This window comes from Streptomyces sp. NPDC046866, assembly GCF_040704625.1.
Taxonomy (GTDB): Bacteria; Actinomycetota; Actinomycetes; order Streptomycetales; family Streptomycetaceae; genus Streptomyces.
In genome coordinates this window covers 57,361-172,703 of sequence record NZ_JBEYXN010000017.1, presented here as the reverse complement: position 1 = coordinate 172,703, position 115,343 = coordinate 57,361, and the positions used below count along the sequence as shown (strand labels likewise).

The following is a 115,343-nucleotide window of genomic DNA, read 5'->3' as shown; positions in this document are numbered from 1 at the left end:
CGCTTCGACCCCGCCGCCGGACGCACCGTCAACGGCCAGTTCGGACTCGGCCTGTTCCTGTCCCTGGGCGGGGCGAGCGTTCCCGTCGACTGGCGGCTCATGCTCCCCGAGGCCTGGACGGACGACCCCGACCAGCGCCGCCGGGCACGGATCACGCCCGGGACCGCACACCGGGCGCCGGAGGCCCTCGTCCTCGAACTCGTCGACGCGGTCGCCGCGCACACCTCGGCGGCGCGCACGCCCGTGGTCGCCGACCTGAGCCGGCTGGCCGGCGCCGCCGAGCTGCTGGGCGCGCTCGGCCGGCGCGGCCACGACTTCCTGGTCTCCGTCCCGCACACCCTGCCCGTCAGGGCGGCGGGGCTCGCCCCCGGGCGCGCCGACGCGGCCCGGGCGGCAGGGTGCGAGACCACCGCGGGCGACCTCGCCCGCCTGGGCAACACCCGCCACCCGTACGCGGCGGTCCTCACCGGCCCCGCCTCACGGGCGCAGCCGATGCGGATCCACTCGGGCCTGGTCCGGGTACCGGGCGCCGAGACGGGCACCCCGGCAACGGGGCGCGTGACGTACCGCCTCTTCGGCGAGCGCCGCCCGGGGCCCGGCCGGCGGGGCGGCCCGATCTGGATCACCAACATGGTGGAGCACCGGATGGACGACCTGCTGTACCTGGCCCGGCAGTCCGCCGAGGCCGGGCGGGCGCTGGGGACCCTGGCGGAGGACTTCGGCCTCCTCGACTTCGAGGGCCGCTCCTTCCCCGGCTGGCACCACCACATGACCCTGATGTCCGCCGCGTACGCCTACAAGAGCCTCCCCGCCCTGCGGGACCGCCAGAGCCGTCCGGGCGTGCCGGCCTACCCGACGGCGCTCGGATCCCGCCGGTCCGCCTGAGAACCGCCGCCCCGCTGCCCGCTGCCCGCTGCCCGCTGCCCGCTGCCCGAGGGTGCTCGGCTCGACGCCCTTCCGGGCCGGGCCGGGCCGGGCCGCGGCCCCGCCGCGGCCCGGGCGGGGTCAGGCGCGGAGGAGGGAGAGGACCTCGTCGCGGACCCGGGCCAGCACCGCTCCGTCGCGGGCCTCCACGTTCAGGCGCAGCAGCGGCTCGGTGTTCGAGGCGCGGACGTTGAACCACCAGTCCTTGCCGGTCGCGGTCAGGCCGTCCAGCTCGTCCAGGGTGACGTCCTCGCGGGCCGCGAACGCCTCCTTCACCGCCGCCAGACGGGCCTTCTGGTCGGCCACCGTCGAGTTGATCTCGCCGGAGCCCGCGTAGCGGTCGTACGAGGCGACCAGGGCGGACAGCGGGCCGTCCTGGCCGCCGAGGGCCGCGAGGACGTGGAGGGCGGCGAGCATGCCGGTGTCCGCGTTCCAGAAGTCCTTGAAGTAGTAGTGCGCCGAGTGCTCGCCGCCGAAGATCGCACCCGTCCTCGCCATCTCCTCCTTGATGAAGGAGTGGCCCACGCGGGTGCGGACCGGGGTGCCGCCGTTCTCCCGGACGACCTCCGGCACCGACCACGAGGTGATCAGGTTGTGGATCACCGTTCCCGACCCGCCGTTGCGGGCCAGCTCGCGGGCCGCGACCAGCGCCGTGACCGCCGACGGCGGGACGCCCTCGCCGCGCTCGTCCACGACGAAGCAGCGGTCCGCGTCGCCGTCGAACGCGATCCCCAGGTCCGCGCCCTCCGCCCGCACCCGTTCCTGCAGGTCCACGATGTTCTTCGGGTCCAGCGGGTTCGCCTCGTGGTGGGGGAACGTGCCGTCCAGCTCGAAGTACAGGGGCACCAGGTCCAGCGGCAGGCCCTCGAAGACCGTGGGCACGGTGTGGCCGCCCATGCCGTTGCCCGCGTCAACGACCACCTTCAGCGGGCGGATCGGCGCCAGGTCCACCAGGCCCCGCAGGTGGGCCGCGTAGCCGGCCAGCGTGTCCCGCTCCGAGACCGTCCCCGCCGCCGTGCCCGCAGGAGCCGCCGGGGCGCCCTCGTCCAGCCACCTCTCCACCAGCCGGCGGATCTGCGCCAGGCCCGTGTCCTGGCCCACCGGGGCCGCACCCGCCCGGCACAGCTTGATCCCGTTGTACCGGGCGGGGTTGTGCGACGCCGTGAACATCGCCCCCGGCAGGTCCAGGGAGCCGGAGGCGTAGTACAGCTGGTCCGTCGAGCACAGCCCGATCAGCGTCACGTCGGCACCGCGGGCCGCCGCGCCCCGCGCGAAGGCCGCCGACAGGCCCGGCGACGACGGCCGCATGTCGTGGCCCACGACGATCGCCGGGCCGCCCACGACCTCGACGAAGGCCGCACCGAACAGCTCGGCCAGGGACTCGTCCCATGCGTCCGGCACGACACCGCGTATGTCGTACGCCTTGACGATGTGCGAAAGGTCGGGCATTTCAGCTCCTTCAGGGATGACGGGACGGATCGGGACGCTACCCGGCCCGTCTCCCCGCGGGGCCCGCCCGCCGCGATCACGCCGAGGCTTTGGCATTTCGCCGCGGGGGGCCGGCCGGCGCCCCGCCGGCCCGCCCCCCGTCAGCCGGGAGGCTGTGCGCCCCTCCTCCGGTACCACCGTGCGGCCGCGCCGAGCCGGGCCAGCGGCCCGGGCCCCGGGTCGGTGCCGGTGAGCCGCCACACCGCGCCGGCGCCGTACCAGTGGTCCCGGGCCAGCAGGGCGAACTGCCGCTCGCTGACCCAGCCTTCGCGCGCCGCGAGGGCCTCCAGGCACCGCTCCCACGGCCAGTCCTCGGCGGGTCGCGCCGGCAGGACCCGGTGCTCGGCCAGCGCTGCCATCAGCTCCGCGTTGCGCACCGGTACGGGGTGGTGCGCGTGCAGGATGCCCGCCGCTCCGGCCGAGTCTCCCGCACCGAGGGCGCACGCCGTGATGAGCCGGGCCAAGTCGTCCACGTCGACGAAGGAGGCCGTCCCGGCACCGCCGTCCCAGTGCGCCGGTACGCGCCGGAAGGCGTCGGCGAGCGCGGGCACGACCCACCGGTCGCCCGGCCCGAGCACCAGGCCCGCGCGCAGGACCAGCCCGCCCGCGGCGAGTACCGGCTCCTCGCCCGCCAGCCGGCTGCGGCTGGCCGGGGACACCGGCGCGGGGGCCAACTCCCCGACGTCCTCGCCGCGGTGGGGGCCGGTTCCGTAGACCGCGCAGGTGGACAGGTGCACGATCCGCGCCGCTCCCGCCCGCTGCGCCTCGGCCACCACGGCTGCGGTACCGGCGGTGTTGACCGCCGTGCACAGCTCGGGCTCCGGGCCGACGTGGGAGGCCAGGGAGAGCACGACGTCCGCGCCGTCGCACACGCCGCGCAGGGATTCCGGTGCGGTCAGGTCGGCGCCCGCCCAGTGCACGCCGGGCGCGCCGGCTCCAGGGGCCCCGGCGGCCGGCGGAGGCGTACGGGACAGCGCCCGCACCTCGATGTGCGGGCCGGCTGCCGCCAGGCGGCGCACCACGGCCGAGCCCACGAAGCCCGTGGCCCCGCTGACGACGACGCGGAGGACGCTCACGCCGACTTCTCCTGCACGGCGTCCGCGTCGGTCCCTTCGGCCGGCTGCTCCGGGGGCAGGGTCAGGCGGATGGAGCCGCGGACGTCGTCCGTGGCGACGGCGGGCAGCAGGTAGCGCCACAGGGTGGCGATCCGCTGCGGCAGGTCCGCGCGCCCGGTCGACGCCTGGGAGAACAGCTGGGCACCAGTGAAGGAGCTGACCAGCACCCACGCCAGCTCGTGGTCGTCCACGTCCGGCTGGAGCTCCCCCTTGGCGCGGGCGAAGCGCAGCTGCTGGCGGAACTCGAGCAGCCAGGCCTGGTAGGCGACGTCGTCGCGCATCCCGAACTCGCCCTGCTCCACGGCCAGTCGGACGCCCGCCCGCAGGACCGGATTGTGCCGGAGCTGCTCCGCCAGGTAGAGCGTGATGTCCACCAGGTGCTGCAGGCCGTCCTCGCCGGCCGGGAACACCAGCCCCTCGCCCTGGCCGACCATCACGGCGTACGCGAGCTCCTCCTTGGAGCCGAAGTGGAAGTACATGCCGCCCTGGGTGACTTCAGCCCGGTGCATGATCTTGCTGATGCTGGCGCCGCTGAAGCCGAACTCGTCGAACACCTCCGCGGCCGCGCGCAGGATCGCCGCCCTCGTCTGGACCGCCCGCTGCTGAGGTGCGCGTTGCCGCTTGCGCTCTGACACGGTGTCTCAACTCCCTCGACAAAAAAAACGAACATCCTCTATTTTAAGTCCGACGCCACTCAAGCACCAGTTCGCAACGACGTTTCAGGGGGCCTTGACCGTGACCGTGTTAGCCAGACATGGAGCTTCGTCGATCGCCGCGCTCACGAGCGCCTTGCCTCGGGAGTACGTGCACAAGAGCGCGCACTCGGAAGTGCTGCTCACGGGGTGTCGGGCCGCCGGACCCGACGAGTACGTGATCACCGCCCAGTGGCCGCGCACGCACAGCTTCTACACACCGATGGCGGGCCGTCACGACCCGCTGCTCCTGGCCGAGTCCGTGCGCCAGGCGATCCCTCTTTTGAGCCACATCGCTTACGAGGTCCCGTTCGGGCACCGGCAGATTTGGGACACGTTCAGGTACACGGTCGATCCCGAGGCACTGGCGGTGGGGCCGACCCCGGCCGACATCACCCTGCACGTCCGCTGCTCGGGCATCACCCGCCGGGGCAGCAGGCTGGCCGGCCTCAGCATGCACGTGACGGCGATGCGCGACGGCGCGTTCCTGGGCACGGCCGAGGCGGCCTTCACCAACCAGCCCCCCGCCATCTACCAGCGTCTGCGCGGGGGTTACGCGGACCTGGAGCAGGTTGCCGCGCACGTCCTGCCGCTCGCTCCCCCGCTCGCGCCGCGCCGCGTGGGCCGCGACCGCTTCCACGACGTGGTGCTCGCGCCGAGCGGTTCCACCCACCGCATGCTGCTGCGGACCGACTTGAACCACCCGATCCTCTTCGACCACCCCGTGGACCACGCCCCCGGGATGCTCCTGCTGGAGGCCGTCCGCCAGGGCGCGTACGGCTGCGCCTTCCCGCGGCAGGGCGTCCTGACCGACATGGAGATACGTTTCTTCCGCTACGCCGAGCTGAACTCCCCCTGCTGGATCGAGACCAGCCCGGTCACCGAGGAGGCGACGGACCGCCTCCCGGTCCGCGTCGCCGCCCACCAGGACGGCGCGGTCGTCTTCACTGCCACGGCCACCGTCACCACGACGACGGCCCACACCCCGGCCCACACCTGCGCCGCAGCCTGACCACCGGCACCCGGCCGACCCCGGCGGCACGGCGCCGCCGGCCACACGCGGAAACGGGTGTGGCCGGCGGCGCCGGCGGCGTATATGAAACGTAGATGGACGGCTGCGAGTCTCCTCGGCAGAACAGCCCGCAAGCCAGCCAGGCGCCGCGCACGGCACCTGGACCGACAGACAGGATCCACCGTGCCGCACACCCGCACGTCCGTCACGCGCCGTCTGGCCCTCCTCGTCCCCGCCGCGCTCCTCGCGCTGCTCGCCGTCGGCGCCACCGCCGGCGCCCCCCTCCTCACCGCGGACCGCGGCACGAGCGTCTCCGCCGACGACGCCACCCCGCCCCGCCGCCACGACCACAACGAGTTCAACACCCGGGCCTGACCGCCACGCCCGTCTCCAGCAGGGTGCGGGCCTCCTCGGCCTCCGGCAGGCCCGCCCGCTCGAACACCTCCAGCGCCTCGCCCGCGTGGCCGAGCCCCTCCTCGCGCCGCCCCGCCGCCAGGCAGACCCCGGCGTGGATCAGCAGGGCGTAGCCGCGGTCCCGGCCCCGACCCGGCACCGTGTGCAGATGGGCCACGGCCCGGGCGGAGGCCTCCAGCGCCTCCCGGGTCCGGCCGAGGTCGCTCAGCGTCCGGGCGTAGCGGTAGTCGGCCTGCGCGCGCTGGCCCGGGATCCGGACCGCGTCGCACAGGTCGAGGCACTCCTCGTACGCGGCCAGCGCCTCCTGAAGCCGGCCGAGCTCGTGCAGGGCCTGCCCCCGCACGCACAGCGCGTGGGCGACCCCGTGGTGGTCGGCCATCTCCCGCAGCGCCCGCAGGGCCTCCTCGCACGCGGGCAGCGCCTCGGCCGCCCGGCCGCCGCGGACGCGGGCCAGGGCGGCGTTGAGGGTGATCGTCAGGGCGCCCGAGCGGTGGCCCTGCTCCCGCGCCAGGCCGAGCGCCTCGTCGAAGCACTCGGCCGCCTCGCCGAAGCGGTGCTCGAACTGGGCGATCACCCCGAGGTCGTTGTACGCCTGCTGCAGGATCGCCCGGTCGCCCGCCCGGCGGCAGGCCCGCACGGCCAGCTCGGAGGCGGCGCGGGCCCGGCCCAGATCGGTGGCCTGGAGCGCCGCGTTCCCGATGAGGAAGTGGGCGCGCCCGGCCGCCCGGTCGTTGCCGCGCAGCGTCGCGGCCCGGGCCAGTTCGGCGGCGGTCGCGGTGATCCGCGCGTACGGGATGTCCTGCCCGAACGAGCTGAGCGCGACCAGCAGGTCGGCGGCCATCGTCAGCTGCTCGGTGTCCGCGGCGTCGGGCCGCCGCACCACGAGCTGGACGGCGTGCAGCGCGCAGTCGAACTCCGCGACGACCCAGGCGCGGGCCTCGGATAGGTCCGCGAGCCGTCCCTCCCCCGGCTCGGCGGCCGCCGCGACGATCGAGCGGTGCACCGGGTCCCCGGGGATCATCCGCTGGAAGGCCTCGGCCGCCATGCCCAGCAGGTGGTGCAGGAGGCGGTGCTGCACCGGCGGGCCGCACTCACCGGCCGGGGCGGGCAGGTTGAGCGCGAAGTCCCGGCCCAGTTCGTGGTGGCGGTAGCGGCCCGGCTCCGGTGATTCGAGCAGGGCGGCGTCCACCAGGGCTTCGAGCAGCTCCTCGGCCTCCGGCTCGGCCAGGTCCAGGGCGGCGGCCGCCGCGGCGAGCCCGATGCCGGGCCGGGAGACGGGAGCCAGCCGGCGGAACACGCTCGCCTGGGGCCCGGTCAGCTGGCGGTGGCCCAGCTCGAAGACGGCGGCGACGGCCAGGTCGTCGGCCCGCAGCTCGGTCAGCCGGCGCCGCTCGTCGGCGAGGCGGGCCACCAGGTGCGCGACGGTCCATCCGGGCCGGGCGGCCAGGCGGGCGGCGACGATGCGGACGGCCAGCGGCAGCCGGGCACAGGCCGCGACCAGCGCGGCCGCGGCCTCCTCCTCCCGGTCCACCCGGTCGGCGCCGACGATCTGGCGCAGCAGCCCGAGCGCCTCCTGCGGGGTGAACTCCGCGAGCTGGACGTGGCGTCCCGACAGCAGCCCGCCCAGGCGGGCCCGGCCGGTGACGACCACGGCGCAGCCGGCGGCGCCCGGGAGCAGCGGTTTGACCTGGGCGGTGTCCCGGGCGTCGTCGAGCAGCAGGAGCACCCGGCGGCCGTCCAGGACGGTGCGGAAGAGCCGGGCGCGGTCCTCCGTCGAGGGCGGCACCTCGCGGCGGGGCACGCCGAGGGCGCCGAGCAGGCTGGCGAGGACGGTGCCGGGGTCGGCGGGGTCGCTGCCGGTGCCGCGGAGGTCGGCGTAGAGCTGGCCGTCGGGGTAGGCGTCCTTGACGTGGTGCGCGACCCGCAGGGCCAGGGCGCTCTTGCCGATGCCGCCCATCCCGCTCACGGTGGCGACGGCCAGGGCGGTGCGGGCCGGGTCGCTCAGGGCGCCGGTGAGGGCGGCGAGTTCGGCGGCACGGCCGCTGAAGTCGGCTATGTCGGCGGGGAGCTGGGCAGGCCGGAGGTACCCGGCCGCGGCCGCGCCCTGCCCCTGTGCGGGGTCCGGGGCCGGAGCAGCCCCGGCCCGGTCCCCGCCCTGCATCCCGGCACGCCCGGCTGCCGGGGCCCCGGCCACGACACCGCCGGGCCCGCGCCCGTGCGCGGCCGGGACTCCGGCCGCTGCCCCGGCGGCGGAGACCGTCGCCGGACCGGCAACCGCGCCCGGGAACCCCGCGGGTGCCGCGGGGTTCCCGGAGCCCTGCGCGCCGCCCGGGGCGACACGGTGCGGCCCCGCCGCAGCATCCGCCGCCACCCCGGCCGCGCCCGCGGCGTGCCCATCCGCCGTCCCCGCGGCCGCCGCCGGGAACGCCTCGGGTCCCGCTGGCGCGCCGCCGGAAGCCTGTACACCGCCCGGGGCGGCGCCGTGCGCCCCCGCGGGTGCCGTCGGCGCGGCGCCGGGGGGCACGGCCGGGAGCCCTGCGGGCGGCCGGCCCCCCGCAGCGGGGAGGAGGGCCGGGTCGCCCGACAGGATGCGGGCGTGCAGGGAGCGGAGGTCCGGGCCCGGGTCCAGGCCGAGTTCGTCGGCCAGCACCTCGCGGGCCCGGCCGAATACGGCGAGGGCGTCGCCCTGCCGCCCCGCGGCGTACAGCGCGCGCATCAGGAGCCCGTACGGGCGCTCCCGCAGCGGCTCCTCGCGGATGAGGGCGGTGAGCTCGGGGACGGCCCGCTCGTGCCGCCCGAGGAGCAGGTCCGCACCCAGGCGCTCCTCCAGCAGGTGCAGCCGCAGCTCCGCCAGGCGCGAGCGCTGGCTCTCGGCGAACGGCCCCGGCACCCCGGCCAGCGGCTCGCCCCGCCACAGGGACCCGGCCTCGGCCAGGGCTTCGGCGCAGACCTCCAGCTCCCCGGCCGCGTGGGCGCGCGCGGCCTTCGCAGCCAGCTCCTCGGCCCGTACGGCGTCGACCGAGCCCGGCGGCACGGCGAGCCGGTAGCCGTCGTTCGCGGACTCGAGGACCTGGGCCCCGGTCTTCCCGGATGCCCCGCCCTCCAGCAGTTTCCGCAGCCGCCAGACGTAGGTCCGCAGGATCATCACCGCGGAGCCGGGGGCGGAGTCCCCCCAGACCGCGGCGGTCAGTTCGTGCAGCGGCACGACATGGCCCGCGCGGAGCACCAGGACGGCGAGGGTCGCCTGCTGCTGCGGCGGTCCACCGGTCAGCACCGGTCCCCCGTGGGCCACACCCACGGATCCGAGCACGAAGAATTCCACGAGTTTCCCCCTGTGCGCGCGCACAGCTCCCCTCGGCGGTCGGTCCCCAGGTGTCCTGGCCCGCCGATGTACGGAGCGTCATCCTAAGCGGTTCATATGACCATGCGATCGGAATCGCTCCCGGCGGCGCGGCGGCGGCCCGGCCGGGCCCGCGCGGCGGAGGGGAGGGACCGCGTCCGGGTCACACCCATCCGAGGCGGGCCGCGCGCAGCCCGGCCTCGAACCGGCTCCGGGCGCCCAGCCGTTCGATCAGCGAGGCCATGATCCGCCGGGCGGTGCGGGCCGAGATGTGCAGCTGTCCGGCGGCGGATTCGTCGGTGTGGCCCTCGGCCAGCAGGCCCAGCAGGGAACGCTCCTGCTCAGTGGGTACGTACACGGCCTCCGACGGATCCGCGCCCAGCGGCACGGCCGCACCCCACTCCCGCTCGAAGAGCGCGACCAGCGGGGCGATCATGCCGGGCGCGGAGAGGAACAGCGCGCCCTGGCGGCTGTCCGCCGGGTCGATGGGCACGAGGGCGTGGATCCGGTCGACCAGCACCATCCGGGTCGGCAGCGCGGCGACCGTACGGAAGGCCCCGCCGCCCGCGAGCAGCGCCCGGCTGTAACGCAGGGTGCCCGGATCCTCCCGGACGAGGTCCAGCCCGATGGTGCGGATGGCGACGCCGCGGCCGAGCACGAGGGCGTCGTTGCGCTCGGCGGCCTCCAACGCGGCCGCGGACTGTGGACCGCCCGGCATGAAGGTCAGCACCTCGGTCCTGGCCTCCAGCGCCAGGCGCTCCAACCGGCGCTGCACGGCGTCGAGTCCGGCCAGCCGCTCGACGCCCTCGGCCGGGCGGCCGCCGGAGCCGGCGCCCGCGAGGATCCGGACCAGGGCCTGCTGGTGGCCCGCGGCCTGGCGGTGCCGGCGCACCAGCTCCTCGTGCTGCTGGTCCAGGAGCCGCTGCATCCCGAGGACCGGGTCGACGACGGTGAAGTGGCCGGGCGTCTCGAAGGAGGCCTGCACCAGGCGCAGCGCGAACAGCCGGTCGAGGCAGTCGCGGACCCGGTCGGGCTCCACCCCGAGCCGGGCGGCGAGTTCGGCCAGGCCCAGTTCGGGCCGGGCCAGCATCTCCTCGTACACCGTCTGGTCGAGCTCCTCCAGGCCGGGCGTCACGGACATCGGTCCCCCTCTTCCTCTTCGCATGCGGTCGCCCCCGTCGATCTGCGAGCAGCCTGCATGCCGGATATCTACGTGCCATAAACGCGCCCTCTACGCGCGTCAACGCGGCTGCGGCCGGGGGTGCCTGTCACAAAGCGTCCTGGCCGTTTCCGCCACCCCTGAACCCGTTCCCCCAGGTCAAGACCTTGGCCAGGATGAGGACGTGCCGCTCGGCACCCCTTCCCCACTCCCGATGAGGGCACCTCCATGACTTCTCGCGTCCACACCGCCGCCCGTCCGGTCCGCACCGCTGCCGCGGCCGTCGCCGCGGCCGTCGCCTGCGCCGTGCTCGCGCTCACCGTCGGCGGGCCGTCCGCTGCGGACACGGCCGTGGCCGGCACCGTCCGGGCGGCCTCGGCGCCCCTCCCCGCCGCCCCGGGCGCGGTCACGTACGGCCTGATCTGGGACTGACCCGGGCGCGTGGAGCTGACCCTCATCTCCCTCGTCCCGCCCGGGCCCCGCCCCGGTCCCGCGGACGACGGCCTCCTGCTCCGCCTGCTCCGGGCCGCGGCCCGCCCGGGCGAGCGACTGGAGCACATCAGCGTGCGGAGCGGTCCGCACGGTGTGGACCTCGGACTCTTCACCGTGGCCACGCCCGCCGCGACCGCCGCGGAGGCCGCCCTGGCCATCTGCCGCCGTGCACTCGCGCCTCCCTCCCCCTTCCAGGGCTGGCACCTGGTGCTGTGACCGGAAAGGTTCACCGGCTCGCGACGCCCGGCACGGCACCTCGCCGCGTTGTCGGACCTCGCACGTACGTCCGGTACGAGCCGAGGCCCTCCGCCTTGCGATGCACGGCACCGGACGCCGCGACACGGCAAACCTTCCCGGCCGCAGCACTCGCCGCCGGACCCACCAGCCTCGCGCGACCCGGCGCGACACCCACCACCACGACGTGACAGGAGCACCCGTGACCAACCCCTTCGAGGACGACGAAGCCACCTACCTCGTCCTCGTCAACCAGGAGAACCAGCACTCCCTGTGGCCCGCCTCGATCGAGGTGCCCGCCGGCTGGACGGCCGCCCACGGCCCGGCCGGCCGCCAGGACTGCCTGGACCACATCGAGAAGACCTGGACCGATCTGCGTCCGGCCTCTCTGGTCGCCGCGCTCGGGGAGGTCTGAGCCGATGACCGTCCAGCGCACCGCCCGTCCCCGGCACTACCTGATGTGCCGCCCGTCCCACTTCACCGTCGACTACCGCATCAACCCCTGGATGGACCCGGCCAAGCCGACCGACACCGACCTGGCCGTCCTGCAGTGGGAGCGGCTGTACGCCCTCTACCGGGAGCTGGGGCACACGGTCGACCTGATCGACCCGGTTCCGGGGCTGCCCGACATGGTCTACTCGGCCAACGGTGCCACCGTGCTCGGCGACCGCGTTCTGATGGCCCGTTTCCGCCACCCCGAGCGCGCCGCCGAGGCCCCCGCCTACCAGGCCTGGTTCGAGGCCAACGGCTACACCGAGGTGGTCGCGCCGGAGCACGTCAACGAGGGCGAGGGCGACTACCTGGTCGCCGGGTCGCGGATCCTGGCGGGCACCGGCTTCCGCACCGACCCGGCCTCGCACGCCGAGGCCGAACGGGTGCTCGGCGCCCCGGTGGTGGGCCTGACCCTGGTCGACCCGCGCTTCTACCACCTGGACACCGCCCTCGCCGTGCTCGACGACGACGAGATCATGTACTTCCCCGGCGCCTTCTCGGCGGAGTCGCAGGCGGTGCTGCGCGAGCTGTACCCGGACGCGCTGCTGGCCACGGAGGAGGACGCCGAGGTCTTCGGGCTGAACGCGCTCTCCGACGGGCGCAACGTCCTGCTCGCCGAGGCCGCCCGCGGGCTCGCGGACCGGCTGGCCGAACGCGGTTTCACGCCGATCGGCGTCGACCTGTCCGAACTGTTCAAGGGTGGCGGCAGCGTCAAGTGCTGCACCCTGGAGCTCCGTCACGCCGCGCATGCGCCGGCCGCGGGCGGTGCCGCGTGAGCCTGCACCCGACCACCCCCGCAGCGGCCGCCGCCGCCGATTCCGCCGCCACCGAGGCCGTCCCCTTCGCGGGCGTCCTCGACTGGCTCACCGAGCCCGGTGCCCCGGCCACCGTCCGCGCCCCCGAGCTGGCCGACGCGGCCGCCGCGCGGGACTGGCTCGCCGAGCACCGCGCCGAACTGCGCGCCGGGCTCGACCGGTTCGGCGCCGTGTACGTGAGCGGGCTGCCGGTCCGCAGCGTCGACGACTTCGCCGTCGTCCGCGACGAGCTGGTCCGCCGGGCCACCCCGTACCGCGAGAAGGCCACCCCCCGCAGCGACTTCGGCTCCGGCGTCTTCTCCTCCACCGACCTGCCCGCCGCGCAGGCGATCCGCCCGCACAACGAGAACAGCTACACGCTGACCTTCCCCGGCCTGCTGCTCTTCGGCTGCCTGACCGCCCCCGAGGAGGGCGGCGCGACCCCCGTCACCGACTGCCGCGAGGTGCTGCGCACGCTTCCCGCCTCTCTGGTCGAGCGGATGCGCGCCTCCGGCTGGGTCCTGACCCGCACCTACTCGGAGACCCTCTCGGTCGCCTGGCAGTCCGCCTTCGGGGCCACCGGCCGCGAGGAGGTCGAAGCGTACTGCGCCGAGAACGCCATCGCCTGCGCCTGGGACGAGGAGGGCACCCTGCGCACCAGCCAGGTGCGGCCCGGCATCATCCGCCATCCGCAGACGGGCGACGAGGTCTGGTTCAACCACATGGCCTTCTGGAACCGCTTCTCGCTGGACGAGGAGCTGCGCGAGGTCCTGCTGGACGAACTCGGCCCCGACGGGCTGCCCTTCGACACGGGCCTCGGTGACGGCGTCCCGCTCACCGAAGGCGACCTGGCGGCCGTCAACGCCGCCTACGAGCGGGCCACCGTGCGCCGCGCCTGGCAGCCGGGCGACCTGCTGATCGTCGACAACGTCCTGACCGCACACGGCCGCGACCCCTTCCGCGGCGACCGGCGGATCGTCGTCGCCATGGGCGACCCGGTCGCGGTGGCCGACTGCTCCCCGACCGTCGCCCCGCGCGCCGGAACCGTCGCGGCGGTGTCCCGTGGCTGAGCCGACGAACCTGGTGGAGCGGTTCCTCCGGACCGCCCGCACCTTCCCCGGCCGGGCCGCCGTGCACGCCGCGGACGCTTCCCTGACCTTCGAGGAGCTGGCCGGGCGCACGGCCCGGCTGGCGGCGGCGCTGCGCGCGCTCGGCGTCCGCCCGGGCGACCGGGTCGGCGTGAGCCTGCCCCGCGGCACCGGCTGGGCCGTGGCCCCGCTGGCGGTGTGGCGGGCCGGTGCGGCCTACGTCCCCCTGGACCCGGCGTACCCCGGGGAGCGGCTCGCGCACATCGCGGCCGACGCCGGGCTGCGCGCGGTGGTCGCGCGGGCGGGGGCCGCGGCCGAGTGGGCCGCGGGCCTGCCGGTCCTGGACCCGGACACGGCCGCCCCGGACGCCGCGGCGCCTGCCGCGCAGGCCGGCGCGGAGCCGTCGGGCCGCGCCGGGCACCCGGCCACCGCGGCCTACGTCATCCACACCTCGGGCTCCAGCGGCCTGCCCAAGGGCGTGGAGGTCACGCACGGCAGCGTCGCCGCCCTCGTCGCCGGCCTGGAGGAGCGGGGCGTCTACCCCTCCGGCCACGGCGTGGTCGCGTGGAACGCCAGCCTGTCCTTCGACGCGTCCGTGCAGCAGTGGGTCCGCGTGTGCCGCGGCGACACCCTGGTCGTCCTGGACGACGAGGACCGCACGGACCCGGCCCGGCTGGACGCGCTGCTCGACGCACACGCCGTGACCGACCTCGACTGCACCCCCTCGCACTGGCAGCTGACCGGTCCGCGACTGCGGCCCGGGCGTCCGCTGCGGCTGCTGCTGGGCGGCGAGCCGGTGCCGGCGGCGATGTGGCGGGCGCTGGCCGAGGACCCGGCCGTGGAGGCCTGGAACCTGTACGGCCCGACCGAGTGCACCGTCGACGCCACCGCGACCCGGATCACCGGGGCCGCCCCGCGCCTGGGCGAGCCGCTGGCCGGGGTCCGCGCCCTGGTCCTCGACGAGGGGCTGCGGCCGGCCGCCACGGGCGAGCTGTACCTGGCCGGCCCGGGGGTGGCCGTCGGCTACCTCGGCCGGCCCGGGCTGACCGCCTCGCGGTTCGTCGCGGACCCCTTCGCCGCCGACGGCAGCCGGATGTACCGCACGGGCGACCTGGTGCGCTGGCGGGCCGACTCCGGTCTGGAGTTCCTGCGCCGCACCGACCGGCAGCTGAAGATCCGCGGCTTCCGGGTGGAGCCGGGCGAGCTGGAGGACCGGCTGCGCGGCCACCCGGAGGTGGAGGCGGCCGTCGCCGTGGCCCGGACCGGGCCGGACGGCGACACCCTCCTCGCGGCGTACTGCGTCCTGGCCCCCGGGGCCCGGGTGACCGACGCGGAGCTGCGCCGGCACTGCGGGGCCGCACTGCCCGCGTACTTCGTCCCGTCCGTCTTCGTCACGCTCGACGCGCTCCCGCTGACGCCGAACGGCAAGGTGGACACCGAGGCGCTGCCGCCGCTGCCGACGGCCCCCGCCGCCGGGCCGGAGTCCTCCGGACGCGCCCCCGAGGGCCCGCTGGAAGAGCTGATCGCGACCGTGTGGGCCGAGGTCCTCGGCCGGGACGGCGTCGACGCGGAGGCGAACTTCTTCGCGCTCGGCGGGCATTCGCTGCTGGCGCTGCGCGTGGTGTCCCGGCTGAAGAAGAACGCCGGGATCGCGCTGCGGACCAAGGACGTCTACCGCTTCCCCGTCCTCGCGGACCTGGCCCGGCACGCGCAGTCGGTGCACGCCCTGGCCGCCGGGGAGGCCTCGTGAGCCTCCTCGACACCACCGCGGTGCGCCTGAAGGAGACCGCGGACGGCGCACCCACCCTGGTCTGCCTGGGCTTCTGCGGCGGGGGCACCGCCACCTTCCACGACTGGATCCCGGCCCTGCCGGACGGCGCCGGCCTGGTGGCCGTCTGCTATCCGGGGCGCGAGGGGCGGTTCGCCGAGGAGTTCGCCCGGACCTGGGACGAGCTCGCGACGGACGCCGCCGCCGGGGTCGCGGCGGTGGCCGGGCAGGGCCCGTACGTCCTGTTCGGGCACAGCATGGGCGGCTGGATGGCCTTCGACGTCACCGTACGGCTCGCCGCGGCGGGCGCGCCCGCGCCGCGCGCCCTGGTCGTCTCCGCCTGCAACGCCCCGGACCGCGGGGTCACCGACCGGGACCGGTTCCTGGCGCAGGGGCAGCGCGACGAGGAGCTGCTCGGCTGGATGAGCACCCACGGCCTGCTGCCCGAGCACGTCCTCGAGGAGCCCGAGCTGACCGAGATGGCCGTGGAGCTGATGCGGGCCGACCTCGCCGCCCGGGACACCTTCATCCACACCCCCGGTGCCCGGACCGGCGTCCCGCTCCAGGTGTTCTCCGGGGACGCGGACCCGGTCATCGGCGAGGACGTGGGCCCGCGCTGGGCGGCGCTGACCGACGGCCCGTTCCGCCACGACGTCCTGCCCGGCGGCCACTTCTACACCCCTGAGGTGTGGCGGGGCCTGCCCGCCCGGATCACCTCCCTGACGACCGGGGCCGCCGCGGCCCCCGCCCCCGTCCTCTCCGTGTCCGCCGCCCCGCGAGGGACGGCGGCCCCATGACGAACGGCAGCTCCATGACCTTCTCCCCCGCCTTCGGCATCAGCCACGTCGAGTCCTACGTCGCCGACCTCGCGTCGGCGGCGGCCGAGATGACCGGCCGCTTCGGTTTCCGTGCGGTCGCCCGCGCCGAATCCGCCGACGCGGAGTCCCTGCTCCTGCGCCAGGGGCGGATCTCCCTCGTCCTCACCCAGGCCCGCTCGGCGCACCACCCGGGCGCCGCCTACGTCCTCGCCCACGGCGACGGCGTCGCCGACATCGCGCTGAGCGTGCCGGACGTGACGGCCGTCTTCGACGAGGCGGTCTCCCGCGGTGCGGTCCCCCTGTCCGTGCCGCGCCGGCACGCCGACGGCCGCACCCGGGCCGTGGTCGCCGGGTTCGGCGACGTCGTGCACACCCTCGTCGAGCCGGACCCGGCCGGTCTGCCCCCGGGCTTCACCCCGCTGCCGGACGCCGCCGCAGCGGACGCGGACGGCGAACTCCTGGAGGAGCTCGACCACTTCGCGGTCTGCCTGCCCGCCGGGGAACTCGCCCGGACCGTGGAGTTCTACACCCGCGTCCTCGGCTTCCGCATGATCTTCCAGGAGCTCATCCGGGTCGGCGCGCAGGCCATGGACTCCAAGGTGGTGCAGAGCGCCTCCGGCGAGGTCACCCTGACCCTGATCGAGCCCGACACCTCCCGCGAGCCGGGGCAGATCGACCGGTTCCTCGCCGAGCACGGCGGCGCGGGCGTCCAGCACATCGCCTTCGCCTCCCGGGACGTCGTCCGCGCGGTTACGGCGCTGCGCGAGCGCGGCGTGGAGTTCCTGAGCGTCCCCGACGCCTACTACACGATGCTCGCGGACCGGCTCGACCTGGCCCGGCACTCCACGCAGGAGCTCCAGCGCATCAGCGTCCTGGTCGACGAGGACCACGACGGGCAGCTCTTCCAGATCTTCACCCGCTCTACCCACCCCCGCCGCACCCTCTTCCACGAGGTGATCGAGCGGTTCGGCGCCCGCACCTTCGGCAACGGCAACATCAAGGCCCTGTACGAGGCCGTCGAGGCCGAGCGGCTGGGCGCCGGCGAGGTCCTGCGGTGAGCGGGGGCCACGACACGGCGCCGGTCGCGGTCCGGCTGGAGGACTTCGCCGAGCCCGCCCGCCGGGCCCTGCCCCCGGAGGTCTGGGACTTCATCGCGGGCGGCAGCGGCGAGGAGCTGACCCTGGCCGCCAACCGGGCCGCCCTGGACCGGATCCGCCTCGTCCCCCGTGTCCTGTCGGGCCCCGGGTCCTGCGACACCTCGGCCGAACTCCCCGGCGGCCGGGCAGACTTGCCCGTGGCGGTCGCACCGATGGCCTACCAGCGGCTGCTGCACCCCGAGGGCGAGCTGGCCACGGCCCGCGCGGCGGCGGCCGCCGGGGTGCCGTTCACCCTGTCCACGCTGAGCAGCGTGCCGGTGGAGGAGGTCACGGCGCTGGGCGGGGTCACCTGGTTCCAGCTGTACTGCCAGCGGGACCCGGGGCTCACCGCCGAGCTGGTGCGGCGCGCCGAGGACGCGGGCTGCGCCGCGGTGATGGTCACCGTCGACGTCCCCTCGATGGGCCGGCGCCTGCGCGACCTGCGCAACGGCTTCGCCCTGCCGGCGGGCGTGGCGGCCGCGCACCTCGACCCGGCCACGACCCGTCGGGCCGCCGAGCGCCGGCCCGGGACGTGCGCGGTGGCCGAGCACACCGCCGAGTCCTTCGCCCGCGCCCTGGGCTGGGACGACCTGGCCCGGCTGCGCGAGCAGACGGGGCTGCCCCTGATCGTCAAGGGGATCCTCGATCCGGGTGACGCCGCGACCGCGGCCGCGGCCGGTGCGGACGCCGTCGTCGTCTCCAACCACGGCGGCCGCCAGCTCGACGGCGCGGTCGCCAGTGCGGACATGCTGCCCGCGGTCCGGGAGGCGGTCCCGCCGTCCTGCCGGCTGCTGCTGGACAGCGGGATCCGCGGCGGGACCGACGTCCTGAAGGCCCTGGCGCTCGGCGCGGACGGGGTGCTGCTGGGCCGCCCCGTCCTGTGGGGCCTGGCCGCGGACGGCGCGGAGGGCGTGTCCCGGGTGCTGGAGCTGCTGGCGGCCGAACTGCGCTCCGCCCTGGAGCTGTCGGGCTGCGGCACCCCCGCCGGCGCACCCTGGCTGACGACGCTGGGGGCGGGCCGGTGACCCGCACGGCCGTGGCCCTGGACCGGGCCGACCTGCACGCGTCCCTCGCGGACCCCGCGCTGCTGTCCATGACCTTCCTCAACGAGATCGCGGGGCGGTTCCCCGAGGCGGTCTCCTTCGCCCCCGGGCGGCCGACGGAGGACTTCTTCGACCCGGCCGACCTGCACCGCCACCTCGACGCGTACATCCACCACCTCACCGCGGAGAAGGGCTACGACGGGGCCGGCGTGCGCCGGGAGCTGTTCCAGTACGGCCGCACCAAGGGCGTCGTGCACGAGCTGATCGCCCGTCACCTCGAACGGGACGAGGACATCGTCTGCGACCCCGAGGCCGTCCTGGTCACGGTGGGCGCGCAGGAGGCGCTGTGGCTCGTGCTGCGCGCCCTGAAGGCCGGCCCGCGGGACGTGGTGCTGGCCCTGGACCCGACGTACGTCGGGCTGACGGGCGCGGCGCGGCTGCTGGACCTCCCGGTGCGGTCGGTGCCCGAGGGCCCCCGCGGGGTGCGTCCGCAGCAGGTGCGCGAGCGGATCCGCGAGGTCCGCGCGGCCGGCGAGCGGCCCCGGGCGCTGTACCTGGTGCCGGACTTCTCCAACCCGAGCGGCCACTCCCTGGACGTGGAGACGCGCCGGGAGCTGCTGGAGGTCGCGGAGCAGGAGGACGTGCTGCTGCTGGAGGACAACCCGTACGGGTACTTCCGGACGGCGGACGGCTCCCGGCCGCCGACGCTGAAGGCCCTCGACACCGGGCAGCGGGTCGTCTACCTGGGCTCGCTGTCCAAGACCTGCTTCCCCGGCGCCCGCATCGGCTTCGCCGTCGCGGACCAGCGGGTCACGGGGGCGGGCGGTCCGGCGCTGCTGGCCGACGAGCTGGCCCGGGCCAAGAGCATGCTGACCGTCAACACCCCGCCGGTGACGCAGGCGCTGGTGGGCGGGATGCTGCTGGAGCACGGCGGCAGCCTGCTGGAGGCCAACCGCCGCCAGATCGAGGTGTACCGGCGCAACCTGCGCTGCCTGCTCCAGGGGCTGCACCGGCGGTTCGCCCAGGTGCCCGGGGTCCGGTGGACCGCCCCCTCGGGCGGCTTCTTCGTCGTCGTCGACGTGCCGTTCCCCGTGACCGACGCCCTGGTCGAGGAGGCCGCCGTCCGGCACGGGGTCCTCTTCACCCCGATGCGCCACTTCAGCGACCACGAGCGGGCCGGCCGCCAACTGCGGCTGTCGTGCAGCTCCCTGGACCCCGACCGGATCGAGGACGGGCTCGACCGGCTGGCGGCGCTGATCGACGAGCACGGCGCGGCACCGCATGACTGAGCCCGCCGCCCCGCCCGCACCGCTCCCCCCTCTCCCCCCACCCTCCCCAGAAGGGACGTCCATGCACACCGACGACGCGCGCGGACCGCGGCTTTCGCTCGTCCGGCCCCTGATCCGTGCCGTCCGGCGCGACCCCGCGGCGGTGGCCGTCGTCGACGGCGGCGTCGCCCGCACGTACGGCGAACTCGACCGGCTGTCCGCCGAGATCGCCGGCGGGCTCGCCGCCCGCGGCCTGGGACCGGACGACGTGGTCGCCGTCCACGGCGAGCGGTCCTGGGAGCGCTGCGCCGCGGTGCTCGGCGCCTGGCGGGCCGGCCTGGGCGTGGTCTGCACCGACCCGGGCATGCCCGCGCCGCGGGCCGCGCGGATCGCCCGGCTCTGCGCCCTGCTGGTCCGTCCCGACCACACCGCGCCGACCGGTCTCGGCCCCGTTGAGGTCGCCTTCGGCGAGCTGCGCGGCGCCCCGCTGGAGGAGCTGCGCGAGGGGACCGTCGGGTACGTCATCCCCACGTCCGGATCGACCGGTGAGCCCAAGTCGGTGGCCGTTCCCCCGTCGGTGCTGGCCGCGCTCGGCGACTGGCACGTGCGGCACTGGGCCCACAACCGCCCGCCGCACACCCTCCAGGCGGCCTCGATCGGCTTCGACGTGGGCTACGAGGAGATCGTCGCCACCTGGCTGGCCGGGGCCGCGCTGGTCGTCGTCTCCGACGAGGAGCGCCAGGACCCGTTCGCGCTGATGGACCTGATCCGCGAACAGCGCGTCGCCCGGCTGTTCCTGCCGGTGGTGGGGCTGCACGCGCTGGCCACGGCCGCCGTGTTCGAACCGGACGCGATGCCCGACCTGCGGGAGATCGCGGTCGCGGGCGAACGCCTCGTCGTCAACTCCGAGGTGCGGGAGTTCTGCGCGGCCGCCGGGGTCGCCCTGGTCAACGAGTACGGGCCCAGCGAGACCCACGTGGTCACGCAGTACCGGCTGGACCCGGGGGAGGCCGCGTCCTGGCCCGAGCACCCGCCGATCGGCGGCGCCGTCGCCGGGGCGGAACTGCTGCGCGAGGCGGACGGCGTACTGCGGCCGTTCGCGGCCGGCGAGGAGGCGGAGCTGGTCGTCGGCGGGGGCAGTGTCGGCCTCGGCTACCTGGGCGACCCGGAGCTGACCGCGACCCGCTTCCGGACCCTGCCCCACCGCGACGGGACCCCGCGCCGTACGTACGCCACGGGGGACGTCGTCCGGTTCGACGGGTCGGACTTCCACTTCGTGGCCCGGGCCGACGACCAGCTCAAGGTGAGCGGGTACCGGGTCGAGCCCGGCGAGGTCGAGGCGGTCCTGGGCGCGGTCCCGGGGGTCCGCCGGGCCGTGGTGGTGGCGGTGGAGGTCGCGGGCTCGCGCCGGCTCGCAGCCGTGTGGACCCGGACGGGGGCGGACGGCCCCGGGCCCGAGGAGCTGGCCGCGGCGTGCGCGGCGCACCTGCCCGCGTACATGGTGCCCCGGCACTTCCGGCCCCTGGAGGAGCTGCCGGTGACCGCCAACGGAAAGGTCGACCGGGCCGCGCTGCGGGCGCTGTTCGCCCCGGCCGGCGCCGCCGTCTGAACACCGCCGTCCGACCAGCACGCGAAAGGCCCGCGGAGGCCCACGCAGGCCCGCGGAGAACGAGAACGAGGAAGACCATGAGGGGAATCGACGTGACCGAGGCGGAGCGGATCCTGTGCGGTGTCCTGGCGGACCTGTTCGGGATCCCGGAGGTCGGACCGCAGGACGGCTTCGTCCCGCTCGGCGGTGACAGCATCATCGCCGTGCAGGTGGTCGGCGCGGCCCGCCGGGCCGGCCTGCGCATCACGGTCCGCGACGTGCTGACCCTGCCGGACGTGGCGGCCCTGGCGGCCGTCGCCCGGCCGCTGGCCCCGGCCGCCCGGCCGGCCGCCGACGACGGGGTCGGGCCGGTCCGGCCGACGCCGGTGATGCACTGGCTCGACGGGCGCGGCGGGCCCGCCGACCGCTACCACCAGTACCTGGTGGTGCGGACCCCGGCCGGGCTGGGCGAGCAGGGCGCGGCCGAGGTGCTCCAGGCGGTCCTGGACCGGCACGACATGCTGCGCGTGGTCCGGGACGGCTCCGGCTGGCGGACCCGCCCGGCCGGGTCGGTGCGCGCCGCGGAGTGCCTGCGCCGGGTGGCGACGGAGGGCCGCGAGGCCACCGTCGAGGAGGTCGGGCGGGAGGTGCACGCGGCACGCGACCGGCTCTCGGTGGGCGGCGGGGTGATCGTGCAGGCCGTCTGGTTCGACGCCGGGGCCGACCTGCCCGGGGCGCTGGCCCTGGTCGTCAACCACGTGGTCGTGGACGGGATCTCCTGGCGGGTGCTGACCGGCGACCTCGCCCGGGCCTGGGAGGCGGTCGCCGCCGGACGGGCCCCCGCCGGCGCCCTCGACCCGGTGGCCACCTCGTTCCGCCGCTGGTCCGAGCTGCTCGCCGCGGAGGCGGCCGCGGAGCGGACCGCGGCCGAAGCCCCGTACTGGAGCGGTGTGGTGCGGCCGGGTGCGGGCATCGCGGGCCGCCGCCCGCTGGACCCGGCCCGCGACCACGAGGACCGCGCCGGGCACCTCGCGCTGAGCCTGCCCGCGGCGACGGCCGGGCCGCTGCTGACCTCGGTGGCCGACCGGCTGGGCGCCGACGCCAACGAGGTGCTGCTGACCGGGCTCTCCCTGGCCCTGGCCCGGTGGCGGCCCTGCGGCCCGGAGGTCCTGGTGGAGCTGGAGGGCCACGGCCGCGAGGACATCGGCGCCGAGGCCGACCTCTCCCGTACGGTCGGCTGGTTCACCACCCTCTTCCCCACCCGCTTCGTCCTGAACGGCCTGGACGGGGCGGACGCCGAGGACGGCGGCCCCACCGCCGGTGAGGCACTGCGGCGGGTCCGGGAGCAGCTGCGGGCGATCCCGCGCAAGGGCATCGGGTACGGCCTGCTCCGCCATCTCGACCCGGTCGTCGGCGAGGAGCTCGCCGCGGCGGAGCCCGCGGGCCTCGGTTTCAACTACCTGGGCCGGCTGGGCGGTCCGGGCGGCGGCGACTGGCAGCTGCTGCCCGCCCACGGGGCCCGGCTCGACGCCCCCGGCCCGGGCATGCCGATGGCGCACGCCGTCGAGGTGAACGCGTTCGTCCTGGAGTCGGCGGACGGGCCCGTCCTGCACGCCGACTGGGCCTGGGCCGACGGCGTCCACGACGAGGCGGAGGTCCGGGCGCTGGCCGAGGGCTGGTTCCGGATGCTCGGCGCCCTCGTCGTCCACGCCGGCCGCACCACCCCAACGGTCCCGTCCGTCCAGCCCCCCGTCCCGTCCACCGTTCCGCCCGCCTCCGGCCTGACCCTCGACGCGATCGGCCAGGACGAGCTGGACGAGCTCGCGGCCTCCCTCGACCTCCTCTGACCCCGACCGGACCGCACCCCCGCCCCGCCGCCGCCCTCCCGCGGTCTCCCAGAAAGCGATCACCACATGAACACCAGCCGGCCGGCCATCGAGGACGTCCTGCCCCTCTCCCCGCTGCAGGAGGGCATGCTCTTCCACTCCGGGTACGACGAGGACTCCAAGCACCTCTACATCGCCCAGTTCACCGTCGACCTGGACGGGACGCTCGACGCGGGGCGGCTGCGCCGTGCCGCCGGAGAGCTGCTGCGCCGTCACGCCAACCTGCGGGTGGTCCTCACCCACCGCAAGAACGGCGACCCCGTCCAGGTGGTCCGCCGGGACATGGAGCCGGCCTGGCAGGAGCACGACCTCGGCGCCCTGCCCGCCGGTGCGGCCGAGGAGCGGGCCGCGGAGCTGACGGAGGAGGACTGGGCGCAGGGCGTCGACAGCCGCCGCCCGCCGCTGCTGCGGTTCACGCTGCTGCGGCTCGCGGACGACCGCCACCGGCTGCTGGTGACCGCCCACCACATCCTGCTGGACGGCTGGTCGTTCGGGCTGCTCTTCCGCGAGCTGTTCACCCTGTACGCGGGCGGCGAGCCGGAGCCGGTGCGGCCCTACCGGGAGTACCTGGCGCACCTCACGCGCTGCGACCGGCCCGCCGCCGAGGAGGCCTGGCGCACCGCCCTGGCCGGTCTCGGCGAGCCCTGCCGGATCGCGGACGGCGCCGGCCGGGTCCTGCCCGGCGCCACCCCCGAGGACGTGGTGGTGCGGCTGGACGAGGAGCGCACGGCGGCGCTCACCGCGCGGGCCCGGGAGTGCGGGCTGCTGCTGACCAGCGTGGTCCAGGGCGCCTGGGCGGTGCTCATGGCCCGCGCCACCGGGCAGGACGACGTCGTCTTCGGCCTCACGGTCAGCGGCCGCCCCGCCGAACTGCCGGGTGCGGAGCGGATGATCGGCATGCTGATCAACACCGTGCCCGTGCGGGCCCGGATCGACGCGGCCGCACCGCTGCGCCGGGTCTGCGCGGAGCTCCAGCGCGAGCGGGCGGAGCTGGTGGACCACGACCACCTGGGGCTGACGGAGATCCAGAAGCTGGCCGGCTCCCCGTCCGCCCTCTTCGACACGAACCTGGTCTTCGAGAACTTCCCGATGAGCGACTACGCGCTCGACCTGCCCGGCTTCGGCCTCCAGGCGCGGATCCGGTTCCGGGACACCACGCACTTCCCGCTGACCCTGGTCGTCGAGCCGGGCGCGGTGCTCGGGCTGCGGCTGAGCCACCACCCCGGGCTCGTCGCCACCGAGCGGGTGCGGGAGCTGGGCCAGCGGCTGGTGCGGCTGCTGGAGCGGTGGACGGCCGACCCGGACGCGCCGGTGGAGGTCCTGGACGCGCTGACCGCGGCCGAGCGCCGCCGGGTCCTGGCCGAGTGGAACGACACCGCCGCCGCCCTCCCGGAGACGACGCTGACCGCGCTGCTCGCGGAGCAGGCTGCCCGTACCCCGGACGCCACCGCCGTCGTCTTCGAGGGGGAGTCCCTGACCTACCGGGCGCTGGACGAGCGGGCGGGCCGCCTCGCGGACGTGCTCGCGGCCCGCGGCATCGGCCCGGAGAGCCTGGTCGCGGTCGCCGTGCCGCGCTCCCTCGAGCTGATGGTCGCCCTGTGCGGGGTGCTGAAGGCGGGCGCCGCCTACCTGCCCGTCGACCCCGGCCAGCCCGCGGAGCGCAACCTCGGGATCATGGCCGACGCCGCGCCGGCGCTGGTGCTGAGCACCGGCTGGGAGGCGCCGGGGACGCCGGTGCTGCGGCTGGACGCCCCGCTCCCCGCGGCGGGTCCCGCACCGCGGCCGGCGGTCCTGCCCGACCACCCGGCGTACGCGATCTTCACCTCCGGCTCCACCGGCCGCCCCAAGGGCGCGCTGGTCCCGCACCGGGCCATCGTCAACCGGCTGGAGTGGATGCAGCGCGAGTACGGCCTGGGCGCCGGGGACCGGGTGCTGCAGAAGACGCCGAGCGGCTTCGACGTCTCGGTGTGGGAGTTCTTCTGGCCGCTGCTGACCGGGGCGACGCTCGTGGTCGCGAGGCCCGGCGGCCACCAGGACCCCGCCTACCTGGCCGACCTGATCGCCCGGGAGTCCGTCACCACGGCGCACTTCGTGCCGTCCATGCTCGACGTGTTCCTGCGCGAGCCCGCCGCGGCGGGCGCCCGCTCGCTGCGCCGGGTGATCGCCAGCGGCGAGGCGCTGCCCCCGCACACCCAGGACGCCTTCTTCCGGGTCCTGCCCGGCGCGGAACTGCACAACCTGTACGGACCGACCGAGGCCGCGGTCGACGTCACGCTCTGGCCCTGCCGGGCCGGGGACGCCACCGTCCCGATCGGCCGGCCCGCCGCCAACACCCGTACGTACGTCCTGGACGGCCGGCTCGCCCCGGTGGCGCCCGGGACCGCGGGCGAGCTGTACCTGGCCGGCGTGCAGCTGGCCCGCGGCTACCTCGGCCGGCCCGCCCTGACCGCCGACCGGTTCGTGGCCTGCCCCTTCGAGCCGGGGGCCCGCATGTACCGCACGGGCGACCTGGTGCGCTGGCGGGCCGACGGCGTCCTGGAGTACCTGGGCCGCACCGACGACCAGGTCAAGATCCGCGGCTTCCGCATCGAACTCGGCGAGGTCCAGAACGCCGCCGCCGGCTGTGCGGGCGTCGCCCACGCGGCGGTCGTCGTCCGCGAGGACCGCCCGGGCGACCCCCGGCTCGTGGCGTACGTGGTGCCCCGCCCGGGCGCCGCGCCGACCCCCGCCGGGGTGCGCGCCGAGCTGGCCGCCCTACTGCCCGAGCACATGCTCCCGGCCGTGGTCGTCCTGGACGAGCTGCCGGTGACGCCGAACGGCAAGCTCGACCGGCGGGCCCTGCCCGCCCCCGCCCTGCGCACCGGCGGCCGCGGCGGCCGCACCGAGCGGGAGCGGATCCTGACGGGCCTGTTCGCGTCGGTGCTGGGCCTGCCCGAGGTGGGCGCCGACGACGACTTCTTCGAGCTGGGCGGGCATTCCCTGCTGGCGATGCGGCTGGTGGCGCAGGTGCGGGGGGCGTTCGGCGCGGAGCTGGGCATCCGCGAGGTGTTCACCGCCCGCACTCCGGCCGCGCTCGCCGCGCTGGTCGACGGCGCGGGCCGGGCCCGTCCCGCGCTGCGGCCGCAGGCGCGCCCGGAGCAGCTGCCGCTCTCCCCGGCGCAGCGCCGGCTGTGGTTCCTGGACCGGCTCGAGGGGCCGAACCCGGCCTACCACAGCGCGGTCGCGGTCCGTCTCGGCGGTCCGCTCGACGTGGAGGCGCTGCGCGGGGCGCTGGCCGACCTGGCCGAGCGGCACGAAATCCTGCGCACCGTCCACCCGGAGGCCGACGGCGAGCCCCGCCAGGTCGTCCTGCCCCCGGCCCCGCCGGCCCTGGAGCTCCTCGACGCGGCCGGCGCCGACACGGTGGCCGGGCTCGTCGCCGAGGTCGCGGGCCGCCCCTTCGACCTGGCGGCCCAGGTGCCGCTGCGGGCCGCGCTGCTGGCCCACGGACCGCAGGAGCACACGCTGGTGCTGGCCCTGCACCACATCGCCACCGACGGAGAGTCCTGGGGGCCGCTGCTGGACGACCTGGCGCACGCCTACGCCGTCCGTACGGGCGGGGCCCCGGGCCCGCGCGCCCCGCTCGCCGTGCAGTACGCGGACTACACCCTTTGGCAGCGCGCCCTGCTGGCCGACGCCGCCGAGGAGCAGCTGGCCCACTGGCGCACCGCGCTGGCGGGGCTGCCCGAGGAGCCCGCGCTGCCCACCGACCGGCCCCGGCCGGCCGTGGCCGACCCGGCGGGCGCCGCCCTCGCGTTCGGCCTGGACGCGGCGCTGACCGCGGAGCTTCAGGCGCTGGCCCGGGCGCACGGGTGCACCGTCTTCATGGTGCTCCAGGCGGCTCTGGCCGTGGTGCTGTCCCGGCTCGGCGCGGGCACCGACGTGCCGATCGGGACGGTCGTCGCGGGCCGGAGCGACGAGGCCCTGGACGAGCTGGTCGGCTTCTTCGTCAACACCCTGGTCCTGCGCACCGACCTCTCCGGCGATCCGACCTTCGCCGAACTCCTGGAGCGGGTCCGGGACACCGACCTGGCCGCCTTCGCCCACCAGGACGTCCCCTTCGAACAGGTCGTCGAGGCGGTCAACCCGCGCCGCTCCCTCTCCCACCACCCGTTGTTCCAGGTGGCGCTGACGATGCGCCGGGCCACCGCCGCGGCCGCGCTGGAACTGCCCGGGCTGACCGCGGTGACCGAGGAGGTCGACGTACCGCAGGCCGAGTTCGAGCTGGCGCTGCAGTTCACCGACGGGGCCTTCGCGGGCGAGGGACTGCGCGCGGTCGCCAAGTACCGCACGGGCCTGTTCGACGAGGCCACCGTGCGCGCCCTCGTGGAGCGGCTGCGGGCCGTCCTGCGGGCCGCGGTGCGCGCGCCGCGCGGCCGGGTCTCGGCGCTGGACGTGCTGCTGGGGCAGGAGCGCGAGCAGCTGCTCGGCGCCTGGCTGCCGCAGGGGCCGCGGCAGGCCGCGGCGGGCGCCGTGCACCTGGAGTTCGCCCGCCGGGCCGCCCTGCACCCGGACGCCGTGGCCCTCGTCTGGGGGCCGGACGAGATCACGTACGGGGAGCTGGACCGGCGCGCGGACCGGCTGGCCGGGCGCCTGGCCGGGTACGGGGTCGGCGCCGAGACCCCGGTCGGCGTGCTGATGGCCCGCTCCCCCGAGGTCGTCGTCGCGATGCTGGCCGTCCTGAAGGCGGGCGGGGCGTACGTGCCGCTGCACACCGGGCACCCGGCCGCGCGCATGCAGAAGATCCTGGCCGACGCGGGCTGCCCCGTCCTGCTGGTGGACGAGGCCTTCGCCCCGCTCGGCCTGGAGTGCGCCCGTACGGTCCTGGTCACCGCGGCGGACACCGCCGCAGCGGACGCGCGGGACGGGGAGTTCGCGGCGGCGCCGTGCCCGCCCGGGCAGCTCGCGTACCTGATGCACACCTCGGGCTCGACCGGCGAGCCCAAGGGCGTCGCCGTCACCCACCGGGACGTCCTGGACCTCGTCGCCGACCGGGGCTGGCACACCCGCGGCGCCGAGCGCGTCCTGTTCCACGCACCGCACGCCTTCGACATCGCCGACTACGAGCTGTGGGTGGCGCTGCTGTCGGGCTGGCAGGTCGTCGTCGCCCCCGAGGGCGAGCCGACGGTCGCCGGGCTGGGCGCACTGATCCGCGGGGCCGGCATCACCGCCGTGCACCTGACGGCCGGCCTGTTCCGCGTGGTCGCCGAGGAGGACCCCGGCCTGCTGGCCGGCGTCCGCGAGGTGCTGACCGGCGGCGACGTCGTCAGCCCCGCCGCCGTCCGCGCCGTGCTGGCCGCCTGCCCGGACACCGTGGTCCGCCACCTGTACGGGCCCACCGAGGCGACCCTGTGCGCGACCTCCCACCTGATCACCGGCGCCGCGGACGCCGACGGCCCGGTGCCGATCGGCCGCCCCCTGGACGGCACCCGTGCGTACGTGCTGGACGAGCGGATGCGGCTGGTGCCGCCGGGCACCCCGGGCGAGCTGTACCTCGCCGGCGCCGGAGTGGCGCGCGGCTACCACCGGCGGCCCACGGCCACCGCGGAGCGGTTCGTCGCCGACCCGTTCGGCGCTCCAGGGACGCGCATGTACCGCACCGGCGACCTCGCCCGGTGGCGGGCCGACGGGCTGCTGGAGTTCCTCGGCCGGGCCGACGAGCAGGTGAAGGTCCGCGGCTTCCGCGTGGAGCCCGGCGAGGTCGAGGCCGCGCTGGCCGCCTGCCCGGGCGTCCGCCAGGCCGTGGTCGCCGTACGGGCCGCCGCGGACGGCGAGAAGCGGCTGGCCGGGTACGTGGTCGGGGAGGTCTCCGGGCCCTCGGTGCGGCGCCGACTGGAGCGGCTGCTGCCGGAGTACATGCTGCCCTCGTACGTCCTGGTCCTGGACGCGCTGCCGCTGACCCCCAACGGCAAGGTGGACTACCGGGCCCTGCCCGAGCCCGCGCTGCCCGCCTCCGGCGGACGTGCCCCCCGTACGCCCCGGGAGGAGATCGTGGCGGGGCTCTTCGCCGAGGTGCTCGGCCTGGACGCGGTCGCCGCCGACGCGGGCTTCTTCGACCTGGGCGGCCACTCGCTGCTGGCCACCCGGCTGGTCAGCCGGATCCGCACCGCCCTCGGGGTCGAGCTGTCACTGCGCGACGTCTTCCGCGCGCAGACCGTGGCCGCCCTCGCGGAGCTGGCCGGGAGCGCCGACCGGGCGCGGCCGCCGCTGCGCCGTGCGGAGCCGGGGCAGGGCGCGCCGCTGTCCTCGGCGCAGCACCGGCTGTGGTTCGCGCACCAGGCGGAGGGCCCGTCCGGCCACCACAACGTGCCCTTCGCCTACCGGCTGACGGGTCCGCTGGACGCTGCGGCGCTGCGTGCGGCGCTCGGCGACGTGGTGGCCCGGCACGAGGTGCTGCGGACCGTCTTCGACGAGTGCGGGGGCGAGCCGGTGATCCGGCTGCTGGAGGGTGCGGCGGCCGAGGTGCCGCTGGAGGTCCTCGCCGTCCCCGGGGCCGACGCCGCCGCCGTCGCGGACGCGGTACGGGAGGTGACGGGCCACTGCTTCGACATCTCGGCCGAACTGCCGCTGCGGGCCCGGCTGCTGGAGCTGGGGCGCCAGGAGTGGGTGCTGGTGCTGGTGGTGCACCACATCGCCACCGACGGCTGGTCGTGGGGGCCGCTCCTGGCCGACCTGGCCACCGCGTACGACGCCCGCCTCGCGGGCGGGGAGCCCGTCTTCGAGCCGCTGCCCGTGCAGTACCGGGACCACACCGTCTGGCAGCGGTCCGTGCTCGGCGCGGAGGGCGACCCGGAGGCGCTGATCACCCGTCAGCTCGGCTTCTGGGCCAAGGAGCTGGCCGGCGCCCCGGCCGAGCTGGCCCTGCCCTACGACCGGCCGCGCCCGGAGGTGGCGAGCTTCGCGGGCGGCTCCGTCCCCCTGGAGCTGGACGCGGAGCTGCACGCACGGCTGCTGGACCTGGCCCGCCAGCACGGCTGCACCCTCTTCATGGTCCTCCAGGCCGGCCTGTCCGTCCTGCTGTCCCGCCTCGGCGCCGGCACCGACATCCCGATCGGCACCGTCGTCGCGGGCCGCACGGACGAGGCGCTGGACGACCTCGTCGGCTTCTTCGTCAACACCCTGGTCCTGCGCACCGACGTCTCCGGCGACCCGGCCTTCACGGACCTGCTCGCCCGGGTCCGGGAGGGCGACCTCGCCGCCTACGCCCACCAGGACGTGCCCTTCGAACGGGTCGTGCTGGAGGTGAACCCGGAGCGGTCCCTCGCCCGGCACCCGCTCTTCCAGGTGCTGCTCCAGGTGCAGAACGAGCCGCCCGCCCTGCCCCGCCTGACGGGCCTCACGGCGCAGCCGCACCCCGTCGAGTGGGCGGTGTCCAAGTTCGACCTCGGCGTGGACCTCGGGGAGCAGCGGGCCCCCGACGGCACCCCCCTGGGCCTGGCCGGGGAACTCACGTACGCCACCGAGCTGTTCGACCGTACGAGCGCCGAGCGGCTGGCGGCGGACCTGGCCCTGGTGCTGCGCTCCCTCGCGGCCGCCCCGGAGCGGCCGGTCGGCTCGGTCGACGGCCCGGCCCCGCGCACGGCCGCGGCCGTCCCCGCCGCGCCGGGGACGGCCGCGGACCCGGGCGGCAGCACCGAGGACCGCGTCCGGGCCCTGTACGCCGAGGTCCTGGGCCGGGACGAGGTGGGCCCGGACGACAACTTCTTCGCCCTGGGCGGCCACTCCATGCTCGTCACCCGGCTGATCAGCAGGATCCGGGCCGAACTCGGCCGGGAGCTGAAGATCCGCCAGCTCTTCCAGCACCCGACCCCGGCCCGCACCGCCGCCCTGCTCACCGACGCGCCGAAGGCCCGTCCCACGCTCCGCCGCGCCGCCGATGCCTGAGCCGACCGCCGCCCCCGCCCCCGCTCCCGTCCCCGCCCCCCGCACCACCCCGCACGCCCCTGGAGGTCCTGTGTTCCCCGTTTCGTTCGCCCAGCGGCGGCTGTGGTTCCTCAACCAGCTCGGCGAGACCGGCGCCGCGTACAACTGCCCGCTCACCACCCGGCTGCGCGGCCCGCTGGACCCGCGGGCCCTGGCCGCGGCCCTCGGCGATCTGACCGGGCGGCACGAGGTGCTGCGGACGGTCTTCCCCGAGGTGGACGGCGAGCCCGTGCAGCAGGTCACCGACCGGGCGCCGGAGCTGCCCGTCATCCGCCTCGGCGAGGCGGAGCTCGCCGGCGCGCTGGCCGCCGAGGCCGGGCACGTCTTCGACCTCACCGCCGAACTCCCGCTGCGGGCCCGCCTCTTCCAGCTGGGCGAGGAGGAGTGGGTGCTGGCCCTGGTGATCCACCACATCGCCACCGACGGCTGGTCCTGGGGGCCGCTCCTGGGCGACCTGGCCGCCGCCTACGCCGCCCGGTGCGCGGGCGGGGCGCCCGCCTTCGAGCCGCTGCCGGTGCAGTACCGGGACTACACGCTGTGGCAGCGCGAGCTGCTCGGCGCGGAGGACGACCCGGAGAGCGTGCTCGGCGAACAACTCGCCTTCTGGACGCGGGAGCTGGCAGGGATCCCGGCCGAACTGGCCCTTCCCGCCGACCGGCCGCGCCCCTCGGTGGCAAGCTTCGCGGGCGGCTCCGTCCCCGTCGAGCTGGACGCCGAGCTGCACGCACGGCTGCTCGACCTGGCCCGGCAGCACGGCTGCACCCTCTTCATGGTCCTCCAGGCCGGCCTGTCCGTGCTCCTGTCCCGCCTCGGCGCCGGCACCGACATCCCCATCGGCACCGTCGTCGCCGGCCGCACGGACGAAGCCCTCGACGACCTCGTCGGCTTCTTCGTCAACACCCTCGTCCTGCGCACCGACCTCTCCGGCGACCCGGCCTTCACCGAGCTCCTGGAGCGGGTGCGGGAGGGCGACCTCGCCGCCTTCGAGCACCAGGACGTGCCCTTCGAGCAGGTCGTCGAGGCGGTCAACCCCGAGCGGTCCCTCGCCCGCCACCCCCTCTTCCAGGTGATGATGACCCTGGACAGCGGCGAGGGCCCCGCCTTCGCCCTGCCCGGCCTGGAGTGCGCGGAGCAGCCCGCCGCCTGGGACGTCGCCAAGTTCGACCTCACCGTCGACTTCCAGGAGCGCTGGGGCTCCGGCGGCGCCCCCGCCGGCATCGGCGGCGCCCTGGAGTACGCGACGGACCTGTTCGACCGGGCCACCGCCGAGGACCTCGGGGCCGCCCTCGGCCGGGTGCTGGAGCGCCTCGCAGCCGACCCCGCCGCCCCGGTGGGGCAGGCCGACCCGCTCTCCGCCGAGCAGCGCGCGCTGGTCCTGTCCGGCTGGAACGACACGGCCGCGCCGGTGCCCGCGGGGACCCTGCCCGAGCTGTTCGAGGAGCGTGCCGCCCGCACCCCCGGCGCGACCGCCCTGGTCTTCCGGGACACCGCGCTGACCTTCGCCGAACTCGACGCCCGCGCCGACGCGCTGGCGCACCGGCTCGCCGGGCACGGGGTCGGCCCGGAGCACCTGGTGGCCCTGGCCCTGCCCCGGTCCGCCGAGTCCGTCGTGGCGCTGCTCGCCGTGCTCAAGGCGGGCGCCGCCTTCGTCCCCGTCGACACGGACTACCCGGCCGAGCGGATCGCCCGGCTGCTGTCCACCACGACCACCGTCGTCACCGACGCCGCGACCGCCCCGGGGCTCCCGGACACCGGCGCCCTCCGCGTCCTCGTGGACGCGCCGGGCGCGGTGCCGGCGGGCTGCGGTCCCGTCCCGGGCCGCCGGATCCTGCCCGGCAGCGCCGCGTACGTGATCCACACCTCGGGGTCGACGGGCGAGCCCAAGGGCGTGGTCATCGACCACGCGGGGCTGCGCAACCTGTACGCCTTCCACCGGGCCGGGGTCATCGCCCGCGCCGAGGAGCTGCACGGCGGGCGCCGGATGCGCATGGCGCTGACGGCGGCGCTGTCCTTCGACACCTCGTGGGAGGGGCTGCTGTGGATGGTGGCCGGCCACGAGCTCCACCTCGTCGACGACGACACCCGCCGCGACGCGGCCGCGCTGGTCCGGCACATCGCCGCGGCCGGCATCGACGCCCTCGACGTCACCCCGACCTACGCCGAGCAGCTCGTCGAGGAGGGCCTGCTGGACGATCCCGCGCACCGGCCCAAGGTGCTGCTGCTCGGCGGCGAGGCGGCGGGCGCCGCCCTGTGGACGCGGGTCCGGGCCGCCGAAGGGATGCTCTGCCACAACCTGTACGGGCCCACCGAGTGCAGCGTCGACACCCTGTGGTGGGACGCCGCCCTCAGCGAGGCGCCGCTCGTGGGCCGCCCGCTCGCCAACACACGGGCGTACGTACTGGACGCCGGGCTGCGGCCCGTCGCCCCGGGCGTCCCGGGCGAGCTGTACCTGGCCGGACCGAGCCTGGCCCGCGGCTACCTGAACCGGCCCTCGCTCACCGCGGGCCGCTTCGTGGCCTGCCCGTTCGAGGACGGCGCCCGGATGTACCGCACGGGCGACCTCGTCCGCTGGGACCGCGAGGGCCGCATCGAGTACCTCGGCCGCGCCGACGACCAGGTCAAGATCCGCGGCTTCCGCATCGAACCCGGCGAGATCGAGGCGGTCTTGCGGACCTGCCCGGAGGTGGCGCAGGCGGCGGTGCTCGCCCGGGACGGCGGGCCCGCCGGGAAGCGCCTGGTGGCGTACGTGGTGGCGGCCGCGGGCCGCAGCGCCGAGCCGGGCGCGCTGCGCGGGCGGCTCGCCGCACAGCTGCCGGACCACATGGTGCCCTCGGCCTTCGTGGTCCTGGAGGCCTTCCCGATGAACCGCAACGGCAAGCTGGACCGGGCGGCTCTGCCCGCACCGGACTTCGGCGCGCTGGCCTCCTCCCGCGCCCCGCGCGGGCCCCGCGAGGAGCTCCTGGCGGAGCTGTTCGCGCAGGTGCTGGGGCTGCCGTCGGTGGGCGCCGAGGACAGCTTCTTCGAGCTGGGCGGCCATTCGCTGCTCGCGACCCGGCTGCTCTCGCGGATCCGGGCCGTACTCGGCGGCGACCTGGGCATCCGCCAGCTGTTCCAGCACCCGACGGTGGCCGGGCTGGCCGCCTGCCTGGCGCAGGGCTCCGCCCCCGGGGCGGCCCCCCGTCCGGCCCTGACCGCAGCCGCGGAACGGCCCGATGCCCCGCCGCTGTCGGCCGCCCAGCGCCGGCTGTGGTTCCTGAGCCGGGCGGGCCAGTCCGCGGGCTACCACTGCCCGTTCGCGCTGCGGCTGCGCGGCCCGCTGGACACCGCGGCGCTGGCCGCCGCCCTGGGGGACGTCACCGACCGGCACGAGGCCCTGCGCACGGTGTTCCCGGAGGCGGCGGGCGAGCCGTACCAGCGGGTGCTGCCCGCGGGGGGCGGCGTGCCCCTGGAGCTGGTGGAGTGCGGTCCGGAGGGGACCGCCGGGGCGCTCGACGCCCTGCTGGCCCGCCCGTTCGACCTGGCCGGGCGGCCCCCCGTACGGGCGGCGCTGCTCGCGGCCGGGCCGCAGGAGTGGGTGCTGGGTCTGGTGGTGCACCACATCGCGCTCGACGGGTGGTCCTGGGGGCCGCTGTTCCGGGACCTGTCCGAGGCGTACGCCGCCCGGTGCGCGGGCGCCGCGCCCCGTTTCGAACCGCTGCCGGTGCAGTACGCCGACTACACGCTCTGGCAGCGGGAGCTGCTCGGCGCGCAGGACGACCCCGCGAGCCCGCTCTCCCGCCAACTCGCCTTCTGGACCGGCGCACTGGCCGGCGCCCCCGCCGAGCTGGCCCTGCCCCACGACCGGCCGCGCCCGGCGGTGCCGGACTTCGCGGGCGGCTCCGTCCCCGTCGACCTCGACGCCGAACTGCACGCCCGTCTGGTGGAGCTGGCCCGCGAGCAAGGCTGCACCCTCTTCATGGTGGTGCAGGCGGCGCTGGCCGTGACCCTGTCCCGGCTGGGCGCGGGGACCGACGTACCGATCGGGACGCCCGTCGCGGGCCGCAGCGACGAGGCCCTGGACGACCTCGTCGGCTTCTTCGTCAACACCCTCGTCCTGCGCACCGACGTCTCGGGCGATCCGACCTTCGCCGAACTCCTGGGCCGGGTCCGGGAGACCGACCTCGCCGCGTACGAGCACCAGGACGTGCCCTTCGAGCGGGTCGTGGAGGCGGTCAACCCCGAGCGGTCCCTCGCCCGCCACCCCCTCTTCCAGGTGCTGCTCCAGGTGCAGGACGGCGAGGACGGGACGCTCGCGCTGCCCGGCCTCGACGTCCGCCCCGAGCCGTTCCGCTTCGACGTCGCCCAGTTCGACCTGACGCTGGACGTCCAGGAGCACCGGGACGCCGAGGGCCGCCCCGCCGGGATCTCCGGCTTCCTGGAGTACGCGGCCGAGCTGTTCGACCACGCCACCGCCGAGGAGCTCGCCGCGACCCTGGTCCGGATGGTCCGGCTGCTCGCGGCGGCGCCGGAGCTGCCGGTCGGCGCCGCCGACCCGCTCACCCCCGAGCTGCGCCGGCGGGTGCTGACCGAGTGGAACGACACCGCGCTGCCGGTGCCGGACCCCACCGTGCCCGAGCTGTTCGCCGCGCAGGCCGCTCGCACCCCCGACGCGACCGCGCTGGTGCACGGCGCCGAGCGGGTCGGCTTCGCCGCCCTCGACGCCTGGTCCGACCGGCTCGCCCGGCGCCTCGTCCGGGACGGGGCGGGTCCGGAGCGGGTGGTGGCCATCGCCCTGCCGCGCTCCCCGGCGGCGGTGGCCGCGATCCTGGCCGTCCTCAAGGCCGGTGCGGCGTTCGTCCTGGTGGACACCGGCTACCCGGCCGAGCGGATCGTGCACATGCTGGCCGACTCCGCCCCGGCGCTGCTGGTCACGGACTCCGCGACCGCCCCGCTGCTGCCGCTGGCGGAGCCGGCGCGGGTCCCGCTCGTCCTCACCGACGAGGCGGACGAGGAGGGTGCCGTCGACGCCGCTGCGCCGGCTCGGCCCCGGCCGGGCGACGCCGCGTACGTCGTGTACACCTCGGGCTCCACGGGCCGGCCCAAGGGCGTCGTCGTCGACCACGCGGCGCTGCGCAACCTGTACGCCCACCACCGCGCCCACACCATGGCGGAGGCGGAACGGACGGCTGCCGGACGGCAGTTGCGGGTGGCGCTGGTGGCCTCCCTGTCCTTCGACGCCTCCTGGGACGCCCTGATGTGGATGGTGGCCGGGCACGAACTCCACCTGATCGGCGACGCCGTGCGCCGCGACTCCGCCGCCTTCGCCCGGTACGCCGCCGACGCCGCCCTCGACGTCGTCGACACCACCCCGACGCACGCCGAGCAGCTGATCGAGGAGGGCCTGCTCGACGCCCCGCCGCGGCTGCTGCTGATCGGCGGGGAGGCCGCGGGCGAGGGGCTGTGGAGCCGGCTGCGCGCCGCGGAGGGGATGCTCGCCTACAACCTGTACGGACCCACCGAGTGCACGGTCGACGCCCTGTGGTGGGACACCGCGCGCAGCGGGCGCCCGCTCGTCGGCACTCCGGTCGCCAACACCCGCGCCTACGTGCTCGACGCGGCGCTGCGCCCGGTGGCCCCGGGGGTGCCCGGCGAGCTGTACCTGGCGGGTGCCGGGCTGGCGCGGGGCTACCTGCGGCGCCCGGGGACGACGGCCGAGCGGTTCGTGGCCTGCCCGTTCGAGGACGGCGCCCGCATGTACCGCACGGGCGACCTCGTCCGCCGGGACCGCGAGGGCCGCGTCGAATACCTCGGCCGCGCCGACGACCAGGTCAAGATCCGCGGCTTCCGCGTCGAACCCGGCGAGATCGAGGCCGCGCTCGCGGCGGCGCCCGGGGTGGACCGGGCCGCGGTGACCGTGCGGGAGGACGGCCCCGGCGGGGCGAAGCGGCTGGTCGGCTACGTGGTCCCGGCCCCCGGCGGCGCGGGCTCGGCAGTGGACGCAGCAGCTTTGCGCGCCCATCTGGCGGGGACGCTCCCGGCGCACATGATGCCGTCGGCGTTCGTCGTGCTCGACGCCTTCCCGCGGACCCCGAACGACAAGCTCGACCGGGCCGCGCTGCCCGCGCCGGAGCCCGGCGCGCCCGGGGACGGCCGGGTCCGCCGGGCGCCGCGCGGCCGGCGGGAGGAGGTCCTGGCGGGCCTGTTCGCCGAGGTGCTGGGGCTGCCGTCGGTGGGCGCCGAGGACAGCTTCTTCGACCTGGGCGGCCACTCCCTTCTCGCGGCCCGGCTGATGGCCCGGGTGCGCGAGGCGCTGGGCGAGGAGCTCGGCGTCCAGGACCTGTTCGCCGCGCCCACGGTCGCCGGGCTCGCCGCCCGCTCCGGCGGCGCACTCCCCGGCGGCGACGCGGACCCGCTGGCTCCGCTGGTCACCCTGCGCACGGGGGCGCCCGACGCCCCGGCCCTGTTCTGCGTCCACCCGGGCGCGGGCACCGGCTGGGTGTACCGGGGCCTGCTGGAGCACCTGGACGCCCGACGCCCCGTACACGCCCTGCAGTCGCGGGCGCTGAGCGAGCCGGGGGCGCGGCCCGGGAGCGTCGCGGAGATGGCCGCGGAGTACGCGGCGCGGATCCGCGCGGTCCAGCCGCACGGCCCGTACCACCTCCTGGGCTGGTCCTTCGGGGCGGTGGTCGCGCACGCGGTGGCCGTGACGCTCCAGCAGGACGGCGAGGAGGTGGCCGGGCTCACCCTGCTCGACGGGTATCCGGCGGCCCCCGGCGAAACGGCGGCCCCGTCCGCGGACCCTCTCCGGGACCTGCTGGAATCACTCGGCTACCCGCCGCGCGAGGAGCACGACGCGGACCCGCTGACCCTCGCCGGGCTGGTGACGGCGGCTGCCACCGACGACGGCCCGCTGTCGGTCTTCGACGGGGAGACCGTCGCCGCCCTGGGCGGGGCCTACGTCCACCACGACCGGCTGGCCGCCGCCCACCGTCCGGGGGTGTTCCGGGGCGGGGTGACCCTGGCCGCCGCCGCCCACGAGCCCGACGCACCCGGGCCGCAGGTGTGGGAGCCGTACGTCACGGGCCCGGTCACCCACCACCACATCCCCTGCACCCACGGCGAGATGATGGCGCCCAAGCCCGCCGCCGAGATCGCCGCGCTGCTGGGCGAGGGCACGGTGGGCCGGTGAGCCCCGGTCGCGGCGCGCTGCGCCGCCGGGACTTCCGGCTGCTGTGGGCCGGGGAGTCCGTCAGCCAGTTCGGGAGCGCGGCCACCCGCGTGCTGCTGCCGCTGATCGCCGTGGACACCCTGGACGCGGGGCCCTTCACCATGGGCGTGCTGGGCGCCGCGGCCTGGGTGCCGTGGCTGCTGTTCGGGCTGCCCGTGGGCGCCTGGACCGACCGGATGCGCCGCCGGCCGGTGATGATCGTGTGCAACGCGGTGTCGGCACTGCTGATGCTGTCACTGACCGCAACGGTGGCGCTGAACCTCCTGACGACAACGCAACTCATCCTGGTCGCGGCCCTGTCAGGCACAGCCGACGTGTTCTTCCGGGCCGCCTACAGCGCGTACCTGCCGACCGTGCTGCCGCACGAGGAGCTCGCCGACGGCAACGCCCGGCTCCAGACCAGCGAATCGGTCGCCGAGGTCGTCGCACCGGGCGTGGGCGGGACACTGGCCCAGGCCGGCAGCGCGGCGGCCGGCTTCCTCACCGACGGCCTGAGCTTCCTGCTCTCGGCGGCCCTGCTCCTGCGCATCCGCACCCCGGAGGCCCCACCAGGCGGCGAGGAGCGGACGGCGACGGAACGCTCGTTGACGGCGGAAATCCGCGAGGGGGTGGCCTTCCTCACCCAGGACCCGTTCCTGCGCACGATCCTCCTCTGCGACGCGGCGATGAACCTCTTCCTGGGCGGCGCGCAGTCCCTGTCGATCCTGTTCCTGAGCCGGACGGTGGGCGCGCCGGGCGGCCTGATCGGCGTCCTGATCGCGCTGGCCGCGCTGGGCGGGGTCCTGGGTGCAGTCCTCTCCCCACACCTGGCCCGCCGCTTCGGCACGGCCCGGGCGGTCCTGCTGTGCGCGTTCTGCGGCGGCCCGTTCGGCCTGCTGATCCCGCTCACCACGGACGGGGTGGGCCTGCTGGCCTTCCTGATCGGGGAATTCAGCCTGATGGCCGCAGTGGTAGCCGGCAACGTCATCATCGTGAGCTTCCGCCAGGCCTACTGCCCCCCGGACATGCTGGGTCGGGTCAGCTCCACCATCCGCTTCGTGATGTACGGCACGATCCCGGTGGGCAGCCTCCTCGGCGGCGCCCTGGGCACCCTCCTGTCCGAACGCAACGCCCTATGGCTCCTCTACGCCGCCAACGCCCTCTCCGCCCTCCTCCTCCTGACAGGCCCCCTCCACACCACCCAAAACCTCCCCACACCCCCGCTCCCGACCGAAAAGGAGGACGAGGTCACCCCGTGAGACCCGGGCACCCGGCAGGCGCGGCGGCCCGCGGACGTCGTCAACGGCTACTGCTACGCCGACCAGTTGCGGGTCCTCACCGATGTCCGCAGGCAGGTGCCGCCGGTCGATCCGGCGGGGGCGGCCGATCCCGCCCCGGTGACTCGAACGGTGCGCCTGCCGGCCTGGCGGGTGCCGGCCGGGCAGCCATTCCTGGACCCCCTCTTCCCCTGACCACTCCCACCCGGAACGGAGGCCGTCGGGCCCCGCAACCGGCTGGGTCTGAGTGTTCCGCTTCGACGTTGCGGTCCACACCACGAGGTCCGGGGCCGGACCGTGATCGACTCACCGGCGTTGCCACTCCTGTGCCAGGAGTCGGTAGGAGCGCACCCGGTCGGCGTGGTCGTGAGTGATGGTGGTGATGACCAGTTCGTCGGCGCCGGTGGCCTCCTGGAGTTGTTCGAGCTGGTCCGCGACCCGCCCGGGCGAGCCGACGAACTGGGTGTCGACGCGGTCGGCGACCAGGGCCCGGTCCCCTTCGGTCCAGGCGTGGGCGCGGGCCTCGTCCGGGGTCGGGAAGGGGATGGCGCCCTCAGCGGTGCGGATGCTGCGGACCCACAGGCCGTAGCCGGTGGCGAGTTCGCGGGCGGTGTCGTCGTCCTCGGCGACGACGACGTCGGCGGAGACGCTGAGGTAGGGCTTGTCGAGGTGGTCGGACGGCAGGAACGCGGCGCGGTAGCCGTCGGCCGCCTCCAGTACGGTGGCCGGGCTGACGTGGTAGTTGGCGGCGAAGCGCAGGCCGTTGCGGCCTGCGACGTCGGCGCTCTGTCCGCCGCTGCTGCCGAGGATCCAGACCTCCAGGTCCGCGCCCTCGCCGGGCGAGGCGTGCGCCTCGGTCCCGTCCGTCGAGCGGTAGTCGCCGCGCAGGAGCGCGAGGATGTCGTCGACCTGTTCGCCGTAGTCCTGGGGGCGGGCGCCGGGCTGGTGGAGCAGTTGCTGCTGGAGCCGGAAGCGGGGGGAGCCGATGAGGTGCTCGAAGGAGAACCGGGGCGGGATCTTCAGGCCGTTGGGGGCGTGCCCGTCGACGACGGGGGTCGTGGCCGGCCGGGGGTCCGCCGGCTGCCCGGGGGGTCGGCCGCCGGAGCGGCCGAGACCCAGATCGAGCCGCCCGGGATGCAGGGCGTCGATCAGTCCGAACTCCTCGACGGTTGACAGGGCGGTGCGGTGACCGAGCTGCACGGCGCCGGAGCCGATCCTGATGGTGGAGGTGGCGGAGGCGGTCAGGGCCAGTACGACGGCGGGTGACGCTCCGGCCACGCCCGGGTTGAGGTGGTGCTCGGCGAACCAGTAGCGGGTGTAGCCGAACCGCTCGGCCTGCCGGGCCAGATCGATGGTGTTGCGCAGCGCCTGGGCGGCGGTGGCGCCCGACGGGATCGGGACGAGGTCGAGGACTCCGAGAGGGATGCCGGACATGGTCGGGTGGTGCTCCTCAGCGGTCGGTGGGCGCGGGCGCCGGTACGGAGGGGAGATCGAGCTGGGGTGCCGCGGCGACCGGAGTCCAGGGGAACGGCGGATCGGGGATCTCGCGGCGCAGCACCGGTGCGATCTCGGACTGGAAGAGTTCGAGCGAGGCCCGGTGCCGGGCGGGGGTGAGACCGCCGGCGTCGGCCTGGAGGTGGAGCACGCTGTGTCCGAACCGCTCGTGGTAGCGGTGCACCTTGTCGACGATCTGCTCCGGGCTTCCGATCAGCGCCGAGCTGCGTGCGACGAAGTCCTCCAGGGTGGCGAACACCGGCTCCAGGCCCAGGCTCTTCTGGAAGGCGAGCTGGCCCTCGAAGACCGGCCGGTACGCGGCGACGGCTTCCTGTGAGGTGCGGGCCGCGTGGTAGCCGGCGGTTCCCGCGCCGACGACGGCCCGAGCCGGGTCGTGGCCGTAGTGCTCCCAGCGCTCCCGGTAGTGGCGGACGAGTTCGGCGTACGGCTCGATGGGGTGGGTGACGTTGGCCGAGAAGAGCGGATCTCCGTAGCGGGCGGCGAGGTCGACCGATTCCCGGCTGGTCGCGCTGCCGTGCCAGACCCGTATGGGCTGCTGAAGGGGTCTCGGCCACACCTCGGCGTCGGTCAGCTCGGGGCGGTAGCGCGGGGAGGCGCTCACCTTGTCCTGCCGCCAGATGCGGCGGAACAGCTCATAGCTCTCGGCGTTGCGGTCCCACTGGTCCTCGGGCGTGACGTGGAACAGCTCGCGCTGGGCGGTGCCGTTGCCCTTGCCGATGATCAGGTCGAGGCGGCCCGCGGACAGGTGGTCCAGCGTCGCGTAGTCCTCGTACGCACGCACGGGGTCGAGCAGGCTGAGGGTGGTGACGGCGGTGAAGAGGCGGATCCGGGAGGTGAGCGCGGCGATGTGGCTGAGCACGACCGGTGGTGAGGAGGAGATGAACGGCCGCTCGTGGCGTTCGCCGACGCCGAAGCCGTCGAAGCCGAGTTCCTCGGCCAGCAGCGCGTTGTCGATCACCTCGCGGAAGCGCTCGCTGGTGGACTTCCGGATCCCGGTCACCGGGTCCGGGGCGTGCACGATGAGGGTGATGGCCAGGAACTTCACGACGCCACCCGGCGGGTCTCCGCGTCCGCCTCCGCGCGGGCGTCGGGGCGGGCCAGGCCGAGGTGGTCGCGGAGTGTGGTGCCCGTGTAGTCGTGGCGGAACACACCGCGTTCCTGGAGCAGCGGGACGACGGTGTCGGCGAACTCGTCGAGGCCGCCGGGGGTGAGGTGCGGGACCAGGATGAAGCCGTCGGCGGCGTCCGTCTGGACGAAGGCGTTGATGGTCTCGGCGACGGTGGCCGGGGAGCCGATGAACGTCTGGCGGCCGATGACCTCGATGACCAGTTCGCGGATCGACAGTTTCTCCGCGGCGGCGCGTTCGCGCCATTGCCTGGCCACGGCGAGCGGGTCGCGGAACGACCGGACACTGGCCCGGCCGCGGGCGACGGTGTGCTCGCCGGGGTCCGGGTCGATGTCGGGGAGCGGGCCGTCCGGGTCGTAGGCGGACAGGTCCCGGTTCCAGACGTGTTCGAGGTACGTGATCGCGGTCTGGCCGCTGACCTGCCGGCGTCGTACCTCCCGGGCCAGCTCCTGCGCCTCGGCGTCGGTGTCACCGAGGACGAAGGTCGCCGCGGGCAGGACGAGCAGTTCGTCGTGGGTTCGGCCGTGGCGGGCCAGACGGCCCTTGACGTCGGCGTAGAAGGCCCGGCCGGCCTCCAGGGTGCTGTGCCGGCTGAAGATGGCGTCGGCGTCCGCGGCGGCGAACTCGCGGCCTTCGTCGGAGTCGCCCGCCTGGAAGATCACCGGACGGCCCTGCGGGCTTCGCGGGACGTTGAACCGGCCGGCGATGTCGAAGTGCTGCCCCTGGTGGACGAAGGCTCCGGCTTGCGCGTCGTCGAGGAAGAGGCCGGATTCCCGATCGGCGACGATCGGGTCGCCGTGCCAGGAGTCGAACAGCTCGGTGGCGGTGGCCAGGAACTCCCTGGCCCTGGAGTAGCGCTGGTCCTCCGGCAGGAAGCCGCCGCGCCGGAAGTTCTCGCCGGTGAAGGCGTCCCAGGAGGTGACGACGTTCCAGGCGGCTCGTCCGCCCGACAGATGGTCCAGGCTGGCGAACTGGCGGGCCACCTCGTAGGGCTCGTTGAAGGTGGAGCTGATGGTGCCGGTCAGGCCGAGACGATCGGTGACGGCGGCGAGCGCGGACAGGACGGTGAAGGTATCGGGCCGCCCCACCACGTCCAGGTCGTATATCCGGCCGCCCTGTTCACGCAGCCGCAGCCCCTCGGCGAGGAACAGGAAGTCGAACTTGGCGCGTTCGGCGGTCCGCGCGAAGTGCGCGAACGAGCTGAACTCGATGTGGCTGCCGGCCCGCGGGTCGCTCCACACGGTGGTGTTGTTGACTCCGGGGAAGTGGGCCGCGAGATGGATCTGCTTCAGGGGCTTGCCGGTGGTCGGGGTGGTCGGGGTGGTCATGGTGGTACGACTCCTGCGGCTCAGACGGCGGCGGCGTAGCGGTTCGCGGGACGGGAGAGTCCGAGCAGCCCCCGGAGGGTGTCCGCCTCGTAGGCGTGTCGGAAAGCACCCCGGCGTTGGAGTTCGGGGACCAGGCCCCGTGTGATCTGTTCCAGGTCGTGGCCGATCGCTCCGGGGCGCAGGCGGAAGCCGCTCAGGCCCGCCTGGCGCAACTCGAGCAGACGGTCCGCCAGTTGCCTCGGCGTTCCCGTGAACACCTCGGCGTCGCTGGTGTACGTGTAGCCCGCGAGGCCGTCCAGGCGAGCCTTGCGGTACTCCGCCGCCGCGGGGTCGTCGTCCAGGAAGACCACCAGGTCGCCGAAGACGTGCAGCCGCTCCTCCGCCCGTCCTGCGGCGGCCTGGGCGGCACGGATCTCGGCGACGATGGCGCGGGCCCGTTCAGGGCCGTGCGGGGTGACGTACCCGATGTCGGCGCAAGCGCCCACCAGTTGGTACGGCACGCTGTCGTGCGCGAGCGCGCTGACGAGGGGCTGCCCTTGCGGGGGCCGAGGGGTGATCGAGGGGCCCTTGACGCTGAAGTGCCTGCCCTCGAAGTCGATGTGGTGCAGCTTGTCGCGGTCGATGAACCGCCCGGTGGCGATGTCACGGATCTCGGCGTCGTCCTCCCAGCTGTCCCACAGGCGGCGCACCACCTCGATGTGGTCGGCGGCCTCCTCGAAGAGCTCGGCGATCAGGTCCCGGCCGGCCGGGGTGTCCCGGTCCTCGAAGCGAAGGGGCGGGAAGGTACGGCGGCCGAAGTGCTCGGCCTCGTTCCGCCGTGCCGACACCTGGACACGCAGGCCCGCGCGGCCGGCGCTGACATGGTCCAGGGTGGCGATCGCCTTGGAGATGTGGAACGGCTCGGTGTGGGTCGCGACCACCGTCGGTACCAGCCCGATGTGCCGGGTCAGCGGTGCGACCCGGGCGGCGACGAGTACGGCGTCCAGCCGCCCGCGCACCTGGTCGGTGCGCTCGTCCGGCTCCGTGGGGTGCACGGACTGGAGTCCGAGCCCGTCCTCGAACGTCACGAAGTCGAGCAGGCCGCGTTCGGCCTCGGCCACGAGGCCGGCCCAGTATCCGGCGGTGAACAGGTCGTGGGGCCGCGCGTCCGGCTCGCGCCAGGCGGCCGGGTGCCAGCCGCTGCCGTCCAGCGCCACGGCGAGATGAAACGGGGGATGTGCGGACATGAGAAGCGGGCCTTCCTGGTCGACCGTATGGGGTCATCGGCCCTCGTGCGCAGGGCCCGATGGCGGGAAACGGATCAGGAACGACAGAGGGCGCCGGCCACCCGTTGCAGATCGGTGTGGGCGCGGGAGTACAGACGGACGCAGCCCCGCGCGACGAGAACCGCGTCCCACACCGTCACCTCCGCTCTTGCGGTGCTTGCCCTGCTCGGGCCGGGGCCTGCCGCACCGGGCACGGCGGTCCCCCATGTCCTCTGTCCTTGCAGCCTAGGCGGAGCCGGCCGGACGAAGATGGAGAGCGTGTTGCGGCTCCGTGAATCCGTCCGGGCGCCCGGCGGGAGGGTGGCGACCAGCTCGCCGACGGACGGCTACTGGCCGGTCTTCGGCAGACCGGGCGGGTTGATCGCGGACGTGGTGACGGCCTCGTCGGACAGGCCCCAGCGCTGAAGCACCTTGGCATACGTGCCGTTCTCGATGACGTGGTTGAGCGCGTCGGCGAGGGGCTTGGCCAGGCCGCTGTCCTTCCTGGTGGTGGCCGCGATGAGCCCCTGGAGGCCGGCCCCGGCACCGGAGTAGGTGCCGACGACCTCGGTCTTGCCGGTGGTGGCCGCGTGGTAGGCGGCGGTCGGGTTGGGGCCGAGGTAGAGGTCGATGCGGCCGGACTGGAGGGCGAGGTAGGTGTCGCTGTCGTTCTGGTAGTACTTGACGTCCACCGGCTTGCGTCCGGCCTTCTCGTTCTCCTTGCTCCACTCGACGAGCAGCTTCTCCTGGTTGGTACCGCTGCCCACGGCGACCCTCCTGCCCGCCGCGTCCGCGGGCCCGGTGATCTTCAGACCGCTGCCCTTCTTCGCCTCGAAGCCGAGGTTGTCCTCGCGGTAGGTGGCGAAGTCGTACTTCTCCTTGCGCTCCTCGGTGACGGTGATGTTGCTGAAGCCGACGTCGTACTTGGCACTGTCGAGACCGACGAAGATGTTCTCCCAGGAGACCGTGTTGATGTGCGGCTTGAGGCCGAGCACGTCGGCGACCAGATAGGCGATGTCGGGCTCGACGCCGATGACGGTCTTGTTGTCGGTGGCGAAGAAGGTCAGCGGCGCGGCCGAGCCGGAGGAGTCGACGATCTCCAGGGTGCCTCTCTTGCGGATCTCCTCCGGGACCTCGGCGGCTATCGCGTCGACCTTGCCGGTGGTGACGCGGTTCTGGTCGGGGCTCAGGTTGATCTTCACCGTGCCGCCCGACGCGGCCGCGACCTCGGTCGTACCGCCGTCGGAGGGGTTGCCGCACGCGGCGAGGACGAGGGCGGCCGTCAGCCCCAGCGCGGCGGCGGTGGTACGGCGGGTGATCGAGGTGGACATGGTCGTGCTCCTTGCCTGGAGGGGGTGGGGACGGTCAGAGGACCTTGGAGAGGAAGGCGCGGGTGCGCTCGTGCCGCGGGTCGTCGAGCACGGCCGCCGGCGGGCCCTGCTCCACGACGACACCGCCGTCCATGAACACCACGGTGTCGGCGACCTCACGGGCGAAGCCGATCTCGTGGGTCACGACGATCATGGTGGTGCCGGTGCCGGCCAGGTCCTTGATGACGTCGAGGACCTCGCCGACGAGTTCCGGGTCGAGCGCCGAGGTGGGCTCGTCGAAGAGCAGCACCTTGGGCTGGAGGGCGAGTGCGCGGGCGATGGCCACGCGCTGCTGCTGGCCGCCGGAGAGCTGCCGCGGATAGGCGGCGGCCTTGTCGGCGAGGCCGACGCGCTCGAGGAGCCGGCGAGCGGTCTCCTCCGCCTGCTTGCGCGGGCGGCGCAGCGCGGAGACGGGGGCCTCGGTCAGGTTGTCCAGCACGGTCAGGTGCGGGAAGAGGTTGAAGTTCTGGAAGACGAACCCGATGTGGGTTCGCTGCTTCAGGATGTCCTTCTCCTTCAGCTCGTGGAGCTTGCCGCCGGAGCGGCGGTAGCCGATGAGTTCGCCGTCGACGCCGATCCAGCCACGGTCGGCCTTCTCCAGGTGGTTGATGGTGCGCAGCAGGGTGGACTTGCCCGACCCCGATGGGCCGAGGATCACGGTGACCTCGCCGGCGCGGATCTTCAGGTCGACGCCGCGCAGCACTTCCAGCGTGCCGAAGCTCTTGTGCACGCCGTGGACGTCCACCATCACGCCGTCGGCGGCTGTCGCCTTCGCGTCCTTGACGCGCTTCGCGTCCTTGACGGCCGCGGTCACGTCGCTCATCGGCTCTCTCCCAGGGGCTTCAGGGGTACGACGGGCTGGTCGCGCCGTACGGCGACCGCGCGCAGGTCGCGGACGAATCGGCGGGCGCGCTGGAGCGGGGTGGGCGGCGGGGTGCGGTCGGCGCCTCGGGCGAAGTGGCGCTCCACGTAGTACTGCGCGAGCGACAGCAGGGTGGTGAGGAGCACGTACCAGGCGGTGGCGACGAGGAGCAGGGGGATGACCCGGCCGTTGCGGCCGTAGATCACCTGCACCTGGTAGAAGAGCTCGCCGATGGACATGACGTACACCACCGAGGTGCCCTTGAGCAGGCCGATGATCTCGTTGCCGGCCGTGGGCAGGATGGCGCGCATGGCCTGCGGCAGTACGATCCGGCGGATCTGACGCAGCCGGGGGATGCCGAGCGCCGCCGCTGCCTCCAGCTGCCCGTGGTCGACGGCGATGACGCCGCCGCGTACGATCTCGGCGGCGTAGGCGGCCTGATGCAGTGTGAGCCCGATGACGGCGGCGCCGATGGTGCCGATGAGGCTGTTGCTGTCCACGGACCAGAGCACCGGCCCGAAGGGGATGCCGATGCCCAACTGCTCGTACAGGGCACTCAGGTTGAACCAGAACACCAGCTGGACGATCATGGGGATGGACCGGAAGATCCAGATGTAGGACCAGGCGACGGTCTGCAGCACGGGACTGTGCGACAGCCTCATGAAGGCCAGGACGGTGCCGAGGAGAAAGCCGAGCACGGTGGCGTACGCGGTGAGCTGGAGGGTCACCCCCACCGCCTGGACGATCGTCTCGGACAGGAAGTAGGCGCGGAAGACGCCCCACTCCCAGACCGGGTTGGTGGCCAGCCCGTGCACGAACTGGGCGACCGGCACGATCACGGCGACAGCCGCCGTCCAGCGGGCGTAGTGGCGGGCGGGGACGACCTTGAGGGACGCCGGGTCGTCGGGAGCGGGCCTTGTTCCGGGGTCGGTGCGCGGGACGGCCGCGCCGGGTGGCGGGGCGGCGGGATCGGCGGTGAGAGCCATCGTGGTGTTCCTGCTCAACTCTTATGTGTGCTCGGGCGGATTGATCTGCGACGTGTCGATCGCGGAGGCGGTGGTGCCCCACTTCGTGAGGATCCGGGCGTACGCGCCGTTCTTGATCAGCTCGTTGACGGCGGCCTGGAACGCCTCGGTGAGCGGGGAGCCCTTCTTGAAGACGAAGCCGACGTCGAGGCGGTGGTACTCACCGAGGAAGGCGGTCTGCGCGGCGGGCTGCGCCGCCTGGTATCGCAGGCCGTTGATGGTCGACATGACGACGTCGATCCGGCCCTGCTGGAGCGCGGTGAGCGTCGCACCGTTCTCCGAGTAGACCTTGACGTCGTACGGCTTCTTGCCGGCCTTCGCGCACACGTCCTTCTTCGCGGTGAGGGTCGCCTCGAAAGTGGTGCCGGCTCCGGTGCCGATGGTCAGCCCGCACAGCTGGGTGAGGTCGGTGACCGCGGTCGTGAGTGCGGTGTTGCCCTTCTTCACCGCGAAGCCCTGGCCGTCGTTGATGTAGGTGACGAAGTCGACGGTCTTCAGGCGTTCGCTGGTGACGCCGAAGTTGCCGGTGCCGACGTCGTACTTGCCGCTGCCGAGGGCGGGCAGGATCGTCTCGAAGGAGGCGTCCTGGCGCTCCAGCTTCACGCCGAGGACCTTGGCCACCGCGTCGGCGATGTCGATGTCCTGGCCGGCGGGCGGTTTGTCCTGCCCTCCCCCACTCTCGGCTTCGCTCGAGCGGGGGGACCCCCATGGGTAGTACGCGCTGGGCGGGAATCCGATCGAGCTGCCGATCCGCAGCCTGCCGGCCTGGCGTACGTCGGCGGGCAGCAGGGCGGCGACGGAGTCCACTTTCCTGACGGCGGCGAGCGGGTCGTCGGTCGGCGCCGGGGATGCCTGAGCGCCTGCCGGGGTGGTGCCGGAGGGGTCGCCGGAGCCGCAGGCGGTCAGCGTGAGGAGGGGCAGCAGCGCGGCGGTGGTGGCGGCGATGCGCAGACGGCCCAGGCGTGTTCCGATGTCGCGGGCGCTCACAGGTGTGCTGCCTTTCCTTGGTGTGTCGCGGTTGCCGGCAGCTGTTTCTCGAAGGGCAGCGGGCCGATGGTCTCCGGGTCGGCCTCCGTGTCGAACAGCGGGGCGTAGCCGGTGGCCAGGTACAGGCCACGGGCCTCGGGCTGTCGCGGACCGGTGGTGAGGTAGATCCGCCGGTAGCCACGGGCGCTCGCCTCGCGCTCCAGTTCGGCGACGACACGTCGGGCGAGGCCCCTGCGCCGGTGGGCGGAGTGCGTCCAGATCCTCTTCAGCTCGGCCGTGGTCGCGTCGTACCGGCGGAAGGCGCCGCCCGCGACCGGCTCGCCGTGTTCGAGGAGCAGGAGCAGGGTGCCGCCGTGCGGGGCGGTGAACTCCTCGTCGGGGTAGCGGGAGATCTCGCCGTGCGCGTCCTTGCCGTAGCGCCGGGAGTACTCGTCGCCGAGTTCCCGCAGCAGGGGCCGCACTCGGGGGTCACCGACGGGGACACGGACCACCGCCGGTTCCGGGGTGTGCGCCATCACCTCACCGCCGCGAGGGTGCCGCGCGTCGCCCGCTCGGCGTCCCGCTTGGCGACCTCCTCGCGGACGATCGGGATCACGTACCGGCCGAAGTCGACGGCGTCGCCGAGGAGGTCGTAGCCGCGGGCGGAGAGGATGTCGACGCCGAGGTCGTAGTAGTCGAGGAGCGCCTGGGCGATCGTCTCGGGGGTGCCGACCAGGGCATTGGAGTTGCCGGCCCCTCCGGTCGCGGCGGCGGTCGGCGTCCACAGCGCGCGGTCGTAGCGCTCCCCCGCCTCGGCGATGGCGATCAGCCGCTGCGAGCCGGTGTTTTCCGGTGCGCCACTGCGGTGGTGCCGTACGAGACCGGCCTCGCGCCTCTTCCGAATGGCACCGAGGGTGCGGTGGGCCTTCTCCCAGGCCAGTTCCTCGGTCGGGGCGATGATCGGGCGGAACGCCACCTGGATACGGGGAACGTCCGTGCGGCCCGCGGCCTTCGCGGCGGCCTTCACGGCCTCGATCTGCTCGGCGGTCTCGGCAAGGGGCTCGCCCCACAGGCAGAAGATGTCGGCCTCGGCTCCCCCGGCCTCGTACGCGGCGGGCGACGAGCCGCCGAAGGACACGTCGGGACGGGGCTGTTGGGCGGGGAAGACGTCGCTGACGAAGTCGTGGAAGCGGTAGTGCTCGCCCTCGTGGTCGAAGGGCTCGTGGGTGGTCCAGATCTTCTTGACGATCCGGATGTACTCGCGGGTGCGGGCGTAGCGCTCGTCCTTGGTGAGGGTGTCGCCCTCGCGCCCCTGTTCGTGATCGTTGCCGCCGGTGATGAAGTGCACGGTCAGCCTGCCCTCGCTGATCTGGTCCAGCGTGGCGAAGGTCTTTGCGGCGAAGGTGGGGTACGAGACGTTGGGCCGGTGGGCGAGGAGGATCTGGAGACGGTCCAGCCGGCTCGCGACGTACGCGGCGGCCGGCGCGGGATCGGCCGAGCCGGAACCGTAGGCGAACAGGACCCGGTCCCAGCCGTGGTCCTCGTGCGCCCGGGCGAGCCGAAGCGTGTACTCCTTGTCGAAGGCGGCGCCGGAGCGCGGGGTGGTTTCGGAGCCGTCATGGGTGGCGGCGATGCCAAGGAACTCCACGGGCATGGGAGATGGCCTTTCTCAGGTCCTTCGGTCCGTGCCGCGGACAGGGGCGCGGACCGGGCACGGCGAAGCAGGGCAGCCTTCGGCGCGGCCGGTGCAGCGCTTCAGGGTGCCGGGAAACAGGTCGTGAGCAGATGTGACGACGCCGGGGGCTGGGGCCCTTGGACAAGGGGGCGGCGGCAGCGCGTGTCAGGTCTCCCGCAGGACCGCCCGTACGCGGACTCGGCGCGTGCCGAGCATCTGCGTACAACGGTGCTGAGAGGGAGGGAACTCGGCCCGCGACGGGGTCACCGAGGGAGGGAAGGGCCGGTCAGACGGCCCGCTGCCGTGTCAGGCGCAACACGCCGCGGACCACACCCGACCGAAGTCGATGTGGTCACGGGTGACCAGGCGCTGCTCGGCATTCATGCGACCCATTGAGCAGCACATCGTGCTTCTCGTCAACCACGGCCCGGATGCCGGACCTGCGTGGGGCGGTCCCGGGGGTTGGTGTGGTTGACACCTGCGAGCGGTGCGCCCGTACGATCGGGACCGGATCGGCTCCGCGCGAGCGGCGGCCGTCCGGCCGTGTTGAGGGACGCGGCGAGTGTGACGACGCCGGAAGCCGGCCACCACCCAGTGCCCCGCGCCGTGCCTGCCCGGAGTCCGCGCATGTGCGCCGCCGGGTGGTCACCTCCGCCCGCACCTCCTCCCTCACCTGGAGAGCCTCTGATGGCTTCGCCGTCCGACGTCCACCGCACCTCCCCCGTCTCCGTATCCGTCCTCCCGCCCGCACGGCACCCGAGCGTCCCCGGCGGCCAGGACGCCGAGGCCGATCTCCCGCGGATCGTGCCGCGCCGCCACGTCGGCCGCCGGCTGGCGGCCGCCGCCGCGCTGCTGCTCTTCGCCATGGTGGTCAACTCCGTCGTCCGCAACCGCGCCTTCCAGTGGGATGTGGTCGGCGGCTACTTCACCACCGCCGCCGTGCTGGACGGGCTGCTCCTCACCCTGTGGCTGACCGGCGCGGTGATGGTGCTCGGTTTCCTGCTCGGCACCCCGCTGGCCGTGATGCGGCTGTCCGCCAACCCCGTACTGCGCACGCTGAGCTGGGGCTATGTGTGGATCTTCCGATCCACCCCGCTGCTGGTGCAGCTGCTGTTCTGGTTCAACATCGGCGCGCTCTACCCTACGCTCGGCCTCGGCATCCCCTTCGGGCCCGAGTTCGTCACCGTCAAGACGGTCAACCTGCTCGGCCCCACTTTCACCGCCGTCATCGGCCTGACCCTGCACGAAGCCGCCTACGCCGCAGAGGTGGTGCGCGGCGGCATCCTCTCGGTCGACGCCGGCCAGACGGAGGCCTCCCAGGCCCTCGGCATCGGCAGGCCGCGCACCCTGCTCCGGATCGTCATCCCGCAGGCGATGCGCTCCATCGTCCCGACCGCGGGGAACATGCTGATCGGCACCCTGAAGGGCACCAGCATCGTCAGCGTCCTGGCCGTGCACGACCTGCTGTACTCGGTACAGCTGGTCTACAACCAGACGTACCAGGTCATCCCGCTGCTGATGGTGGCCACCCTCTGGTACATCACCGTCACCTCCGTGCTCAGCGCCGGGCAGTTCTACGTCGAGCGCCACTACGCACGCGGCTCCGCCCGCGCGCTGCCGCCCACCCCCTTGCGGCGGATCAGGGTCCGGCTGGCCGGTGTGCGCGCCCGGCTGGAGAGGGCGACCGTGCGACGCGGATGATGAACGGCACACTTCAGGCGCGTGTCGGGAAATTCCGAATACGTGACGGCACCGTTTCCCGCATTGACGTGGCTGGTTCCCGCTGCCAGCCTCGTCGGCGTGAGCCGGTCGGCGAGACGCCATCCATCCACTGCACCAGGAGGAGGGACGCATGAGCGTCCATGACACCCCCGACGCCCGCACCAGCACCGCCGACGTACCGGATCCGGAGGTCTTCGCCGCGGAATGGGAGGAATGGCACCGGAACAAGGACGCCCGGCTCGCCTCGGAGCACGGCTTCCTCGCGGTGACCGGTCTGCACTGGCTCTCCCCCGAGCCCCAGAGCTTCCCCGGCGTGCCGGGGACCTGGTCGACGGGACCCGAAGGCGTCGCCGTGGAGCTCGACGAGGGAACAGAACTCGTCGTCGAGGGCGAGGCGGTGCGCAAGCGGCACCTTTTCGGCGTCATTCCGGAGCGCGGCGGCGTCGACGCCGTCTGGGGCGACACCGTGATCGAGGTCGCCAAGCGCGGCGGCCACGACGTGGTCCGGCCGCGGCACCCCGACCACCCGCTCAGGGTCGCCTTCACCGGCACACCCGCGTACGCGCCCGATCCCCGCTGGGTGGTCACCGGCCGCTACGAAGCCTTCGCCGAGCCGCGACCGACCACGGTGGGCGCCTCCGTCGAGGGCCTCCGGCACGTGTACGACGCTCCCGGCCGGATCCTCTTCCGGCTGGGCGGGCAGGAGTTGGCCCTGACCGCGTTCAACGGGCACGCGCCCGGGAGCCTCACGGTGCTGTTCACCGACGAGACCTCGGGCGTCACCACGTACGCGGCCAACCGCCAGCTCGGCGTGGCCGCGCCCGGGCCCGACGGCACGGTGGTGCTCGACTTCAACCGCGCCACCAACCTGCCCTGTGCCTACACCGACTTCGCGACCTGCCCGCTGCCGCCGGCCGAGAACCGGCTCCCCGTCGCGATCGAGTCCGGCGAGAAGATCCCCCGCGAGCGCGGCCCGGTCTTCTAGGTCGTCTCTTTCGGATCTTGCCGGTCAAGCCCGCGTCGTCCGGTGCCGTGCATCGGCGTGTTGGCGGGGCGCCCTTGTACTGGACGTACTCGGGTGTACCGCCAACGCGGCGAGGTGCGGTGCTGGGCGGCGCGGGTCAGGCAAGATCCGGAAGAGCCGGCCTAGTGCTCTGACCGGGAAGGTTCGCCGGGTTGAGTAGGCTCAGCCCGGCGTTGGAAGAGGAGGGCAGGTATGACGCGGAGACCGTCGGTGGATGAGGCCGTGGGACTGCTGGAGGGTGAACTGGGTCCCCGAGCCTTTGCCGATCCGGTCCCGGAAGACGTCTGGTTTGCCTTCCTTCGTTTCGGCCGTCAGCTGTTCCACGTCCCGGACACACCCGATGCCGACGGCCTTCTGTTCCAGTACGGGACCTACGCGTTCGACGGTCCTGCGACGTTCATGCTGGACCTCACCCGACAGTTCGAGGTCTCCGACAGCGACGGTGATCACGACCACTACGTGCAGGTCCACTGCGAGCTCCGATACGGACTCACCCCTGCCTTGGAGGCCCTGGGAAGCTTCCACTCGTGGTTCTTCCACGATGCCGGAGCAGACCTCGAAGAATGGGCCCAAGTGCTGACCGAACAGGCAGTGTGGACCACAATCCGCGAACTCAAGCCGGCTGAGATCAGGGTGTACCAAGAGCGGGTGTAGCTGCTCAGGCCACCATCGTGGTGGGACGCCCTCCCCAACGGATGCCTTTCTCGCTTCGTATGCGGGCGCGTTCGCGTCGCTGGGCGGCGAGGACGTCGGGATGGCGGGCGTTGTTGTTGCGCCAGCGCAGGTAGGCGTGGAGAGTCCGGGTCTGGACGGTGTGGTTGGGGTGGTGGGAGTTGGCCAGGGTGAACTGCCGCAGCGGCCCGAAGTGAGCCTCGATGGGGTTCGCCCAGGAGGCATAGGTCGGCGTGAAACAGAGCTCGACCCTGTTCCGGGCCGCCCACCTGCGGATTCTCCAGTTCAGGTGGGCGGAGAGATTGTCGAGGATGACGTAGATCGGGCCGCCGTCGGGTCGGGCGGCGCGGATCGAACGCAGGGCTGACCAGGTGTGGTCGATGCCTTTGCGCCTTCGGTTGATGCCCCACAGCTCGTCGTCGCCAACCGAGTAGCAGCCGTGGAAGTAGGTAATCCCGTGGGTACGCCGATAAGTGGCCGGCAGTCGGTCGGGCTTGCGCTGCTCAGCCCAGCAGGAGCCAGCGGTGGGGCGGATGCCCAGGGGGCCGAATTCGTCGAAGGCGAAGGTGCGGTCGGGACGTTCGTTGATCGCGTACTCGATGCGGGCGAGCTTGGCGTCGAAGTCCGGATCCGGTGAATCCTTCCAGGTCTTCGTCCGCTGGAAGGAGATCCCTCGGCGGGCCAGGAGGCAGCGAAGGGCTTCACGGCCGATCTGGACCGGTCGGAGAATGTTGCGCCGCAGGTGATCAGCGAGTTTGCGGATCGACCAGCGTGTGAAGGGCTTGCCCAGTGCGGTCGGGCGGGTGGTGGCCGTCTGGACGACGAAGTCCTCGTCGTCACGATTGAGAAGGCGGGGACGGCCTCCCGCCCACTGAGGGTCCAGGCATGCGAGCCCGATCTCGTTGAACCGGTGGATCACATCACGGACGGTGTCCTCGTCCGCCTGCACCAGGCGCGCGATCACCGGAACCGAACTACCGCTGGCCGAGGCCAGCAGCATCATCGCTCGGCGAAACCGCACCGAGCTCGTGCTGCCCCGCCGAACGATCTGCTGCAGTTTCTGGCCCTCCTGCTCGGTCAGCCCGCGGACCCTGACCGGTAACGCCATACCCGTCTCCCCATGCCAGTCGACGTCACCACATCCGACCAGCACAACGAGCAACCCGGCAAACCTTCCCGGTCAGAGCACTAGCCGGGGCCGGCGGAAGGTGCCGGCTCGGATCGTTGCCGCGGCGTGACGGCGTCACGGCGGCCTCGTGGCGATGCCGTCCGCCTGCGGCCGGAGCCGCCCGGCAGCGCCTGACATCCCGGGGACGGCCCTGCCGCTGGTTGTGCGGGGCCGCCCCCCGTCTCTGCCAAGGGGAGGTTCCGCATGAGCATTTCCAGCATCCTCAGCGTCGACGAGGCCGAGCCACGGCTGCCCGAACTGAACGTGGTCGACGTCCGCACTCCCGGCGAGTTCGCCTCCGGCCACGTGCCGAGCGCCGTCAATGTTCCCCTGGAGCGCGTCGAGGGCAGCCTGGCCGAGCTGTGGAGCGCCGCCGAGAGCGGACCGCTGCTCCTGGTGTGCGCCTCCAGCGCCCGCTTCGAGAAGGGCGCTGCGGTCCTCGCCTCCCACAGGATCCCGGCGGCGAGCCTCACCGGCGGCCCCCGGGCATGGGCCGCCGCCGGTCACCGGCTGGCTGGTGTTCTCGGCGCTCACCGACACCTGTGGCATGGCGGTGGCCCTCGGCCGACTTCCCTTCAACCGGCGCCGCGCGGCCCCTCACGGGTGACCCGCGCCGCCGAGGCATGGCGCTACACAACTCGACTGACGGAGTACGTGAGCGCGGTACGCGCGCACGTCGAGGCCGTGCCGCCGGGCCAGGCCAGGACCGAAGCCGAGGCGTGGACCCGCTGGGCAGCAGCCAGCGTGGAACGCCTCGACCCGCTGAGCACGCCGCCCCGACTGCGCGATATCCCCGAACCGCGAGCCGACGACCTGAAGCCCTTCCTCGGGCGCTGGGGCCCCTACGGCCCCTGACACGCCGCCCGACCGAAGTCCCACCCAGCGTCACGGGGCGTCAGCACCAAGAGGTGTGACGGCGAGTTCAGCCGACGGCTTGGCGGCCGCCCGCCCCTTCGGGAGCCCATTGACCACCCGGCCGCGGGGTTCGTCGGTGGCCGCCAAACCGTACATGACGTCCTGCCAGAAACGTCGCTGCTCGTGCGTCCAGAGAGAAACAGCAGGTCAGCGGCCCTTTTCAGTAGGCTCAAGGATCGCCACGCACTCCACGTGGTGGGTCATCGGGAAGAGGTCGAAGACGCGGAGGGTGCGGGGCTTGTAGCCGGCTTCGGCGAAGTAGGCCAGGTCTCGGGCCAGGGCTGCCGGGTCGCACGCGACGTAGGCGATGCGGCGGGCCGAGAGGGAGGCCACGTGGCGGACCGTCTGCTTGCCGGCGCCGGCGCGCGGGGGGTCCAGGACGACCAGGTCGCACTCCGTGATGCCGGTGCGCGGGAGGACGGATTCGACCTTGCCCTGTTCGATGCGGACGCGGGGGAAGTCGGCGAGGTTGTGCCGGGCGTCCTCCACCGCGCGCTTCGTCGACTCGATGCCCAGGACGGCTCCCGTTTCGCCCAGGCGCTCGGCCAGGGCTCCCGCGAAGATGCCGACGCCGCAGTAGAGGTCGAGGGCCATCTCGCCCTTGCGCGGCATCAGGCCCTGCATCACGGCCTTGATCAGGGTGTCGGCGGCCTGGGGGTGGACCTGCCAGAAGCCGCCCATGCCGACGCGGTACGTGCGGCCGTCGGCGCGCTCGCGGACGAAGGGGCGGCCGTGGACCCGGTGCACGCCGCCGTCCTTCTCCTCGACGCGGAGGACCGAGACCGGCTTGTCGAGCTCGACCAGCGGGAGGCGGCCGCCGGGGCGGGGGGTGAGGACCACCTGGCGGTCCTGGGAGCCGGTCGCGGCGATGGCCTCGACCGTCGCCATCTGCGGCCACTCGCGCTTCTCGATGCCGAGTTCCGAGACGCCCGGCGCGGCGATCATGCAGTGGTCGATCCGCTCGATGTCGTGCGAGCGGTGCTTGCGCAGGCCCGGGTGGCCCTCGGCGTCGACGGCGTACTGGACGCGGGTGCGCCACTGCGGGACCTGGCCCGCCGGGAGCTTGTCGCCCTCCGCCGGGACCACGGTGCCGTCCCAGCCGGCCTGCTCGGGCGTGAGCCCGGCCAGGCGGCGCAGCTGCTCGGCGACGACCTCGCCCTTGAGCCGGCGCTGGGCGCCCGGCTTGGCGTGCTGCCAGTCGCAGCCGCCGCACTTGCCGGGGCCGGAGTACGGGCAGGGGGCCTCGACGCGGTCCTTGGACGCCTCCACCACCCGCACGGCGTCCGCGCGCAGGAAGCGGGAGTCCGTCTCGCCCTCGGTGACCTTGGCGACGACCTTCTCGCCGGGCAGGGCGTGGCGCACGAAGAGGACGCGGCCGTCGGCGGTCCGGGCGATGCAGTGGCCGCCGTGCGCGACGGGGCCGACCTCGACCTCGTACTCCTCCCCGACCAAGGACTGCTTCTCGTTCTGCTCGGGGAGGGTCATGGCGGGGAGTGCTCCAAGGTTCAGGGTTCAGAGTCCAAGGCGAAGGCCGGACGGTCGACCCATCAGTCTACGTGGGTTCCGTCCGGCCGTTCACCATCGCTGCTGCGGCTACTTCGCCGCGCGGTCCTTCGGGCGGGGCGTGTCCACCGGGCCGCGGCGGACGGCGCCCGGGGCGTTCCATTCCTGCCGCTTCTTCGCCCGCCGCTTGGCGAGCTCCGAGGACTCCAGCTGGTACGGGACGGAGGTGACCATCACGCCGGGCGTGAACAGCAGGCGGCCCTTGAGGCGCAGGGCGCTCTGGTTGTGCAGCAGGTGCTCGTACCAGCGGCCGACGACGTACTCCGGGATGTACACGCTGACCGCGTCGCGCGGGTTCTCGGTGCGCAGGCCCTTGACGTACTCCACCACCGGGCGGGTGATCTCGCGGTACGGGGAGTCCAGGATCTTGAGCGGTACGTTGATGCCGCGCCGCTCCCACTCGTCGCGCAGGGCCTTGGTCTCGGCCGGGTCGACGCTGATGCTGAGCGCCTCGAGGGTGTCGGAGCGGGTCAGCTTGGCGAAGGCCAGGGCGCGCAGCGTGGGCTTGTGCACCTTGGAGACCAGGACGATGGAGTGGACGCGGGACGGACGGACGCTGTCGTCGCTGGGGCCCTCCGCGGCGGCGATCTCCTCGGCGACGCGGTCGTAGTGCTTCCGGATCGCGGTCATGGTGCCGTAGAAGATCAGCATGCCGAGCAGGGCGACCCAGGCGCCGTGCGTGAACTTGGTCGCGAGGACGACGACCAGCACGAGCCCGGTGAAGATCGCGCCGAAGGTGTTGATCGCGCGGGAGCGGAACATCCGGCGCCGTGCGGCCTGGTCGGTCTCGGTCTTCAGGTGGCGGTTCCAGTGCCGGACCATGCCGATCTGGCTCAGCGTGAAGGAGACGAAGACGCCGACGATGTAGAGCTGGATCAGCCGGGTCGAGTCGGCGTCGTAGATCCACACGAGCAGCATGGCGGCGCCGGCGAGCAGCACGATGCCGTTGGAGAAGGCGAGCCGGTCACCGCGGGTGTGCAGCTGGCGCGGCAGGTACCGGTCCTGGGCCAGGATCGAACCGAGCAGCGGGAAGCCGTTGTACGCGGTGTTCGCCGCCAGGAACAGCACGAGCGCGGTGGCGGTCGCGAGCACGATGAACGGGAAGCTGCCGTGGCCGAAGACGGCCTCGGCCACCTGGGAGATCACCGGGTTCTGGACGAACTCGGGGCCGACCGGGACCCCGCCTGCGAGCAGGTTCTCGGCCGGGTTCTCGGCCATCCGCACGTCGGTGGCCAGGGCCAGGCCGATGATGCCGCAGAACATGGTGACCGCCAGGCCGCCCATCAGCAGCAGCGTGGTGGCGGCGTTCTTGCTCTTGGGCTTGCGGAAGGCGGGCACGCCGTTGCTGATGGCCTCGACGCCGGTGAGGGCGGCACAGCCGGAGGAGAAGGCCCGCAGGAGCAGGAAGACCAGCGCGAAGCCGGCCAGCCCCTGGTGCTCGGCCTTGATCTCCAGGTGGGCGGTCGGGGACTGCATGGTGTCGCCCTGGACGAGGCCGCGCCAGGCACCCCAGGCGATCATGACGAAGACCGCGCCGACGAACACGTAGGTCGGGATCGCGAAGAGCTTCCCGGATTCCTTCACGCCGCGCAGATTCATCAGCGTGAGCAGCAGAATCATGATCATCGCCGAGAGCACCTTGTGCTCGATGACGAAATCCACGGCGGAGCCGAGATTCTCCACTCCGGAGGAGATCGACACGGCGACGGTCAGGACGTAGTCGACGAGCAGGGCGCTCGCGACGGTCAGGCCGGCCTTGGGCCCGAGGTTGGTGTTGGCGACCTCGTAGTCGCCGCCGCCGCTGGGGTACGCGTGCACGTTCTGCCGGTAGGAGGCGACGACGGTGAACATCAGCACGACGACCGCGAGGGCGATCCAGGGGCTGAAGTGGTACGCCGACACACCCGCGATGGACAGGACCAGCAGGACCTCGCCGGGGGCATATGCCACGGAGGAGAGCGGGTCGGAGGCGAAGACGGGGAGGGCGATCCGCTTGGGGAGCAGGGTTTCCCCGAGGCGGTCGCTGCGCAGCGCCCGGCCGATCAGGATCCGTTTGGGCACGTCGGTCAGTTTGGACACGGGAAGGATCGTAAGCGTTCGAAATCCGGCTGACGAACCCCCCGCCGGTATTCCGCGGCATTCCCTCGCCCACTGCGCCGCAAGAGGTCACAAGGGTGACCACCCGTGTGTAGCTTGGGCCATGGTCTGAGACCCTGTTAAGCCAGAGATGCAATGAGGCTGGGAACCAGCGAGCGCTGACAGCCGGAAGGACGGCCGTGCACATCGTCATTATGGGCTGCGGAAGGGTGGGCTCCGCCCTCGCGCAGACCTTGGAACAGCAGGGGCATACGGTCGCGGTCATCGACCAGGACCCCACAGCATTCCGCCGGCTGGGAGCCGGATTCGGCGGCCGCCGCGTCACCGGCGTCGGCTTCGACCAGGACACGCTGCGCGAGGCCGGAATCGAGGACGCGGGCGCCTTCGCGGCCGTCAGCAGTGGTGACAATTCCAACATCATTGCCGCCCGCGTGGCGCGCGAGATGTTCGGTGTCGAGAACGTCGCCGCCCGCATCTACGACCCCAAGCGCGCCGAGGTCTACCAGCGCCTCGGCATCCCCACCGTGGCGACCGTGCGCTGGACCGCCGACCAGATGCTGCGCCGGCTGCTGCCCTCGGGCGCCGAGCCGCTGTGGCGGGACCCGAGCGGCGGCGTGCAGCTCGCCGAGGTCCACACCTCCCCGGCGTGGATCGGCCACAAGGTCAGCAGGCTGCAGGACGAGACGGGCGTCCGCGTGGCGTTTCTCACCCGCCTGGGCGAGGCGATGCTGCCGACGTCGCAGACGGTCCTGCAGGAGGGCGACCTCGTCCACGTGATGATGCGCACGGACGAGATCGACAAGGTCGAGGCGGCGTTCGCCGAGGGCCCCGAGGAGGCACACGCATGAGGGTCGCGATCGCCGGAGCCGGCGCGGTGGGCCGCTCCATCGCGGGCGAGCTCCTGGAGAACGGGCACGAGGTGCTCCTGGTGGACAAGGCGCCGACCGCCATCTCGGTGGAGCGGGTGCCCCAGGCCGAATGGCTGCTGGCCGACGCGTGCGAGATCACCTCGCTGGACGAGGCGGCGCTCCAGCGCTGCAACGTGGTCATCGCCGCGACGGGCGACGACAAGGTCAACCTGGTCGTGTCCCTGCTGGCCAAGACCGAGTACGGGGTCCCGCGCGTCGTGGCCCGCGTGAACAACCCGAAGAACGAGTGGCTCTTCAACGAGTCCTGGGGCGTCGACGTCGCGGTCTCCACGCCGCGCCTGATGTCCGCCCTGGTCGAGGAGGCCGTCAGCGTCGGCGACCTGGTGCGCCTGCTGCGCTTCAGCCACGGTGACGCGAACCTCGTCGAGCTGACCCTGCCGGCCGACTCCTCGGTCGCCGGGACCCAGATCAGCGAGATCACTTGGCCCGAGGACACCTCGCTGGTCACGATCATCCGCGGCAACCGGGTCCTCACCCCGCACGCGGAGGAGACCCTGGAGCCGGGCGACGAGCTGCTGTTCGTGGCCGCGCAGGCCCGTGAGGGGCAGCTGGAGGACCTCCTCCAGGCCCGCCGCTAGGCAAGAGGCAAACGGACGGGGCGGGGCAGCATCGCTGCCCCGCCCCGTCCGTGGGCGTTCAGGCCCCGCGCTCCCGGGCCCCCGCGGCCTTGGCCGCCTTCTGCGCGGCCTCCTCGGCCTCGTACTCGGCGATCACGTCGATCGGCGGCGGCGCCTTGGCCAGGAAGACCCAGGTGAAGTACACGGCCAGCACCATCGGCGGCAGCTTCAGCGCGATGAGCACCCAGCCCAGCTGGGTCGCGTCCCCCCACCAGTACAGCGGGAAGAGGATCGCGTACTTGGCGAGGAAGATCAGGCCCCAGGCCAGGCTGGCCTTGGTGTACGCCTTCTTGCGCCCCGGGTTGCGGGTCCGCCAGGACAGGTTCTCCTTGAAGACCGGCCCCAGGATCACGCCCAGCAGCGGGAAGCCCACCAGCGCCGACAGCGTGAACGCCACGCCGAGCCCGGCGCCGTAGATCATGCCCGGCAGGTAGAACCCCTTGGCGGTGCCGGTGAACAAGGCGAAGGCGACGCCGACGCCGACGCCGAAGACCCCGCTGAAGGCGTGCTTGACGGTGTCCTTGCGCAGCAGCCGCACGATCACCAGCAGGACCGCGACGGCGCCCGCCGCGATCGCGGACATCTTCACGTCCTTGTTGACCGTGTAGATCATCACGAAGAGCAGGCCGGGCAGCATCGTCTCCACGGTGCCCCGGATGCCGCCGAAGGCGTCGAAGAGCGCCGCCCGGGTCACCGCGTGCTGGTCGTCGCCGGCGGGGTCCGCGCCGGGCACGGACCCCGGAGCGGCCCCCGGGGTGGACGGTTTGTCGAGTGACGTCACCGGTCAGTGCTCCTGTCCGAGCGGTCGGAGTTCGTACTTCGGGTTGAAGAGGACCCGGCGGCCGTGGCTCATGGCGATCCGCCCGGAAGCGATCATCCGGCGGCCGGGCTCGATTCCCACGATCGAGCGACGCCCGAGCCAGACCACGTCCAGTGCGGCGGACCCGTCGAAGAGCTCCGCCTCCAAGGCGGGCACGCCGGCCCGGGGCCGGAGCGTGACGGTACGCAGGGTCCCGGTGACCTTGACTATCTGGCGGTCGTGGGAATCGCAGATCCGCGTGCACCCCGCGGCTTCTGCGTCCTCCTGCAGCTCCGCCGAATGCAGCTCCTCCTGGGAGGTGGACAGCCGCTCTATCATCCGGCGGAACCGGCCCGCCGGCCTGACCCGGGTGGCGGACTTCTCGGGACGCGGTTCAGCACTCATACAGGAAGCGTACCGGCGCCCGCACCCCCTCTCGAAGCCCCCGCTACTTCTCGAAGCGGTAGCCCATGCCCGGTTCGGTGATGAAGTGCCGGGGGTGGGAGGGGTCGGCCTCCAGCTTGCGGCGCAGCTGGGCCATGTACACGCGCAGGTAGTTCGTCTCGGTGCCGTAGGAGGGCCCCCAGACCTCCTGGAGCAGCTGCTTCTGGCCGACGAGCTTGCCGCCGTTGCGCACGAGCACCTCCAGCAGGTGCCATTCGGTGGGGGTGAGCCGTACGTCGCGGCCCTCGCGCACCGCCTTCTTCGCGGCCAGGTCGACGGTGAAGCCGTCGGTCTCGACGACGATGCCGTCCTCGCCGGAGCCGGCTGCGGGCTCGGCCCGGCGCACGGCGGCCCGCAGCCGGGCGAGCAGCTCGTCCATGCCGAAGGGCTTGGTGACGTAGTCGTCTGCGCCCGCGTCCAGGGCCTCGACCTTCTCGTCGGAGCTGTGCCGGGCGGACAGCACCAGGATCGGCACCCGGGTCCAGCCGCGCAGCCCCTTGATCACCTCGACGCCGTCCATGTCGGGCAGGCCCAGGTCGAGGACGACCACGTCGGGGTGGCGGGCGGCCGCGAGCTCCAGGGCCCCGGCCCCGTCCGCGGCGGCGTCGACCTCGTACTTGCGCGCCTTGAGGTTGATCACGAGGGCTCGGACGATCTGCGGCTCGTCGTCCACCACGAGCACCCGGGTCATGAGGGTCCTGCTTTCTGTCGTACGGGGTCGGCGGGGCGGGCCGGACCGGCCGGCTCCGCGGTGGCCGGGCCGCGGCCCGCGGCCCGCAGGGTGAGCACCATGGTCAGGCCGCCGCCGGGGGTGTCCTCGGCGGCCAGGGTGCCGCCGACGGCCTCGGTGAAGCCGCGGGCGACGGCGAGCCCGAGGCCGACGCCGGCGCCGCGCGGGGCGTCGCCGTGGCGCTGGAAGGGCTCGAAGATGCGGTCCTTGGCCTCGTCGGGCACGCCGGGCCCGCGGTCGACGACCCGCAGCTCGACGCGGTCGCCGAGGTGGCTGGCCGCGACGAGCACCGGGGCGCGCGCCGGGCTGTACTTCACCGCGTTCTCGACGATGTTGGCCACGGTGCGCTCCAGCAGCCCCGGGTCCACCGCCACCATCGGCAGGGTCTCGGGGATGTCGAGGACCACGCTGTCCTCCGGTACGCCGCCCAGCGCGACGGGGACCACCTCGTCGAGGTCGATCTCCCGGATCAGCGGGGTGACCGTGCCGGTCTGGAGGCGGGACATGTCCAGCAGGTTGCCCACCAGGTGGTCGAGCCGGTCCGCGCCCTCCTCGATGCCCTCCAGCAGCTCGGCCCGGTCCTCCTCGGACCAGTCCACGTCGTCGGAGCGCAGGGAGGACACGGAGGCCTTGATCGAGGCGAGGGGCGTACGCAGGTCGTGGCTGACGGCGGCGAGCAGCGCCGTGCGGATCCGGTTGCCCTCGGCGAGCCGCCGGGCCTCCTCGGCCTCGTCGACGAGCCGCCGGCGGTCCAGGACGACGGCGGCCTGGGCGGCGAACGCGCCGAGCACCCGGCGGTCCTCGGCGGGCAGGACCCGCCCCGAGAGCGCCAGGGCCATGTGCTCGCCGATCGGCATGTCCACGTCGGCCTCCTCGGGCCGGCCGGCCGGGCGCGGGCCGATGCTGCCGGCCGGACGCCAGGGCTCGACCTCGCTGCCGCGTTCCAGCAGGGCCACGGACTCCATGGCGAAGGTCTCGCGGACCCGCTCCAGCAGGGCTTCGAGGCTGGTCTCGCCGCGCAGCACGCTCCCGGCGAGGAAGGAGAGGATCTCGGACTCGGCGCGCAGCCGGGCGGCCTGGTGGGTGCGCCGCGCGGCGGTGTCGACCACCGAGGCCACGGAGACCGCCACGCCGAAGAAGACCGCGATGGCCACGATGTTCTTGGGGTCGGAGACGGTGAAGCGGTGCACGGGCGGTGCGAAGTAGTAGTTCAGCAGCAGCGAGCCGAAGGCGGCCGAGGCCAGCGCCGGCCGGAGCCCGCCCAGCAGGGCCGCGCCCACGGTCAGCGCCAGGAACAGCAGCATCTCGTTGGCGAGGCCGGGGTCGGCGTCGACGTGGGTGAGCAGCAGGGCCAGCAGGGCGGGGCAGAGGAGGCCGGTGATCCAGCCGGCGACGGTCCGGGTCCGGCCGAGCCGGGCGGCCGAGCGGGCCACGGGCAGGCCGCGGCCCTTGGCGGCCTCCTCGTGCGTGACGATGTGCACGTCGAGGTCGGGCCCGGACTCGCGGGCGACGGTGACGCCGACGCCGGGACCGAAGACGTACTGCCAGGCCTTGCGGCGGCTGGAGCCCAGGACGATCTGGGTGGCGTTGACCCCGCGGGCGAAGGCGAGCAGGGCGTCGGGGATGTTGTCGCCGATGACGTGGTGAAACGTTCCTCCCAGGTCTTCGACCAGCGTCCGCTGGACCGCGAGCTCCTTCGGGGAGGCCGCCGTCAGCCCGTCGCTGCGCGCGATGTACACGGCGAGGACCTCGCTGCCCGAGGCCTTGGCCGCCATGCGCGCGGCGCGCCGGATCAGCGTGCCGCCCTCGGGCCCGCCGGTCAGGCCGACGACGATGCGCTCGCGGGCCTGCCAGGTGGCGCGGATGCCGTGCTCGCCGCGGTACTCCTGGAGGTACTCGTCGACCCGGTCCGCCACCCACAGCAGGGCGAGCTCGCGCAGCGCGGTCAGGTTCCCGGGCCGGAACCAGTTCGACAGGGCCGCGTCGATCCTGTCGGGACGGTAGATGTTGCCGTGGGCCATGCGCCGGCGCAGCGCCTGCGGCGACATGTCCACCAGCTCGATCTGGTCGGCCCGGCGGACCACCTCGTCCGGCACCGTCTCGCGCTGCCGGACCCCTGTGATGCCCTCCACCACGTCGCCGAGCGACTCCAGGTGCTGGATGTTGACGGTGGACACCACGTCGATGCCGGCCTGGAGGAGCTCCTCCACGTCCTGCCAGCGCTTGGCGTTGCGCGAGCCGGGCACGTTGGTGTGGGCGAGCTCGTCGACGAGGGCGACGGCGGGCCGGCGGGCGAGCACGGCGTCCACGTCCATCTCGGTGAAGGCGGCGCCCCGGTGCTCCAGCTCCTTGCGCGGCAGCTGCTCCAGGCCGTGCAGCATCACTTCGGTGCGCGGGCGCCCGTGGTGCTCGACGAAGCCCACGACGCAGTCCGCACCGCGCTCCACACGGCGGTGCGCCTCGGAGAGCATCGCGTAGGTCTTGCCCACGCCCGGGGCCGCGCCCAGGTAGATCCGTAGCTTGCCGCGTGCCATGCGCTCATTCTCCGGGACGTTTGCACCGTTCCCGCACGTTTGACCGCCCGCAGGCCGATCCCTGACGCGTTCCTGACGCACCCGCCACGGCCCCCGGGCCGGCCGCAGCCCGGACACGACTGCGGGCCGTACCCCCGAAGGAGTACGGCCCGCGGCCGGAAGCGGTCGCCGCCCGGTGTGGCGCGGTCCGCCGGGGGGTGGGCCCGGTCAGCGGACCTCGGTGATCTCCGGGCCGCGCTCCAGCTGGCCCATGCCGCCGGAGAAGCGGGAGCCCTCCTGGTCCTCGGTCTGCACGCCGTCCGGCACCATCTGGGCGTCGTTCGGCAGCTTCAGCACGATCGGGTCGCGCGGAGCCATGGGGCCGTCGCCGCGGACGATGACGGTCTCCCGGAAGATCTGCTCCAGCACGCCCGCCGACTCGGGGCGCACCGCGCCCTGGCCGGAGATGACGCCGCGCAGGAACCAGCGCGGCCCGTCGACGCCGACGAAGCGGACCAGCTGGGCGCCGGTCTGGCCGTCGGGCATCGGCACGGGCACCTGGGCGCGCAGCTCCCAGCCCAGCGGGCCCTCGACCTCGTCGATGAGTCCGCCCTGCTGGGTGATGCCCGCGGCGATCTCCTCGCGGACCTCGCCCCAGATGCCTTCCTTCTTGGGCGCGGCGAACGCCTGGAGCTGTACGGCGCTGTCGCCCAGCACGACCGTCGCGGCGACGATCGCGTCACCGGCGACCTCGACGCGCAGCTCCATGCCCTCGACACCCGGTACGAGGATGCCGCCGAGGTCCACCCGGCCCTCGGCCGGGGAAGGCACCTCGGTGACGTCCCACGGCCCGTCGGGGCGCGGGGCCGGCGGCAGGTTCACCCTGCGGGGAGCGGTGTCGACCTCGGCGCCGCCGTCCTGCTCATCGCCGGCCACGCCGTCCACGACCTGCTCGGCCGCGCCGCCGTCCTTGGCGGAGTCGTTCTTCTTGCGACGTCCGAACACGTCACTGTCCTTCCCGGTCGGATACGACCGAAGCGTAGCCATTCCCACCCTGCTGACCAGCGCCGGATCCGGCCACGGCCGCATGACCGCCGGTGGAGCCGAAACCCCCCTCGGCCCGTGCCGAGCCGGGAAGCTCCGCCACCTCGTGGAAGCGCACCTTCTCGACCCGCTGGACAACCAGCTGGGCAATGCGGTCGAAGCGCTCGAACCGGACGCTCTCGCGCGGGTCGAGATTGACCACGATCACCTTGATCTCCCCACGGTACCCGGCATCGACCGTCCCCGGGGCATTCACGAGCGCGAGCCCGCAGCGGGCCGCCAGACCCGAGCGCGGGTGCACGAACGCCGCGTACCCGTCGGGCAGCGCGATCGAGACGCCGGTCGGCAGGACGGCGCGCTCGCCGGGGGCGAGCTCGGCGGCCTCGGTGGTCACCAGGTCGCAGCCGGCGTCGCCGGGGTGGCCGTAGGCCGGGATGGGCACGTCCGGGTCGATCCGGCGGATCAGTACGTCGACGGGGGTGTGGTTCTGGGACATCAGGGGTTCACCTCGAAGGCGCGTGCGCGCCTGACCTGGTCCGGGTCGGCCATCGCCGCCCGGATCTCCTCGGGTCGACCGTTGTCGATGAAGTGGTCGACCTTCACCTCGATGAAGAGCGCGTCCGCGCGCACGGCGACGGGGCCCTCGGGCCCGCCCGTCCGGCCGACCGCGGTGGAGTAGATCTTGCGGCCGGCGACGGCGGTCACCTCCGCCTCCAGGTACAGCACGGTGCCCACGGGCACCGGCCGTACGAAGTCGGTCTCCAGCCGGCCGGTGACCGCGATGACGCGCAGCAGCCAGTTCAGGGAGCCCAGGGTCTCGTCGAGCGCGGTGGCGAGCACGCCGCCGTGCGCGAGGCCGGGGGCGCCCTGGTGGGCGGGCTTGACGGTGAACTCGGCGGTGACGCTCACGCCCTCGCCCGCGCGCGCCTCCAGGTGGAGGCCGTGCGGCTGGCCGCCGCCGCAGCCGAAGCAGTGCTCGTAGTGCGCGCCGAGCAGCTCTCCGGGAGCCGGGGCGTCGGGGTGCCGGACCGGTGCCACGGCATCGGCCGGGGGCGTCAACGCTGCGTTTCGTCCACTCACAGCCGCTGACCTTACCCGCGCCGATCCCCACCGGTCGCCCCGTGGCAGGCTTGGGGACATGCAGCTCTCCCCCGCACACCACGACGAACGTCTGACCGCCCCCCGCTCCTGGTGGGGCATCGCCGCCCTGATCGGCCTCGCCTGCGCGCTGATGCTGCTGCCGCTGGGGCTGCTGCCGCTGCTGGCCGGGCTGGTGGGCGGCGCGGGGCTGGCGGGGCTGCTGGTGAGCTCGTACGGCTCGGCGCGCATCCGCGTGGTGGGCGGTGCGCTGGCCGCCGGCGACGCCCGGATCCCCGTGTCGGCGCTGGGCGAGCCGGAGGTGCTCGATGCCGAGGGGGCGCGCGCCTGGCGCACGTACAAGGCGGACACCCGCGCGTTCATGCTGATGCGCAGCTACGTGCCGACGGCGTTGCGGGTGCCGGTCACGGACCCGGCCGACCCGACCCCGTACGTGTACGTCTCCACCCGCGCGCCCGAGGCGCTGGCCTCGGCGATCCGCGCGGCGCAGGAGGCGGGCGCCACCGCCGGCTGAGGCGGCGGTCCGCCCGGCGGTGTCCGTCAGGTCGGGTCGGCGTCGCCCGGGCCGGCCCCGCCGACCCCGCGGAGGGGCTGGGCGGGCTGCTCCAGGGGCGGCAGCTTCCCGAGGGCGTCCCAGGGCACGGCGCGGGCGCGCAGGTCGCCACGGACCTTCTCGGCGAGTTTGCGGGTGTCGCGGCGGTTCATGACGGCGCCGACGGCCGCTCCGACCATGAACGGCATCAGGTTCGGCAGGTTGCGGAACATCCGCTTGGTGATCTGCTGGCGCAGCTCGCGCTTCATCTGGCCGCCGAGGGCGGCGTTGAGCGTGGTGGGCTTGGTCAGGTCGATGCCGCGCTCTTCTGTCCACGCAGTGAGGTACGCCATGCTGCGGTCCTTGAGGGAGCCGGGCGGCCGCAGGCCGTACACCTCGTGGAGCTCGGCGACGAGCTTGAGCTCGATCGCGGCGACGCCGGTGATCTCCGCGGCCAGCTCGACGGGCATGGCGGGCGGCACGGGCAGCATGGCCGCGGCGCCGATGCCCGCACCCACGGTGGAGGTGGCGTACGCGGCGCCGGCGATCAGCTTGTCGGCCAGCTGATCGGGGCCGAGGCCCGGGAACTGCGCCCGCAGGGTCGCCAGGTCCCGGACGGGAACGCGCGGGGCGTTCTCGATGACGCGCTCGGTGATGTACAGGGCGGCGCCCCTGGCGCTTTCGCCGCCCTTGCGCACACCGTTCCTGACGGCTTGCAGCCGACGGGCTGCGGCCCGCTCGCGGGCGCGGTCGTCGGCTCCTGCCGCCGGGGGGACCGCCACGGCGGCGCCGGACGGCTCGGCGGGCACGCCCGGAGCTGCCGGGCCCGTGTCCGGGCCCGTGGCCCCCGCCTGCTCCGCCGGTTCACCGGATTTACGGAAGCGCAGCTTCCGAAACGGTGTCGAGCCGGGCACGGCCGACGCCTCTCAGTCGCAGTCGCGGCAGATCGGCTGGCCGTTCTTCTCGCGCGCCAGCTGGCTGCGGTGGTGGACCAGGAAGCAGCTCATGCAGGTGAACTCGTCGGCCTGCTTGGGCAGCACCCGGACGGCCAGCTCCTCGTTGGAGAGGTCCGCGCCGGGCAGCTCCATGCCCTCCACGGCGTCGAAGTCGTCGATGTCGACGCTCGAGGACGACTTCTCGTTACGCCGGGCCTTCAGCTCTTCGATGCTGTCGTTGTCGACGTCGTCGTCGGTCTTGCGTGGGGTGTCGTAGTCCGTTGCCATGTTTCGCTCTCCCCCTCTGGGATTTAGCGGTGTCTCAGCGCACGTAACGCGCGAGAGGCCGGACTTGTGCCCGACCTGAGGCGGAGATTTTGCCTCACATCAAGGTCTGTTACTCAATCGACACCCAGCCGCGCTCCCGAAGGAGGAACCCGCTGGGATGACGACCGGGACCGTACACGGTCCCGGGACCGTCTTGCACAAACGCCACCCGGTGTATTTTCCGCCGTCCGGGGGGCCGGAAACCCGGACTTGCCGGTCATTCCGGGCTTTCCAGCACCTCCTGGGGTCACCGAACGCGCAGGGACCACCACTCGGCCATGTGATCGATCACACAGTCTTCAACTTGTTCAGTGGCCAATCATTCAGCCGAGGGCGAACAAAAATACGGGGACCACACGGGGACTCACAGGGGCAAAGTGACACGCATCACGAGCCCTCCGCCCTCTCTCGGGGTCGCCGTGATCCGGCCGCCGTGAGCGCGCGCCACGGAGCGCGCGATGGACAGCCCCAGCCCGACACCCTTGTCGCTGCCCGTGCGCTCCGTACGCAGCCGCCTGAAGGGCTCGAAGAGGTTGTCCACCTCGTACGCGGGAACCACCGGACCGGTGTTCGACACCACCAGGACCGCCTCGCCGTGCTGGACCTCGGTCACGACCTCGACCCAGCCGCCCTCCGGCACGTTGTACCGGACGCCGTTCTGCACCAGGTTGAGCGCGATCCGCTCCAGCAGGACGCCGTTGCCCTGGACCACGGCCATCGCGCGCTCGCCGCGGATCTCCACGCCCTTGGCCGCGGCCTCCGCCCGCGCCTGGTCGATGGCGCGCGAGGCGACCTCCGCCAAGTCCACCGGCTTGCGCTCGACGATCTGGTTCTCGCTGCGGGCGAGCAGCAGCAGGCCCTCGACCAGTTGCTCGCTGCGCTCGTTCGTGGCCAGCAGTGTCTTGCCCAGCTGCTGCAGTTCCACCGGGGCACCGGGATCGGACAGGTGCACCTCCAGCAGGGTCCGGTTGATCGCCAGCGGCGTGCGCAGCTCGTGCGAGGCGTTGGCGACGAACCGCTGCTGGGCGGTGAAGGCCCGCTCCAGGCGGTCCAGCATCTCGTCGAAGGTGTCGGCGAGCTCCTTGAGCTCGTCGTCCGGGCCGTCCAGCTCGATGCGCCGGGTCAGGTCGGAGCCGACGACGCGGCGGGCGGTGCGGGTGATCCGGCCGAGCGGCGAGAGCACCCGGCCGGCCATCGCGTAGCCGAAGGCGAAGGCGATGATGCTGAGGCCCAGCAGGGCCATCAGCGACCGGCTGAGCAGATCGTCCAGCGCGTGCCGGCGCTGCTCCAGGATGCAGGACTGGATCGCGGCGTTGAACTGGTCCACCTGGTCGGTGGTCACGCCGGGGCAGTTCGGGCTTGAGACCACGATCTTCTGCCCGCTGACGCTGACGATCTTGAACGGCAGGGCGTTGCCCTCCCGCAGCGCCTGCGCCGCCAGCAGGTAGATGATCGACAGCAGCAGGATGCCGGCGATCAGGAACATGCCGCCGTACAGCAGCGTGAGGCGTATGCGGATGGTCGGCCGCAGCCAAGGGAAGGGACCCTCGGGCTGGCCGGGGTCCCAGGTCGGTTTCGGCGGCGCGGACGGTGGCGCCGGGGTCGCTGCCACCCGCGTCAGATCCGGTACCCGGAACCGGGCACGGTCACGATGACCGGCGGCTCCCCGAGCTTGCGCCGCAGGGTCATGACCGTCACCCGCACCACGTTGGTGAAGGGGTCGGTGTTCTCGTCCCATGCCTTCTCCAGCAGCTGCTCGGCGGAGACGACGGTCCCCTCGCTCCGCATGAGGACCTCCAGCACCGCGAACTCCTTGGGCGCCAGCTGCACCTCGCGGCCCTCGCGGAACACCTCGCGCCGGTTCGGGTCGAGCTTGATCCCGGCCCGCTCCAGCACCGGGGGCAGGGCGACGGTCGTACGCCGCCCGAGGGCGCGCACGCGCGCGGTGAGCTCGCTGAACGCGAAGGGCTTGGGCAGGTAGTCGTCGGCGCCGAGCTCCAGGCCCTCCACCCGGTCGCTCACGTCGCCGGAGGCGGTCAGCATCAGCACGCGCGTGGGCATGCCGAGCTCGACGATCTTCCGGCAGACGTCGTCGCCGTGGACGAGCGGCAGGTCCCGGTCGAGCACGACCACGTCGTAGTCGTTCACCCCGACGCGCTCGAGGGCCGCGGCGCCGTCGTACACGACGTCCACGGCCATGGCCTCCCGGCGCAGTCCGGTGGCCACCGCATCGGCGAGCAGCTGCTCGTCCTCGACGACGAGTACGCGCACGTCGTTTCCTTCCTCCGAGCCCTCCAGGGCACACGTGTGTTGCGCCGTCCATCCTGCCCGTTTCAGCCGTAAACCGGCTGTAAGGCGCCACTCGGGGGCCGCTCCCGGGGCGGACGTGAGGATTCCTTGCGCTTGCGAGGTTTCTGCGACCGGGGTGCCGGGGAGGACGTGAGCACACCCCGACCACTCCCTGACGGCGGACAGCCTTGTGCCGCCGCCGACCCACGAAGAGGGGGCGAACCCACCATGGACGCATTCACCGCGGGTCTCCTGCAGCGCATCAGGACCACGCAGTCCGACCTCAAGCACGCCCGTGAGACGGGCGACGACTTCCTCGCGGACGTGGAACAGGCAGAACTGGAGGACCTCAAGCGGCTCGCCGCCGAATACGGGGTCCCCGTCTCCGCCGTCTGACCCGTACCCGGCCCCACCGGACCCGGATCCGGCCCCGTCGGAACCCCGGCCGCCCACCTGGCGGCCGGGGTTCCCCCATGTCGGGCGCCGGACAACCGCCCGCGGGGCGGCTCCTAGTCGTGCCAGGCGCCGGCCTCCTCCAGCAGCGGCTGGAGCGCCGCGAAGACCGAGGGCGTGGCCGCCAGGGCCAGCTCGCCCGAGGCCGGCCGACCCGGGCGCCCGCCGGTCAGCGCGCCCGCCTCCCGGGCGATCAGCTCGCCCGCGGCCAGGTCCCAGGGGTTGAGCCCGCGCTCGTAGTAGCCGTCCAGCCGCCCAGCGGCCACGTCGCTGAGGTCCAGGGCCGCCGAACCGCCCCGCCGGATGTCCCGCACCCGCGGGACCACCCGCCGGGCGACCTCCGCCTGCTGCTCCTTGCGGGCCTGCAGGTACGCGAACCCGGTGGCCACCAGCGCCTGGTCCAGCGGCGCCGCCGCCCGGCAGGACAGCCGGACGCCGCCGAGCCAGGCGCCGCCGCCGAGCACCGCGCGGAAGGTCTCCCCGCGCATCGGCGCCGCGACGACGCCGACGACGGTGCGGCCGCGGTACTCGGCCGCGACCGACACGCTCCAGGCGGGGAGCCCGTACAGGTAGTTGACGGTCCCGTCGAGGGGGTCCACGATCCAGCGCACCCCGCTGGTGCCGGGCCGGTCCGCGCCCTCCTCGCCGAGCAGCCCGTCCTGCGGGCGGCGCCGCTCCAGGACGGAGGCGATCAGCTTCTCCGCCGCGAGGTCCATCTCGGTCACCACGTCGATCGGGCTGCTCTTGGTCGCCGCGACCGCGAGATCGGCCGGGCGGCCGTCCCGCAGCAGCTCGCCGGCGCTCCTGGCGGCCTCCAGGGCCACGTCCAGCAGCTCGGCCTTCAGGGCGTCGGATGCATCGGATGCATCGGGTGCATCGGGTGCATCGGGTGCATCGGGTGCCCAGGGGGTCCCGGAGGCATCGCGGGTGTCAGGGGTCTCGGAAGTCACGCTCGCCCCTCCCCTACGCGTACGGGCTGTCGGCGCCCGCGGCCGCCGGCCGGGCCTGGCGCGCCGGGCAGCAGCCCACCGGGCACACGTCGTGGCTCGGCCCGAGCAGCCCCAGCGCGCACCGCTCGGCGGGCTCGCCGCGCTCCGCCGCGGCCCGCTCCAGCACCAGTTCCCGGACGGCCGCCGCGAAGCGCGGGTCGGCCCCGACCGTCGCGGAGCGGGCGACCGGCAGCCCCAGCTCCGCGGCCTTGGCCACGGCCTCGGTGTCGAGGTCGTACATGACCTCCATGTGGTCCGAGACGAAGCCGATGGGCACCATCACCACGGCCGGCGCCCCGGCGGCGTGCAGCGCCTCCAGGTGGTCGCAGATGTCCGGCTCCAGCCACGGGATGTGCGGCGCGCCGCTGCGGGACTGGTAGACGAGCTCCCAGGGCAGCTCCGCGCCCGTCTCGGCGCGGACCGCGTCCGCGATGACCCGGGCCACGTCCAGGTGCTGCTTGACGTACGCACCGCCCTCGCCGTCGGCGGTGTGGTCCTCCACCGGCCCCGAGGTGTCCGCGGCGGCGGTCGGGATGGAGTGGGTGGTGAAGGCGAGGTGCGCCCCGGCGCGCACCTCCTGCGGCAGCGACTCCAGGGCCGCCAGCACTCCGTCGACCATCGGCTGCACGAAGCCGGGGTGGTTGAAGTAGTGCCGGAGCTTGTCCACGCGCGGCAGTTGGGCCACCCCCTCCTGCTCCAGCGCGGCAAGGGCGTCCGCAAGGTTCTCGCGGTACTGGCGGCAGCCCGAGTACGAGGCGTACGCACTGGTGGCGAGGACGGCGATGCGGCGGCGCCCGTCGGCGGCCATCTCCCGCACCGCGTCGGTCAGGTACGGCGCCCAGTTCCGGTTGCCCCAGTACACGGGCAGGTCCAGCCCGTGCTCGGCGAAGTCCTTGCGCAGCGCGTCCAGCAGCGCGCGGTTCTGCGCGTTGATCGGGCTGACGCCGCCGAAGCCGAAGTAGTGCTGCCCGACCTCCTTGAGCCGCTCGCGGGGGATGCCGCGCCCGCGGGTGACGTTCTCCAGGAACGGAACGACGTCGTCGGGTCCCTCGGGGCCGCCGAACGAGAGCAGCAGGAGGGCGTCGTAGGGGGCGGCGGGGCCTTGGGCCGCGGAAGCGGACGCAGTGGCGGGGAGCTGGTCAGACATGCGTCGCATCCTGCCACCCGGGGCCCGGGGCGGGGAACGGGGCCCGCCGGGGCGGCCCCGCCCCGGCAAGTAAGGGGACCCTTACTTCACGTCTGTATTCTTCTGCCTGTCGAGCGTCGTCCTGCGTCGTTGTGTGCTGCTCTGCGCCGCTCTGCGTTCCTCTGCGTTCCTCTGCGTTCCTCTGCTTCCTCCCCGTGCGGGTGCCTTCTCGGCGGTCATAACCTGTATGGGCCGCCCACGTCCCCCACGGAGGCACCGTGCCCAGTCCCTACCGCGCCATATTCGACGCCCCCGGAACCCGGGGGTTCAGCGCGGCCGGCTTCATCGGCCGGATCCCGATCTCCATGGTGGGCGTCGGCGTCCTCACAATGATCTCGGAGCTCACGGGCCGCTACGCCATGGCGAGCGCCCTCACCGGCACCCTCGCCCTGTCGGCCGCGGCCGTCGGCCCCCAGGTGTCCCGCCTGGTGGACCAGTACGGGCAGCGGCGGGTGCTGCGCCCCGCCACGCTGGTCTGCGTCGCCGCGGTGGCGGTGCTCCTCGTGGCCGCCGCGAACGGCTGGCCGGACTGGACGCTGTTCGTGTGCGCCGCGGTCGCGGGCTGCGTGCCCAGTGTGGGTTCGATGGTCCGGGCCCGCTGGACGGCGATCTACCGGGACTCCCCGCGCGAACTGCACACCGCGTACTCCTTCGAGTCGGTGGTCGACGAGGTCTGCTTCATCTTCGGGCCCATCCTCGCGATCGGGCTGTCCACCACGTGGTTCCCCGAGGCGGGGCCGCTGATCGCCGCCGTCTGCCTGCTGGTCGGCGTCTGGCTGCTGACCGCGCAGCGCTCCACCGAGCCCGCGGCACACCCGCGCGGCCTGCAGGCCGACGGCGCCTCGGCGCTGAACTCGCCCGGCCTGCAAGTGCTCACGGCCACCTTCGTGGCCACCGGAGCCATCTTCGGCTCGATCGACGTGGCCACCCTCGCCTTCGCCGAGGAGCAGGGCGCCAAGCCCGCCGCCAGCTTCATCCTGGCGATCTGGGCGCTGGGGTCCTGTATCGCCGGGATCGTCTTCGGCCTGCTCCACCTCAAGGGCCGGACCGAACGCCGTTGGGTACTGGGCGTATGTGCGATGGCCGTGAGTATGATCCCCCTCCTACTGGCCGGGAACCTTCCGTTTCTGGCCGTGGCGCTCTTCGTCTCGGGCCTCGCTATCGCTCCCACGATGATCACCACGATGGCCCTGATCGAGGCGCACGTACCACGCGCGAAGCTGACCGAGGGAATGACCTGGATCAGCACCGGCCTCGCGGTCGGTGTCGCCCTCGGCTCGGCCGTCGCCGGCTGGGTCATCGACGCGGCCGGTGCGCGCAGCGGCTACGTCGTCTCCATCTCGGCGGGGACGGCCGCGGCGGCGGTGGCGTTCGCGGGTTACCGCCGGCTGACGAGGCCGGCGCAAGGGGAGGAGCCCTCTAGCGATGGCGATGGCGGGGACAGCGGGGACAGCAGGGAAGAACAGCCGGACCGCGTGGCGTAACTGGGCGGGCAACGTCACCGCCGCACCGGCGCGCGTGGTGGCACCGGCCTCGGTCGGGGAGCTCCAGGAGGCGGTGCGCCGCGCCGCCGAGGACGGGCTGCGGGTGAAGGCGGTCGGCACCGGCCATTCCTTCACCGCGGCCGCCGCGACCGACGGGGTGCTGCTGCGCCCGCAGGCGCTCAGCGGGATCCTGGCGATCGACCGGGCCGCCGGCACCGTGACCGTGGCGGCGGGCACCGCACTGAAGGACCTGAACCGGGCGCTCGCCGCGGAGGGCCTCTCGCTCACGAACATGGGCGACATCATGGAGCAGACGGTCTCGGGCGCCACCGCCACCGGCACCCACGGCACCGGCCGCGACTCGGCCTCCATCGCCGCCCAGATCCGCGGCCTGGAACTGGTCACGGCCGACGGCCGGCTGCTCACCTGTTCCGAGAAGGAGCACCCCGAGGTCTTCGCGGCCGCCCGGATCGGCCTCGGGGCGCTCGGCATCGTCACCGCGATCACCTTTGCGGTGGAGCCGCTCTTCCTGCTGACCGCCCGTGAGGAGCCCATGCGCTTCGACCGGGTGACCGCCGAGTTCGAGCAGCACGTCGCGGAGAACGAGCACTTCGAGTTCTACTGGTTCCCGCACACCGGCAACTGCAACACCAAGCGCAACAACCGCAGCCAGGGCCCCGCCGCCCCGCCCGGGGCCGTCAGCGCCTGGGTGGAGGACGAGTTGCTGTCCAACGGCGTCTTCCAGGCCGTCAACTCCCTGGGCCGGGCCTTCCCGGCCGCGATCCCCTCGATCGCCCGCGTCGCGAGCCGCGCCCTGTCCGCGCGGACCTACACGGACATCCCGTACAGGGTGTTCACCAGCCCCCGCCGGGTGCGGTTCGTGGAGATGGAGTACGCCGTGCCGCGCGAGCACGCGGTCGAGGCGCTGCGGGAGCTCAAGGCGACGGTCGACCGCTCCCGGCTGCGGATCAGCTTCCCGGTGGAGGTGCGGACCGCTCCGGCGGACGACATCACGCTGTCCACCGCGTCCGGGCGGGAGAGCGCGTACATCGCCGTGCACATGTACAAGGGCACCCCGTACCAGGCCTACTTCACCGCCGCCGAACGGATCCTCACGGCCCACGGCGGACGGCCGCACTGGGGCAAGGTGCACACCCGGGACGCGGAGTACCTCGCGCGGGCCTACCCCCGCTTCGGCGAATTCACGGCGCTGCGCGACCGGCTGGACCCCGACCGCCTCTTCGGCAACGACTACCTGCGGCGCGTGCTGGGCGACTGAACCCCGGTCAGCAGCCCTGCCCGCCCCGCCGCGAGGGGCGGGCAGGGGCCGACGCACCGGCGAAAGGGAAGGTTCCGATTTTGCGGATTCTGTGAAACAGGACACCCGAAAACGGGCGCGCCCGCAGGTCCGGCCCGATCCGGGGCAGCCCAACTCCCGCCGCCGAGGACAAGTTCGGCGGCGCGGCGGTCCACCGAGGTGGCCCGAATGGAGTACTGTGGCGAGCCCTGGGGCCGTCCTTCCTTTCGGCTGTCCGGACCCGGGAGAGGGGGCCGGTTGATGGAGGAGCGGCACTCGGACCGGTGATGCCGCGGCATTGAACGGGCGCCTGCTGCGCACAGTAACCAGTCGGTCACTGTGCGTGCCCAACAGGTAACCGTGCCATAACGGCGATCAAGGGCGCATGCCCGACACGCCGGTTTAACTCGGCAAGGTTGTGGCAGGCTGCACCCGGGCAGGCCACACTCGACTAGCGGAAGCAGCGACGCACGTGACGTCGGCAGGCACCACCCGGGAGGTCCCCATGCCCGAACTGCGTGTCGTGGCCGTCTCGAATGACGGCACACGACTGGTGCTCAAGGCTGCGGACAGCACGGAGTACACGCTTCCGATCGACGAACGGCTGCGCGCTGCCGTGCGCAACGACCGCGCGCGCCTGAACCAGATCGAGATCGAGGTCGAGAGCCACCTCCGCCCCCGGGACATCCAGGCGCGCATACGGGCCGGTGCCTCCGCTGAGGAGGTCGCTCAACTCGCCGGCATCCCCGTCGACCGCGTACGCCGCTTCGAGGGCCCCGTGCTGGCCGAGCGCGCGTTCATGGCCGAGCGGGCGCGCAAGACGCCGGTGCGCCGGCCCGGCGAGAACACCGGGCCGCAGCTCGGCGAGGCCGTCCAGGAGCGGCTGCTGCTGCGCGGGGCCGAGAAGGACTCCGTCCAGTGGGACTCGTGGCGCCGCGACGACGGCACGTGGGAGGTCCTGCTCGTCTACCGCGTCGCGGGCGAACCGCACTCGGCGAGCTGGACGTACGACCCGCCGCGCCGGCTGGTCGTCGCCGTGGACGACGAGGCCCGCTCGCTGATCGGCGAGACGGACGACCTGCCGACGGCGCCGGAGCCGAGCTTTCCGTTCGTGCCGAGGATCGCGCGGCTGCCGCGGGACCGGCCGCTGGACCGCACCCTCGACCGCCAGCCCGAACGCCCCGTCGCCCCGGCGCCGGAGCCGGAGGAGGAGCGGGACACGCTGACCAGCCTGCTGGAGGCGGTGCCGAGCTTCCGCGGCGACCTGGTCGTCCCCGAACGGGCCGACGCCCCGGCGGAGGAGGCCGAGGCGGAGGAGCCGCCGGCGGCCTCGGCCGGTGCGGGCTCCGCGTACGCGGACGTCCTCATGCCGCGGACGGTGGCGGGGCACCGGGAACGGCTGACGGGGACCACCGACCGGCAGGCGGAGGCCGACGGTGTCCGCCCGGGCCGCCGCGCCGCCGTTCCGAGCTGGGACGAAATCGTCTTCGGCACCCGCCGAAAGAAACAGGAGTAGCCGCTCCCGCCACCGCGTCGCGTCCTCCCCGTGGCGGGCCCGGCCCGTGGCCTGGGCTGCGGCTGCCGCGCTGTTCCGCTGCGCGGAGCCGTTTCCCCTCCTGCGCTCCGCGCCCGGTGTGCTCAAACGCCGCGCAGGCTGACATCAGCCCCGCCGGCGTCTGAGGCGCGGGGCCCGGGGCGGAGCCCCGATCTTTGACGGGTCCGGGCGGAGCCCGGTTTCGGGAAGGGGCGGGGAGGGGACAGGCTCCGCGCAGCAGAACAGCGGCAGCGCGCGGGTGGCTACTGCGGGTCCGGGCCCGTGGCCACCGGCCGGTTCGGGTCCGAGGACCATTCCGACCAGCTGCCCGCGTAGAGGGCGGCTTCGATGCCCGCGATCTCCAGGGCCAGCACCTCGTGCGCACCCGAGACACCTGAGCCGCAGTACACACCCACCGCCACATCGCCCCCGGCGCCCAGGGCGGCGAAGCGGGCCCGCAGCGCATCACCCGGCAGGAACCGCCCGTCGGCGCCCACGTTCTCCGTGGTCGGCGCCGACACCGCACCGGGGATGTGCCCGCCGACGGGGTCGATCGGCTCGACCTCGCCGCGGTAGCGCTCCCCCGCCCGCGCGTCCAGCAGGACCCCGCTGCGCGCCAGCGCCGCCGCCCCGTCCGCATCCAGCAGCCCCACAGCCCCCGGAGTTGGCTTGAAATCACCCTCTGAGGGGGCCGCCGGCTCCGCCGTCACCGCACCCCCGGCAGCCGTCCACGCGGCCAGGCCCCCGTCCAGCACCCGCACCTGCGGGTGACCCGTCCAGCGCAACAGCCACCAGGCGCGGGCGGCCGCCCAGCCCAGGCCCCCGTCGTACACGACCACCGGCACGTCCGCGCTCACCCCGGCCCGGCGCATCACCGCGCCGAACTCCTCCGCGTCGGGCAGCGGGTGTCGGCCGCCCGCCCCCGGCGGACCGGCCAGTTCGCGGTCGAGGTCGACGTACACCGCACCCGGCAGGTGCCCGGCCTCGTACGCGGAGCGCAGATCGGGGCCGCCCAGCTGCCAGCGGACGTCCAGCAGCACCGGGGGCCGGGGGCCGGCCAGCTCGGCCGCCAGCTCGGCGGGGGAGACGATCACAGAGTTCGCAGTCATGCGGCCCATCTTCCTCCCCCGGTTCCGCCCGGTGTAACAGGCCGGACACCGACAGGCCGCACCGATTCGGTCATCTCCGTCCGCTCCGGCGAATCCCGGCCGGTCGGGGCGCGCCGGACCCGCAGGAGTGGAACCATCTGGTCCGACACGCGCGTCGGCGCGTCGACGACGGAGGAGACGGCTGATATGAGCGAGGCAGCGGAAGCAACGCGGCGCCCGCCCGGCACACCCTGCTGGTCGAGTCTGATGGTGCACGGCCTCGGCACCACCGAGGCCTTCTACACCGACCTGTTCGGCTGGGAGTACGAGCCCGGCCCCGAGCCCTTCGGCGCGTACGTGCGGGCGCTGTTGGACGGCCGCGAGGTGGCCGGCATCGGCGAGATGCCGCCGGACCGGCACCTGCCGGTCGCCTGGACCACGTACTTCGCCACCGACGACGCCGACACGACGGCCGAAATCATCCGCTCGTGCGGCGGCACCGTCGCCGTGGGGCCGCTGGACGCGTCCGGCGCGGGGCGGATGGCGATCTGCGCCGACCCGCTCGGCGCGGTCTTCGGCATCTGGCAGGCGGAGGAGCACGTCGGCACCCGGCTCTCGGGGGTCCACGGCACCCCCGTCTGGGCCGAACTGCTCACCCAGGACACCTCGGCCGTGGCCAAGTTCTACGAGCACGTCTTCGGTCACGAGGCCGAGCACCGCACCGCCCCGGCCCCCGCTCCGGCCCCGCCCCCCGCGGACTTCGACTACGTGACCCTGCTCCTCGGCGGCCGGCCGGTCGCCGCCGTCCACGGCGTGGGGCGCTCCCTGCCCCACGACCGTGGCCCGCACTGGATGACGTACTTCCAGGTCGACGACGCCGATGCGGCCGCGGCACGGGTCCACCGGCTGGGCGGGCGCGTCGTCCAGCCGCCGCGCGAGGCCCTGACGGGCCGCGTGGCCACGGTCACGGACCCGGAGGGCGCCCTGCTCGCCCTGGTCGAGCTGAGGCCCGGAAACCACCGCTGACGGGCCCGCGACGGGCAGCGCCGCGGCCGTCGCCGGCCAGGACCCTGTCGATCGTGGTGATCGGCAGGACCGTGGCCACGGCGCCGGCGACGCCGATCCACAGCGTGGGCACCACGCCGACCTCCTCCCCGAGCCAGCCGGCGGCCAGGGCCGCGAGCGGCATGCCGCCCCAGACGACGAAGCGGATGGAGGCACTCATCCGGCCGAGGAGGTGCTTGGGGCAGACGCTCTGGCGCAGGCTCACCTGGGTCACGTTGAAGAGCAGTGCCCCGGCGGTCATCCCGAACTCGCCGACCACCAGGACCGTGCCGGAGACCGCCTTGGCGCCCGGGCCGGCCAGGGCCGCCAGCGGGCCCGCCGCGCTGAAGACGGCGGCGGTCATCAGGCCGGCCGCCATCACCGCGGCGGCGCTGAAGCGCTTGCGGGCGCGGGGCGCGAGCGCCGCACCGAGCACTCCGCCCACGGCGCCGGCCGTCATGATCAGGCCGAGCACGAACGCGTCGAAGCCGAGGATGCGCAGGACCAGGACGGGGACGAGGGTCGCCGTCATCGTCGCGAAGAAGTTGGACACGCCCATGGACAGCGCGAGCCGCCGGATCACCGGCTGGTCCCGTACGAACCGCAGCCCCTCGGCGATGTCGGCGCGCAGTCCGCTGCGGGCCGCCGGGGCGGTCTGCGAGGGGAGTTGCTCGCCGTCCCGGGTCAGCGCCAGGCACACGCATCCGGCGAGGTACGCGCAGGCGTCCAGCAGCAGGACGACCGGCGCGCTCACGACCCGCAGCAGCAGGCCGGCGAGCGCCGGGCCGCCCAGGGCGGAGACCTGGGCGCTGGCCTCGAGGCGGGAGTTGGCGGCGGCGATGTCCTCGTCGGGGACGAGCACCGGCACGTAGGACTGGTAGGCGACGTCGAAGAAGACGGTCACGACGCCGACGACCAGGGCGACGGCGTACAGCGCCTCGATCCGCAAGGCGTCCGCGGCCCACAGGAGCGGGACCGCGAGCACGGCGAGGGCGCGCAGCGCGGCGGCCCCCATCATGGTCCGGCGCTTGTGCATCCGGTCCACCCAGGCGCCCGCGGGGAGGCCGATGAGCAGGTAGCAGACGGTCGAGGCGGCGGTGAGCACGCCCACCTGCGTGCTGTCGGCGTCGAGGTGGTCGACGGCGGTCACGCAGAGCGCGAGGGCACCGACGCGGGTGCCGAACTGGGAGAGGGTCTGCCCCGCCCAGAAGCGCCGGAAGTTGGCGGAGGAGACGGGGAAGACGGCCACGGGCCGAGCCTAGCCCGGACGGTCCGGCCCCGGTCGGTCACCTCCGGGTCCGGGAAGACGGACCCGCGGGCTCCGGGTGCCGTCAAACGGGGTTGACGGGGAGGACGTCCGGGGAGAGGGCGGCGGCGTGGGCGGCGGCCGAGGTCATGCGGCGGCGGTGGTGGCGGCGGCAGAGGACCTCGTAGCCGATCTCCTCCGCCGGGCGGTTCACGTCGCCGACGACGACCTGCTCGCCCTCGACGACCATCTCGCCGCCGACCGTGCGGGCGTTGTGCGTGGCCCGGGCGCCGCACCAGCACAGGGCCTCGACCTGGAGCTGCTCGATCCGGTCGGCCAGCTCGATCAGCCGCTGGGAGCCCGGGAAGAGCTTGGTGCGGAAGTCGGTGGTGATGCCGAAGGCGAAGACGTCCATCTCCAGGTCGTCCACGATGCGGGCCAGCTGGTCGATCTGCTCCGGGGCGAGGAACTGGGCCTCGTCCACGATGACGTAGTCCGCCTTGCCGCCCTTGGACAGCTGCGCGACGAGGTGCCCGTAGACGTCCATCGCGTCGGTGACCTCGACCGCGTCCGTGACCAGCCCCAGGCGCGAGGAGAGCTTGCCCTCCCCGGCCCGGTCCTGGCGGGTGAAGATCACGCCCTGCAGGCCGCGGGCCGAGCGGTTGTGGGTGATCTGGAGCGCCAGCGTACTCTTCCCGCAGTCCATCGTGCCGGAGAAAAACACCAATTCGGGCATGGAGGGAACGGGACCTTTCGGGTCGTGGTCGGCGGGAAAACGGTGGCGGTGGCGGTGCGCCGGCAGGGCGCCGGCCGTCAGGTGCGCACTTCGAGCAGCGGGACGAGCTGCTCGGCCGCGGTCATGGAGCCGTGCATGCCGGCGAGCCCGGACTCGTTGGGCTCGTTCACGGACGCGGTGATCGCGACGTCGGCCCGGGCGGCGGCGAGCACGTCCCCGATCCGCCCGAGCACCCGCTCGTCGCACTCCCCCGGCGGCCCGAACCAGCCCAGTTCCAGAGCCTCTTCGCGGCTCGCGACCCAGAACCGGTCGCCCAGCACCTCGCGCCAGACGGTCAGCACGTCGGCCTCCGCACCCGGTACGGCGTACACGTGCCGGGCCCGGCCCTCGCCGCCGAGCAGGGCGACGCCCGCGCCCAGCTCCCAGTCCTCGTCGAAGTCGATGCGCGAGTCCTCGTCGAAGGGGACGTCCACCATGCCGTGGTCGGCGGTCACGTACAGGGCGGTGCGCGGCGGGAGCTGCTCGGCGAGCCGCTGCACCAGCCGGTCGACGTACATCAACTGGCCGCGCCAGGCGTCGGAGTCGACGCCGTGCCGGTGGCCGGCCCCGTCGAGCTCGCTGTAGTACGTGTACACCAGCGAGCGGTCGCCGGCCGCGAGCCGCTCGGCGGTGAGGTCCACCCGCTCCTCGCCGGACAGCCGGCCGAGGAAGGTGCCGCCGCTCAGGGCGACCTTGGTGAGCGGGGTGGTCTGGAAGGCGGGCGAGGACACCTGGGCGGTGGCCACCCCGGCCGCGTCGGCCTCGTGGAAGACCGTCGGGTAGGGCTGCCAGGCCTTGGGCGGGGTCCAGGGGTTCCAGCGCAGCTGGTTCATCAGGCCGCCGGTGTCGGGGTTGCGCACCGCGTAGCCGGGCAGGCCGTGGCGGGCGGGCGGCAGGCCGGTGCCCACGGAGGCCAGGGAGGTGGCAGTCGTCGCCGGGAAGCCGGCGGTGAGGGGGCGCCCGGTGCCGCCGCGCGAGGTCGCGAGCAGGGAGTTCAGGTAGGGGGCCTCGTCGGGGTGGGCCTTGATCTGCTCCCAGCCCATGCCGTCGACCAGGAAGACGCAGTTGCGGTCGGCCGGGGTGAGCTCGGCGATGGCGGCGGTGTAGCCCGGCACGCCCTGGCCGGCGACCAGGGTCGGCAGCAGGTCGGCGAGCGAGCCCGAGCCGTACTCGGGCACGGGGGCGCCGGCGGGGTCCAGCAGCTCCGGCTCGTCCCAGTTCGACGGTGCGGAGTAGGACATCAGCGGGCGGAGGAGGTCGCCGCGGTCGCCTCCGAGAGCGCCTGGGCGAACAGGAGAGTCTGGCGGACCGCCTCCGGGCCGTCGCCGGCCTCGCTGACGCGCAGGCTGAGGTCGTCGGCGGTGGAGTTCCCGGTGTAGCCGTGGTCGGAGTCGCAGTTCGGGTCGCCGCAGGCGGCCGGCTCCAGGTCGATCCGGGAGACCGCGCCCCAGCCGATGGTCAGGACGACCTCGCGGGGCAGGGTGCCCGGGGTGTAGGACTCGGGGTTGGCGACGACGCGGCTGAGCACCACCGAGGAGATGCTGGCCAGCTTCACCGACTCGGTGGAGGTGGTCGCGTACGGGGACGGGGACCCGGCGTCGGCGGCCTGCTCGTCGGTGTGGCTGACGATGAAGCGGTTGTCGGTCAGGACCAGGACGGTGACGTGCCGGCGGACCTCGTTGGAGTCGAAGGTGGTCTCCTGGTGGACCAGGTACGACGAGATCGGCTCGCCGCCCACCGCGGCCTCCACGGCCTCGGCCACGAGGGCCGGGTAGTAGCCGCTGCGCTCGATCGCCGTGCGCAGCCCCTGGGTCGTCGTACCGGATTTCGCCATGGGGTCCATCCTAAGGCCCGCACGGGGCGCCCCGGCCGCCCCTGACCCGCTCAGTAGCTGGGGAGCGTCCGGGGGCCGAGGTCGGTGCGGGCGGGCGGACGGGCGATGCGGACGGCGGCGCTCAGCACCGAGAGCCCCTCGGTCGCCACCACGACGGGTTCGAGGGTGACGCCGACCACCTCGGGGTGGGCGTCGACCAGCCGCGACAGCCGCAGCAGCAGCTCCTCGAGGGCGGGGGTGTCGACGGGGTCGCTGCCGCGCCAGCCGAACAGCAGGGGCGCGGTCCGGATGGAGCGGATCAGTCCGGCGACGTCCCGGTCGGTGGCGGGCACGAGGCGGTGGGCGGTGTCGCCGAGGAGCTCGGAGGCGACGCCGGCGAGCCCGAAGGAGAGGACGGCGCCGGCGGCCGGGTCGATCACGGAGCGCACGACGGTGTCGACGCCGCGGGGCACCATGGCCTGGACGACGGGCAGCAGCTCGGCCGGGGTCCCGAGGAGGTCGGTGAGCTCGTCGTACGAGCGGCGCAGTTCGGCCTCGGTCGTCAGGTCCAGGCGTACGCCGCCGAGGTCCGCGCGGTGGCGCAGGTGCGGGGCGGTGGTCTTGAGGGCGACCGGGTAGCCGAGGGCCTCCGCGGCCCGGACCGCGGCGTCGGGGGTGGGCGCGGGCAGCGTGGGCAGGACCCGGATCCCGTAGCGGGCGAGCAGCTCGGCGGCGTCGGCGTCGGGCAGGGTGAGCACCCCGTCGCCGAGCCCGGCGCCGGGGCCCGGGCGGCCGGCGCGGGCGGCGAGTCCGGCGGGGGCGCCGAGGGCGGCCGCTGCGCCGGGGCCGGGGCCGGCCTCCGCGGCGCTGTCGGCTGCGGCGAGGAGGCGGGCGAGCTGCGCGGCGGCCCCGGCCTCGTCGATGTCGTCGTACTCGGGCACGTGGCCGGCGTCGGCGTTGGCCCGCCGCCACTGGGCGTAGCGGACGGCTTCGGCCACGGCGCGCACGGCCCGCTCGGCGGCGGGGTAGGCGGGGATGTGCACGTCCTCGCGGGCGAGGGCGTCGACGAGCTCGGCCAGCTCGACGTTGACGACCGCCACGGGCTTGCCGGGATGCGCGGCCGCCGCGTCCCGCAGGGCGTCGGCCAGGTCGTCGGCGCCCGCCTGCTCGCTGACCCAGGGGATCGCCGTGACGACCACGGCGTCGTGCGCGTCGGAGGCCAGGGCCGCGGCCAGTGCCTGCCCGAAGTCCTCGGGGGAGGCGGCCGTGGTCAGGTCGAGCGGGGCGCCGGGCCGCAGCCCCTGGGCGAGGCAGGCGTCGTACGTGAGGAAGCCGAGCGACTCGGAGTTGCCGAGGATCGCCACGCGCGGCCCGGCGGGCAGCGGCTGCGAGGCCAGCAGCAGCCCGACGTCGACCAGTTCGGTGACGGTGTCGACCCGGATCACGCCCGCCTGGCGCAGGAGCGCGGAGACCGTGGTCTCCGGCAGCCGGGTCCCGGGCACGACGTGGCCCGCCGGGGTGTGGCGGCCGCCCTTGGCGACGACGACCGGCTTGACCGCGGCGGTGCGCCGCGCGAGGCGGGTGAACTTCCGCGGGTTGCCGAGGGTTTCGAGGTACATGAGGGCCACGTCGGTGGCCTCGTCCTCGTACCAGTACTGGAGGATGTCGTTGCCGGAGACGTCGGCGCGGTTGCCGGCGGAGACGAAGGAGGACAGCCCCTCGCCGCGGCGGAGCAGGGCGGACAGCAGGGAGATGCCGATCGCCCCGGACTGGGTGAACAGCCCGATCCGGCCCCGGACGGGAGCCGGGAAGGGCGCGAGGGAGGCGTTGAGGGCCACCTCCGGGGCGGTGTTGATGATGCCGAAGGCGTTGGGCCCGATCAGCCGCATCCCGTACGAGCGCACCTGGCGGACCAGTTCGCGCTGGCGGTCGAGGCCGGCCCGGCCGCTCTCCCCGTACCCGGCGGAGAGGACGACGAGCCCCTGTACGCCGTGCTCCCCGCAGGCGGCGACGACCTCCGGGACCCGCTCGGCGGGGACCGCGACGACGGCGAGGTCGACCGGGGCGTCGATGTCGGCGAGGGAGCGGTAGGCGCGGACGCCGTCCAGCAGGTCGCCTTCCATGCCGGGGGCGCGGGCCTCGTTCACGGCGTAGAGGTGGCCGCGGAAGCCGCTGTCGCGGAGGTTGCGCAGGGCCGCCGCGCCGACGCCGCCGCCGGAGCGGCTGGCACCGATGACGGCGACGGAGCCGGGGGCGAGCAGCCGCTGGACGGAGCGGGCCTCGGCGCGCTGTTCGCGGGCGCGCTGGACCGCGAGGGACTCGGCGGTCGGCTCCAGGTCGAGGGTCAGGTGGACGGAGCCGTCCTCGAAGGTGCGCTTCTGCTGGTAGCCGGCGTCCGTGAACACCTTGATCATCTTGGTGTTGGCGGGCAGCACCTCGGCCGCGAAGCGGCGGATGCCGCGCTCGCGGGCCACCGCGCCGATGTGCTCCAGCAGTGCGGAGGCGACGCCGCGGCCCTGGTGGGCGTCCTGCACGAGGAAGGCGACCTCGGCCTCGTCGGCGGGGCCGGAGGCGGGCCGGCCGTCGGAGCCGATCCGGTCGTAGCGGACGGTGCCGATGAACTCCTCGCCGACGGTCGCGGCGAGGCCGACGCGGTCGACGTAGTCGTGGTGCGTGAAGCGGTGGACGTCGCGCTCGGAGAGCCGGGGGTGCGGGGCGAAGAAGCGGTAGTACTTCGACTCGTCGGAGACCTGCTCGTAGAAGCTGACCAGCCGGCCGGCGTCCTCGGTGGTGATGGGCCTGATGCGGGCGGTGCCGCCGTCGCGCAGGACGACGTCGGCCTCCCAGTGGGCCGGGTACGCGGGGTCCGACGCGGTGGTCATGCGGCGATCTTAAGGCCAGAGCGGGCCGGGGAGCTCCTGCGCGGCGGAGGCGGCAAGCCGGGGCGAATCGGTGCAAGCTGGGGTGGTCGGCACCTCGGGAGGCCCGGACCGGAGGCCGGTCGGAGCACCCGGGACCTTGTGGGATAGTGGTCTAGACAACCGTAAGAACCTGAAGGGCATCACCATGGCAGAGCGCCGCGTCAACGTCGGCTGGGCCGAGGGCCTGCACGCTCGTCCCGCCTCGATCTTCGTTCGGGCGACGACCGCTTCCGGGGTCCCGGTGACCATCGCGAAGGCCGACGGCACCCCCGTCAACGCCGCGTCCATGCTCGCGGTGCTGGGCCTGGGCGCCCAGGGCGGCGAGGAGATCATCCTGGCGTCCGACGCCGAGGGTGCCGAGGCGGCCCTGGACCGCCTGGCGAAGCTGGTCGCCGAGGGCCTCGAGGAGCTCCCTGAGACGGTCTGACCCTTCGGGTTCCCCCGCGCGGACGGCGCGGGAAACCACAGGAGCCGCGGCCACCGGGAATTTCCGGTGGCCGCGGCTCCTGTCGTTTGCCCCTCAGGACCGGGGCGTCGAAAAGACACGAAGAAAGAGCGCGGAGAAAGGCACAAGGAATACGTGCACAAAAAGCGCGCACCCGGTGCCCGCGCACATACGCCGCCCCTTTGCATCCCCCTTCATACGCGGGTTCTGTTAATGGGAGCCGCTCGCCATGTTTACGGCACGTTGCGAAGTCCTCACCCGCAGCCGGTAGGCCCCCGCCGTCCGGTCCGCGTGCCCGGCGGTCAGCGCCCGCGCCCGCTCGGCGTCGCCGCGCGCCACCGCGTCCACGATCGCCCCGTGCTCCGCCCAGCACTCCACGGGCCGCTGCGGCGCCTGCACCGCGTACATCCAGGCGACCTTGTGCCGCATCTGGACGAGCAGCGCGATCAGCCCGGGGCTGCCGGAGGCCTGCGCCAGCGTCTCGTGGAACCAGCTCCCCAGGGCCCGCAGGTCCTCGCCCTGGCCCTGGCGGGCCCGCTCCTGTCCCAGCCTGACCAGCCCGCGCAGCACCTTGAGGTGGGCCTCGGTGCGGCGCCGGGCCGCCCGGGTCGCAGCCAGCGGCTCCAGCAGCATCCGCAGCTCCAGCAGGTCGGCGGCCTCCTGCTCGGTCGGCTCCGCAACGCAGGCGCCCGCATGCCGGCGGGTGGTCACGAACCCCTCGGACTCCAGCGTCCGCAGGGCCTCGCGGACCGGGACGCGGGAGACGCCGTAGCGGCGGGCCAGCACCTCCTCGGTCAGCCGCGCGCCCGGTTGGAATGCCCCGGAGACGATGTCGTCGCGGATTGCAGTGCATACCGCGTGCGCGGGAATACGCAAGACCGGACCTCCGCCCATTTCTCCGCCTTTTCCGGCTGCCCGGGCGTCTTCGCCGCCGCCGTACCGGGATCGTACTGAGACTCTATTGCAATACGCGGAATTTTCCGAGCGCAGGCGGAAATCGGCTTCTCTTTTGAGCCGCAACGCGAGAACCCCGGCTCGGCGAGCCGGGGTTCTGTGCGAAGCGGTGCAGCGGTGCAGCGGGGCTGCTCGACGCCGCGTCGGGTCAGAGGTCGACGCCGTGGCTGCGCAGGTACGAGACGGGGTCGATGTCCGAGCCGTACGTGGCGCCGGTGCGGGCCTCGAAGTGCAGGTGCGGGCCGCTGGAGTTGCCGGTGGAGCCCGACAGGCCGATCTGCTGGCCCGGGGTGACCGTCTCGCCGACGGAGACGCTCAGCGAGGACATGTGGCCGTACTGGGTGTAGGTGCCGTCGTTGTGGCGGATGACGACGTTGTTGCCGTACGCGCCGCCCCAGCCGGCCTCGACCACGGTGCCGGCGCCGACCGCGTGGACCGAGGTGCCGGAGGCCGCGTGGAAGTCGATGCCGGTGTGGCTGCCGGAGGACCACATGCCGCCGCCGGCGTGGTACTGGGTGCTGATGTAGGTGTCGTCCAGCGGCGAGACGAAGGTGTTGAGGCGCTTGCGCTCCTCCTCGCGGGCGGCGCGCTCGGCGGCCTCGCGCTCGGCCTTCGCCTTCTCCTCGGCCTTCTGCTTGGCCTCGGCGGCGCGGGCTGCGGCGTCGGCCTCGGCCTTGGCCTTGAGGGCGGCGGCCTCCGCGGCGTTGCGCTGGGCGTCGGCCTGGGCCTCGATCTGGCCCTGGAGGTCCTCTGCGGTGACGACCGCGTTCAGGCCGGTGTCCTCCATGGAGGGCTTGTGGTCCGTAGCGGCGAACGCCGGGGCTGCGAGAGTGCCCACCACGCCGGTCGTGGCGAGGGCGGCGACGCCGGCGTAACCGGCGGTCTTGCGGCTCAGGCGGCTGGAACCACGGTGCTTGCCGGCGGCACGACTGCCAAAGGCCATGGAGGGGCTGATCCTTTCCTTCCTTCTCGCCTACCGGGTTAGCTGACGGGTTCGGAGCAGGAAGGTCTCCTACGGGCCCCTCTGGCGAGGCGGCCCGATTCACCCCAGGGACTGTGGGTCCCCGGCTCCCCAGGCTCGCGCCTGACGGGGACTCGGCGATCGCTGCCCGGTGCCGCGGGTGCGGCGCGTACAAACCGACGGACAGCACGCCCGACGCTAGGCGGATCATCAGTCAATCGCCAAACAGACGCGCGGTTTTGTTGCGTACGCCACATCCCATACGAGCAACCTTGGGGCCAATTGGACATAAAGGGCCCCGATGGCCAAGCCATCGGGGCCCTTCGACTTTCGCCGTGCGCCGACGCGTCAGCGGCGCACCACCGGGTCATCGACCGTGCGGCGCCGGTCAGTTGGTGACGACGGTCACCTCTCCGATGCCCAGCGCGCGCACCGGCTCCTCGATCTGCGAGGCGTCACCGACGAGCACGGTGACCAGGCGGTCCACCGGGAAGGCCTTGACGACCGCCGTGGTGGCCTCCACGGTGCCCGTGTTCGCCAACTGGGCGTACAGCCGGGCCTGGTAGTCGTCCGGCAGCTCCTGCTCGACCTGGTCGGCGAGCGTGCCCGCGACGGCGGCGGCCGTCTCGAACTTCAGCGGGGCCACCCCGACCAGGTTCTGCACGGCGACGTCCCGTTCGGCATCGGTCAGACCCTCCTCGGCGAGGGTGCGCAGCACCTTCCACAGGTCCTCCAGCGCGGGGCCGGTGTTGGGGGTGTCCACCGAGCCGCTGATGGCGAGCATCGAGGCCCCGCGTCCGTCGGCGGTGGAGCGCAGCACCTGGCCGAACGCGCGCACGCCGTAGGTGTACCCCTTCTCCTCGCGCAGCACCTTGTCCAGGCGCGAGGTGAGGGTGCCGCCCAGGCAGTACGTGCCCAGCACCTGAGCCGCCCAGACGCTGTCGTGCCGGTCCGGCCCGATCCGGCCGATGAGCAGCTGCGTCTGGACCGCGCCGGGCCGGTCCACGATGACCACCCGGCCGGTGTCGTCGGCGGTCACCGGCGGCACGGGGCGGGCCTCGGCGGTGTCGCCGGTCCAGGCGCCCAGGGTGTCCGCCAGCACGGCGTCCAGGTCGATGCCGGTCAGGTCGCCGACGACCACGGCGGTGGCCGTGGCGGGGCGCACGTGGGCCTCGTAGAAGGCGCGGACGGCCGCGGAGTCGATCCGGGCGACGGTCTCCTCGGTGCCCTGGCGCGGCCGGGACATGCGCAGGGAGGCCGGGAAGAGCTGGCGGGAGAGCTCCTTGGCGGCGCGGCGCTGCGGGTTGGCCAGCTCGTGCGGGATCTCGTCGAGGCGGTTGCGCACCAGGCGGTCGACCTCGCTGTCGGCGAAGGCCGGCGCCCGCAGCGCCTCGGCGACCAGGCCCAGGGCCTTGTGCAGCCGGGAGGCCGGGACCTCCAGGGAGACCCGCAGGCCGGGGTGGTCGGCGTGGGCGTCGAGGGTGGCTCCGCAGCGCTCGAGCTCGGCGGCGAACTCCTCGGCGGAGTGCTTGTCGGTGCCCTCGGACAGCGCCCGGGCCATGATGGTCGCCACGCCGTCCAGGCCCTCGGGCTCGGCGTCCAGCGGGGCGGCGAGGTTGACCTCGACGGCGACCACCTGCTGGCCCGGGCGGTGGCAGCGCAGCACCGTCATGCCGTTGGGCAACGCACCGCGCTCGGGGGCCGGGAAGGCCCAGGGGCGGGCCTCGCCGGCCTGCGGCCGCGGGTGGAAGGTCATCGTGACGGCTGCGGTGTCGCTCACTGCTCCGCCCCCTCGTTCTCGTTCTGGTTCGCGGCGTCGTCATCGGCAGCGGCGTCGGCCGCGAGGGGCTCGTACACCAGCACCGCGCGGTTGTCGGGGCGCAGCCGGGCCGCGGCCACGGCCTGCACCTCCTCGGCGGTGATGTCGAGGACCCGCTGCACGGCGGTCAGGGCGAGCTGCGGGTCGCCGAAGAGGACGGCGAAGCGGCACAGTTCGTCGGCGCGGCCGGCCACGGTGCTCAGCCGGTCGAGCCACTCGCGCTCCAGCTGCGCCTGGGCGCGCTCCATCTCCTCGGCCGTCGGGCCCTCGGCGGCGAACCGGGCGAGCTCCTCGTCCACGGCGGCCTCGATGGCGGGCACCTCGACACCGCTGGAGGTCTTCACGTCCAGCCAGCCCATGGAGGGGGCGCCGGCCAGGCGGAGCATGCCGAAGCTGGCGGCGACGGCCGTCTGGTCGCGGCGTACCAGGCGGTTGTGCAGCCGGGAGGACTCGCCGCCGCCGAGGACGGTGAGGGCCACGTCGGCGGCGTCGCACTCGCGGGTGCCGTCGTGCGGCAGGCGGTAGGCGGCCATCAGCGCGCGGGCCGGGACCTCCTCGACGATCTCCTCGCGGAGCTCGCGGCCCATGATCTCGGGCAGGCTGCCGTCGCGCGGCGGCTTCTTGCCGTCGTGCGAGGGGATCGTGCCGAAGTACTTCTCGATCCAGGCCAGGGTCTGGGCCGGGTCGATGTCGCCGACGACCGACAGCACCGCGTTGTTCGGCGCGTAGTACGTGCGGAAGAAGGCGCGGGCGTCCTCCAGCGAGGCCGCGTCCAGGTCGGCCATCGAACCGATCGGCGTGTGGTGGTACGGGTGGCCGTCGGGGTAGGCCAGGGCGGTCAGCCGCTCGAAGGCCGTGCCGTAGGGGACGTTGTCGTAGCGCTGGCGGCGCTCGTTCTTGACGACGTCGCGCTGGTTCTCCATGGACTCCTCGTCCAGGGCGGCCAGCAGCGAGCCCATCCGGTCGGCCTCCAGCCAGAGCGCGAGCTCCAGCTGGTGGGCCGGCATGGTCTCGAAGTAGTTCGTGCGCTCGAAGCTCGTGGTGCCGTTCAGCGAACCGCCGGCGCCCTGGACCAGCTCGAAGTGCCCGTTGCCCGGTACGCTCGCCGAGCCCTGGAACATCAGGTGCTCGAAGAGGTGAGCCAGACCGGTGCGCCCCTTGACTTCGTGGCGCGAGCCGACGTCGTACCAGAGGCAGACGGCGGCGACCGGGGTCAGGTGGTCCTCGGAGAGCACCACGCGCAGGCCGTTGGCCAGCCGGTGTTCGGTCGCTGTCAGGCCGCCGGAGCCGGCCTGGGCTGTGGCCGTGTGACCCATGGGCATGTGGTCCCTTCGATCGCGATGCAGAGATTTGTGTCAGACCTGCCACTGTATGCAAGCGCGTCGGGCACCGGGGAAGTTCCCGGCTCAGGCCTGGGTCGGAGTCGGCGCTGTCGGAGCCTCGGGCCACAATGGTCCGCGACACCCCGGCGGGCCCGTCCGGGCTCCCGGCCCCGACCCCGCCCGACGCCCTACCCCGCCAGACCCCCAGCACACCTTCTTTCTTGGTTAAGGAGCCGCGCAGCGATGGCCCGCCGCAGCACGAAGACCCCGCCGCCGGAGGATTTCGAGGAGAACATCCTCGACATCGACGTCGTCGACGAAATGCAGGGCTCCTTCCTCGAGTACGCGTACTCGGTGATCTACTCCCGCGCCCTGCCCGACGCCCGGGACGGCATGAAGCCGGTCCACCGGCGCATCGTCTACCAGATGAACGAGATGGGCCTGCGCCCCGACCGCGGGTACGTCAAGTGCGCCCGCGTCGTCGGCGAGGTCATGGGCAAGCTGCACCCGCACGGCGACGCGTCGATCTACGACGCCCTCGTCCGCATGGCGCAGCCCTTCTCGATGCGGCTGCCGCTCGTCGACGGCCACGGCAACTTCGGCTCCCTGGGCAACGACGACCCGCCGGCCGCCATGCGCTACACCGAGTGCCGGATGGCCGACGCGACGTCACTGATGACGGAGTCGATCGACGAGGACACCGTCGACTTCACCGCCAACTACGACGGCCAGGAGCGCGAGCCGGTCGCGCTGCCCGCCGCGTACCCGAACCTGCTGGTCAACGGCGCGTCCGGGATCGCGGTCGGCATGGCCACCAACATGCCCCCGCACAACCTGGGCGAGGTCATCGCGGCCGCCCGCCACCTGATCCGCTACCCGCAGGCGGACCTGGAGGCGCTGATGCGCTTCGTGCCGGGTCCCGACCTGCCCACCGGGGGCCGGATCGTGGGCCTGTCCGGGATCAAGGACGCGTACGAGAACGGCCGCGGCACCTTCAAGATCCGCGCGACGGTGTCCGTGGAGGACGTGACCGCGCGCCGCAAGGGCCTGGTCGTCACGGAACTGCCCTTCACCGTCGGCCCCGAGAAGGTCGTCGCGAAGATCAAGGACCTGGTCGGGTCGAAGAAGCTCCAGGGCATCGCGGACGTGAAGGACCTGACCGACCGCGCGCACGGCCTGCGCCTGGTCATCGAGGTCAAGAACGGCTTCCACCCCGAGGCCGTGCTGGAGCAGCTCTACAAGCTGACGCCGATGGAGGAGTCCTTCGGCATCAACAACGTGGCCCTGGTCGACGGCCAGCCGCTCACGCTGGGCCTCAAGGAGCTGCTGGAGGTCTACCTCGACCACCGCTTCGACGTCGTGCGCCGGCGCAGCGAGTTCCGCCGCGGCAAGCGGCGCGACCGCCTCCACCTGGTCGAGGGCCTGCTCGTGGCCCTGCTCGACATCGACGAGGTCATCCGGATCATCCGCGACAGCGACAACTCCGCCCAGGCCAAGGAGCGCCTGATGGAGCGCTTCTCGCTGAGCGAGGTCCAGACCCAGTACATCCTCGACACCCCGCTGCGCCGGCTCACCCGCTTCGACCGGATCGAGCTGGAGTCCGAGCGCGACCGGCTCACCGCCGAGATCGAGGAGCTGACCCGGATCCTGGACTCCGACGCCGAGCTGCGCAAGCTGGTCTCCTCGGAGCTGGCAGCGGTCGCCAAGAAGTTCGGCACCGAGCGCCGCACCGTCCTGCTGGAGTCGGCGGGGGCCCCGGTCGCGGCGGTTCCGCTGGAGGTCGCGGACGACCCGTGCCGGGTGCTGCTGTCCTCGACGGGCCTGCTGGCCCGCACGGCGACGGGCGACCCGGTTCCGTGCGAGGAGGGCGGGGCCCGCGCCAAGCACGACCTGATCGTCTCGCAGGTGGCGGCCACGGCCCGGGCCGACGTCGGCGCGGTCACCTCCCACGGGCGCCTGCTGCGGCTGTCGGTGATCGACCTGCCGCAGCTCCCGGACACCCACGCCGCGCCGAACCTGGCCGGCGGGGCCCCCCTGTCGGAGTTCCTCTCCGGGCTGGCGCCGGACGAGAAGGTGGTCTGCCTGACCTCGCTGGACGAGTCCTCGCAGGGCCTGGCCCTGGGCACCGAGCAGGGCGTGGTCAAGCGCGTCGTGCCGGACTACCCGGCGAACAAGGACGAGCTGGAGGTCATCACCCTCAAGGAGGGCGACCGCATCGTCGGCGCGGTGGAACTGCGCACGGGCGAGGAGGACCTCGTCTTCATCACCGACGACGCACAGCTGCTGCGCTACCCGGCGGGACAGGTGCGCCCGCAGGGCCGCCCGGCGGGCGGCATGGCGGGCATCAAGCTCGCCGAGGGCGCCAAGGTGATCCACTTCTCGGCGGTGGACCCGGCCCGCGACGCCGTGGTCTTCACGGTGGCCGGCTCGCACGGGACGCTGGACGACTCGGTGCGTTCGGGCAAGCTGACCCCGTTCGACCAGTACCCGCGCAAGGGCCGCGCCACCGGCGGCGTGCGCTGCCAGCGCTTCCTGAAGGGCGAGGACATGCTGACCCTGGCCTGGGCGGGCAACGCGCCGGCCCGGGCGGCGTCCGCGAACGGCAGCCCGGTCGAGCTGCCCGCGGCGGACCCGCGCCGCGACGGTTCGGGGGCCGCGCTGCCCGGTGCCGTGGCCGTGGTGGCGGGGGCCCCGCTGTAGGACGGACCGAGGCGTTCGGGTGGTGCGACCCGCGGGACGTACCACCCGAATGCCGACTAGTGTTTTCCCTCTCGGTGTTGGTGGGGGGAGTACACAGCTGATGAGTCGTCGGCCGGGCGGATTGATCGGGGACTGGGCCGAGGCCCAGCGCCGGCAGCAGCAGACGCAGGTGATCCAGCAGCGGGAGGCGGAGCGGCGCCGGCGGGCCTACGAACGGGAGGCCGACCGCAGCCACCGCCAGTACCGCGAGGCCGAGGCCCTGCGGCGTACCGCGCAGCTCGACGCCGAGGTGGACGCGCTCAAGCGGCTGCTGGTGGCGGGCTGCCGAGCGCCGGCCTTCCGGATGGCCGCCCTGGTGCGGTCCGAGCAGCTCGAGCCGTTCAACCCGGGGGCGCTGGCGCAGCCGGTGCCCCTGCCCCGCCTCGAGGACTTCCAGCAGCAGAGCAGCGGCTGGACGCTCGGCTCGAACCACCGGGCGCAGGCGGAGCGGGAGGCGCACGCCCGGTACGCCGAGGCCTGGCAGGCGGCGAGTGCCGCGGAGGCACAGCGGCAGCAGCAGCTGGCGGCGTACCGCCGGGAGTACGACCGGTGGGCGGAGGAGCAGCTCGCCGGGGTACGGGCGCACAACAGCGGGCTCGCCGAGCTGGCCGAGGCCCTGCGCTCGGGCGACGCCGAGGCCGCCGTGGAGTACTTCTCGGCCGCTCTGTACGCCTCGGCGGCCTGGCCGGAGAGCCTGCCGCGGCAGGTGTCGGCCGCGTACGACCCGGCCGCGCGCCAGCTGGTGCTGGACTGGGAGCTGCCCGGCTACGCGGTGGTGCCCGAGGCCAGGGCGGTGCAGTACCTGCCGAGCACGGGCCAGGACAAGGTCAAGCCCCGCCCGGTCACGGAGCGGCGGGCGCTGTACCGGGACCTGCTGGCGCAGTGCATGCTGCTGGTGGTGCGCGAGCTGTACGCGGCGGACGAGTTCGGCGTGCTGGACTCCGTCGTGGTGAACGGCTTCGTGGACTGCCACGATCCGGCCACCGGGCGGGAGGCGCGCTTCGTGCTCGCCACCGTGCCGGCGGGGCGCAGCGCGTTCGCGGGGCTGCGGCTGGAGCAGGTCAGCGCGGTGGACTGCCTCGTGTCGGGCTTGGGCGGGCAGCTGTCGGCGCGCCCCGACCAGCTGACGGCGGTGCGGCCCGGGCGCCGGCCCGACGAGGTGGGTGGCGGTGTCGTCAGCCACGGCGGGCAGGCGGGCGGCGCGCAGGAGGACGAGCCGGACCTCTTCGCCATGGACCCGATCGACTTCGAGAACCTGGTGGCGGAGCTGTTCCGGGCCATGGGCATGGAGGCGGTCACGACCCAGCGCTCCGGCGACGGCGGGGTGGACGTGGAGGCCCTGGACCCGGCGCCGATCCGGGGCGGGCGGATCGTGGTGCAGGTCAAGCGCTACCGGAACACGGTGCCGCCGACGGCCGTGCGCGATCTGTACGGCACGGTCCAGGACAAGGGTGCGAACAAGGGGGTGCTGGTCACCACGGCCTCCTTCGGGCCGGGCTCGTACACCTTCGCCGACGGCAAGCCGCTGGAACTGGTGCCGGGCCCCGCGCTGGTGGAGCTCCTGCACCAGCACGGCCTGCGCGGCCGCCTGGGCCCGTCCGGGGCGGCGGCCTCCGCGGCCCGCAGTGCGCCCGCCGCCCCGGACCACAACGTCCTGGGCATGACGTGGTCCGGCCGGGTCGCTTTGGACGTGTGCGCCCTGGTCTGCCAGGGCAACCGGGTCCTCGGCGAGGACCACTTCGTCTTCTACAACAACCCGCAGACCCCGGACGGCTCGGTCCGCAGCGTTGCGCACAGGGCACCCGACAAGGCCGCACTGGCGGTCTCCTTCGACGCCCTGCCGGAGCGGGCCGACCGGCTGGCCCTGGTCGCCGCGGTCGACCCGGAGGCCGACCCGCACGCCGACCTGGCCGGCTTCACGGACGCCCGGATCCGGCTGCTGGCCGCCGACGGCACGGAACTCGGCACGCTGGACGTCTCCGACGGCCGCCCGGGCGAAACCGCACTGGTCCTGGGCTCCTTCCGGCGCCGCCCCAACGGCGACTGGGACTTCGTGGCGGGCGGCAAGGGCTACCGCGGCGGACTGGAGGACCTCCTGCACGACTACGGCGTCGAGGTCGCCTGACCCCCGCCCGCCCGTTCCCCGACCGAAGCCACCCGCCCCCGCCCCAGGAGCCGCCCCGTGACCCCGCCCCGCCTGGCCCCCTTGCTCCGGCAGTTCGACTTCGCCCACCGGCGCCTCGCCGACCGCATGGCGGGTCCCCTCATGGACAGCGGCGACGGTACGGACACCGAGGTCGGCCCCCTGACGGACGAGGAGTACCTCTGGGAGCCGGTTGCGGACTGCTGGTCCGTACGCCGCCGCACCGACGGCCCGGGCCCCCGGGCCACCCTCCTGGCCGGCACCGGCGACTGGGGCCGCGACGCCGCCGCGTACCCGCACCCGTGGCCGCCGCCGTTCACCACGATCGCGTGGCGGCTGAGCCACCTCAGCGAGATGCTGACCCTGCGCGCCGACCACACCGCCGGCACCCGCAGCCTCACCCGCGACGACTACGCGGTCAGCGGGGACGCCGCCACGGCCCTCGCCGCGTTCGGCGCCGCCGCCGACGCCTGGCGCAGGGCACTGCTCAGCGTCGACGACGCCGCGCTCGACACCGTCGGGTACTGCACGTACCCCCACGGCGGCGACGCCGAGGAGCCGTTCGTCGACATCGCCTGGTGGGTCAACCAGGAACTGCTGCACCACGGGGCCGAGATCGCCCTGCTCCGGGACCTGTACCGGTCACGGCAGGGCTGAGGGCCGGCTCAGACCCCGGCTGCCGCGGGCACCTCGTCCCCGTCCCCGTCTTCGTCCCCCGGTCCGTCGCCGGCCCCGCCCTGCGCGACGGGTCCGGCCGGGGCGGGCCGCGCCACGTAGCGCAGCACGCCCCACATGCTCTCCGGCCCCGCATCCTGTGGCGCGTCCTCCCGGCAGGCCTCCAGCTCCCGCAGCAGGCCGGGCCCGTCCGTGCCGGAGCCGATGAGCACCAGCCGGGTCAGCCGCGGCTCCCCCCGCCCCCAGGGGCCGGGGGCGAAGCGCAGGAAGCGGCCGACCGCGTGGACCTCGTAGCGCTCCTCGTGGCCGGGCACGTCGAAGTGGACGAAGCCCTTGATCCGGTACAGCCCGGCCGGGCGGCGGTCGAGGAAGTCGATGAGCCGCCGCGGGTTCATGGGCTGCCGGGACACAAACTCGGTGCTCTCGTACACCGTGTGGGCGTGGCCGGCGTGCCCGTCGTGCCCGTCGTCGGCGTGGTCCCGGGCCTGAGAGATCAGGTCCTCGAAGGACAGCTGCCCCTGGGTCTCCGTCCACGGCCGGCGGTCGAACAGCAGCTCCGGATCGATGCGCCCGTGGTCGGCGGCGACGACGGGAATGCCGGGGCAGAGCCTGCCGAGCTCGGCCTCGATCCGGGCCAGCTCGCCCGGCTCCACCCGGTCGGCCTTGTTCAGCACCACGAGGTCCGCGGCGGCGAGGTGCCGGTCGGTCTCGGGGTGCCGGGTCCGGGTCGCGTCGAACTCCGCCGCGTCGACGACCTCCACCAGGCCGCCGTACCGGATCGCCGGGTTCTCGCTGGCGACGAGCATCCGGATCATCTCCTGCGGCTCGGCCAGCCCGCTCGCCTCGATGACGATGACGTCGATGCGGTGGACGGGCTCGGCGAGCTTCTCCAGGTACGCGTCGAGCTCGCTGCCGTCGACCGCGCAGCACAGGCAGCCGCCGCCGAGGGAGACCATCGAGTCGCCGACCTGGCCGGCCACCGACATGGCGTCGATCTCGATGGATCCGAAGTCGTTGACGACGACCCCGATGCGGGTGCCGCCCCGGTTGCCGAGGAGGTGGTTGAGCAAGGTCGTCTTGCCGGAGCCGAGGAATCCGGCGAGGACGACGACGGGGATGGGCGCGACGGAGCGCGGCGGGTCGGGCTGCCTGCTGTTCACCCCGCCGATCGTACTCAGATCAGCGGCGGAACCGGCCGGGGCGGCTGCGGCCCGACGTACCGCGCGGCCGGACGGATGATTTTCGAATCGGCCGCCTGCTCCAGCACGTTCGCGCTCCAGCCGACCACGCGCGCCGCGCAGAAGGTCGGGGTGAACATCTCGCGCGGCAGACCGCACAGCTCCATGACCACGCCTGCGTAGAACTCCACGTTGGTGTGCAGTTCCCGGCCGGGCTTGAGCTCGGCGAGGATCGCCTCCACGCGCCGCTCCACCTCGACGGCGAAGTCCACGAGGGGGCCGCCGAATCCGAGGGCGATGTCGCGCAGCATCCGCGAGCGCGGGTCCTCGGTCCGGTAGACGGGGTGGCCGAAGCCCATGATCCGCTCGCCGGCGAGCACCCGCTCGCGGATCCAGGGGTCGATGCGGTCGGCCGTCCCGATGGCGTCCAGGGTGTCCAGGGCGCGGCTGGGGGCGCCCCCGTGCAGCGGGCCGGACAGCGCCCCGACGGCCCCGGTCAGGCAGGCGGCGACGTCGGCACCGGTGGAGGCGATGACGCGGGCGGTGAACGTGGAGGCGTTGAAGCCGTGGTCGACGGTGGAGATCAGGTACCGCTCGACCGCCCGCGCCTTGACCGGGTCGGGCTCCTGCCCCGTGAGCATGTACAGGTAGTTCGCGGCGTACGGGAGGTCGTCGCGCGGCTCGACCGGCTCCAGGCCCTGCCCGAGCCGGTGCAGCGCGGTCAGCAGGGTCGGTACGGCGGCGCAGGCGGCCAGCGCGTCGGCGGCGCGCCGCTCGGGTGCGAGGTCGTAGACGGGCCGGAAGCCGGCGGAGGCGCCGAGCAGGGAGAGCGCCGTGCGCAGGCCGGCGAGGGGGCCCGAGAGGGCGGTGGCCCGGGCGAGGGCGGGCAGGGCGCCCTGCACCTCGGCGGGCAGTCGGCGCAGCGGGGCGATCTCCGCGGCGAAGGCGGCGCGCTCGGCGGCGTCGGCCGGGAGCGCCCCGCGGAACATCAGGTGCCACACGTCTTCGAAGCTTCGGCTCTCGGCGAGCTCGACGGCCGAGTACTGGCGGTAGTGGTAGAAGCCCTCACGGCCCCGGACGTCCCCGAGACCGGTCTCGGTGACCACGACTCCCGCGAGACCGCGGGGCACTTCAACGGTGGTGTTCATGCAGTGACCATCCACTATGCACGGAATCAATGTCAATGTTGATTGAATCAACCTGTATACCCTGGCCATCATGAACGATCAGGCGGAAGGCGCGGGCGAACGACGGCTCAGCACCCGGCAGGCGGCGGAGCTGCTGGGCGTGAAGCCCGCGACCGTGTACGCGTACGTCAGCCGCGGCCAGCTCACCAGCCGCCGCGACGCGGTCGGCCGCGGCAGCAGCTTCGACGCGGCCGAGGTCGAGGCCCTGGCCCGGCGCAGCCGGCGCGAGGCGGCACCGCCGGTCGGCGGCGAGCTCGCGGTGCGGACCTCCCTGACGCTCATCGAGCCGGACCGGTACGCGTTCCGCGGCGTGGACGCCGTGGAGCTGGCCTCGCGGTACTGCTACGAGGAGGTCGCCGAGTGGCTGTGGACGGGGACCCTGCCGCGCGGGGCCCGCCTCACGGCCCCGGCGCAGGCGCTGGCGGCGGCGCGGCGGGCCGTGGCCGCGCTGCCCGAGCACAGCGGGGCGGTCGACCGGCTGCGGGTGGCGACCGTGGCCGCGGCGGTGGCGGACCCGCTGCGCTTCGACCTGTCCGCGGAGGCGGTCCTCGGCTCGGCCCGCTGCCTGATCCCGACGCTGGTCGGCGCGCTGCCGCTGCTGGGACGGGAGCCGGAGGCGGGCCAGGGGGACGACGGCGCCCTGCTGGCGGCCCGGCTGTGGCCCCGGCTGACCGCGCGGGAACCCGACCCGGTGGCCCTGGGCACGCTCGACCTGGCCCTCGCCCTGCTCATCGACCACGACCTGGCCGCCTCCACCCTGGCCGTACGGGTGGCAGCGTCGGCCCGGGCGAACCCGTACGCGGCGGTCTCGGCCGGCCTCGGCGTCCTGGAGGGCCCGCTCCACGGCGCGGCCGGACGCCTCGCCCACCGGACGCTGGTCGAGGCCCTGGAGCGGGGCGGGGCCGCGCCGGTCGTGGCGGACCACCTGCGTGCGGGGCGGCGGGTGCCGGGCCTCGGCCACCGGCTGTACCGGGGCGAGGACCCCCGCGCAACGGCCCTGTTCGCGCGGCTGGAGACCCTGCCGGCCGCCGGCCCCGCCCTGGCGGCGGCCCGCGAGGTGGTGGCGACGGCGGCGGCCCGCCGGGCCGGCCTCCACGCCAACGTGGACCTGGCCCTGGCGGTGCTGACGGTGTCGTGCGGGATGCCGGCGGAGGCCGGTGAGACGGTCTTCGCGGTGGCCCGCACGGCCGGCTGGATGGCCCACGCGCTGGAGGAATACCAGGAACGCCCCCTGCGCATGCGCCCCACGGGCCACTACCAAGGACCCCGGCCCCCACAACCCCTCCCCTGACCCGGGCCGGGCCGGGCCGGGCCGGGCCACCCTCCACCCGGCCGACCACAGCCGGGATACACCGCCGCGCGGCTCCGAGCAGTGCGGCCCGCGGGACAGCGAGCTCACGGCGCGGCGGCCCTGGCGGCACAGCAGGCACTGAGGTCACCGACGGCACAGCAGGCACCGAAGCGGTGACGGCAGGCGAGGATTCCGGTTCCGCCGGCCCGTGCGGGGGCGCCGGCCCGGCAGCGCGACGGCTGGCAGGGCACCGCCGGCCCGTGCGCCGGCGCCGCGCGAGGATTCCGGTTCGGGCCGGGGCGGCCTACCGTTGCTCGTCATGCGGTTCCCCTCCCTGCGCGCTCCGCGCATCGGGCTGCCCCGTCGGGCCGTCTCGCAGATCCTGCTGACCCAGCTGGCCATTGCCGCCGGGGTCGCCGTGCTGGCCACCGGGCTGTTCCTCGCCCCGCTCGGGACGCAGCTCGACGACCAGGCCATGCGCCGCGCCCTGGCCATCGCCCAGAGCGCCGCGGCCGACCCCTCGCTCGCTGCCGACCTGCTGGATTCCGGCCCGACCGCGGACAGCCCCGTGCAGGCCTCGGCGGAGCGGATCCGCCGGGCCACGGGCGCGGAGTACGTGGTCGTCATGGACCTCGACGGGATCCGCCGCTCGCACCCCGGCCCGGACCGCATCGGGCAGCCCGTCTCCACCGACCCGAGCGACGTCCTCGCCGGCCGCGAGGTCATGGAGATCGACGAGGGCACCCTCGGCCGCTCCGCCCGCGGCAAGGTCCCCCTCATCGCCGCCGACGGCGAGATCGTCGGCGCCGTCTCCGTCGGCATCGCCTACGACAGCGTCCGCGCCCGCCTGCTCCACGCCGTCCCCGGCCTCCTCGCGTACGCGGGCGGCGCCCTCGCGGCGGGCGCCCTGGCCGCCTACCTCCTCTCGCGCCGGATCCACCGGCAGACCCGGGACCTGGCCTTCTCCGACATCGCCGCGCTGCTCGCCGAGCGCGAGGCGATGCTCCACTCCATCCGCGAAGGCGTGATCGCCCTCGACGGCGACGGCCGCGTCCGCCTGGTCAACGACGAGGCCGCCCGCCTCCTCGGCCTCGCCCCGGAGGCCGCCCGCACCGCCGCCGGCCGCGCCCTCGACGACGTCCTCGGCGCCGGCCGCACCACCGACGTCCTCACCGGCCGCGTCACCGGCCGCGACCTGCTCGCCGTCCGGGGCCGCCGGGTGCTGGTCGCCAACCGGATGCCCACCGATGACGGCGGCGCCGTCGCCACCCTGCGCGACCGCACCGAGCTGGAGCACCTGCGCCGCGAGCTCGACTCCACCCGGGGCCTGATCGACGCCCTGCGCGCCCAGGACCACGAGCACGCAAACCGCCTCCACACCCTCCTCGGCCTGCTGGAGCTCGGCCTGCACGAGGAGGCGGTGGAGTTCGTGGCCGAGGTGGTCGGCGGCCACCGCAGCACCGCCGAGCAGGTCACCGAGAAGGTCCGCGACCCGCTGCTGGCCGCCCTTCTGGTGGGCAAGGCGACCGTGGCCGCCGAGCGGGGCGTCCCGCTGCGCCTCGCCGACACCACCTTCCTCCCCGACCGCCTGGTCGACCCCGGCGGCCTCGTCACCATCACCGGCAACCTGGTGGACAACGCCCTGGACGCGGCGGCCGGCTCGGCGGCGCCCCTGGTGGAGGTGGAGCTGCGGTGCGAAGGCCGCACGGCGGTCCTGCGCGTCCGTGACAGCGGCCCCGGCGTTCCGGCGGCCCGACGCGAGGAGATCTTCACCGAAGGCTGGTCGACCAAGCAGCCCCAGGGCCGGCGCGAACGCGGCCTCGGCCTCGCCTTGGTGCGCCGCCTCGCCGAGCGGCAGGGCGGCACGGTCCGGGCCGGCGGGGCAGCGGACGGAGGGGCGGAGTTCTCCGTCGTACTCCCGGAGGCCCTGCGGTGAGCGGATCCCCGATCCACGTATTGGTCGTCGACGACGACATGCGTGTTGCCCGGATCAACGCGGCGTACGTCGCGAAGGTTCCCGGTTTCCGCGTCGCCGGCCAAGTCCACTCCGCGGCCGGGGCGCTGGAGTTCCTCGCCGCCCGCCCCGTGGACCTGATCCTCCTGGACCACTACCTCCCGGACGGCAGCGGCCTGGACCTCGTCCGCGGGCTGCGCCAGCTCGGCCACCACACCGACGTGATCATGGTCACGGCCGCCCGGGACCTGGCCACCGTGCAGACCGCGATGCGCCTCGGCGCCCTCCAGTACCTGGTCAAGCCGTTCACCTTCCCCGGCCTGCGCTCCCGCCTGGAGGCGTACGCGGCCCTGCGCCGCACCCTGGAGACGGGCGGCGAGGCCGAACAGGCCGAGGTGGACCGGATCTTCGGCACCCTCGCGGCGGCAGGATCCCCCAACGAGCTGCCCAAGGGCCACTCCCCCACCACCGCGGAAGGGGTCCGCCGCGTCCTACGCTCCGCCGAAGGCCCGCTGTCCACCCAGCAGATCGCCGAGCGGGCCGGCATCAGCCGCCAGACCGCTCAGCGCTACCTGAAGCTCCTGGACCGCACCGGCCGCGTCACCCTGTCCCTGCGCTACGGCGAAACGGGCCGCCCGGAGCACCTGTACTCCTGGCTCCCGTCGGACGGCAGCTGACCGCGGGCCGGCCCCCGCGTCGGGCCCGCTCGCCCGCGGACCGGGAGGCGGGCGCACCGCTCAGACGGCCCCGGCCCCCGTCAGGGAGCGGACCTCCGTCTCCGCGTGCCGGGCCGCGTCCGGCTCCTCCGGGGAGGTGACCGTGCCCATCCAGCCGGCCAGGAAACCCAGCGGGATCGAGACCAGTCCCGGGTTCTGCAGCGGGAAGAACTGGAAGCTCACCCCCGGAAAGAGGGAGTCGGGGCTGCCCGAGACCACCGGGGAGAGCACCACCAGCACCACGGCCGGGACCAGTCCCCCGTACACCGACCAGACGGCGCCGCGCGTGGTGAAGCCGCGCCAGAACAGGGAGTACAGCAGCACGGGCAGGTTCGCCGAGGCGGCCACCGCGAAGGCCAGCCCCACCAGGAACGCGACGTTGAGGTCCTGCGCCAGCAGCCCCAGCGCGATGGCCACGGCCCCGATCCCGACGGCCGCGCCCCGGGCCACCGCGACCTCGCTGCGCCCGCGCGCCCGGCGCCGCCGGAGCGAGGCGTACAGGTCGTGGGCGACCGAGGCGGAGGAGGCGAGGGTGATCCCGGCGACCACGGCCAGGATCGTGGCGAAGGCGATCGCGGCCACGACGGCGAACAGCACCGCTCCTCCGGTGGACTCGGCCCCGCCGCCCAGGAAGGCCGCGAGCAGCGGGACCGCGGTGTTCCCGGAGGCGTTGGAGGCGCGTACCTCGGCCGGTCCGACCAGTGCGGCGGCCCCGAAGCCGAGCACGATGGTCATCAGGTAGAAGCCGCCGATCAGCGCGATCGCCCACACCACGGACCGGCGGGCCGCCCGCGCGGTCGGCACCGTGTAGAAGCGCGACAGGATGTGCGGGAGCCCGGCCGTCCCGAGGACCAGCGCGAGGCCCAGGCTCATGAAGTCGAAGCGGGCGGTCCAGTCACCGCCGTACTTCAGCCCCGGGCTCAGGAACTTCGGCCCCTGTCCGCTGCGTTCGGCGGCGGTGGCCAGCAGCCGGTCGAAGTCCCCGTGGAAGTGCAGCAGGACGAGCACGGTGAGGGTGACGGCGCCGCCCATGAGCAGGACGGCCTTCACGATCTGGATCCAGGTGGTGGCCCGCATCCCGCCGAAGGTCACGTAGACCACCATCAGCGCGCCGACCGCGATGACGGTGAGCGTGCGCGCGGCGGTGCCCGAGTCCCCGATCAGCAGGCCCACCAGGCTGCCCGCGCCGACCATCTGTGCGACCAGGTACAGGACCGAGACGGTGACCGAGGAGGTGCCGGCGGCGATCCGGACGGGACGCTCGCTCATCCGCGCCGCGACGACGTCGGCGAGGGTGAAGCGCCCGCAGTTGCGGACCAGTTCGGCGACGAGGAACAGGACGACCAGCCAGGCGACGAGGAAGCCCACCGAGTACAGCAGGCCGTCGTATCCGAAGAGGGCGATCAGGCCGGAGATGCCGAGGAAGGAGGCGGCCGACATGTAGTCGCCGGCGATGGCGAAACCGTTCTCCATGGGGGAGAACAGTCGGCCGCCGGCGTAGAACTCCTCTGCCGAGCCGTGCCGGTTGCGGCTGACCCAGGTGGTGATGCCCAGGGTGACCGCGATGACGGCGCTGAAGAGGATCAGCGCGAGGGTCTGGTGCTCGGTGCTCACCGGCCCGCCTCCCCGGCGCCCGCACCGGCCCCGCGGCCCCGCTCCTGCTCGAAGACGGTCCAGCGCAGGTCGAGGGCGGCGCGGTCCCGGCGCCGCCGCGCGTGCCGGGCGTACGCCCAGGTCAGCACGAAGGTGCTGAGGAACTGTCCGAGTCCCGCGAGCAGCGCCACGTTCACCGCCCCGGCGACGGGCCGGGCCATCACGCCGGGCGCCGCGGTGGCCGCGACGACGTAGGCCACGTACCAGAGGAGGAATCCGGCGGTCGCGGGGACGACGAACCCGCGGTAGCGGCTGCGGACCTCCTGGAAGGCGGCGCTGCGCTGTACCTCCAGGTAGATGTCGGCCCTGGTGGGCCGGTCTCCGGCCGCGGTCCCGTGCGGGTTTCCGGGCGCGGACCGGCCGGCGGCCGCGTGCGGCGGAGCCGCGTCCCCGCCCCCGCCCTCGCCCTCGCCCCAGCCGACGGCGAGCGCGTCGTACCAGGGGTCGTCCAGCCGGATCGTTCCGGGGTCGGGACCTTCGTGCTTGTCCACCGAACACTCCTTGTCCGCTGCCGCCTTGGCGGCGTGCCACAAGGATGTGCGGTATGGACGGTTTCCGGACTGGTGTCCCGGTGGTCTTCACTCCAACAGGTGATGGAGGCGGCCCTCCGGGATACGGGGAGGCGGCGCCGCACAGGTGTGCGGCGGCGCCTCCCGGGGCCCGCTCAGGCGTCGATGCGCGAGCGGTCCAGGGTCGCGGCGGAGCTGGTGATGAACTCCTTGCGGGGGGCCACCTCGTTGCCCATGAGCAGGTCGAAGACGCCCTCGGCGGCCTCGAGGTCGCCGATGTTGATGCGGCGCAGGGTGCGGTGGCGCGGGTCCATGGTGGTCTCCGCCAGCTGGTCCGCGTCCATCTCGCCGAGGCCCTTGTAGCGCTGGATCGAGTCCTTGTAGCGGATGTTCTTCCGCTGGAACTCGAGCAGGGTCTGGCGCAGCTCGTTGTCCGAATACGTGTAGACGTACTTGTCCTGGCCCTTCTTGGGCTGGACCAGCTCGATCCGGTGCAGCGGCGGAACGGCCGCGAAGACCCGGCCCGACTCGACCATCGGCCGCATGTACCGCTGGAAGAGCGTCAGCAGCAGGCAGCGGATGTGCGCGCCGTCGACATCGGCGTCGACGAGGAGGACGATCTTCCCGTAGCGCGCCGCGTCGACGTCGAAGGTCCGGCCGGAGCCGGCCCCTATGACCTGGATGATCGCGCCGCACTCGGCGTTCTTCAGCATGTCCGAGACCGACGACTTCTGGACGTTCAGAATCTTGCCGCGGATCGGCAGCAGCGCCTGGAATTCGGAATTGCGGGCCAGCTTCGCCGTGCCGAGGGCCGAGTCCCCCTCGACGATGAAGAGCTCGCTGCGCTCGACGTCGTCGCTGCGGCAGTCGGCCAGCTTGGCGGGCAGCGAGGAGGACTCCAGGGCCGTCTTGCGGCGCTGCGCCTCCTTGTGCTGGCGGGCGGCGATACGGGTCCGGGCGGCCGCGACGATCTTCTCCATCACGGCGCGGGCCTGCTGCTTGTCGTCGCGCTTGGTGGAGGTCAGGAAGGCCTTGAGCTCCTTGGCGACGACGGCCGCGACGATGCGGGCGGCCGCGGAGGTGCCGAGCACCTCCTTGGTCTGGCCCTCGAACTGCGGCTCGGCGAGCCGGACGGTGACGACCGCCGTCAGGCCCTCCATGGCGTCGTCCTTGACGACGTCGTCCTCGGCGACGCGCAGCAGCTTCGCGGAGCGCAGCACCTCGTTCACCGTCTTGGTGACCGCGCGCTCGAAGCCGGTGATGTGGGTGCCGCCCTTGGGGGTGGCGATGATGTTCACGAAGGACTTGACGGTGGTCTCGTACCCGGTGCCCCAGCGCAGGGCGATGTCCACCCCGAGGTCGCGGGTGACCTCCGTGGGGGTCATGTGGCCGCGCTCGTCGAGCACGGGCACGGTCTCCTTGAAGGTGCCCTGGCCGGTCAGGCGCAGCACGTCGCAGACGGCCTTGTCCTGGGCGAGGTAGTCGCAGAACTCGCTGATGCCCCCGTCGAAGCGGAACGTCTCCTCGGTCTTGCCGGCGCCGTCGATGCCGCGCTCGTCCCGGACGATGATGGTCAGGCCGGGGACGAGGAAGGCGGTCTGGCGGGCGCGCTGGTAGAGCGTCTCCAGCGAGAGCCGGGCGTCCTTGAGGAAGATCTGGCGGTCGGCCCAGTACCGGACCCGGGTGCCGGTCTTGCCCTTGGCGATCCGCTTGATCTTGCGCAGGCCGCTCGCGGGGTCGAACGGGCTGTCCGGTCCCTGCTCGGTGAAGACTCCGGGGACGCCGCGGCGGAAGCTGATCGCGTGCGTGGAGCTGCCGCGGTCGACCTCGACGTCGAGGCGGGAGGAGAGGGCGTTGACCACGGAGGCGCCGACACCGTGCAGGCCGCCGGAGGCCGCGTACGAGCCGCCGCCGAACTTGCCGCCGGCGTGCAGCTTGGTCATGACGACCTCGACGCCCGACAGGCCGGTCTTGGGCTCGACGTCGACGGGGATGCCGCGGCCGTTGTCACGGACCTCGACGGAGCCGTCGTCGTGGAGGACGACCTCGATGTGGTCGCAGAAGCCGCCCAGGGCCTCGTCGACGGCGTTGTCGATGATCTCCCAGAGGCAGTGCATGAGGCCGCGGCTGTCGGTCGACCCGATGTACATGCCGGGACGCTTGCGGACGGCCTCGAGGCCTTCGAGGACGAGCAGGTGCCGCGCGGTGTAGTTGGAGCCGTCCCGGTCTGCTCCGGACAGCAGCGCGCTGGAAGGCACGGACGTGTCGGCGGTCACGCAGTTCGCTCCTCGCTGAATTTCTTTTCTGGCCCGGTCGGGCGCAGGGTGGCTCGGTTGCCCGTCGAAGGGTACCGAGGCCTGGTAGAGCCGATGCAACGCCACCCTCGCGCCTTCCTCAGCCTAGTGCAGATCCGCACGGATGTTCGATCCCCCGGGGGGGTGAAGCAAACATCACGTTCCCTTCCAGGCATGAACCATTTAGGGTTCGGGCACGTCCTCATGAACACCGGCACTCACGCCGGGGAGGACGGAACTGCGACAAGCGAACGACTGACAACGCGAAACCGTAAAGCAACGCAATACGGCTCCTTCGCCGCCAACCGGCAGCAGCCGGCCAGCTTCGGAAGGAAGTTTCGAGGAAAAGCCGCGAGCGGGAACGTTTTCGGCCTGGTTGGATGTTGACCCTGGTACGACAGCTCGTCGAGCTAGAGAAGAGGCGACGTGACTACTGTTCTGACACCCGCGACCCCGCTGACGGCCGCTGACCGATGCGACCGTTGCGGCGCCCAGGCATATCTGCGCGTCGTCCTGCTGAGCGGTGGTGAACTGCTCTTCTGCGCCCACCACGGGCGTAAGTTCGAGCCGGAACTCAAGAAGATCGCCGCGGAAATACAGGATGAGACCGAGCGGCTGACGTCCGCTCCGGCGGCTCACGCCGACACCGAGGACCGCTGACACAGGCCTACCTCGCATCCGACGAGCCAGGACCGGCCAGGCCGGTCGACGGGCGGCGCTTCTGAGACCCAGGAGTGCCGCCCGTCCTCATATCCGCGGTCCGGTCCCCCGGACCCGCGGCCCGCTCAGCGGCGGTCCGGACGTCCCCGGTGGAGCGGATCCAGCAGGCCGCCCCACAGCGGTGCACCCGGGGCCCCGGATGCACCGGTGCCGCCGTGCGCGGCAGCCGCGCCCGCAGCCCCCAGGTGCCCCTGTACGGTCCCTGCAGGCGCCTCTGGGCCCCTCGGGACCTCCAAGGCGACGTTCGGGACGGCGGTGCGCCGCGAGGCCGTCTCGGGGGCCGTGACGAAGTCGACCAAAGGTGCGATCCGGGTATAGACCCCCGGGCTGTCGGCCCGCCCGCAGCCACGCCCCCAGGAGACCAGGCCGATCAGCCTCCCCTGCGCGACCAGCGGTCCGCCGCTGTCCCCCTGGCAGGCGTCGCGCCCGCCCGAGCGGTGCCCGGCGCACACCATCGCCTCCGGCCGGTACTGCCCGTCCGCATCCCCCGGGTATGCCCGCCGGCACACCTCGTCCGACAGCACGGTGACGCGCGCGGCGCGCAGCGCCGTGGCGTAGTCGCCGAACCCGCTCGTGTCGCCCCAGCCGTAGACCGCCGCCTCGCCGCCCGGCGTGTAGCCCGGGTGCCCCTCCTGCGCCATCGGCAGCACGTACCGCTCGGGCACGGCTTCCGCGAGCTCCAGCACGGCCAGGTCCCCGGCGTTGCTCCGCGGGTCGTAGTCCGGGTTCACCCGGGCCGAGCGCACCGCGATCTCCCTTCCCTCGTCCTCGCGCAGCAGCTCCGTACGCCCCGTGATCACCCTCAGGTCGGGCACGGACTCGACGGGGCCGCCCAGCACCTGGCCGCCCAGGCAGTGCGCCGCCGTCACGATCTTCGTCGGAGCCACCACGACGCCTCCGCAGAACTGCCCGGCCCGCGTACGCCCGAACCGGTCACGGCTGGCCAGGGCCACCACCCAGGGGCTGTCGGCGGCCTTCACCGGCCTCCCGCCGATCACGACGCTGTCCGCGGCCGCCTGGGGCGCCTGGGCCAGCGGCGCGGCGGCCGCTCCCGCCGCCAGGGCCAGCGCGCCCGCCAGAGCTCGGGAAAAGGGACGACGCATCGGGCCTCCTGACTCCGGGTGTGCATGACTGCACCCAGAGTGGAATGCCGCGTGTCCGGGCGCACCCGCGCGTGGCCGCAGCCGCTGCCGTGCGTGCGCCCCGTATTCCTGCCGCGTCCGCCCGGCCGATCAGTCGAGGTAGTCGCGCAGCACCTGGGAGCGGGACGGGTGGCGCAGCTTCGACATGGTCTTGGACTCGATCTGGCGGATGCGCTCGCGCGTGACGCCGTAGACCTTGCCGATCTCGTCGAGGGTCTTGGGCTGGCCGTCGGTGAGGCCGAAGCGCATCGAGACCACGCCGGCCTCGCGCTCGCTCAGCGTGTCGAGCACGGAGTGCAGCTGCTCCTGGAGCAGCGTGAAGCTGACCGCGTCGGCCGGGACGACCGCCTCGGAGTCCTCGATCAGGTCGCCGAACTCGCTGTCGCCGTCCTCGCCCAGCGGGGTGTGCAGGGAGATCGGCTCGCGGCCGTACTTCTGGACCTCGATGACCTTCTCGGGGGTCATGTCGAGCTCCTTGGCCAGCTCCTCCGGCGTGGGCTCGCGGCCCAGGTCCTGGAGCATCTGGCGCTGCACGCGGGCGAGCTTGTTGATGACCTCGACCATGTGGACCGGGATGCGGATGGTGCGGGCCTGGTCGGCCATGGCCCGGGTGATCGCCTGCCGGATCCACCAGGTCGCGTACGTGGAGAACTTGTAGCCCTTGGTGTAGTCGAACTTCTCGACCGCACGGATCAGGCCCAGGTTGCCCTCCTGGATCAGGTCCAGGAAGAGCATGCCGCGGCCGGTGTAGCGCTTGGCCAGCGAGACCACGAGGCGGAGGTTGGCCTCCAGCAGGTGGTTCTTCGCGCGGCGGCCGTCCTCGGCGATGATCTCGAGCTCGCGCTTCAGCTTGGGCGCCAGCTTGTCCGAGCTGGCCAGCTTGTCCTCGGCGAACAGGCCCGCCTCGATGCGCTTGGCGAGTTCGACCTCCTGCTCGGCGTTGAGCAGGGGGACCTTGCCGATCTGCTTGAGGTAGTCCTTGACGGGGTCGGCGGTGGCGCCTGCGACGGCGACCTGCTGGGCCGGGGCGTCGTCCTCGTCGTCGGAGATGACGAAGCCCTTGGCCTCGCCGCCGTCCTCCTCTTCCTCCACCTCGCCCTTGACCTCGGCGGGGCCCTCCTCGAGGAGCTCCTCCTCGCCGGCTTCGTCGGCGTCCTTCTTGGGTGCGGCCTTCTTGGCCGCCGTCTTCTTCGCCGCGGCCTTCTTGGCGGGCGCGGCCTTCTTGGCCGCCGTCTTCTTCGCCGTGGCCTTCTTCGCAGCGGGCTCGGCCCCGGGCTCCTGGGCGAGGGCGTCCGCGGGCTCCGGGTCAACCGTTCCGGCCGCCGGTGCCGCGGCGGCGGTCCGCGCAGCCGTCGTCTTCGCCGCGGCGGTCTTCGTGGCCGTCCGCTTGGCCGGGGTCTTCGCTGCGACGCTCTTGCGGGGGGTGCGCTTGGGCGACTCCGCGGCACTGACCATCAGCGTCACACCCTCTTCCTCGAGGATCTGGTTGAGGCTGCGCAGAACATTCTTCCACTGGGTCGCAGGAATCTGGTCAGCCTCGAAGGCCCGACGCACGTCATCGCCGGCGATCTGCCCCTCGGCCTTGCCCCGCTCGATGAGCGCCATCACAGACTCGGAATCGGCGATCTCCGGCGGGAGCGTACGGGATGTGCTGGCCGACACGAACAACCTCTCGGAACGATGGAAACGGGTTCCGACCCCGGGCCGGGTGGTGCTGGACCGGAGCCGACGACCACCGACTGGGGTGGGCCGGGGCGCGGGCAGGGGCCGGGGAGCTGCACAGCACCCGCAAGGGCTGCTGTCTTCCCTCCGTCGGCCATCACCTCTCTAGGTCATCGCGTGACCTCGCTGAGCGTTACGCGCAAATCTTGGTGGCCCGAGTCACACCCCGGGGGCTCGGCGCCGGCTGCGGGGGTCCGGGCGCGCGTGGGACAGCAGGTGGGGCGCCGGGTGGGACAGCGGCTGCGACGCCGTGACCAGGGCCCGAACGGGCTGGCGGAAGCGCTCGGGAAGGCGCCGGAGGGCTGCGGGGGCTCCGGAAGGACGCTGCAGGGCCGGTCGGGGAGTCCGGCGGAAGGGCCGCCGAAAGGGTGCCCACGCCGGCGTCGCCGGACCCGGCCGGGTCCGGCGACGTGTGCGAGTCCCTCTCCGCCTGCGTCCGTGTGCCCTTGTTCCCGTCCCGTCCGCGTCAGTGCTCGCGCGGGGCGGGGACCACGCGCTCGACCTCCGGGTGCACCGTCAGCAGCTGGCGCATGGCGCTCTCGGCCCCCGTGGCGTCGCCGGAGGCCAGGGCCTCGACGATGCGGGCGTGGTGCGCGACGCAGGCCTCGCTCGGGCGGTCGCAGGTGGTCGTGGGGCTGCCGGAGACCTGGAGCGCGGCGGAGACGATGCCCGACAGGTGCTCCAGCATGCGGTTGCCCGCGACCTGGATCAGGAGGGCGTGGAACTCGTTGTCGGCGCGCGCGAAGGTGATCGCGTCGCCCTGGCCGAGGGCGTGGCCCATGATCTCGACCATGTCGGCGAGGCGCTGCTGGACATCGGCGCGGCCGTGGCCGGCGGCGAGGCGGGCCGCGAGCGGCTCGATGGTCCAGCGGAGCTCGTTGAGCTCGCGGCGCTGGTCCTCGCGCTGGGGGCCGAAGGCCCGCCACTCGATGATGTCGGGGTCGAGGAGGTTCCAGTCGGCCACCGGCCGGACGCGGGTGCCGACGTTGGGGCGCGCGCTGACGAGGCCCTTGGCCTCGAGGACGCGCAGCGATTCGCGGACCACGGTGCGGGAGACCTCGAAGCGCTGGCCGATCTCCTCCGGGACCAGGGGGCGGTCCGCCCCGAGGTCGCCGGAGACGATCATCTGGCCGAGCTGCTGGACGAGTTGGCCGTGCAGGCCGCGGCCGCGACTGCCGGCCGCGCGCCGGCCGACCCGGCTCAACTCCACGTCGGGGCCGTCCCAGTGGGGCGCACCGACGCGGTCGGTCCCCGGTGTCTCCGCGTAGGGGTAGCGGTCTAGTTCGCCCGGCCCGACGAGGCCTGAGTCGGCATGGCGGGCGGCGGTCATCATGGTGTGCGCAAGGGTACTCACGAATCCTTTGTCGGCCGCGTCTTCATCACCCTTGAGGTCTTTGGTGAAAAGCACACGAAAGGGTGATAGGCGCCACCTGCGCAATTGACGACTTATCGTAAAGAACCGGGCCTTTTACGGGGAGTTGTGGTCTCGTTCACCTGACGCAGGCGCGTTCAGTCCGGTTGCGGCGCGATCCGATGCCGAACCGGTCACCAACGGACGCGGCTGCGCAGTCCGGTGAACCCATAGGCGCACAACAGGACCATCAGAGACAACACCAGCGCCGTACCCCAGGGTTGGGCCACCACCTGCAGGGCACCCGCCACCAGGCGGTCGGCCTCCGCCGGCCACTGGGCCCCGGCCAGCCGCCGCAGCCGCGCCGCGAGCCCGGCCACCGGGTACGCGGACGGCCCCTCCAGCACCTTGCGTACGAGCGGCACCGCGATCACCGGTACGGCCAGCACCGCGCCCATGCCCGCGGCGGCGGACCGGAAGGCGCCGGAGGCGAGGACCCCGGCCCAGGCGCAGCCGACGAGCAGGCCGGCCCAGCCGGCCGCCGGGAGGAGCCACTGGGCGGCGCTGCGCAGCGGGACGGAGCCGCTGCCGAAGACGAGCCGGAGGGCGGCGGCATCGGCAGCCACGGCGAGAACACCCAGGGCCAGGGCGAGGCCCGCGCCCACCGCGAGTTTGGCGGCGAGCAGGCCGAGGCGGCGCGGGACGGTCCCGCGCGCGGCGGCCAGGGCGGGATAACGGTACTCCTCGCCGAAGGCCAGCGCGCCGAGCAGCCCGGCGCCGAGGGCGGCGGGCGGCAGGGGGAACGCCTCCGGCCAGGCGGCCAGCACCCGTCCGCGCGGGACCTGGCCGATCCGGGCGAGCACGAGGGCGGTCAGCACGGACACGGCGACGACCAGGCCGGCGGTCAGGGCGGGCGCGGCCGTCCCGAAGACGCGCAACAGCTCGTACCGCACCGGCCGCAACGGCCCGCCCACCCGCCGCGTCACCATCCCCGGCCGCCTCGAGGCCGCCCACTCCCGCCCGCCGGGGTCCA

Annotated in this window: 87 protein-coding genes, 2 pseudogenes and 1 riboswitch (2 of these 90 only partly in view); of the genes and pseudogenes, 39 read left to right on the top strand and 50 right to left on the bottom strand. The window is 73.9% G+C overall.

The genetic code is table 11. From position 1 onward, the window contains the following. Positions 1 to 885: the 3' portion of a transposase gene (locus AB0953_RS23915; RefSeq protein ID WP_366861577.1), read on the top strand. The gene continues 360 nt to the left of window position 1, outside the view; the window shows 885 of its 1,245 coding nt (coding positions 361–1,245); its start codon lies off the left edge, out of view; the stop codon is at positions 883 to 885. Between the two features lie 120 nt (positions 886 to 1,005). Here AB0953_RS23915 and AB0953_RS23910 read toward each other — a convergent pair whose 3' ends face one another. From AB0953_RS23910 to AB0953_RS23900, 3 genes are all read right to left on the bottom strand, one after another. Continuing rightward, positions 1,006 to 2,373, bottom strand: coding sequence for a phosphomannomutase/phosphoglucomutase (locus tag AB0953_RS23910; protein WP_366861576.1), 1,368 nt, complete (start codon positions 2,371 to 2,373; stop codon positions 1,006 to 1,008). A 140-nt stretch (positions 2,374 to 2,513) separates the two neighbouring features. Next, entirely contained in the window at positions 2,514 to 3,488 is a 975-nt protein-coding gene (locus AB0953_RS23905) for an NAD(P)-dependent oxidoreductase (protein WP_366861575.1), read from the bottom strand. Then, positions 3,485 to 4,162, bottom strand: a complete 678-nt coding sequence (locus AB0953_RS23900) for a ScbR family autoregulator-binding transcription factor (protein ID WP_366861574.1) — start codon at positions 4,160 to 4,162, stop codon at positions 3,485 to 3,487. Before AB0953_RS23900 ends, AB0953_RS23905 begins: the two co-directional genes overlap by 4 nt. Positions 4,163 to 4,262: 100 nt before the next feature. Here AB0953_RS23900 and AB0953_RS23895 point away from each other — a divergent pair, with 100 nt between their 5' ends. Together AB0953_RS23895 and AB0953_RS23890 are read left to right on the top strand one after the other, a co-directional pair. Further along, positions 4,263 to 5,231, top strand: coding sequence for a ScbA/BarX family gamma-butyrolactone biosynthesis protein (locus AB0953_RS23895; protein ID WP_366861573.1), 969 nt, complete (start codon positions 4,263 to 4,265; stop codon positions 5,229 to 5,231). A gap of 183 nt (positions 5,232 to 5,414) precedes the next feature. Then, complete coding sequence (locus AB0953_RS23890) at positions 5,415 to 5,606, top strand: hypothetical protein (protein WP_366861572.1); 192 nt, start codon at positions 5,415 to 5,417, stop codon at positions 5,604 to 5,606. On the opposite strand, the gene AB0953_RS23885 is transcribed toward AB0953_RS23890, so the two are convergent. Together AB0953_RS23885 and AB0953_RS23880 are read right to left on the bottom strand one after the other, a co-directional pair. Continuing rightward, positions 5,590 to 8,967, bottom strand: a complete 3,378-nt coding sequence (locus AB0953_RS23885) for a BTAD domain-containing putative transcriptional regulator (protein WP_366861571.1) — start codon at positions 8,965 to 8,967, stop codon at positions 5,590 to 5,592. The genes AB0953_RS23890 and AB0953_RS23885 overlap by 17 nt on opposite strands. A 181-nt stretch (positions 8,968 to 9,148) precedes the next feature. Further along, positions 9,149 to 10,126: a helix-turn-helix transcriptional regulator gene (locus tag AB0953_RS23880; protein WP_366861570.1), complete on the bottom strand. Its 978-nt coding sequence runs from the start codon at positions 10,124 to 10,126 to the stop codon at positions 9,149 to 9,151. Positions 10,127 to 10,372: 246 nt separating this feature from the next. On the opposite strand from AB0953_RS23880, the gene AB0953_RS23875 reads away from it, so the two are divergent. From AB0953_RS23875 to AB0953_RS23805, 15 genes are all read left to right on the top strand, one after another. Beyond that, positions 10,373 to 10,576 carry a hypothetical protein gene (locus AB0953_RS23875; RefSeq protein ID WP_366861569.1) on the top strand — a complete coding sequence of 68 codons (204 nt, stop codon included), beginning with the start codon at positions 10,373 to 10,375 and terminating at the stop codon, positions 10,574 to 10,576. Between the two features lie 9 nt (positions 10,577 to 10,585). Further along, positions 10,586 to 10,852, top strand: a complete 267-nt coding sequence (locus AB0953_RS23870) for a hypothetical protein (RefSeq protein ID WP_366861568.1) — start codon at positions 10,586 to 10,588, stop codon at positions 10,850 to 10,852. Positions 10,853 to 11,072: 220 nt separating this feature from the next. Next, positions 11,073 to 11,285 carry an MbtH family protein gene (locus tag AB0953_RS23865; protein WP_361904609.1) on the top strand — a complete coding sequence of 71 codons (213 nt, stop codon included), beginning with the start codon at positions 11,073 to 11,075 and terminating at the stop codon, positions 11,283 to 11,285. Between the two features lie 4 nt (positions 11,286 to 11,289). Continuing rightward, positions 11,290 to 12,138, top strand: coding sequence for a dimethylargininase (gene ddaH, locus AB0953_RS23860; protein WP_366861567.1), 849 nt, complete (start codon positions 11,290 to 11,292; stop codon positions 12,136 to 12,138). Beyond that, a complete protein-coding gene (locus AB0953_RS23855; RefSeq protein ID WP_366861566.1) occupies positions 12,135 to 13,226 on the top strand; it encodes a TauD/TfdA family dioxygenase in 1,092 nt (363 codons plus the stop codon). The genes ddaH and AB0953_RS23855 overlap by 4 nt, the downstream gene beginning before the upstream one ends. Beyond that, positions 13,219 to 14,994, top strand: coding sequence for a non-ribosomal peptide synthetase (locus AB0953_RS23850; RefSeq protein WP_366861565.1), 1,776 nt, complete (start codon positions 13,219 to 13,221; stop codon positions 14,992 to 14,994). Before AB0953_RS23855 ends, AB0953_RS23850 begins: the two co-directional genes overlap by 8 nt. Continuing rightward, positions 14,991 to 15,809 (top strand): alpha/beta fold hydrolase, encoded by an 819-nt coding sequence (locus AB0953_RS23845; protein ID WP_366861564.1) that lies wholly within the window; start codon positions 14,991 to 14,993, stop codon positions 15,807 to 15,809. The genes AB0953_RS23850 and AB0953_RS23845 overlap by 4 nt, the downstream gene beginning before the upstream one ends. After that, the gene (gene hppD, locus AB0953_RS23840; RefSeq protein ID WP_366861563.1) at positions 15,806 to 16,888 is read left to right on the top strand and encodes a 4-hydroxyphenylpyruvate dioxygenase; all 1,083 of its coding nucleotides are present in this window, start codon (positions 15,806 to 15,808) and stop codon (positions 16,886 to 16,888) included. Before AB0953_RS23845 ends, hppD begins: the two co-directional genes overlap by 4 nt. 35 nt (positions 16,889 to 16,923) lie before the next feature. Then, entirely contained in the window at positions 16,924 to 17,991 is a 1,068-nt protein-coding gene (locus tag AB0953_RS23835; RefSeq protein WP_366861590.1) for an alpha-hydroxy acid oxidase, read from the top strand. Beyond that, the gene (locus AB0953_RS23830; protein ID WP_366861562.1) at positions 17,988 to 19,298 is read left to right on the top strand and encodes a PLP-dependent aminotransferase family protein; all 1,311 of its coding nucleotides are present in this window, start codon (positions 17,988 to 17,990) and stop codon (positions 19,296 to 19,298) included. The genes AB0953_RS23835 and AB0953_RS23830 overlap by 4 nt, the downstream gene beginning before the upstream one ends. A gap of 61 nt (positions 19,299 to 19,359) precedes the next feature. Continuing rightward, the gene (locus tag AB0953_RS23825) at positions 19,360 to 20,886 is read left to right on the top strand and encodes an AMP-binding protein (protein ID WP_366861561.1); all 1,527 of its coding nucleotides are present in this window, start codon (positions 19,360 to 19,362) and stop codon (positions 20,884 to 20,886) included. A gap of 77 nt (positions 20,887 to 20,963) precedes the next feature. Beyond that, entirely contained in the window at positions 20,964 to 22,712 is a 1,749-nt protein-coding gene (locus AB0953_RS23820; RefSeq protein ID WP_366861560.1) for a condensation domain-containing protein, read from the top strand. Between the two features lie 66 nt (positions 22,713 to 22,778). Next, positions 22,779 to 30,674, top strand: a complete 7,896-nt coding sequence (locus AB0953_RS23815; protein ID WP_366861559.1) for an amino acid adenylation domain-containing protein — start codon at positions 22,779 to 22,781, stop codon at positions 30,672 to 30,674. Positions 30,675 to 30,744: 70 nt separating this feature from the next. Then, positions 30,745 to 37,881 carry an amino acid adenylation domain-containing protein gene (locus tag AB0953_RS23810; RefSeq protein WP_366861558.1) on the top strand — a complete coding sequence of 2,379 codons (7,137 nt, stop codon included), beginning with the start codon at positions 30,745 to 30,747 and terminating at the stop codon, positions 37,879 to 37,881. After that, the gene (locus tag AB0953_RS23805; protein ID WP_366861557.1) at positions 37,878 to 39,158 is read left to right on the top strand and encodes an MFS transporter; all 1,281 of its coding nucleotides are present in this window, start codon (positions 37,878 to 37,880) and stop codon (positions 39,156 to 39,158) included. Before AB0953_RS23810 ends, AB0953_RS23805 begins: the two co-directional genes overlap by 4 nt. A gap of 324 nt (positions 39,159 to 39,482) precedes the next feature. Here AB0953_RS23805 and AB0953_RS23800 read toward each other — a convergent pair whose 3' ends face one another. The 10 genes from AB0953_RS23800 to AB0953_RS23755 form a co-directional block, all read right to left on the bottom strand. Continuing rightward, positions 39,483 to 40,610, bottom strand: a complete 1,128-nt coding sequence (locus AB0953_RS23800) for an LLM class flavin-dependent oxidoreductase (RefSeq protein WP_366861556.1) — start codon at positions 40,608 to 40,610, stop codon at positions 39,483 to 39,485. A gap of 16 nt (positions 40,611 to 40,626) precedes the next feature. Then, on the bottom strand, positions 40,627 to 41,736 hold the full coding sequence (locus AB0953_RS23795; protein ID WP_366861555.1) for an LLM class flavin-dependent oxidoreductase: 1,110 nt from the start codon (positions 41,734 to 41,736) through the stop codon (positions 40,627 to 40,629). Then, a complete protein-coding gene (locus AB0953_RS23790; protein WP_366861554.1) occupies positions 41,733 to 43,145 on the bottom strand; it encodes an NtaA/DmoA family FMN-dependent monooxygenase in 1,413 nt (470 codons plus the stop codon). The genes AB0953_RS23795 and AB0953_RS23790 overlap by 4 nt, the downstream gene beginning before the upstream one ends. 20 nt (positions 43,146 to 43,165) lie before the next feature. Then, positions 43,166 to 44,371 (bottom strand): LLM class flavin-dependent oxidoreductase, encoded by a 1,206-nt coding sequence (locus AB0953_RS23785; protein WP_366861553.1) that lies wholly within the window; start codon positions 44,369 to 44,371, stop codon positions 43,166 to 43,168. A gap of 365 nt (positions 44,372 to 44,736) precedes the next feature. Beyond that, positions 44,737 to 45,720: an ABC transporter substrate-binding protein gene (locus AB0953_RS23780; protein WP_366861552.1), complete on the bottom strand. Its 984-nt coding sequence runs from the start codon at positions 45,718 to 45,720 to the stop codon at positions 44,737 to 44,739. 34 nt (positions 45,721 to 45,754) lie between these two features. Further along, complete coding sequence (locus tag AB0953_RS23775; protein WP_366861589.1) at positions 45,755 to 46,507, bottom strand: amino acid ABC transporter ATP-binding protein; 753 nt, start codon at positions 46,505 to 46,507, stop codon at positions 45,755 to 45,757. Between the two features lie 71 nt (positions 46,508 to 46,578). Then, on the bottom strand, positions 46,579 to 47,607 hold the full coding sequence (locus AB0953_RS23770) for an amino acid ABC transporter permease (RefSeq protein ID WP_366861551.1): 1,029 nt from the start codon (positions 47,605 to 47,607) through the stop codon (positions 46,579 to 46,581). Between the two features lie 21 nt (positions 47,608 to 47,628). After that, positions 47,629 to 48,606, bottom strand: coding sequence for an ABC transporter substrate-binding protein (locus tag AB0953_RS23765; protein WP_366861587.1), 978 nt, complete (start codon positions 48,604 to 48,606; stop codon positions 47,629 to 47,631). A 23-nt stretch (positions 48,607 to 48,629) separates the two neighbouring features. Then, positions 48,630 to 49,148 (bottom strand): GNAT family N-acetyltransferase, encoded by a 519-nt coding sequence (locus tag AB0953_RS23760; RefSeq protein ID WP_366861550.1) that lies wholly within the window; start codon positions 49,146 to 49,148, stop codon positions 48,630 to 48,632. Then, positions 49,148 to 50,266, bottom strand: a complete 1,119-nt coding sequence (locus tag AB0953_RS23755) for an LLM class flavin-dependent oxidoreductase (RefSeq protein ID WP_366861549.1) — start codon at positions 50,264 to 50,266, stop codon at positions 49,148 to 49,150. Before AB0953_RS23755 ends, AB0953_RS23760 begins: the two co-directional genes overlap by 1 nt. Positions 50,267 to 50,974: 708 nt before the next feature. Between AB0953_RS23755 and AB0953_RS23750 the strand changes: the two genes are divergently transcribed. From AB0953_RS23750 to AB0953_RS23740, 3 genes are all read left to right on the top strand, one after another. Further along, on the top strand, positions 50,975 to 51,988 hold the full coding sequence (locus AB0953_RS23750) for an amino acid ABC transporter permease (RefSeq protein ID WP_366861548.1): 1,014 nt from the start codon (positions 50,975 to 50,977) through the stop codon (positions 51,986 to 51,988). Positions 51,989 to 52,139: 151 nt separating this feature from the next. Further along, complete coding sequence (locus AB0953_RS23745) at positions 52,140 to 52,994, top strand: DUF1684 domain-containing protein (protein WP_366861547.1); 855 nt, start codon at positions 52,140 to 52,142, stop codon at positions 52,992 to 52,994. Positions 52,995 to 53,255: 261 nt separating this feature from the next. Beyond that, positions 53,256 to 53,687 (top strand): hypothetical protein, encoded by a 432-nt coding sequence (locus tag AB0953_RS23740; RefSeq protein ID WP_366861546.1) that lies wholly within the window; start codon positions 53,256 to 53,258, stop codon positions 53,685 to 53,687. 4 nt (positions 53,688 to 53,691) lie between these two features. Here AB0953_RS23740 and AB0953_RS23735 read toward each other — a convergent pair whose 3' ends face one another. Continuing rightward, positions 53,692 to 54,813, bottom strand: coding sequence for an IS630 family transposase (locus AB0953_RS23735; protein WP_366861545.1), 1,122 nt, complete (start codon positions 54,811 to 54,813; stop codon positions 53,692 to 53,694). A 264-nt stretch (positions 54,814 to 55,077) separates the two neighbouring features. On the opposite strand from AB0953_RS23735, the pseudogene AB0953_RS23730 reads away from it, so the two are divergent. Both AB0953_RS23730 and AB0953_RS23725 read left to right on the top strand, forming a co-directional pair. Beyond that, a pseudogene (locus AB0953_RS23730) lies at positions 55,078 to 55,480 on the top strand (rhodanese-like domain-containing protein). Positions 55,481 to 55,527: 47 nt separating this feature from the next. Continuing rightward, positions 55,528 to 55,728, top strand: coding sequence for a hypothetical protein (locus AB0953_RS23725; RefSeq protein ID WP_366861544.1), 201 nt, complete (start codon positions 55,528 to 55,530; stop codon positions 55,726 to 55,728). 207 nt (positions 55,729 to 55,935) lie between these two features. On the opposite strand, the gene AB0953_RS23720 is transcribed toward AB0953_RS23725, so the two are convergent. Both AB0953_RS23720 and AB0953_RS23715 read right to left on the bottom strand, forming a co-directional pair. Continuing rightward, positions 55,936 to 57,273 carry a TRAM domain-containing protein gene (locus AB0953_RS23720; RefSeq protein ID WP_366861543.1) on the bottom strand — a complete coding sequence of 446 codons (1,338 nt, stop codon included), beginning with the start codon at positions 57,271 to 57,273 and terminating at the stop codon, positions 55,936 to 55,938. Positions 57,274 to 57,381: 108 nt separating this feature from the next. Further along, entirely contained in the window at positions 57,382 to 59,430 is a 2,049-nt protein-coding gene (locus AB0953_RS23715; protein WP_366861542.1) for an APC family permease, read from the bottom strand. 197 nt (positions 59,431 to 59,627) lie between these two features. Between AB0953_RS23715 and AB0953_RS23710 the strand changes: the two genes are divergently transcribed. Beyond that, entirely contained in the window at positions 59,628 to 60,296 is a 669-nt protein-coding gene (locus AB0953_RS23710; protein ID WP_366861541.1) for a TrkA family potassium uptake protein, read from the top strand. Beyond that, positions 60,293 to 60,955: a TrkA family potassium uptake protein gene (locus AB0953_RS23705; protein WP_366861540.1), complete on the top strand. Its 663-nt coding sequence runs from the start codon at positions 60,293 to 60,295 to the stop codon at positions 60,953 to 60,955. Before AB0953_RS23710 ends, AB0953_RS23705 begins: the two co-directional genes overlap by 4 nt. Positions 60,956 to 61,013: 58 nt before the next feature. On the opposite strand, the gene AB0953_RS23700 is transcribed toward AB0953_RS23705, so the two are convergent. From AB0953_RS23700 to AB0953_RS23670, 7 genes are all read right to left on the bottom strand, one after another. Then, on the bottom strand, positions 61,014 to 61,775 hold the full coding sequence (locus AB0953_RS23700) for a DUF3159 domain-containing protein (RefSeq protein WP_366861539.1): 762 nt from the start codon (positions 61,773 to 61,775) through the stop codon (positions 61,014 to 61,016). Between the two features lie 3 nt (positions 61,776 to 61,778). Then, positions 61,779 to 62,198 carry an OB-fold nucleic acid binding domain-containing protein gene (locus tag AB0953_RS23695; RefSeq protein ID WP_366861538.1) on the bottom strand — a complete coding sequence of 140 codons (420 nt, stop codon included), beginning with the start codon at positions 62,196 to 62,198 and terminating at the stop codon, positions 61,779 to 61,781. Positions 62,199 to 62,241: 43 nt separating this feature from the next. Continuing rightward, complete coding sequence (locus tag AB0953_RS23690) at positions 62,242 to 62,928, bottom strand: response regulator (RefSeq protein ID WP_366861537.1); 687 nt, start codon at positions 62,926 to 62,928, stop codon at positions 62,242 to 62,244. Next, positions 62,925 to 65,501, bottom strand: coding sequence for a sensor histidine kinase KdpD (locus tag AB0953_RS23685; RefSeq protein WP_366861536.1), 2,577 nt, complete (start codon positions 65,499 to 65,501; stop codon positions 62,925 to 62,927). Before AB0953_RS23685 ends, AB0953_RS23690 begins: the two co-directional genes overlap by 4 nt. A gap of 207 nt (positions 65,502 to 65,708) precedes the next feature. Beyond that, a complete protein-coding gene (locus AB0953_RS23680) occupies positions 65,709 to 66,485 on the bottom strand; it encodes a DUF3710 domain-containing protein (RefSeq protein ID WP_366861535.1) in 777 nt (258 codons plus the stop codon). Between the two features lies 1 nt (position 66,486). Further along, a complete protein-coding gene (gene dut / locus AB0953_RS23675) occupies positions 66,487 to 67,020 on the bottom strand; it encodes a dUTP diphosphatase (RefSeq protein WP_366861534.1) in 534 nt (177 codons plus the stop codon). Beyond that, on the bottom strand, positions 67,020 to 67,604 hold the full coding sequence (locus AB0953_RS23670) for a PaaI family thioesterase (protein WP_366861533.1): 585 nt from the start codon (positions 67,602 to 67,604) through the stop codon (positions 67,020 to 67,022). The genes dut and AB0953_RS23670 overlap by 1 nt, the downstream gene beginning before the upstream one ends. A gap of 58 nt (positions 67,605 to 67,662) precedes the next feature. Here AB0953_RS23670 and AB0953_RS23665 point away from each other — a divergent pair, with 58 nt between their 5' ends. Next, positions 67,663 to 68,136 carry a DUF3093 domain-containing protein gene (locus AB0953_RS23665; protein ID WP_366861532.1) on the top strand — a complete coding sequence of 158 codons (474 nt, stop codon included), beginning with the start codon at positions 67,663 to 67,665 and terminating at the stop codon, positions 68,134 to 68,136. Positions 68,137 to 68,162: 26 nt separating this feature from the next. Here the strand turns inward: AB0953_RS23665 and AB0953_RS23660 are convergent, their stop codons facing one another. The 4 genes from AB0953_RS23660 to AB0953_RS23645 form a co-directional block, all read right to left on the bottom strand. Next, positions 68,163 to 69,068 (bottom strand): hypothetical protein, encoded by a 906-nt coding sequence (locus AB0953_RS23660; protein WP_366861531.1) that lies wholly within the window; start codon positions 69,066 to 69,068, stop codon positions 68,163 to 68,165. Positions 69,069 to 69,080: 12 nt separating this feature from the next. Continuing rightward, positions 69,081 to 69,377, bottom strand: a complete 297-nt coding sequence (locus AB0953_RS23655) for a DUF4193 domain-containing protein (RefSeq protein WP_114054577.1) — start codon at positions 69,375 to 69,377, stop codon at positions 69,081 to 69,083. A 403-nt stretch (positions 69,378 to 69,780) separates the two neighbouring features. Next, complete coding sequence (locus AB0953_RS23650) at positions 69,781 to 71,028, bottom strand: ATP-binding protein (RefSeq protein ID WP_366861530.1); 1,248 nt, start codon at positions 71,026 to 71,028, stop codon at positions 69,781 to 69,783. Positions 71,029 to 71,033: 5 nt separating this feature from the next. After that, positions 71,034 to 71,687, bottom strand: coding sequence for a response regulator transcription factor (locus tag AB0953_RS23645; RefSeq protein WP_030154340.1), 654 nt, complete (start codon positions 71,685 to 71,687; stop codon positions 71,034 to 71,036). Positions 71,688 to 71,933: 246 nt separating this feature from the next. Here AB0953_RS23645 and AB0953_RS23640 point away from each other — a divergent pair, with 246 nt between their 5' ends. Then, positions 71,934 to 72,101, top strand: coding sequence for a hypothetical protein (locus tag AB0953_RS23640; RefSeq protein ID WP_366861529.1), 168 nt, complete (start codon positions 71,934 to 71,936; stop codon positions 72,099 to 72,101). A 113-nt stretch (positions 72,102 to 72,214) separates the two neighbouring features. Here the strand turns inward: AB0953_RS23640 and AB0953_RS23635 are convergent, their stop codons facing one another. Both AB0953_RS23635 and AB0953_RS23630 read right to left on the bottom strand, forming a co-directional pair. After that, positions 72,215 to 73,003 (bottom strand): inositol monophosphatase family protein, encoded by a 789-nt coding sequence (locus tag AB0953_RS23635; protein WP_366861586.1) that lies wholly within the window; start codon positions 73,001 to 73,003, stop codon positions 72,215 to 72,217. Between the two features lie 118 nt (positions 73,004 to 73,121). Then, positions 73,122 to 74,294 carry a ferrochelatase gene (locus AB0953_RS23630; protein WP_366861528.1) on the bottom strand — a complete coding sequence of 391 codons (1,173 nt, stop codon included), beginning with the start codon at positions 74,292 to 74,294 and terminating at the stop codon, positions 73,122 to 73,124. Positions 74,295 to 74,551: 257 nt separating this feature from the next. Between AB0953_RS23630 and AB0953_RS23625 the strand changes: the two genes are divergently transcribed. The 3 genes from AB0953_RS23625 to sepH all read left to right on the top strand — a co-directional run bounded on the left by AB0953_RS23625 (position 74,552) and on the right by sepH (position 78,630). Further along, positions 74,552 to 75,817, top strand: a complete 1,266-nt coding sequence (locus AB0953_RS23625) for an MFS transporter (protein ID WP_366861527.1) — start codon at positions 74,552 to 74,554, stop codon at positions 75,815 to 75,817. Next, entirely contained in the window at positions 75,759 to 77,096 is a 1,338-nt protein-coding gene (locus AB0953_RS23620) for a D-arabinono-1,4-lactone oxidase (protein ID WP_366861526.1), read from the top strand. The genes AB0953_RS23625 and AB0953_RS23620 overlap by 59 nt, the downstream gene beginning before the upstream one ends. A 490-nt stretch (positions 77,097 to 77,586) precedes the next feature. After that, on the top strand, positions 77,587 to 78,630 hold the full coding sequence (gene sepH, locus AB0953_RS23615; RefSeq protein ID WP_366861525.1) for a septation protein SepH: 1,044 nt from the start codon (positions 77,587 to 77,589) through the stop codon (positions 78,628 to 78,630). A gap of 281 nt (positions 78,631 to 78,911) precedes the next feature. Here the strand turns inward: sepH and AB0953_RS23610 are convergent, their stop codons facing one another. Continuing rightward, the gene (locus AB0953_RS23610) at positions 78,912 to 79,757 is read right to left on the bottom strand and encodes a sulfurtransferase (RefSeq protein WP_366861524.1); all 846 of its coding nucleotides are present in this window, start codon (positions 79,755 to 79,757) and stop codon (positions 78,912 to 78,914) included. Between the two features lie 186 nt (positions 79,758 to 79,943). Here AB0953_RS23610 and AB0953_RS23605 point away from each other — a divergent pair, with 186 nt between their 5' ends. Further along, on the top strand, positions 79,944 to 80,762 hold the full coding sequence (locus AB0953_RS23605) for a VOC family protein (RefSeq protein ID WP_366861523.1): 819 nt from the start codon (positions 79,944 to 79,946) through the stop codon (positions 80,760 to 80,762). Here AB0953_RS23605 and AB0953_RS23600 read toward each other — a convergent pair. The 5 genes from AB0953_RS23600 to AB0953_RS23580 all read right to left on the bottom strand — a co-directional run bounded on the left by AB0953_RS23600 (position 80,701) and on the right by AB0953_RS23580 (position 87,496). Beyond that, positions 80,701 to 82,029, bottom strand: a complete 1,329-nt coding sequence (locus AB0953_RS23600) for an MFS transporter (protein ID WP_366861522.1) — start codon at positions 82,027 to 82,029, stop codon at positions 80,701 to 80,703. The genes AB0953_RS23605 and AB0953_RS23600 overlap by 62 nt on opposite strands. 82 nt (positions 82,030 to 82,111) lie before the next feature. Next, complete coding sequence (locus AB0953_RS23595; RefSeq protein WP_366861521.1) at positions 82,112 to 82,762, bottom strand: thymidine kinase; 651 nt, start codon at positions 82,760 to 82,762, stop codon at positions 82,112 to 82,114. A gap of 77 nt (positions 82,763 to 82,839) precedes the next feature. After that, the gene (locus AB0953_RS23590) at positions 82,840 to 84,042 is read right to left on the bottom strand and encodes a nucleotide pyrophosphatase/phosphodiesterase family protein (protein WP_366861520.1); all 1,203 of its coding nucleotides are present in this window, start codon (positions 84,040 to 84,042) and stop codon (positions 82,840 to 82,842) included. Next, a complete protein-coding gene (locus AB0953_RS23585; RefSeq protein WP_361904782.1) occupies positions 84,042 to 84,635 on the bottom strand; it encodes a DUF5998 family protein in 594 nt (197 codons plus the stop codon). The genes AB0953_RS23590 and AB0953_RS23585 overlap by 1 nt, the downstream gene beginning before the upstream one ends. Positions 84,636 to 84,685: 50 nt before the next feature. After that, positions 84,686 to 87,496 carry a GNAT family N-acetyltransferase gene (locus AB0953_RS23580; protein ID WP_366861519.1) on the bottom strand — a complete coding sequence of 937 codons (2,811 nt, stop codon included), beginning with the start codon at positions 87,494 to 87,496 and terminating at the stop codon, positions 84,686 to 84,688. A gap of 184 nt (positions 87,497 to 87,680) precedes the next feature. Between AB0953_RS23580 and AB0953_RS23575 the strand changes: the two genes are divergently transcribed. Then, the gene (locus tag AB0953_RS23575; protein ID WP_366861518.1) at positions 87,681 to 87,962 is read left to right on the top strand and encodes an HPr family phosphocarrier protein; all 282 of its coding nucleotides are present in this window, start codon (positions 87,681 to 87,683) and stop codon (positions 87,960 to 87,962) included. A 228-nt stretch (positions 87,963 to 88,190) separates the two neighbouring features. Here AB0953_RS23575 and AB0953_RS23570 read toward each other — a convergent pair whose 3' ends face one another. The 4 genes from AB0953_RS23570 to AB0953_RS23555 form a co-directional block, all read right to left on the bottom strand. Further along, positions 88,191 to 88,856: a GntR family transcriptional regulator gene (locus AB0953_RS23570; RefSeq protein WP_366861517.1), complete on the bottom strand. Its 666-nt coding sequence runs from the start codon at positions 88,854 to 88,856 to the stop codon at positions 88,191 to 88,193. Positions 88,857 to 89,082: 226 nt separating this feature from the next. Then, positions 89,083 to 89,877, bottom strand: coding sequence for a M23 family metallopeptidase (locus AB0953_RS23565; RefSeq protein ID WP_366861516.1), 795 nt, complete (start codon positions 89,875 to 89,877; stop codon positions 89,083 to 89,085). A gap of 13 nt (positions 89,878 to 89,890) precedes the next feature. Next, a riboswitch (cyclic di-AMP (ydaO/yuaA leader) is annotated at positions 89,891 to 90,045 on the bottom strand. 238 nt (positions 90,046 to 90,283) lie between these two features. Continuing rightward, positions 90,284 to 91,651 carry a pitrilysin family protein gene (locus tag AB0953_RS23560; protein ID WP_366861585.1) on the bottom strand — a complete coding sequence of 456 codons (1,368 nt, stop codon included), beginning with the start codon at positions 91,649 to 91,651 and terminating at the stop codon, positions 90,284 to 90,286. Between the two features lie 20 nt (positions 91,652 to 91,671). After that, complete coding sequence (locus AB0953_RS23555; protein ID WP_366861515.1) at positions 91,672 to 93,030, bottom strand: pitrilysin family protein; 1,359 nt, start codon at positions 93,028 to 93,030, stop codon at positions 91,672 to 91,674. Positions 93,031 to 93,279: 249 nt separating this feature from the next. Between AB0953_RS23555 and AB0953_RS23550 the strand changes: the two genes are divergently transcribed. From AB0953_RS23550 to AB0953_RS23540, 3 genes are all read left to right on the top strand, one after another. After that, a complete protein-coding gene (locus AB0953_RS23550; RefSeq protein WP_366861514.1) occupies positions 93,280 to 95,736 on the top strand; it encodes a DNA topoisomerase IV subunit A in 2,457 nt (818 codons plus the stop codon). Positions 95,737 to 95,836: 100 nt separating this feature from the next. Then, positions 95,837 to 97,900, top strand: a complete 2,064-nt coding sequence (locus AB0953_RS23545) for a restriction endonuclease (RefSeq protein ID WP_366861513.1) — start codon at positions 95,837 to 95,839, stop codon at positions 97,898 to 97,900. 57 nt (positions 97,901 to 97,957) lie between these two features. Next, positions 97,958 to 98,575, top strand: a complete 618-nt coding sequence (locus tag AB0953_RS23540) for a DinB family protein (protein WP_366861512.1) — start codon at positions 97,958 to 97,960, stop codon at positions 98,573 to 98,575. 8 nt (positions 98,576 to 98,583) lie between these two features. Here AB0953_RS23540 and AB0953_RS23535 read toward each other — a convergent pair whose 3' ends face one another. Together AB0953_RS23535 and AB0953_RS23530 are read right to left on the bottom strand one after the other, a co-directional pair. Continuing rightward, the gene (locus AB0953_RS23535) at positions 98,584 to 99,753 is read right to left on the bottom strand and encodes a GTP-binding protein (RefSeq protein WP_366861511.1); all 1,170 of its coding nucleotides are present in this window, start codon (positions 99,751 to 99,753) and stop codon (positions 98,584 to 98,586) included. Between the two features lie 14 nt (positions 99,754 to 99,767). Then, complete coding sequence (locus tag AB0953_RS23530; RefSeq protein ID WP_366861510.1) at positions 99,768 to 100,919, bottom strand: citrate synthase; 1,152 nt, start codon at positions 100,917 to 100,919, stop codon at positions 99,768 to 99,770. 70 nt (positions 100,920 to 100,989) lie between these two features. Here AB0953_RS23530 and AB0953_RS23525 point away from each other — a divergent pair, with 70 nt between their 5' ends. From AB0953_RS23525 to AB0953_RS23515, 3 genes are all read left to right on the top strand, one after another. Beyond that, positions 100,990 to 102,249: a citrate synthase gene (locus AB0953_RS23525; RefSeq protein WP_366861509.1), complete on the top strand. Its 1,260-nt coding sequence runs from the start codon at positions 100,990 to 100,992 to the stop codon at positions 102,247 to 102,249. 319 nt (positions 102,250 to 102,568) lie between these two features. Next, complete coding sequence (locus AB0953_RS23520; protein WP_366861508.1) at positions 102,569 to 104,185, top strand: ATP-binding protein; 1,617 nt, start codon at positions 102,569 to 102,571, stop codon at positions 104,183 to 104,185. Continuing rightward, positions 104,182 to 104,880: a response regulator gene (locus AB0953_RS23515; RefSeq protein WP_366861507.1), complete on the top strand. Its 699-nt coding sequence runs from the start codon at positions 104,182 to 104,184 to the stop codon at positions 104,878 to 104,880. The genes AB0953_RS23520 and AB0953_RS23515 overlap by 4 nt, the downstream gene beginning before the upstream one ends. A gap of 60 nt (positions 104,881 to 104,940) precedes the next feature. On the opposite strand, the gene AB0953_RS23510 is transcribed toward AB0953_RS23515, so the two are convergent. From AB0953_RS23510 to AB0953_RS23500, 3 genes are all read right to left on the bottom strand, one after another. Then, on the bottom strand, positions 104,941 to 106,533 hold the full coding sequence (locus AB0953_RS23510; protein ID WP_366861506.1) for a cation acetate symporter: 1,593 nt from the start codon (positions 106,531 to 106,533) through the stop codon (positions 104,941 to 104,943). Continuing rightward, on the bottom strand, positions 106,530 to 107,063 hold the full coding sequence (locus AB0953_RS23505) for a DUF485 domain-containing protein (protein WP_366861505.1): 534 nt from the start codon (positions 107,061 to 107,063) through the stop codon (positions 106,530 to 106,532). Before AB0953_RS23505 ends, AB0953_RS23510 begins: the two co-directional genes overlap by 4 nt. 173 nt (positions 107,064 to 107,236) lie before the next feature. Continuing rightward, a complete protein-coding gene (locus AB0953_RS23500; RefSeq protein ID WP_366861504.1) occupies positions 107,237 to 109,357 on the bottom strand; it encodes a DNA topoisomerase IV subunit B in 2,121 nt (706 codons plus the stop codon). 444 nt (positions 109,358 to 109,801) lie between these two features. On the opposite strand from AB0953_RS23500, the gene AB0953_RS23495 reads away from it, so the two are divergent. Beyond that, a complete protein-coding gene (locus tag AB0953_RS23495; RefSeq protein WP_114054552.1) occupies positions 109,802 to 110,035 on the top strand; it encodes a hypothetical protein in 234 nt (77 codons plus the stop codon). A gap of 353 nt (positions 110,036 to 110,388) precedes the next feature. Here the strand turns inward: AB0953_RS23495 and AB0953_RS23490 are convergent. The 4 genes and pseudogenes from AB0953_RS23490 to AB0953_RS23475 form a co-directional block, all read right to left on the bottom strand. Beyond that, positions 110,389 to 111,198, bottom strand: a pseudogene (locus tag AB0953_RS23490) (serine protease); the annotation flags it as partial. Positions 111,199 to 111,327: 129 nt separating this feature from the next. Then, positions 111,328 to 112,905: an RNA polymerase sigma factor gene (locus tag AB0953_RS23485; RefSeq protein WP_366861503.1), complete on the bottom strand. Its 1,578-nt coding sequence runs from the start codon at positions 112,903 to 112,905 to the stop codon at positions 111,328 to 111,330. A gap of 520 nt (positions 112,906 to 113,425) precedes the next feature. After that, positions 113,426 to 114,313: a FadR/GntR family transcriptional regulator gene (locus tag AB0953_RS23480; protein ID WP_366861502.1), complete on the bottom strand. Its 888-nt coding sequence runs from the start codon at positions 114,311 to 114,313 to the stop codon at positions 113,426 to 113,428. 191 nt (positions 114,314 to 114,504) lie between these two features. Next, positions 114,505 to 115,343, bottom strand: the end of a protein-coding gene (locus AB0953_RS23475; protein WP_366861501.1) for an ATP-binding cassette domain-containing protein. The gene runs 1,255 nt beyond the window's last position; 839 of the gene's 2,094 nt are visible here — the last part of the coding sequence; its start codon lies beyond the right edge, outside the window; the stop codon is at positions 114,505 to 114,507.

Coding starts and splice junctions, on each gene's coding strand:
- AB0953_RS23585 (WP_361904782.1), bottom strand. CDS start 84,635: ATGGCGAAATCCGGTACGACGACCCAGGGGCTGCGCACGGCGATCGAG.
- AB0953_RS23910 (WP_366861576.1), bottom strand. CDS start 2,373: ATGCCCGACCTTTCGCACATCGTCAAGGCGTACGACATACGCGGTGTC.
- AB0953_RS23560 (WP_366861585.1), bottom strand. CDS start 91,651: ATGACCTTCCACCCGCGGCCGCAGGCCGGCGAGGCCCGCCCCTGGGCC.
- hppD (WP_366861563.1), top strand. CDS start 15,806: ATGACGAACGGCAGCTCCATGACCTTCTCCCCCGCCTTCGGCATCAGC.
- AB0953_RS23630 (WP_366861528.1), bottom strand. CDS start 74,294: ATGTCTGACCAGCTCCCCGCCACTGCGTCCGCTTCCGCGGCCCAAGGC.
- dut (WP_366861534.1), bottom strand. CDS start 67,020: ATGTCCCAGAACCACACCCCCGTCGACGTACTGATCCGCCGGATCGAC.
- AB0953_RS23575 (WP_366861518.1), top strand. CDS start 87,681: ATGGCAGAGCGCCGCGTCAACGTCGGCTGGGCCGAGGGCCTGCACGCT.
- AB0953_RS23755 (WP_366861549.1), bottom strand. CDS start 50,266: ATGCCCGTGGAGTTCCTTGGCATCGCCGCCACCCATGACGGCTCCGAA.
- AB0953_RS23825 (WP_366861561.1), top strand. CDS start 19,360: ATGCACACCGACGACGCGCGCGGACCGCGGCTTTCGCTCGTCCGGCCC.
- AB0953_RS23815 (WP_366861559.1), top strand. CDS start 22,779: ATGAACACCAGCCGGCCGGCCATCGAGGACGTCCTGCCCCTCTCCCCG.
- AB0953_RS23605 (WP_366861523.1), top strand. CDS start 79,944: ATGAGCGAGGCAGCGGAAGCAACGCGGCGCCCGCCCGGCACACCCTGC.
- AB0953_RS23655 (WP_114054577.1), bottom strand. CDS start 69,377: ATGGCAACGGACTACGACACCCCACGCAAGACCGACGACGACGTCGAC.
- AB0953_RS23545 (WP_366861513.1), top strand. CDS start 95,837: ATGAGTCGTCGGCCGGGCGGATTGATCGGGGACTGGGCCGAGGCCCAG.
- AB0953_RS23520 (WP_366861508.1), top strand. CDS start 102,569: ATGCGGTTCCCCTCCCTGCGCGCTCCGCGCATCGGGCTGCCCCGTCGG.
- AB0953_RS23880 (WP_366861570.1), bottom strand. CDS start 10,126: ATGTCCGTGACGCCCGGCCTGGAGGAGCTCGACCAGACGGTGTACGAG.
- AB0953_RS23590 (WP_366861520.1), bottom strand. CDS start 84,042: ATGTCCTACTCCGCACCGTCGAACTGGGACGAGCCGGAGCTGCTGGAC.
- AB0953_RS23640 (WP_366861529.1), top strand. CDS start 71,934: ATGGACGCATTCACCGCGGGTCTCCTGCAGCGCATCAGGACCACGCAG.
- AB0953_RS23820 (WP_366861560.1), top strand. CDS start 20,964: ATGAGGGGAATCGACGTGACCGAGGCGGAGCGGATCCTGTGCGGTGTC.
- AB0953_RS23565 (WP_366861516.1), bottom strand. CDS start 89,877: ATGGCCTTTGGCAGTCGTGCCGCCGGCAAGCACCGTGGTTCCAGCCGC.
- AB0953_RS23610 (WP_366861524.1), bottom strand. CDS start 79,757: ATGACTGCGAACTCTGTGATCGTCTCCCCCGCCGAGCTGGCGGCCGAG.
- AB0953_RS23620 (WP_366861526.1), top strand. CDS start 75,759: ATGGCGATGGCGGGGACAGCGGGGACAGCAGGGAAGAACAGCCGGACC.
- AB0953_RS23555 (WP_366861515.1), bottom strand. CDS start 93,030: ATGGGTCACACGGCCACAGCCCAGGCCGGCTCCGGCGGCCTGACAGCG.
- ddaH (WP_366861567.1), top strand. CDS start 11,290: ATGACCGTCCAGCGCACCGCCCGTCCCCGGCACTACCTGATGTGCCGC.
- AB0953_RS23760 (WP_366861550.1), bottom strand. CDS start 49,148: ATGGCGCACACCCCGGAACCGGCGGTGGTCCGTGTCCCCGTCGGTGAC.
- AB0953_RS23550 (WP_366861514.1), top strand. CDS start 93,280: ATGGCCCGCCGCAGCACGAAGACCCCGCCGCCGGAGGATTTCGAGGAG.
- AB0953_RS23785 (WP_366861553.1), bottom strand. CDS start 44,371: ATGTCCGCACATCCCCCGTTTCATCTCGCCGTGGCGCTGGACGGCAGC.
- AB0953_RS23720 (WP_366861543.1), bottom strand. CDS start 57,273: ATGACCCTCCCCGAGCAGAACGAGAAGCAGTCCTTGGTCGGGGAGGAG.
- AB0953_RS23780 (WP_366861552.1), bottom strand. CDS start 45,720: ATGTCCACCTCGATCACCCGCCGTACCACCGCCGCCGCGCTGGGGCTG.
- AB0953_RS23695 (WP_366861538.1), bottom strand. CDS start 62,198: ATGAGTGCTGAACCGCGTCCCGAGAAGTCCGCCACCCGGGTCAGGCCG.
- AB0953_RS23750 (WP_366861548.1), top strand. CDS start 50,975: ATGGCTTCGCCGTCCGACGTCCACCGCACCTCCCCCGTCTCCGTATCC.
- AB0953_RS23770 (WP_366861551.1), bottom strand. CDS start 47,607: ATGGCTCTCACCGCCGATCCCGCCGCCCCGCCACCCGGCGCGGCCGTC.
- AB0953_RS23875 (WP_366861569.1), top strand. CDS start 10,373: ATGACTTCTCGCGTCCACACCGCCGCCCGTCCGGTCCGCACCGCTGCC.
- AB0953_RS23800 (WP_366861556.1), bottom strand. CDS start 40,610: ATGTCCGGCATCCCTCTCGGAGTCCTCGACCTCGTCCCGATCCCGTCG.
- AB0953_RS23685 (WP_366861536.1), bottom strand. CDS start 65,501: ATGGCACGCGGCAAGCTACGGATCTACCTGGGCGCGGCCCCGGGCGTG.
- AB0953_RS23530 (WP_366861510.1), bottom strand. CDS start 100,919: ATGAACACCACCGTTGAAGTGCCCCGCGGTCTCGCGGGAGTCGTGGTC.
- AB0953_RS23595 (WP_366861521.1), bottom strand. CDS start 82,762: ATGCCCGAATTGGTGTTTTTCTCCGGCACGATGGACTGCGGGAAGAGT.
- AB0953_RS23525 (WP_366861509.1), top strand. CDS start 100,990: ATGAACGATCAGGCGGAAGGCGCGGGCGAACGACGGCTCAGCACCCGG.
- AB0953_RS23735 (WP_366861545.1), bottom strand. CDS start 54,813: ATGGCGTTACCGGTCAGGGTCCGCGGGCTGACCGAGCAGGAGGGCCAG.
- AB0953_RS23790 (WP_366861554.1), bottom strand. CDS start 43,145: ATGACCACCCCGACCACCCCGACCACCGGCAAGCCCCTGAAGCAGATC.
- AB0953_RS23665 (WP_366861532.1), top strand. CDS start 67,663: ATGCAGCTCTCCCCCGCACACCACGACGAACGTCTGACCGCCCCCCGC.
- AB0953_RS23580 (WP_366861519.1), bottom strand. CDS start 87,496: ATGACCACCGCGTCGGACCCCGCGTACCCGGCCCACTGGGAGGCCGAC.
- AB0953_RS23690 (WP_366861537.1), bottom strand. CDS start 62,928: ATGACCCGGGTGCTCGTGGTGGACGACGAGCCGCAGATCGTCCGAGCC.
- AB0953_RS23775 (WP_366861589.1), bottom strand. CDS start 46,507: ATGGTGGACGTCCACGGCGTGCACAAGAGCTTCGGCACGCTGGAAGTG.
- AB0953_RS23705 (WP_366861540.1), top strand. CDS start 60,293: ATGAGGGTCGCGATCGCCGGAGCCGGCGCGGTGGGCCGCTCCATCGCG.
- AB0953_RS23745 (WP_366861547.1), top strand. CDS start 52,140: ATGAGCGTCCATGACACCCCCGACGCCCGCACCAGCACCGCCGACGTA.